This window comes from Stenotrophomonas nitritireducens, from assembly GCF_050984405.1.
Taxonomy (GTDB): domain Bacteria; phylum Pseudomonadota; class Gammaproteobacteria; order Xanthomonadales; family Xanthomonadaceae; genus Stenotrophomonas; species Stenotrophomonas nitritireducens_B.
Genome location: NZ_CP158790.1, coordinates 2402612 through 2511360, shown reverse-complemented (window position 1 = coordinate 2511360; position 108749 = coordinate 2402612). Strand labels below are relative to the sequence as shown.

111 protein-coding genes, 5 tRNA genes and 1 pseudogene (2 of these 117 running past the window's edge) are annotated in these 108749 nt (G+C 69.5%); 49 read left to right on the top strand and 68 right to left on the bottom strand.

Annotated features, from left to right (window positions below):
- Both ABTV91_RS11120 and ABTV91_RS11115 read right to left on the bottom strand, forming a co-directional pair.
- Positions 1–911, bottom strand: the 5' portion of a protein-coding gene (locus tag ABTV91_RS11120; RefSeq protein WP_433851496.1) for a sensor histidine kinase. Its footprint begins 484 nt before the window's first position; 911 of the gene's 1395 nt are visible here — the first part of the coding sequence; its start codon is at positions 909–911; its stop codon lies beyond the left edge, outside the window.
- The gene (locus ABTV91_RS11115; protein ID WP_433851495.1) at positions 895–1272 is read right to left on the bottom strand and encodes a response regulator; all 378 of its coding nucleotides are present in this window, start codon (positions 1270–1272) and stop codon (positions 895–897) included. The genes ABTV91_RS11120 and ABTV91_RS11115 overlap by 17 nt, the downstream gene beginning before the upstream one ends.
- Before the next feature lie 291 nt (positions 1273–1563).
- On the opposite strand from ABTV91_RS11115, the gene ABTV91_RS11110 reads away from it, so the two are divergent.
- The 5 genes from ABTV91_RS11110 (at position 1564) to ABTV91_RS11090 (ending at position 5152) form a co-directional block, all read left to right on the top strand.
- Complete coding sequence (locus ABTV91_RS11110; RefSeq protein ID WP_433851494.1) at positions 1564–2874, top strand: sigma-54-dependent transcriptional regulator; 1311 nt, start codon at positions 1564–1566, stop codon at positions 2872–2874.
- Entirely contained in the window at positions 2867–3046 is a 180-nt protein-coding gene (locus ABTV91_RS11105) for a hypothetical protein (protein WP_433851493.1), read from the top strand. The genes ABTV91_RS11110 and ABTV91_RS11105 overlap by 8 nt, the downstream gene beginning before the upstream one ends.
- A gap of 229 nt (positions 3047–3275) precedes the next feature.
- Positions 3276–4136, top strand: a complete 861-nt coding sequence (locus tag ABTV91_RS11100) for a BON domain-containing protein (protein ID WP_433851492.1) — start codon at positions 3276–3278, stop codon at positions 4134–4136.
- Between the two features lie 69 nt (positions 4137–4205).
- Positions 4206–4802 (top strand): hypothetical protein, encoded by a 597-nt coding sequence (locus ABTV91_RS11095; protein ID WP_433851491.1) that lies wholly within the window; start codon positions 4206–4208, stop codon positions 4800–4802.
- Complete coding sequence (locus ABTV91_RS11090; protein WP_433851490.1) at positions 4799–5152, top strand: hypothetical protein; 354 nt, start codon at positions 4799–4801, stop codon at positions 5150–5152. Before ABTV91_RS11095 ends, ABTV91_RS11090 begins: the two co-directional genes overlap by 4 nt.
- Before the next feature lie 4 nt (positions 5153–5156).
- Here the strand turns inward: ABTV91_RS11090 and ABTV91_RS11085 are convergent, their stop codons facing one another.
- The gene (locus ABTV91_RS11085; RefSeq protein ID WP_433851489.1) at positions 5157–5465 is read right to left on the bottom strand and encodes a hypothetical protein; all 309 of its coding nucleotides are present in this window, start codon (positions 5463–5465) and stop codon (positions 5157–5159) included.
- A gap of 305 nt (positions 5466–5770) precedes the next feature.
- On the opposite strand from ABTV91_RS11085, the gene ABTV91_RS11080 reads away from it, so the two are divergent.
- Together ABTV91_RS11080 and ABTV91_RS11075 are read left to right on the top strand one after the other, a co-directional pair.
- Positions 5771–6403 (top strand): DUF4142 domain-containing protein, encoded by a 633-nt coding sequence (locus ABTV91_RS11080; RefSeq protein ID WP_433851488.1) that lies wholly within the window; start codon positions 5771–5773, stop codon positions 6401–6403.
- Between the two features lie 5 nt (positions 6404–6408).
- Positions 6409–6582 carry a hypothetical protein gene (locus ABTV91_RS11075; RefSeq protein WP_194269551.1) on the top strand — a complete coding sequence of 58 codons (174 nt, stop codon included), beginning with the start codon at positions 6409–6411 and terminating at the stop codon, positions 6580–6582.
- An 8-nt stretch (positions 6583–6590) separates the two neighbouring features.
- Here ABTV91_RS11075 and ABTV91_RS11070 read toward each other — a convergent pair whose 3' ends face one another.
- From ABTV91_RS11070 to ABTV91_RS11050, 5 genes are all read right to left on the bottom strand, one after another.
- Positions 6591–6872: a DUF3247 family protein gene (locus ABTV91_RS11070; protein ID WP_433851487.1), complete on the bottom strand. Its 282-nt coding sequence runs from the start codon at positions 6870–6872 to the stop codon at positions 6591–6593.
- Positions 6873–7020: 148 nt separating this feature from the next.
- Positions 7021–7545: a hypothetical protein gene (locus tag ABTV91_RS11065; RefSeq protein ID WP_433851486.1), complete on the bottom strand. Its 525-nt coding sequence runs from the start codon at positions 7543–7545 to the stop codon at positions 7021–7023.
- On the bottom strand, positions 7542–9098 hold the full coding sequence (locus tag ABTV91_RS11060) for an FAD-dependent oxidoreductase (protein ID WP_433851485.1): 1557 nt from the start codon (positions 9096–9098) through the stop codon (positions 7542–7544). Before ABTV91_RS11060 ends, ABTV91_RS11065 begins: the two co-directional genes overlap by 4 nt.
- Positions 9099–9338: 240 nt before the next feature.
- On the bottom strand, positions 9339–11711 hold the full coding sequence (locus tag ABTV91_RS11055) for a catalase (RefSeq protein ID WP_433851484.1): 2373 nt from the start codon (positions 11709–11711) through the stop codon (positions 9339–9341).
- 102 nt (positions 11712–11813) lie between these two features.
- The gene (locus ABTV91_RS11050; protein WP_433851483.1) at positions 11814–12473 is read right to left on the bottom strand and encodes a DUF6766 family protein; all 660 of its coding nucleotides are present in this window, start codon (positions 12471–12473) and stop codon (positions 11814–11816) included.
- Positions 12474–12667: 194 nt separating this feature from the next.
- On the opposite strand from ABTV91_RS11050, the gene ABTV91_RS11045 reads away from it, so the two are divergent.
- Entirely contained in the window at positions 12668–12850 is a 183-nt protein-coding gene (locus tag ABTV91_RS11045) for a hypothetical protein (RefSeq protein ID WP_433851482.1), read from the top strand.
- Between the two features lie 53 nt (positions 12851–12903).
- Here ABTV91_RS11045 and ABTV91_RS11040 read toward each other — a convergent pair whose 3' ends face one another.
- From ABTV91_RS11040 to ABTV91_RS11030, 3 genes are all read right to left on the bottom strand, one after another.
- Complete coding sequence (locus tag ABTV91_RS11040) at positions 12904–13911, bottom strand: magnesium transporter CorA family protein (protein WP_433851481.1); 1008 nt, start codon at positions 13909–13911, stop codon at positions 12904–12906.
- Positions 13912–13913: 2 nt separating this feature from the next.
- A complete protein-coding gene (locus tag ABTV91_RS11035) occupies positions 13914–14516 on the bottom strand; it encodes a hypothetical protein (RefSeq protein ID WP_433851480.1) in 603 nt (200 codons plus the stop codon).
- Between the two features lie 142 nt (positions 14517–14658).
- A complete protein-coding gene (locus tag ABTV91_RS11030) occupies positions 14659–14910 on the bottom strand; it encodes a hypothetical protein (RefSeq protein ID WP_433851479.1) in 252 nt (83 codons plus the stop codon).
- A gap of 366 nt (positions 14911–15276) precedes the next feature.
- Between ABTV91_RS11030 and ABTV91_RS11025 the strand changes: the two genes are divergently transcribed.
- The gene (locus ABTV91_RS11025) at positions 15277–15624 is read left to right on the top strand and encodes a BON domain-containing protein (protein ID WP_433851478.1); all 348 of its coding nucleotides are present in this window, start codon (positions 15277–15279) and stop codon (positions 15622–15624) included.
- A gap of 315 nt (positions 15625–15939) precedes the next feature.
- Here the strand turns inward: ABTV91_RS11025 and ligD are convergent, their stop codons facing one another.
- The 8 genes from ligD to ABTV91_RS10985 form a co-directional block, all read right to left on the bottom strand.
- A complete protein-coding gene (gene ligD, locus ABTV91_RS11020; RefSeq protein WP_433851477.1) occupies positions 15940–18462 on the bottom strand; it encodes a DNA ligase D in 2523 nt (840 codons plus the stop codon).
- A 9-nt stretch (positions 18463–18471) separates the two neighbouring features.
- Positions 18472–19095, bottom strand: coding sequence for a GIY-YIG nuclease family protein (locus tag ABTV91_RS11015; protein ID WP_433851476.1), 624 nt, complete (start codon positions 19093–19095; stop codon positions 18472–18474).
- A 50-nt stretch (positions 19096–19145) separates the two neighbouring features.
- Entirely contained in the window at positions 19146–20045 is a 900-nt protein-coding gene (locus ABTV91_RS11010) for a Ku protein (RefSeq protein ID WP_433851475.1), read from the bottom strand.
- Between the two features lie 79 nt (positions 20046–20124).
- Positions 20125–20706: an isochorismatase family cysteine hydrolase gene (locus ABTV91_RS11005; protein WP_433851474.1), complete on the bottom strand. Its 582-nt coding sequence runs from the start codon at positions 20704–20706 to the stop codon at positions 20125–20127.
- 14 nt (positions 20707–20720) lie between these two features.
- On the bottom strand, positions 20721–21755 hold the full coding sequence (locus ABTV91_RS11000; protein ID WP_433851473.1) for an SDR family oxidoreductase: 1035 nt from the start codon (positions 21753–21755) through the stop codon (positions 20721–20723).
- Between the two features lie 47 nt (positions 21756–21802).
- On the bottom strand, positions 21803–22015 hold the full coding sequence (locus ABTV91_RS10995; protein WP_433851472.1) for a hypothetical protein: 213 nt from the start codon (positions 22013–22015) through the stop codon (positions 21803–21805).
- A 135-nt stretch (positions 22016–22150) separates the two neighbouring features.
- Positions 22151–23149: a DNA topoisomerase IB gene (locus ABTV91_RS10990; RefSeq protein WP_433851471.1), complete on the bottom strand. Its 999-nt coding sequence runs from the start codon at positions 23147–23149 to the stop codon at positions 22151–22153.
- Positions 23150–24032: 883 nt separating this feature from the next.
- Positions 24033–24440 carry a low affinity iron permease family protein gene (locus tag ABTV91_RS10985; protein ID WP_433851470.1) on the bottom strand — a complete coding sequence of 136 codons (408 nt, stop codon included), beginning with the start codon at positions 24438–24440 and terminating at the stop codon, positions 24033–24035.
- A gap of 1175 nt (positions 24441–25615) precedes the next feature.
- Between ABTV91_RS10985 and ABTV91_RS10980 the strand changes: the two genes are divergently transcribed.
- The 4 genes from ABTV91_RS10980 to ABTV91_RS10965 all read left to right on the top strand — a co-directional run bounded on the left by ABTV91_RS10980 (position 25616) and on the right by ABTV91_RS10965 (position 26160).
- A tRNA-Ala gene (locus tag ABTV91_RS10980) sits at positions 25616–25691 on the top strand.
- Between the two features lie 54 nt (positions 25692–25745).
- Positions 25746–25821, top strand: a tRNA-Glu gene (locus ABTV91_RS10975).
- A 140-nt stretch (positions 25822–25961) separates the two neighbouring features.
- Positions 25962–26037: transfer RNA gene (locus ABTV91_RS10970), tRNA-Ala, on the top strand.
- A gap of 47 nt (positions 26038–26084) precedes the next feature.
- Positions 26085–26160, top strand: a tRNA-Glu gene (locus tag ABTV91_RS10965).
- 71 nt (positions 26161–26231) lie between these two features.
- On the opposite strand, the gene ABTV91_RS10960 is transcribed toward ABTV91_RS10965, so the two are convergent.
- Complete coding sequence (locus ABTV91_RS10960) at positions 26232–26600, bottom strand: response regulator (RefSeq protein ID WP_433851469.1); 369 nt, start codon at positions 26598–26600, stop codon at positions 26232–26234.
- A gap of 121 nt (positions 26601–26721) precedes the next feature.
- Here ABTV91_RS10960 and ABTV91_RS10955 point away from each other — a divergent pair.
- Positions 26722–26808 (top strand) — tRNA-Leu (locus ABTV91_RS10955).
- 129 nt (positions 26809–26937) lie between these two features.
- On the opposite strand, the gene ABTV91_RS10950 is transcribed toward ABTV91_RS10955, so the two are convergent.
- From ABTV91_RS10950 to ppsR, 10 genes are all read right to left on the bottom strand, one after another.
- Complete coding sequence (locus tag ABTV91_RS10950) at positions 26938–29283, bottom strand: Tex family protein (RefSeq protein WP_433851468.1); 2346 nt, start codon at positions 29281–29283, stop codon at positions 26938–26940.
- 123 nt (positions 29284–29406) lie between these two features.
- A complete protein-coding gene (locus ABTV91_RS10945; protein WP_433851467.1) occupies positions 29407–29622 on the bottom strand; it encodes a hypothetical protein in 216 nt (71 codons plus the stop codon).
- Between the two features lie 159 nt (positions 29623–29781).
- Positions 29782–30237 carry a hypothetical protein gene (locus tag ABTV91_RS10940; protein WP_433851466.1) on the bottom strand — a complete coding sequence of 152 codons (456 nt, stop codon included), beginning with the start codon at positions 30235–30237 and terminating at the stop codon, positions 29782–29784.
- Positions 30238–30267: 30 nt separating this feature from the next.
- On the bottom strand, positions 30268–30639 hold the full coding sequence (locus tag ABTV91_RS10935) for a DUF5329 domain-containing protein (RefSeq protein ID WP_433851465.1): 372 nt from the start codon (positions 30637–30639) through the stop codon (positions 30268–30270).
- Positions 30636–31700: a class III poly(R)-hydroxyalkanoic acid synthase subunit PhaC gene (locus ABTV91_RS10930; RefSeq protein ID WP_433851464.1), complete on the bottom strand. Its 1065-nt coding sequence runs from the start codon at positions 31698–31700 to the stop codon at positions 30636–30638. Before ABTV91_RS10930 ends, ABTV91_RS10935 begins: the two co-directional genes overlap by 4 nt.
- Complete coding sequence (gene phaE / locus ABTV91_RS10925) at positions 31697–32737, bottom strand: class III poly(R)-hydroxyalkanoic acid synthase subunit PhaE (protein ID WP_433851463.1); 1041 nt, start codon at positions 32735–32737, stop codon at positions 31697–31699. Before phaE ends, ABTV91_RS10930 begins: the two co-directional genes overlap by 4 nt.
- Before the next feature lie 55 nt (positions 32738–32792).
- On the bottom strand, positions 32793–33407 hold the full coding sequence (locus tag ABTV91_RS10920; RefSeq protein WP_433851462.1) for a CDP-alcohol phosphatidyltransferase family protein: 615 nt from the start codon (positions 33405–33407) through the stop codon (positions 32793–32795).
- Between the two features lie 148 nt (positions 33408–33555).
- Positions 33556–34044, bottom strand: a complete 489-nt coding sequence (locus ABTV91_RS10915) for an NUDIX hydrolase (protein ID WP_433851461.1) — start codon at positions 34042–34044, stop codon at positions 33556–33558.
- A 131-nt stretch (positions 34045–34175) separates the two neighbouring features.
- Entirely contained in the window at positions 34176–34667 is a 492-nt protein-coding gene (locus ABTV91_RS10910) for a DUF1249 domain-containing protein (RefSeq protein ID WP_433851460.1), read from the bottom strand.
- A 46-nt stretch (positions 34668–34713) separates the two neighbouring features.
- The gene (gene ppsR / locus ABTV91_RS10905; RefSeq protein WP_433851459.1) at positions 34714–35535 is read right to left on the bottom strand and encodes a posphoenolpyruvate synthetase regulatory kinase/phosphorylase PpsR; all 822 of its coding nucleotides are present in this window, start codon (positions 35533–35535) and stop codon (positions 34714–34716) included.
- Positions 35536–35730: 195 nt separating this feature from the next.
- Here ppsR and ppsA point away from each other — a divergent pair, with 195 nt between their 5' ends.
- On the top strand, positions 35731–38109 hold the full coding sequence (gene ppsA / locus ABTV91_RS10900) for a phosphoenolpyruvate synthase (protein ID WP_433851458.1): 2379 nt from the start codon (positions 35731–35733) through the stop codon (positions 38107–38109).
- Positions 38110–38334: 225 nt separating this feature from the next.
- Here the strand turns inward: ppsA and ABTV91_RS10895 are convergent, their stop codons facing one another.
- Both ABTV91_RS10895 and ABTV91_RS10890 read right to left on the bottom strand, forming a co-directional pair.
- Positions 38335–38499, bottom strand: coding sequence for a hypothetical protein (locus ABTV91_RS10895; protein WP_433851457.1), 165 nt, complete (start codon positions 38497–38499; stop codon positions 38335–38337).
- Positions 38500–38593: 94 nt separating this feature from the next.
- On the bottom strand, positions 38594–39424 hold the full coding sequence (locus ABTV91_RS10890; protein WP_433851456.1) for a glycine zipper 2TM domain-containing protein: 831 nt from the start codon (positions 39422–39424) through the stop codon (positions 38594–38596).
- A 157-nt stretch (positions 39425–39581) separates the two neighbouring features.
- On the opposite strand from ABTV91_RS10890, the gene ABTV91_RS10885 reads away from it, so the two are divergent.
- Together ABTV91_RS10885 and ABTV91_RS10880 are read left to right on the top strand one after the other, a co-directional pair.
- Positions 39582–39812 (top strand): DUF6116 family protein, encoded by a 231-nt coding sequence (locus ABTV91_RS10885; RefSeq protein ID WP_433851455.1) that lies wholly within the window; start codon positions 39582–39584, stop codon positions 39810–39812.
- Between the two features lie 3 nt (positions 39813–39815).
- Positions 39816–40595 (top strand): TatD family hydrolase, encoded by a 780-nt coding sequence (locus tag ABTV91_RS10880; RefSeq protein ID WP_433851454.1) that lies wholly within the window; start codon positions 39816–39818, stop codon positions 40593–40595.
- A gap of 108 nt (positions 40596–40703) precedes the next feature.
- Here the strand turns inward: ABTV91_RS10880 and ABTV91_RS10875 are convergent, their stop codons facing one another.
- The gene (locus tag ABTV91_RS10875) at positions 40704–41498 is read right to left on the bottom strand and encodes a tRNA threonylcarbamoyladenosine dehydratase (protein ID WP_433851453.1); all 795 of its coding nucleotides are present in this window, start codon (positions 41496–41498) and stop codon (positions 40704–40706) included.
- 72 nt (positions 41499–41570) lie between these two features.
- Between ABTV91_RS10875 and ABTV91_RS10870 the strand changes: the two genes are divergently transcribed.
- Together ABTV91_RS10870 and ABTV91_RS10865 are read left to right on the top strand one after the other, a co-directional pair.
- Complete coding sequence (locus ABTV91_RS10870; RefSeq protein ID WP_433851452.1) at positions 41571–42002, top strand: hypothetical protein; 432 nt, start codon at positions 41571–41573, stop codon at positions 42000–42002.
- A gap of 109 nt (positions 42003–42111) precedes the next feature.
- Positions 42112–42600, top strand: coding sequence for a glycine zipper 2TM domain-containing protein (locus ABTV91_RS10865; RefSeq protein WP_433851451.1), 489 nt, complete (start codon positions 42112–42114; stop codon positions 42598–42600).
- Positions 42601–42678: 78 nt separating this feature from the next.
- Here the strand turns inward: ABTV91_RS10865 and ABTV91_RS10860 are convergent, their stop codons facing one another.
- The gene (locus ABTV91_RS10860; RefSeq protein WP_054665365.1) at positions 42679–42888 is read right to left on the bottom strand and encodes a cold-shock protein; all 210 of its coding nucleotides are present in this window, start codon (positions 42886–42888) and stop codon (positions 42679–42681) included.
- A 233-nt stretch (positions 42889–43121) separates the two neighbouring features.
- On the opposite strand from ABTV91_RS10860, the gene ABTV91_RS10855 reads away from it, so the two are divergent.
- The 4 genes from ABTV91_RS10855 (at position 43122) to ABTV91_RS10840 (ending at position 46489) form a co-directional block, all read left to right on the top strand.
- The gene (locus tag ABTV91_RS10855; protein ID WP_433851450.1) at positions 43122–43607 is read left to right on the top strand and encodes a DUF456 domain-containing protein; all 486 of its coding nucleotides are present in this window, start codon (positions 43122–43124) and stop codon (positions 43605–43607) included.
- 119 nt (positions 43608–43726) lie between these two features.
- Positions 43727–44866: a phospholipase A gene (locus ABTV91_RS10850; RefSeq protein ID WP_433851449.1), complete on the top strand. Its 1140-nt coding sequence runs from the start codon at positions 43727–43729 to the stop codon at positions 44864–44866.
- 5 nt (positions 44867–44871) lie between these two features.
- Positions 44872–45219 (top strand): arsenate reductase (glutaredoxin), encoded by a 348-nt coding sequence (gene arsC, locus ABTV91_RS10845; RefSeq protein WP_433851448.1) that lies wholly within the window; start codon positions 44872–44874, stop codon positions 45217–45219.
- Between the two features lie 160 nt (positions 45220–45379).
- A complete protein-coding gene (locus ABTV91_RS10840; RefSeq protein ID WP_433851447.1) occupies positions 45380–46489 on the top strand; it encodes a sterol desaturase family protein in 1110 nt (369 codons plus the stop codon).
- 54 nt (positions 46490–46543) lie between these two features.
- On the opposite strand, the gene ABTV91_RS10835 is transcribed toward ABTV91_RS10840, so the two are convergent.
- From ABTV91_RS10835 to ABTV91_RS10825, 3 genes are all read right to left on the bottom strand, one after another.
- Positions 46544–47179: a glutathione S-transferase family protein gene (locus ABTV91_RS10835; protein ID WP_433851446.1), complete on the bottom strand. Its 636-nt coding sequence runs from the start codon at positions 47177–47179 to the stop codon at positions 46544–46546.
- Positions 47180–47284: 105 nt separating this feature from the next.
- A complete protein-coding gene (locus tag ABTV91_RS10830) occupies positions 47285–47605 on the bottom strand; it encodes a hypothetical protein (RefSeq protein WP_433851445.1) in 321 nt (106 codons plus the stop codon).
- Between the two features lie 74 nt (positions 47606–47679).
- Positions 47680–49197, bottom strand: coding sequence for a fumarate hydratase (locus tag ABTV91_RS10825; protein ID WP_433851444.1), 1518 nt, complete (start codon positions 49195–49197; stop codon positions 47680–47682).
- A gap of 253 nt (positions 49198–49450) precedes the next feature.
- Between ABTV91_RS10825 and ABTV91_RS10820 the strand changes: the two genes are divergently transcribed.
- From ABTV91_RS10820 to ABTV91_RS10795, 6 genes are all read left to right on the top strand, one after another.
- The gene (locus ABTV91_RS10820) at positions 49451–50350 is read left to right on the top strand and encodes an RNA polymerase sigma-70 factor (RefSeq protein WP_433851443.1); all 900 of its coding nucleotides are present in this window, start codon (positions 49451–49453) and stop codon (positions 50348–50350) included.
- Positions 50351–50388: 38 nt separating this feature from the next.
- Positions 50389–50835, top strand: coding sequence for a carboxymuconolactone decarboxylase family protein (locus ABTV91_RS10815; RefSeq protein ID WP_240212727.1), 447 nt, complete (start codon positions 50389–50391; stop codon positions 50833–50835).
- A gap of 92 nt (positions 50836–50927) precedes the next feature.
- The gene (locus ABTV91_RS10810) at positions 50928–51572 is read left to right on the top strand and encodes a trimeric intracellular cation channel family protein (protein ID WP_433851442.1); all 645 of its coding nucleotides are present in this window, start codon (positions 50928–50930) and stop codon (positions 51570–51572) included.
- 61 nt (positions 51573–51633) lie between these two features.
- The gene (locus tag ABTV91_RS10805; RefSeq protein WP_433851441.1) at positions 51634–51951 is read left to right on the top strand and encodes a BON domain-containing protein; all 318 of its coding nucleotides are present in this window, start codon (positions 51634–51636) and stop codon (positions 51949–51951) included.
- 49 nt (positions 51952–52000) lie between these two features.
- Entirely contained in the window at positions 52001–53872 is a 1872-nt protein-coding gene (locus ABTV91_RS10800) for an ABC transporter ATP-binding protein (protein ID WP_433851440.1), read from the top strand.
- 82 nt (positions 53873–53954) lie between these two features.
- Positions 53955–54737: a ferredoxin--NADP reductase gene (locus ABTV91_RS10795; protein WP_433851439.1), complete on the top strand. Its 783-nt coding sequence runs from the start codon at positions 53955–53957 to the stop codon at positions 54735–54737.
- Here the strand turns inward: ABTV91_RS10795 and ABTV91_RS10790 are convergent, their stop codons facing one another.
- The gene (locus tag ABTV91_RS10790) at positions 54738–55220 is read right to left on the bottom strand and encodes a glutathione peroxidase (RefSeq protein WP_433851438.1); all 483 of its coding nucleotides are present in this window, start codon (positions 55218–55220) and stop codon (positions 54738–54740) included.
- 151 nt (positions 55221–55371) lie between these two features.
- On the opposite strand from ABTV91_RS10790, the gene ABTV91_RS10785 reads away from it, so the two are divergent.
- Positions 55372–57540 (top strand): M3 family metallopeptidase, encoded by a 2169-nt coding sequence (locus ABTV91_RS10785; RefSeq protein ID WP_433851437.1) that lies wholly within the window; start codon positions 55372–55374, stop codon positions 57538–57540.
- Between the two features lie 136 nt (positions 57541–57676).
- Here the strand turns inward: ABTV91_RS10785 and cfa are convergent, their stop codons facing one another.
- The 3 genes from cfa to ABTV91_RS10770 are packed head-to-tail and all read right to left on the bottom strand — an operon-like array spanning position 57677 to position 59992.
- A complete protein-coding gene (gene cfa, locus ABTV91_RS10780) occupies positions 57677–58792 on the bottom strand; it encodes a cyclopropane fatty acyl phospholipid synthase (protein WP_433851436.1) in 1116 nt (371 codons plus the stop codon).
- 16 nt (positions 58793–58808) lie between these two features.
- Positions 58809–59642 carry a PdaC/SigV domain-containing protein gene (locus ABTV91_RS10775; RefSeq protein ID WP_433851435.1) on the bottom strand — a complete coding sequence of 278 codons (834 nt, stop codon included), beginning with the start codon at positions 59640–59642 and terminating at the stop codon, positions 58809–58811.
- A gap of 56 nt (positions 59643–59698) precedes the next feature.
- Positions 59699–59992, bottom strand: coding sequence for a GNAT family N-acetyltransferase (locus ABTV91_RS10770; protein WP_433851434.1), 294 nt, complete (start codon positions 59990–59992; stop codon positions 59699–59701).
- A gap of 200 nt (positions 59993–60192) precedes the next feature.
- On the opposite strand from ABTV91_RS10770, the gene ABTV91_RS10765 reads away from it, so the two are divergent.
- Positions 60193–60360, top strand: a complete 168-nt coding sequence (locus ABTV91_RS10765; protein ID WP_433851433.1) for a hypothetical protein — start codon at positions 60193–60195, stop codon at positions 60358–60360.
- 20 nt (positions 60361–60380) lie between these two features.
- On the opposite strand, the gene ABTV91_RS10760 is transcribed toward ABTV91_RS10765, so the two are convergent.
- Positions 60381–61001 carry a rhomboid family intramembrane serine protease gene (locus tag ABTV91_RS10760; RefSeq protein ID WP_433851432.1) on the bottom strand — a complete coding sequence of 207 codons (621 nt, stop codon included), beginning with the start codon at positions 60999–61001 and terminating at the stop codon, positions 60381–60383.
- Positions 61002–61003: 2 nt separating this feature from the next.
- A complete protein-coding gene (locus ABTV91_RS10755; RefSeq protein WP_433851431.1) occupies positions 61004–62599 on the bottom strand; it encodes an oligopeptide:H+ symporter in 1596 nt (531 codons plus the stop codon).
- Positions 62600–62735: 136 nt separating this feature from the next.
- Between ABTV91_RS10755 and ABTV91_RS10750 the strand changes: the two genes are divergently transcribed.
- Positions 62736–63581 (top strand): endonuclease/exonuclease/phosphatase family protein, encoded by an 846-nt coding sequence (locus tag ABTV91_RS10750; RefSeq protein WP_433851430.1) that lies wholly within the window; start codon positions 62736–62738, stop codon positions 63579–63581.
- A gap of 55 nt (positions 63582–63636) precedes the next feature.
- Here ABTV91_RS10750 and ABTV91_RS10745 read toward each other — a convergent pair whose 3' ends face one another.
- A complete protein-coding gene (locus ABTV91_RS10745; protein ID WP_433851429.1) occupies positions 63637–64248 on the bottom strand; it encodes a superoxide dismutase in 612 nt (203 codons plus the stop codon).
- Positions 64249–64531: 283 nt separating this feature from the next.
- Between ABTV91_RS10745 and ABTV91_RS10740 the strand changes: the two genes are divergently transcribed.
- Complete coding sequence (locus ABTV91_RS10740) at positions 64532–64990, top strand: ribonuclease domain-containing protein (RefSeq protein WP_433851428.1); 459 nt, start codon at positions 64532–64534, stop codon at positions 64988–64990.
- The gene (locus ABTV91_RS10735) at positions 64987–65436 is read left to right on the top strand and encodes a barstar family protein (RefSeq protein WP_433851427.1); all 450 of its coding nucleotides are present in this window, start codon (positions 64987–64989) and stop codon (positions 65434–65436) included. The genes ABTV91_RS10740 and ABTV91_RS10735 overlap by 4 nt, the downstream gene beginning before the upstream one ends.
- Before the next feature lie 9 nt (positions 65437–65445).
- Here ABTV91_RS10735 and ABTV91_RS10730 read toward each other — a convergent pair whose 3' ends face one another.
- The 3 genes from ABTV91_RS10730 to ABTV91_RS10720 form a co-directional block, all read right to left on the bottom strand.
- Positions 65446–65871 carry a VOC family protein gene (locus ABTV91_RS10730; protein ID WP_433851426.1) on the bottom strand — a complete coding sequence of 142 codons (426 nt, stop codon included), beginning with the start codon at positions 65869–65871 and terminating at the stop codon, positions 65446–65448.
- Positions 65872–66092: 221 nt separating this feature from the next.
- The gene (locus ABTV91_RS10725; RefSeq protein ID WP_433851425.1) at positions 66093–67988 is read right to left on the bottom strand and encodes an ATP-binding cassette domain-containing protein; all 1896 of its coding nucleotides are present in this window, start codon (positions 67986–67988) and stop codon (positions 66093–66095) included.
- A gap of 26 nt (positions 67989–68014) precedes the next feature.
- Positions 68015–68920 (bottom strand): LysR family transcriptional regulator, encoded by a 906-nt coding sequence (locus ABTV91_RS10720; RefSeq protein ID WP_433851424.1) that lies wholly within the window; start codon positions 68918–68920, stop codon positions 68015–68017.
- Positions 68921–69017: 97 nt separating this feature from the next.
- On the opposite strand from ABTV91_RS10720, the gene ABTV91_RS10715 reads away from it, so the two are divergent.
- Positions 69018–70073 carry a YeiH family protein gene (locus ABTV91_RS10715; protein WP_433851423.1) on the top strand — a complete coding sequence of 352 codons (1056 nt, stop codon included), beginning with the start codon at positions 69018–69020 and terminating at the stop codon, positions 70071–70073.
- A gap of 93 nt (positions 70074–70166) precedes the next feature.
- Complete coding sequence (gene dbpA, locus ABTV91_RS10710; protein ID WP_433851422.1) at positions 70167–71543, top strand: ATP-dependent RNA helicase DbpA; 1377 nt, start codon at positions 70167–70169, stop codon at positions 71541–71543.
- A gap of 128 nt (positions 71544–71671) precedes the next feature.
- Here dbpA and ABTV91_RS10705 read toward each other — a convergent pair whose 3' ends face one another.
- The 3 genes from ABTV91_RS10705 to ABTV91_RS10695 all read right to left on the bottom strand — a co-directional run bounded on the left by ABTV91_RS10705 (position 71672) and on the right by ABTV91_RS10695 (position 74374).
- Positions 71672–72202, bottom strand: a complete 531-nt coding sequence (locus tag ABTV91_RS10705; RefSeq protein ID WP_433851421.1) for an adenine phosphoribosyltransferase — start codon at positions 72200–72202, stop codon at positions 71672–71674.
- A 22-nt stretch (positions 72203–72224) separates the two neighbouring features.
- Entirely contained in the window at positions 72225–73784 is a 1560-nt protein-coding gene (locus ABTV91_RS10700) for a protein adenylyltransferase SelO (RefSeq protein WP_433851420.1), read from the bottom strand.
- A 380-nt stretch (positions 73785–74164) separates the two neighbouring features.
- Positions 74165–74374, bottom strand: a complete 210-nt coding sequence (locus tag ABTV91_RS10695; RefSeq protein WP_055769319.1) for a cold-shock protein — start codon at positions 74372–74374, stop codon at positions 74165–74167.
- A 316-nt stretch (positions 74375–74690) separates the two neighbouring features.
- Here ABTV91_RS10695 and ABTV91_RS10690 point away from each other — a divergent pair, with 316 nt between their 5' ends.
- From ABTV91_RS10690 to ABTV91_RS10675, 4 genes are all read left to right on the top strand, one after another.
- Positions 74691–75164, top strand: coding sequence for a YaiI/YqxD family protein (locus ABTV91_RS10690; protein ID WP_433851419.1), 474 nt, complete (start codon positions 74691–74693; stop codon positions 75162–75164).
- Positions 75165–75206: 42 nt separating this feature from the next.
- Positions 75207–75755, top strand: a complete 549-nt coding sequence (locus tag ABTV91_RS10685; RefSeq protein WP_433851418.1) for a YaeQ family protein — start codon at positions 75207–75209, stop codon at positions 75753–75755.
- Positions 75756–75780: 25 nt separating this feature from the next.
- A complete protein-coding gene (locus tag ABTV91_RS10680; protein WP_433854171.1) occupies positions 75781–76965 on the top strand; it encodes an NAD(P)/FAD-dependent oxidoreductase in 1185 nt (394 codons plus the stop codon).
- Between the two features lie 100 nt (positions 76966–77065).
- Positions 77066–79138 (top strand): EAL domain-containing response regulator, encoded by a 2073-nt coding sequence (locus ABTV91_RS10675; protein WP_433851417.1) that lies wholly within the window; start codon positions 77066–77068, stop codon positions 79136–79138.
- Between the two features lie 175 nt (positions 79139–79313).
- On the opposite strand, the gene ABTV91_RS10670 is transcribed toward ABTV91_RS10675, so the two are convergent.
- The 8 genes from ABTV91_RS10670 to ABTV91_RS10635 form a co-directional block, all read right to left on the bottom strand.
- Complete coding sequence (locus ABTV91_RS10670) at positions 79314–80231, bottom strand: IS110 family transposase (RefSeq protein ID WP_433851416.1); 918 nt, start codon at positions 80229–80231, stop codon at positions 79314–79316.
- 352 nt (positions 80232–80583) lie between these two features.
- The gene (fabV, locus tag ABTV91_RS10665) at positions 80584–81846 is read right to left on the bottom strand and encodes an enoyl-ACP reductase FabV (RefSeq protein WP_433851415.1); all 1263 of its coding nucleotides are present in this window, start codon (positions 81844–81846) and stop codon (positions 80584–80586) included.
- Positions 81847–82167: 321 nt separating this feature from the next.
- Complete coding sequence (gene secF / locus ABTV91_RS10660) at positions 82168–83136, bottom strand: protein translocase subunit SecF (protein WP_433851414.1); 969 nt, start codon at positions 83134–83136, stop codon at positions 82168–82170.
- Between the two features lie 59 nt (positions 83137–83195).
- A complete protein-coding gene (secD, locus tag ABTV91_RS10655; protein ID WP_433851413.1) occupies positions 83196–85037 on the bottom strand; it encodes a protein translocase subunit SecD in 1842 nt (613 codons plus the stop codon).
- A gap of 60 nt (positions 85038–85097) precedes the next feature.
- The gene (gene yajC, locus ABTV91_RS10650) at positions 85098–85427 is read right to left on the bottom strand and encodes a preprotein translocase subunit YajC (protein ID WP_433851412.1); all 330 of its coding nucleotides are present in this window, start codon (positions 85425–85427) and stop codon (positions 85098–85100) included.
- A gap of 241 nt (positions 85428–85668) precedes the next feature.
- On the bottom strand, positions 85669–86799 hold the full coding sequence (tgt, locus tag ABTV91_RS10645) for a tRNA guanosine(34) transglycosylase Tgt (RefSeq protein ID WP_433851411.1): 1131 nt from the start codon (positions 86797–86799) through the stop codon (positions 85669–85671).
- A 67-nt stretch (positions 86800–86866) separates the two neighbouring features.
- Positions 86867–87919, bottom strand: coding sequence for a tRNA preQ1(34) S-adenosylmethionine ribosyltransferase-isomerase QueA (gene queA, locus ABTV91_RS10640; protein WP_433851410.1), 1053 nt, complete (start codon positions 87917–87919; stop codon positions 86867–86869).
- Between the two features lie 135 nt (positions 87920–88054).
- Positions 88055–88486: an Lrp/AsnC family transcriptional regulator gene (locus ABTV91_RS10635; RefSeq protein WP_313255533.1), complete on the bottom strand. Its 432-nt coding sequence runs from the start codon at positions 88484–88486 to the stop codon at positions 88055–88057.
- Between the two features lie 116 nt (positions 88487–88602).
- Between ABTV91_RS10635 and ABTV91_RS10630 the strand changes: the two genes are divergently transcribed.
- Positions 88603–90099 carry an aminotransferase class III-fold pyridoxal phosphate-dependent enzyme gene (locus ABTV91_RS10630; protein ID WP_433851409.1) on the top strand — a complete coding sequence of 499 codons (1497 nt, stop codon included), beginning with the start codon at positions 88603–88605 and terminating at the stop codon, positions 90097–90099.
- 98 nt (positions 90100–90197) lie between these two features.
- Here ABTV91_RS10630 and ABTV91_RS10625 read toward each other — a convergent pair whose 3' ends face one another.
- The 5 genes from ABTV91_RS10625 to ABTV91_RS10605 all read right to left on the bottom strand — a co-directional run bounded on the left by ABTV91_RS10625 (position 90198) and on the right by ABTV91_RS10605 (position 97360).
- Positions 90198–91628 (bottom strand): efflux transporter outer membrane subunit, encoded by a 1431-nt coding sequence (locus ABTV91_RS10625; RefSeq protein WP_433851408.1) that lies wholly within the window; start codon positions 91626–91628, stop codon positions 90198–90200.
- Entirely contained in the window at positions 91622–92359 is a 738-nt protein-coding gene (locus tag ABTV91_RS10620) for an SDR family oxidoreductase (protein WP_433851407.1), read from the bottom strand. The genes ABTV91_RS10625 and ABTV91_RS10620 overlap by 7 nt, the downstream gene beginning before the upstream one ends.
- 63 nt (positions 92360–92422) lie before the next feature.
- Positions 92423–95593: an efflux RND transporter permease subunit gene (locus ABTV91_RS10615; RefSeq protein ID WP_433851406.1), complete on the bottom strand. Its 3171-nt coding sequence runs from the start codon at positions 95591–95593 to the stop codon at positions 92423–92425.
- A gap of 108 nt (positions 95594–95701) precedes the next feature.
- On the bottom strand, positions 95702–96922 hold the full coding sequence (locus ABTV91_RS10610; protein ID WP_433851405.1) for an efflux RND transporter periplasmic adaptor subunit: 1221 nt from the start codon (positions 96920–96922) through the stop codon (positions 95702–95704).
- Positions 96923–97132: 210 nt separating this feature from the next.
- A complete protein-coding gene (locus tag ABTV91_RS10605; RefSeq protein WP_240212703.1) occupies positions 97133–97360 on the bottom strand; it encodes a hypothetical protein in 228 nt (75 codons plus the stop codon).
- A 125-nt stretch (positions 97361–97485) separates the two neighbouring features.
- Here ABTV91_RS10605 and ABTV91_RS10600 point away from each other — a divergent pair.
- Positions 97486–98415 (top strand): annotated as a pseudogene (locus ABTV91_RS10600) (LysR substrate-binding domain-containing protein); the annotation flags it as partial.
- Between the two features lie 160 nt (positions 98416–98575).
- On the opposite strand, the gene ABTV91_RS10595 reads toward ABTV91_RS10600, so the two are convergent.
- On the bottom strand, positions 98576–99037 hold the full coding sequence (locus ABTV91_RS10595) for a hypothetical protein (RefSeq protein ID WP_233996336.1): 462 nt from the start codon (positions 99035–99037) through the stop codon (positions 98576–98578).
- A gap of 300 nt (positions 99038–99337) precedes the next feature.
- Between ABTV91_RS10595 and ABTV91_RS10590 the strand changes: the two genes are divergently transcribed.
- From ABTV91_RS10590 to ABTV91_RS10560, 7 genes are all read left to right on the top strand, one after another.
- Complete coding sequence (locus ABTV91_RS10590) at positions 99338–99817, top strand: DUF2628 domain-containing protein (RefSeq protein ID WP_158681839.1); 480 nt, start codon at positions 99338–99340, stop codon at positions 99815–99817.
- Between the two features lie 35 nt (positions 99818–99852).
- Positions 99853–100338: a hypothetical protein gene (locus ABTV91_RS10585; protein WP_433851404.1), complete on the top strand. Its 486-nt coding sequence runs from the start codon at positions 99853–99855 to the stop codon at positions 100336–100338.
- A 208-nt stretch (positions 100339–100546) separates the two neighbouring features.
- Positions 100547–100777 (top strand): hypothetical protein, encoded by a 231-nt coding sequence (locus tag ABTV91_RS10580; RefSeq protein ID WP_104938707.1) that lies wholly within the window; start codon positions 100547–100549, stop codon positions 100775–100777.
- Between the two features lie 82 nt (positions 100778–100859).
- The gene (locus tag ABTV91_RS10575) at positions 100860–101819 is read left to right on the top strand and encodes a hypothetical protein (protein ID WP_433851403.1); all 960 of its coding nucleotides are present in this window, start codon (positions 100860–100862) and stop codon (positions 101817–101819) included.
- Entirely contained in the window at positions 101816–102520 is a 705-nt protein-coding gene (locus tag ABTV91_RS10570) for a hypothetical protein (RefSeq protein WP_321990383.1), read from the top strand. The genes ABTV91_RS10575 and ABTV91_RS10570 overlap by 4 nt, the downstream gene beginning before the upstream one ends.
- Positions 102521–102740: 220 nt before the next feature.
- Positions 102741–103367 carry a DUF6348 family protein gene (locus tag ABTV91_RS10565; protein WP_433851402.1) on the top strand — a complete coding sequence of 209 codons (627 nt, stop codon included), beginning with the start codon at positions 102741–102743 and terminating at the stop codon, positions 103365–103367.
- A 55-nt stretch (positions 103368–103422) separates the two neighbouring features.
- Positions 103423–103815, top strand: a complete 393-nt coding sequence (locus tag ABTV91_RS10560; RefSeq protein ID WP_104938703.1) for a hypothetical protein — start codon at positions 103423–103425, stop codon at positions 103813–103815.
- A gap of 34 nt (positions 103816–103849) precedes the next feature.
- Here the strand turns inward: ABTV91_RS10560 and ABTV91_RS10555 are convergent, their stop codons facing one another.
- From ABTV91_RS10555 to ABTV91_RS10540, 4 genes are all read right to left on the bottom strand, one after another.
- Positions 103850–106831: a protein kinase domain-containing protein gene (locus ABTV91_RS10555; RefSeq protein ID WP_433851401.1), complete on the bottom strand. Its 2982-nt coding sequence runs from the start codon at positions 106829–106831 to the stop codon at positions 103850–103852.
- The gene (locus tag ABTV91_RS10550; RefSeq protein ID WP_433851400.1) at positions 106828–107418 is read right to left on the bottom strand and encodes an ECF-type sigma factor; all 591 of its coding nucleotides are present in this window, start codon (positions 107416–107418) and stop codon (positions 106828–106830) included. Before ABTV91_RS10550 ends, ABTV91_RS10555 begins: the two co-directional genes overlap by 4 nt.
- Positions 107419–107669: 251 nt before the next feature.
- Complete coding sequence (locus tag ABTV91_RS10545) at positions 107670–108281, bottom strand: inorganic diphosphatase (RefSeq protein WP_433851399.1); 612 nt, start codon at positions 108279–108281, stop codon at positions 107670–107672.
- 10 nt (positions 108282–108291) lie between these two features.
- Positions 108292–108749 carry the 3' portion of a metallophosphoesterase gene (locus ABTV91_RS10540; RefSeq protein WP_433851398.1) on the bottom strand. It continues 910 nt past the right edge of the window, so only the last 458 of its 1368 coding nucleotides appear in the window; its start codon lies beyond the right edge, outside the window — the gene reads right to left on this strand; its stop codon occupies positions 108292–108294.

The window sequence follows — 108749 nt, the reverse complement described above, 5'->3', positions numbered from 1 at the left end:
TACGCGTCGCGGAACTCGCCCAGCGTCCCGCACTCGTCGAGCGTGCGTTCGGCCACCGCGCGCATCACCGCCATCAGGTTGCGGGTGCGGTGCTGCAGCTCGGCCATGAGCACCTGGGCGCGGCCGGACGCCTCCTTCTCCTCGGTGGCGTCGTGGCCGATGCCGCCGATGCGCACCACCCGGCCCTCGCAGTCGAGCAGCGGAAACTTGGTGTTGCGCATCCAGCGGATCGCGCCGTCGCCGCGGCGGATGCGGTACTCGACCACGATGCGTTCGCCCGCGCGGACCCGCTCCAGCGCCTCGTGCACGCGGTGCCGGTCCTCGGGCAGGATCAGGCGGGTCCAACTGTCCAGCGTCGGGTTCGCCAGCATGGTCCCGCGGTCGCAGCCATAGAGGCCGTCGAACGCCTGGCTCAGGTATTCCAGGCGCAGGCTGCGCGCGTTCCGGATCCACAGCACGTCGGACGCGGCTTCGCCGAACTGCGCGAAGCGGGCCATGCTTTCATGCAGCGCCTTCTCGATATCGACATGGTCGGTGACGTCGTGCAGGGTGCCGGCCACCCGCCCCGGGCCGCCGGCATCGCGCAGCCGGAACAGGGTCTTGAGCAGCAGGTGGCGCTGCTGCCCGTCCGGCAGCCAGTAGCGGAAGTGGCAGGTCGAATCCACGCGCTCCTCGTCCGCGCGCAGCAGCAGCGCGTGCAGGCGGCCGCGGTCGTGTTCGTGCACGCGCGACAGCAGCCCGCGCATGTCCGGGGCGACCAGGCTGGGCCGGTAGCCATCCATCTCGAAGCCTGAATCGGCCCAGGTGATCGCGTCGCTGCCGACGTGCCAGACCCAGCCGGCCAGGTGCGCGGGCGCGCCGTGGCGCGGCCCTCCTGCCTCTGCGCCACCCGCGTCAACGGGCATCGGCATGCAGCAGCTCCAGCAGCAGCGCCCTGACGTCGTCCACGCCGAACGGCTTGACGCACTGCAGGCAGTCCGAATACCGCTCCGGGATCAGCCCGTGGTCGTAGCCGGTGGTGAACAGGAACGGCACGCCCTGCCCGCTCAGCCGGTCGGCCACCGGGTAGACGCTCTGCCGTCCCAGGTTGATGTCCAGCACCGCCGCGTCCGGCAACGGATGGCGGTCCAGCAGGGCGTTGGCGTCTTCCACGCAACTGGCGGGGCCCAGGACCTCGGCACCGTCGCCCCGCAACAGGTCGTGCAGGCATTCGGCGAGCATGTACTCGTCCTCGACCACGAGGATCCGGCGCCCGGCAAGGCTGGCATTCATCGTCGTTCATCCCTCGCGCGAATGGATGAATATGGATACGGCGGTGTTTGCAGCATGTGAGCGCGGGAGCGTGGCGTCGGAAGCGCCGCTCGCCCGCGCGCACGCACGCCGTGGCGTAACGCATTTACCGCTGCGTGCACGCACGCGGGTTGCTCCGTCGTCCGCGATGCTTGCGCCGGGCGCGTGCAGCGGCGCCGATGTGTTGCGCCGATCAACGGTATGCGCGCACCCCTGACAGCGGAATAACGACCACGCGCCTAGCGTCGTCCGCGTGCAACGAAGGAGATGCGAGTGTCCGCTCCAACCCTGGCCATCGTCGACGACGATCCCGATTTTTCCGTGTTCCTGACGAGGGTCGCCAGGAGTCAAGGCTTCCTCACGCACCAGTTCCACACGGTGTCCGACGCCACGTTCTGGCTGTCCAGCAACGAGGTCGACCTGACCATCCTGGACATGGCGCTTCCCGATGGCACGGGCCTGGATCTGCTGGACCGCATTCCCCCGGACCGGCACGGCCAGATCGTCTTCGTCTCCGGCACCAGCGACGCCGAGCAGATCCGTCGCGCGGTGGCCACGCCGGCCACCCAGTTCATCGGCAAGCCGGTCGGCACCGATGCGCTCGAACAGCTGTTCCGCCGCGTGCAGGAGGACGTGGACGGCCGCATCCACGGACAGCAGCGGCTGGACCAGCACCTGGTAGGCGAAAGCACGGCCATGCGCCGGGTCAAGCGGGACATCCTGCGCGTGGCGCCCACCGACCTGAACGTGCTGGTGCTGGGCGAAACCGGCACGGGCAAGGAACTGGTGGCCCGCGCCGTGCACGCGCACAGCGGGCGTCCCGGCCGGCTGGTGTGCGTGAACTGCGGCGCGGTGCCCGCCGAACTGCTGGCCAGCCAGTTGTTCGGCCACGAGCGCGGCGCGTTCACCGGCGCGGCCAACCGCCATGCCGGTTTCCTGGAACAGGCCGATGGCGGCACCCTGTTCCTGGACGAGATCGGCGAGATGCCGCCGGCATTGCAGGTGTACCTGCTGCGGGTACTGGAGACCGGCAGCGTGGTGCGCGTCGGCGGGACCGGCGAGATTCCCGTGGACGTGCGCATCGTGGCGGCCACCAACCGCCTGCCCGACGAGGGCATGCTGCGCGAGGACCTGTTCTACCGGCTGGGCCACTACGTCATCGAGCTGCCGCCGCTGCGCGCGCGCGGCGACGACGTGCGGCTGCTGGCCAACCGCTTCGTCGCGGCCCTGAACGACAAGTACGGCGGCCCGCCGAAGCGGCTGGACCCGGCCGGCATCGCGCGGCTGCTGCGGCATTCCTGGCCCGGCAACGTGCGCGAGCTGATCGCCGCCACCGAGCGCGCCTACCTCAATGCCGGCGGGCCGATGGTCGAGATCAACCCGCTGGCGCTGGGCCGACGCCCGCCCGACAGCGGCGAGGTGGTGCAGTTCCGCGTCGGCACGCCGCTGCAGGACATCGAGGAGGAGATGCTGCGGCGCACGCTCGCCTTCCACGGCGGCGACAAGACCGCCACCGCGCGCAGCCTGGGGGTCAGCGTGCGCACCGTGCACAACCATCTGGCGCGGAACCGGCGCCATGGATGAGCGCACGCTGCACCGCCTGCGCAACGACCTGAACGTGGTGGCGATGGGGCTGTCGCTGCTGAAACGCCAGCTCGAGCGCGACGCGTCGGCGGAAACGAAGGACACGCTGCACAGGATCGAACTCGCCGCGCAGCGCTGCGCGAAGGCGGTTGCGGCATCCGGACCGCGCTGAGCCGCGCGGCGCGGGATTTCACCGGCGGGGCCCTGCGGCCCGGGCGACGCCCTGCAGAATCTTCATGCCCGTGCACAAGATGCAGGTTCAGGCGCCGTCGTCGGCCACCGGCGCCGCGTCTTTCCTGCCTTCGCCGCTGGCATGGGATTTGCGACCGCATCGCGTATCCGTTCTTCCATCGCGGAAGGCGGAGCACGACGCACACCCCACCGGCAGGCAGGAGAACGAGATGAACCGCAACGACTGGCAGGAACGGAACGAGGGCAGCCGTTCCTTCGGCAGGGACTACGGCGAGGATGGACCGCACTACCCGGCCGGCGGCGCCACGCGCGGCAACGACGAACGCCGCTACCGCGACGCCACCGCAACGCCGCGCGGCTGGAGCGGCGCGCAGGGCACCGGCGCGCGCGAGCGCGGCGATGACGAACGCACCGTCGGCTGGCGCCGCGACCAGGACCCGGAGCGCGGCGCCAGCGGCTTCCTGCGCGGCATGGCGCGCGGCGACAGCGCCCTGTTCGGCGCCGGCGAGGCGGACTACGCCAGCGGCCGTGGCGGCGAAAGCCGCTGGGGCGAACGCGGCCACGCCGACGAGGACGAACGCGCCCTGCGCGACTACGGCAGGCATGCCCGCGGCGACGAATACCGCCGCCCCGGATGGCAGGGGAACTCGCTGTACAACGAGGCCGATCGCGGCGAGCCCTCGCCCTACTCCGGACGCGGCGTGCACGACCATGGTTTCGCTGGCGGCGAACGGCAACCGGAACGATGGCCGCAGGGCCGCGACAACGACCGCCGCGGCCCGTACCGGGGCCGCGGACCACGCAACTACGCGCGCTCGGACGAGCGCATCACCGAGGATCTCAACGAGCGTCTCACCGATAACGACATGCTCGACGCCAGCGACATCAGCGTGCAGGTCGCCGATGGCGTGGCCACCCTGAGCGGCACCGTCGCCTCCCGCTGGATGCGCCACCTGGCCGAGGACATCGCCGATTCCTGCAGCGGCGTGAAGGACATCCGCAACGAGATCACCGTCGCCGCCGCTGAAGAGACGGGCAATGCCTCACCGGGCGGCGGCGCGCCGATGTAGCGGCCGCCGGCCATCGCCCGGGCCGTCCGGCAATGCCGGCCCGGGCCCCCAAGGGAGCCGGAGATGAGCGTGAGAAGCCGATTCGGGTGGTATGCGCTGGCGGCGCTGGCCGGCGGCGGCTGGCTGGGCGCGCGCGTGGCGATCCGCCACCGCGACGACCCGGCGCGCCTGGCCGACGAGGTGCTGCTGCGCCAGCTCGCGCGCGAGATGGCCGGCGCGCTGGCGCTGGCCACCGCCGTCGCCAAGCGCAGCGGCAACGACGAACTGACGGCCGCCGCGCAGCGCTGGCTGCAGGCGCTGGCGGTCCGCGGAAGCTGGCATGCGTTCCTTGCGCCCGCGTGCCGCTCCGACCCTGGCGACCTCTGGCCGGAGCTGTCGCGCGCGGACGACGACAGCTTCGACGCACGCGCCGCGCAGGCGATGCAGAACTGGCTGGAAGGGGCCAGGGAACACCTGGAGGCCCTGCTCGACGCTTCCCGGCCGGCGCTGCGGCGACGCGCCGCCGCGGCGATGGCCGTCGTCGACGCCTCGGCCCGCGACCTGGACCTTTACCCGTGCGCGGACGAAGGGGCCGACGGCGCGGCGCCGTACACACCCACGTCGTCCCCGCACCTGGCGCAGGCCGGCGACGCGGCGCCACGGCACCGGCCGGAGCGGCAGGCATGAGCCGCGCCCTGCCCTGCCGCCTGCCCGCGGCCTTCGGCTGGGAAGAAGCGGAAGGCCTGCGGCGCCTGCTGCTGGGCGATGTCGAGGTGCTCCAAGTACGCACCCAGCGCGATGGCTGGATCGTGCAGGTCCATCTCCAGGACCCGCTGTACCTGCAGCCGTCGGTGGCGGTGCGTTCGCCGGGCGCGGGCATGCGCTGGGGAGCGCGCTGGGCCAGGACACGCGTGCGCCTGCTGCTGAGGATCGCCGACGCGCACGGGCGCGACTGCGCCTACTGCCGCGAGCAGGCCAGGCTGCCGGCGATGGCGCGCCGGTCCGGGCCGGACCGGACCGGCGCCGATCCGGCCTGAGCGTTCACCGGCGTTCCAGCGCGGCACGCTGCCGCTCGTACTGCGCGCAGGTACGGCAGCCGCGCTGCGCGTCCACCGGATCGACCGCGCAGCGCGGCATGCAGCGTCGGCACATTCGCAGCCGCGCGCACGCCGTCCAGTGCGGTGACGGCGGCTTGCACGCGCCACCACGCGGCAGCGCCTGGATCTCGATCACCTCGACGCAGCCGACGGCGGGACGAACATGACCGCAGGCGAACGCCCATCGCAGCGGCGCGTCGTCCTGCGCCCGGCCGGAGCCCTTCGCCAACGCATCCGCAATGCCGCCCTGCATGTCCTGGCCATTTCCGCTGCGGCTTCTGCAGCCCATTCACGTTCCCGCACGCCTGCCGTCACGTACAGGAGGGCCACCACGCCGTGACCACGGCCGGCAGGTTTCGAAAGGCGCGAGGAACGAAAAACCGGCATCCGCGAGGAACATCGCGCATGCCGGTCGTTCGCGCAGCCGCAGCACGTCGCCGCCGCGCCACTGATGTTCTTGTCACCTGGTTGCACGCCGGGCAAACACGGGCGCCGCAAGCATGGACCCGCGTCGTCCGCCGAGGGCGGCGCGCATCCGCCCCTACCCGGAGTCCTCCGATGAAAGTCCTCGATCTGGCGAAACTGCTCCTGCTGGCCGGCATCCTCTCGCTGGCCGCGTGCCGCAACGACGAACCCACGCCGTCGCGCGGGACCGCCGCTCCCGCCGCCGATGCGACCACGCCCGGCGAAGGACCGCCCGGTGCGGTCCCCCGTACCGATGCCGACAACGACGGCGATGGCGACGCGCTGGCCGTGCTCAACGCCATCAACGACCACGAGATCGCCATGGGACGGCAGGCGCTGGAGAAGAACGTCCAGGGCCCGGTCGCCGACTACGCGCGCCTGATGATCGACGAGCACGGCCGGAACAGGCAGCAGACCGATGCCCTGCATCCCACCCCGGACAGCGCCAACGCCCGCGCGCAGCGGAACAAGGGCGACACCGTCCTGCGCCAGCTGGCCGGCGAGAGCGGCGAAGCCTACCGCCGCGCCTACGTGCAGGCCATGATCGACGGGCATACCGACGCATTGGCGACGCTGGACCAGACCCTCATCCCCGCCGCCGACCGTCCCGACGTGCAGGCGCACCTGCAGCAGACGCGGACCCGCGTGGCCCAGCACCTGGAGCAGGCGCGCGCGCTGCCGGCCTCGGAACCGCCGCCGGCGCAGGACGCCTCCAGCCAACGGTGAACGCCATGAACAAACTTCCCCTGAATCCCGGCAAGGCCAGCGACCAGGACAAGGCGCATACGCCCGACAAGCTGCGCAACGACAAGGCGCAGTGGAAGCGGCCGGACATGCCCGAGGCCGAACACACCGCGCACCCGGAAGACTACGAACGGCCGCCGGCGCCACGGCGCAGGGACTGAGCGGGCGCCTAGCTCGAGCCGAGGCGGGTGAAACGCTCCACCTCGTCGAGCCACAGGTCGCGGATGTCGCCGTCGCCCAGGTCGATGCGCACCTGGCCGTTGGTGCCTTCGTTGCCCTGCGCGTCGCGGAACTGCTGCACGGTGGGCCGGTCCACCAGGGTGCCGACCAGGGTGGCGCCGCCGCGCATGTGCAATTCGACCACCAGTTCGGCGTCGAGCGCCAGCTGCAGCGCCTTGAGGCGTTCGATGTCGGCCTGTTCGACGTGGATGCGGGGGGCTGTTCTACTCATCGTGTCCTCGCTGCTCTCGGTGGTGGATCGATGCGTCCGCGCGCGACAGTCCCTCCGTTGGCCAGGGACGGTAACGGGCGCGCAGTGCGTGTCATCACCCATGGACGGAGAAATGGCAGGCACGCCCTGCGCGCATTCGCGTGCCGCGTCAGCCGCCGGCACGCCGGGCGCGGGCGCGCCACGCCGCGGCGAGTTCGGCCAGCAGCGGCACCATGCACAGCAGCAGCGCCGGCAGCAGCACCGCGAGCCACGCCCAGGCCGGCGGCAGCGGCGCGCGCCACTCCCACGTCCAGCCGCGCGCCAGCGCGGCCCCGCCCTGGCCGTACGCCGCGATGCCCAGCGCCGCCCATGGCGCGGCGTCGAGCACGCTGTGGATGTGCTGTTCCAGCGGCGTGACCGGGCGCCGGCCCCACGCGGTGCGCGTGTCCGCGTAGCCGGCCAGCGCATGGACAAGGACCAGCAGCGCCGACAGCGCCAGCAGCGGCAAGGACGGGCGCGCGGCCAGCCACGCCAGCACCAGCGTTCCCATCAGGCCCATCTGCAGCACGTGCAGCAGCGATTCGGCAAGGCCGGAGGTATGCGGCAGGTCGCTGCGGCGGTGGCAGCGGAAGTCGGCGCAGCCGGCCAGCAGCCACAGCAGGTAGCCCGCCCAGGCCCAGGTCGCGCCGCTCATTCGGACGTGCCGGCATCGCGCTCGATCTCCTGCTGCGGCAGGTCGAACGGCGCCAGCGGTTCGCTTGCCGGGCCGTTGAGGATCGCGCCGCTGGTCGCCTTGAAGCGCGAGCCGTGGCACGGGCAATCCCAGGATTTCTCCTCGCTGCTCCAGCGCACCACGCAGCCCATGTGGGTGCAGCGGGCGTTGTGGGCGTGCAGCATGCCGTCGCCGGAACGGTAGACGGCCACCTGGTGCACGCCGCAGCGGATCACCCGGCCGCTGCCGCGCGCCAGCCCGGCCAGCGCATCGGCCGGCACCGAGGCGAGCCAGTCGCGGTACTGCAGGGCGGCATTGGCGTTCTCGCGCAGCCAGTTGCCGGCGCTCAGCAACCGATGCCGGCCCGGCGCGTACAGCGCCGCCCAGGGGTTGTCGCGGCCCAGCACCAGGTCGGTCAGCAACAGCGCGGCGAGCGTGCCGTGGGTGAGCCCGTTGCCGGAGTCGCCGCTCACCAGGTAGACGTTCTCGTTGTCCGGGTCGGCGCCGATGAACGCCAGGCCGTCGTCCGGCTCCAGGATCTGCCCGGACCAGGCGTGGGTATAGCGCGTGATCGACGGGAAACGCGCGTTGGCCCATTCCTGCAGGCGCGCGTAGACATCGGGGTCGTCGTCCTGCCCCGTCTTGTGGTCGCCGCCGCCGACGATCACCTCCACCTCGTCCGCGTCCATGCCCGGCGGCATGCGCAGCCGCACGTAGTGGTAGGGATCGCCGTCGTCCCAGTACAGGGCGTCGGGAATGCCGTGCGCCGGCGCGCGCCCCGCCACCACGTAGGTGCGGTAGGCGGCCTGCTTGAGCCAGGTCGCGCCGGTCTCGTGCTCCGGCACGTTGGTGGCCGCCACCACCGCGCCGGCATGCCACGCGCGGCCGTCACGGCATGCCACGCGCGGCCGCCCGCCGCCTTCGATCGCGGTCACGTCGCCGCGCACGAAGCGCACGCCGGCGTCGCGCGCCTGCCGCGCCAGCGCCAGCAGGTACGGGCCGATGTCCACGCGCGCCTGGTCGTCGAAGCGCAGTACCGGCCCGAGCGCGGGCACCGCCGCGATGCCTTCCGCCTGCAGGCCGACCTGCAGCCCGGCGGCCTCGGCCGCCCTGCATTCGCGGCGCAGGTCCTCGACGTCCTGCGTGCACGAGAACAGATAGCCCGGAACGCGCCGGAAACCGCAGTCACTGTCCGAACGCGCCACGAGCGCGGCGATCCAGTCGATCGCCGCGGCGTGGCTGGCGGCGGCCAGCCTCGCGCCCGCCTCGCCATGGTAGCGCGCCAGCGCCGAGAACCGGTCGTCCAGCGCCGAGGCCAGGTGCGCGCTGGTGCGCAGCGTCTCGCCGGCGCCGATGCCTTCGCGCTCCACCACCTGCACCTGCTTTCCGGCGCGGGCCAGTTCCAGCGCGACGCTCAGTCCGGCCACGCCGGCGCCCACGACGATCACTTCCGCGTCCGCGCCTTCGTCCTGCCACCAGTCGGCGGTGGCGGTGGTCACGTCGTCCCAGACGGGTCGGGTATGTGCGGTCTTCATCGACACCCCAGGCAGTGGATGAGGCCTGCGACGCTAGGCCCGCGCCGGTAAGCGCACCGTCAATCCGCGAGACGACGGCAATCACGCGCCGTTGGCGGGGCCGTCGCAATGCGGCAGCGGCGCCGCGCGCCGCGAATACGAAGCAGGTTCTCGCCCCGGAGCCGGCCACGGTGTGCTCCGGGTACTCCCCGCGCACCCGCCGCCGGCCCGCCGCACTGGCGCGGGCCGGCGGCGTACCGGTCACAGCATCGCCGGCTCGCGCTCGGGGTAGCGGTGCTGCACGATGGCGATGGCGAAACGCTCCACCGTGTCGCGCGCGTCGGGCTCGGCGAAGAGCAGCATCGGGTCGTTGTCCAGCGCCGCCAGGCCGGCGGCGTCCCACACCTGCCGTCCCTCGCCGACAAACAGCAGCGGCTTGCCGTGGCGATAACCGTCGCGGATGTGTTCCAGCGCCCGCACGTCGCGCGCCAGCGCCGCCGCGCCCGCCGCGCCGCCGACGACGGCCAGCGCGTCGAACAGCACGCCGGGCTCGTTCTCCAGCGAGGCGTCGGCATCGAGCGCGTTGCCGTCGGCGTCGTGCAGCAGGCCGACGTGCGGCCCGAGCAGGCGCACCATCGCGCCCTGTTCGGTCAGCCCCTGGTGCAGCAGCGTCACGTCCATGGCGCTGCTGCCGTCGGCCACCAGCAGCGCGACCCTGCGCGTGCGGATGCCGCCTTCGCCGGGCCGCGACAGCAGCGACAGCGACGGCGACAGCGAGACTTCCGGCGTGACCTCGCCCTCGAAGGCCCTGGGCATCTTCGGCGGCAGCGGCATGCCCAGTCCACGCGCGACTTCACCGGCCAGCTCCTCGGAGGCGTTGCGCAGCATGGACACCACGCGCCGGCGCACCGCCGGCACGGTCACCTTGCTCAGCTCGAAGCGGAACGCGTCGGCGATGTGGCGACGCTCGGCCGGACTCTGGCTGTCGTAGAACAGCGTCGCCTGCGCGTAGTGCTCGGCGAATTTCTCCGGCTTGGCGCGCACCTCGTCGCCCTGCGGCGGTTCGGCGAAGGATACGAAGCCGGCGGTGCCGGCCTGGAACGGGCAGCCGCCGGCCAGCGAGTTCGGCTCGTAGGACACCCGGCCGCGGTGGATCGCCTGGCGGTGCATGCCGTCGCGCTGGTTGTTGTGCGCCGGCGCGACCGGCGCGTTGATCGGCAGCTCGTGGAAGTTCGGCCCGCCCAGCCGGCTGATCTGCGTATCCACGTAGGAATGGATGCGGCCGGCCAGCAGCGGATCGTTGCTGAAGTCGATGCCGGGAATGATGTGCGCCGTGCAGAACGCGACCTGCTCGGTTTCGGCGAAGAAGTTGTCCGGGTTGCGGTTGAGCACCATGCGCCCGACCGGACGGATCGGCACCAGTTCCTCGGGCACGATCTTGGTGGCGTCGAGCACGTCGAAGCTGAAGCCGTCGGCCTCCTCCTCGCTGAACACCTGGATGCCCAGTTCGTACTCCGGGTACTCGCCGGCCTCGATCGCCTCCCACAGGTCGCGCCGGTGGTAATCCGGATCGGCGCCGGAGATCTTCACCGCCTCGTCCCAGACCAGCGAATACGTGCCCAGCTTCGGCGTCCAGTGGAACTTGCAGAACACCGACTGGCCGCGCGCGTTCACCAGGCGGAAGGTGTGCACGCCGAAGCCCTGCATCATGCGGTAGCTGCGCGGGATGGCGCGGTCGGACATGTGCCACATCAGCATGTGGGTGGACTCGGGCATCAGCGACACGAAGTCCCAGAAGGTATCGTGCGCCGAGGCCGCCTGCGGCATGGCGTGGTGCGGTTCGGGCTTGACCGCGTGCACCAGGTCCGGGAACTTGATCGCGTCCTGGATGAAGAACACCGGCATGTTGTTGCCCACCAGGTCCCAGTTGCCCTCGTCGGTATAGAACTTCACCGCGAAGCCGCGCACGTCGCGCGCGGTGTCCTTGGAACCGCGTTCGCCGGCCACCGTGGAGAAGCGCACGAACACCGGGGTGATCTTGCCCGCCTCCTGGAACGGCGCGGCGCGGGTCAGCGCCGAGAGATCCTCGTAGGCCTCGAAGTAGCCGTGCGCGCCGGAACCGCGCGCATGCACCACGCGTTCGGGGATGCGCTCGTGGTCGAAGTGGGTGATCTTCTCGCGCAGGATGAAGTCCTTGAGCAGCGCCGGCCCGCGCAGCCCGGCCTTGAGGCTGTTCTGGTTGTCCGAGACGGGAACCGCCTGGTTGGTGGTCAGGCGCTGTCCCGAACCGTCGTTGCGCACCCGCAGCAGCGGCCCGGCATTGGCGTCCTGGCCCTCGGCGGCGGGTGCACCCACCTTGGCGCTGCCATTGCTCTCGCTCACCGTGCTGGCGCCGACCGCCGCGGACGGCGCCAGGTGGTGCTCGCCTTCCGGCGGCTGCGCGGCGCCGGCGCCGTGCTCGGCGCGCTTGTCGGCGTTGTGCGTGCGCTGCCCCGCCCAGTCGTCGATCAGGCCGGGCACTTCGTCTTCGGGGCGCAGCGGTTGCTGCGAGCGGCTGCTCGCCGGGCCGCTGTCCGAACGCGCGGCGGTCGTGGTGTGCGGCGGATGGGACGAAGCGCCTTTCTTGCTGGCCATGGGGGCATCTCGCTGGAAGGGCTCTTGACCATAGCCAGCGGCGGTAAAACGCGCGTGACCCCTGGCGATACGCGGCTCACGGGAAGTTGACCGCGCCGGCGCTCACGCGCCGGTCTGCGCGTGCGGCGCCTCCACCGGCTTGGACTCGGGCGAATCCTTCTGCCGCAGGTAGATGCTCAGCAGCACGATGGACAGCACCGCGAGGAACTCGCTCTGCCAGTTCTGCATCGACTCGAACCAGAACTGCGCGCTGCCCAGGTGTTCGGCCCAGCCGATGCCGGGCAGGCCGTCCAGGGCGCGCTCCTGGTTCTCGTGGCGCCAGCTCCCGTAGGAATGGCCGGCGAAGGTCAGCAGGAACAGCAGCATGTAGGCCAGCGACAGCGAGTTGGCATACAGCGTTTTCCACACCCCGCCCTTGCGCACCGGCCACGGCGTGGCGCCGGGTTCGATCGCGTTGTCCTCCTCGGCCGGGTCGAGCTTGCGCGACTCGGCCGAACCGCGCTGGCGCAGCGCGACGGTCAGCAGCACGTACATGCCCATCTGCAGGAACTCGCTTTCCCAGTTCTCGAACGTGGCCGAGACGAAATGCCCGCTTTCCAGGTACTGGCCCAGCGACACCGTCGGCGCGCCCTTGTCCGCCAGCTCCGCGTTGAAGGCGCGCAGGCCTGCCCATGTCTGTCCGGCCAGCGCAGCGATGAACAGCGCCAGCAGCACCAGCGAAAGCCCATTGCGGTAGATGAACGCGTATTTTCCCTGCTTCATGTCGGTCTCCTGTCGTGCCGGAGAGAACTTGGTCAGCGCCCGCGAAAGACCGCGTAAAGAACCGGCGTGCGCGCGATCCGCGCAGGTCACATCGATGAACGAAGGGCCATCGGCGTGAACGACGCCGCTTCGGACTTCACGCCGGCGACAACCCCGGCTGCGAACAATCGGATCTCCCCAGCGAGGATCACGCCATGAACAACAGAGACAGGAAAGATCCGCCCGATCCGACCGAGGACCGCGACTGCCCTGAAACGCCACAGGAGCGCCGCGAGCGCAAGCAGCACGAGAGCGAGAACCACGACGAGGCGCTGGAGGAAACCTTCCCGGCCAGCGATCCGGTCTCCCCGTTCGTACCGGCCAAGACGCCGGATTAGCGCGGTCCACGCCGCGGGCGGCGGCGGGCCGCCCGCCGTGTTGTTCCTGGCCGCTAGAACCAGCGCTGGCGGCGGCCGAGCACGAACGCGCCGGCGCCCAGCGCCACCAGTCCGGCGAGCACGCCATAGAACCCGGCATCGTCGCTCTCGAACAGGCGGGTGCCGAAGTTCATGCCCAGCGCACCAACGATCGTGGCCATCAACCCGGTCACCACGGTGACGAAGGTCAACACGCGCATGGCGCGGTTGGTGCGCAGCGCGGTCTGGTTGCTGAAAAGCTCGAAGGTGCCGAGCACCTGTTCGCGCGCGTTCTCGACCATGTCCAAGGCGCGCTCGAAGCGCATGTTCAACGCGATGAAATGGCGGTCGGCGGCGCGGCCCTCGTCCGGGCGGAAGTCCGGGCGCGACATGGCGCCGAACACCACCCGGTGCGGCGCCAGCATGCGCCGCAGGCGCGAGGCCCAGCGGCGCAGGCGCTGCAGTTCGTTGAGCGCGTCGCACGCGCCCTTGCCCAGGATGCCCACTTCCAGGCGTTCGATCGCCAATTCGTGCTCGTCGATCGCCTTGAAATAGCTGACCAGCAGGCGGTCCAGCAGGGTGGCGACGAAACTCTCGGCGCGCAGCACGCCGACCTTGCCCGGCTGCTGCACGCGCAGTTCCTCCAGGAAGTCGATCGGCTCGCGGCGGAAGGTGACGACGCGGTCGGCGCCGGCCACGCACACCAGCACGGCGCCGTTGATCCTGTCCTTGTCGCCGCTGGCGCGCACGACGACGGCGCGTACCCAGAAACAGCTGTCGCTCTGCCCGACCTCGGGCACGGTGCCGCCGTCCAGGAACTGCCGCGCGGCGGGCGGCAGCTGCCACGCCGCCCATACCGCCTCGACCTCCTCGTCGCTGGGGTCGCACAGGTCCACCCAGGCCAGCGTGTCGTGCGCGGGCTGGCAGGCCGCCAGCGAGCGCGCGCCGATCCGCTGCGCCTGGCCCTGCGCATCGAACATCCTGCAGAAGAAGGACGCGCGCGCATCCTCCGCGCCGTCCACCGCCCCGCTGTCCGCTTCCATCGCTACAGGTAGTCCTGGCGTGCCTTCTCCGCGCGCGCCGCGCCGATGGCGGTCTGCACGTCCTTCTGTTCTTCCGGCGGCGGCAGCACCGCGGGCATGCCCAGGCTGCGGATCCACAGTTCGCGGGCCCAGCCGCGCGTGTGGTAAAGGTGATGGTCTTCCTGCGTCTCCACCGCGGCGTGCGCCTGGGCCAGGACATCGGCGTGCGGCCCGTCCTGCTCAGCCACCTGGCCGATCAGCTCCCAGTTCATGTGGTCCTTGGTCTCGGCCAGCACCACGCATTCGGCCGCCACCAGCTCCGCGTCGCCGGGCTTGGCATTGGCCAGCGCCATCTCGATGGCCGCGACCAGCGAGGCGCCATGGTGGGCGACCACGTCGCGCCCGGGGCTGGACATTTCCGTATCCAGTCCGATCGCCTCGAACACGCGGGTGAGGATGCGCTCATGGTTGCGGGTCTCTTCCAGATACCCCTCCCACTCCTGCTTGAGGTCCTTGTTGCGCGCCGCGCGGATCGCGGCCATGTAGACCTTGATGCCGCCGCGTTCGGTTTCCAGTGCCTGCAGCAACAACTCGCGCACATGCGCCGCATCTGGCTTGCCGGTCATGAAGGTTTCTCCAGGTGAAGGAGCCTTCGATATAGACAGGCGCGTGCAAGGAGGGCGTGATCCCGCGTGAACGGGGAGTGGTGGCGGTGCGCCTGCGCGTGACACGCGCAGGCGCCGCTCCGCTGGAACGTCTCCGCGGCCGTCATCCCACCACGAGCGACCAGGGGATTTCCGAACCGCTGAACTTGTAGCGGAAGCCCTCGCAGTCGATCTGCCGTGCGACGTTCCCTTCCTCGTCGGCCAGGGTGTTGATCTCCACCAGCGTATTGGCCGCCGCAGGGCCGCTCCGGATCGGAATGCCCATGGTCTTGATATCGGCCAGTTCCGTGGAGATGTGCCTGACCAGGCGACGCTCCTGCCCCGGTCCCACCAGATAGAGTTGAACACCTTTCACAGCAAGCATTCCTCTTCGTCGTTCCCCGCCCCGGCACTCCCTTACATACCGGTGCTGAAGTTAAGCCGTTGCCTGCACTGCGCGGCCGTTGTGTGAAAGCCGGCAACCGGTCACATCGGCGCAGGGCACGCGCAAACGCCGCATTCACGGCATCCGCGCCGCCGGCGCAATCGCGCCGCGCGACCGCCGCCTGCCTGCATGCATGCATCCGGGCATGCTGCGGCTCGCGCCGTTTGAATGCGCGCCGTCGTCATGTCCACTTCATCGACGCCCTGCACTTCTTCATCACCGACCTGCTGCACGCTCTTAATTCCCCGGCAGGCACGATGGCGCACGGAGCACTTCCGCTCCTCGTGGAGAATCGACATGAACGCCAGCAAGATGAAGAACCTCCTGCTCCTGAGCGTCGTCGCGACCGCCTGCGCGGGGGCCATCACGACGGTCCAGGCGGCCGGCCAGGACCGCGGCATGCAGCAGAAGGAATCGGTGCAGCCCGGCAGCGACACCTGGATCACCACCAAGGTCAAGGCCGAGCTGCTCGCGGCCAAGGACATCTCCGGCCTGGAGATCAAGGTGGAGACGGTGAACGGCGTGGTTTCGCTCAGCGGCGACGTGGATACGCAGGTCGAAGCCGATCGTGCGGTCGCCGCGGCCAAGGCGGTCGACGGCGTCACCCGCGTGGACAACCGGCTGGTGGTCCGCGGCGCCAAGTAACCGCACCCCGGGCGGCCCGTCGGCTTCGGCTGGCGGGCATCCCACGCGCCGGTCCGGCTGCGCGCGACGGGCCGATCACCCAGACGGTGATCGGCCGCGCCGCGTTTTTCCGGAACGCGCTTTTCCGGATCGCGCCTGTCCGGTTCCTGGTTGTCGGGGTCGCGCCGCTGCGGCGTGCGTCGTTCGTCCGGATGCGGCGCATGGGGCGGCGGGTCCCGCACCTCCGATCCGCGTGGACGGGGCGGTTCCCCTGGATCGCTCGGGTGCGGCTTTTCCGGGCCGGCGCTGACGACGCGCGCCATCATGCCGTCCATCTCACTCCTTCTCCGTATCGGGAGCGAGCTGCGCCAGGCGCGAGGCGACTTTGTCCAGGTTCTGGCGGATCCGCCCGATGTCGCCCCAGGGATGATGCTTCATGCGCGCCATGCGGCGCGGCGCCGAGACGATGTCGTGCGCATCGCCGCGCCGGGTCCGCGCCAGTTCTTCCCAGCGCAGCGGCATCGCCACCGGCGCGCCCGCCCTGGCCCGCAGCGAGAACGAAGCCACGCTGGTCGCGCCGCGGCCGTTGCGCAGGTAGTCGACGAAGATGCGGCCCTTGCGCAGGCGCTTGCTCGCCGTGGCCACGTACGCCAGTGGGTCGGACGCCGCCATCGATTCGGCGAAGGCGCGCGCGAACGCCTTCACCTGCGGCCACGGGCACGCCGGCCGCAGCGGCACCACCACGTGCAGCCCCTTGCCGCCGGACGTGCGCACGAACGATTCCAGCCCCAGTTCGCGCAGGCGGTCGCGCACCCAGCGCGCCGCCGCGACCACCTTCGCCCAGGCCACGGCGGCATCCGGATCGAGATCGAACACGATGCGGTCGGCCATGTCCGGCGCCTCGGCCATCGCGCCCCAGGGATGGAACTCCAGCGCGTTGAACTGCACCAGTTCCAGCAGCGCGGCGGCGTCGCGCACCACGATGTAGTCCGCGCTCGCCCCGTCGTCCTCCTCGATCGCCACCGAACCGACATGCTCCATGCCCGTCGGCAGGTGCTTCTGGAAGAAGCAGGGCCGTTCGGTTCCCTGCGGGCAGCGCACGACCGACAGCGGCCGGCCGGCGATCTCCGGCAACAGCCAGGGCAGCATGGCGCGGTAGTAGGCGTACACGTCCTCCTTGCGGATGCCGGCGTCGCGGTACACCACGCGGCTCGGGCTGGTCAGCACCACGTCTTTCGCCCGGTTGCGGGAGCCAGGTGTCTGCGTCGTGCGTGGCATGGCATTCTCCGTGGGGGAATCGGGCAGCGCCGCGCGCAGGTCGGCGACGCTCTTGTCGGCCCGGATCGTCTTGAACGACGCCTGCCGCAGCAGGCCGAGGTTGCCGGTGCCGTGGTGGAAGACTTCGACCACCATCGCCGGCTTCACCCACTGGACCTTGCCCAGCCCGGTGACCTCCTCGCCGAGGCGCACGGCCGGCGTGTCGCGGGCCAGCGGCTGCAGGCGGCGCACCAGTTCGTCCAGCATGCGCTGGTTGAAGCCGCTGCCGACGCGGCCGGCGTAACGCCAGCCGCGGCGTCCTTCCGGCGCGGCCAGCAGCAGCGCGCCCAGGCCGCTGCGGCTGCCCTTGGGCGCGGTGTATCCCACCACCGCGAACTCCTCCGAGGCGCGCTGCTTGATCTTGCGCCAGTCGTCGCCACGGCCACTGCGGTACGGCGCCGCGGCGCGCTTGGAGATGATGCCCTCCAGCCCGCGCTCCACCGCCATGGCCAGGGCGCGTTCGCCGTCCCCGCTCACGTGTGAGCTGTACACCAGCGGCGGCTCCGGCTGCCCGAGAAGCGCGGCCAGGACGCTCTTGCGCGCGTCCTGGCGGCAGCCGCCCAGGTCGACGTCGCCCAGCTGCAGGATGTCGAACAGCACGTAGGACAGCGGCGCGGCGCGTTCGCCTGACAAGGTGGCCTGCAGCAGGCCGAAATCCTGCTGGCGGCCGGCGCCGGCGACCAGCTCGCCGTCCAGCACCGCTTCGACGCCGAGCGCCTGCAGCGCCTGCACGATCGCCGGCAGGCGTGCGGTCCATTCCAGCTCGTTGCGCGACCACAAGCGCGCCTTGCCGCCACCGAGCTGGGCGATCAACCGGTAGCCGTCCCATTTCGCCTCGTGCAGCCAGCCCTCGCCGGCCGGAACCGCCGTCGCCAGCGTGGCCAGCTGCGGCGCATGGAAGGCCGGCGCGCGGCGGGTGCGGCGGGCGCCGGGCAGCGTCGCGGCGCTGTCGAGCAGGCGCCGGATCCGCGCCGTCGCCGTGGCCGGCCGCCGCCGCTTGCCCGCGGCGCGCGGCGCCGCCGGCGCGGGCTCGTCCAGCAGGTCGTCGGCCTCCTTCTTCGCCGCGTAGCGGTCGCGCGCCTTGAACAGCAGCCATTGCGGCTTGCGCCCGCGGCCACCGGAGCGCACCAGGTGCCAGCCGCCCTTCAGCTTGCCGCCGAACAGCGCGAAACGCAGGTGGCCCTTGGCCAGCTGTTCTTCCGGATCGCCCTCGCTGCTCCACACGCCGTGGTCGAAGATGGCGACGTGGCCAGCACCGTACTGGCCCTCGGGGATCTCGCCCTCGAACCCCGCGTAGTCCAGCGGATGGTCCTCCACCTCCGCGGCCAGCCGCTTCACCCCGGGATCGAGGCTGGGGCCCTTGGGCACCGCCCAGCTGCGCAGCGTCGTGCCCACCTGCAGGCGGAAGTCGTAATGCCGGTGGCTGGCGTGGTGCAGCTGCACCACGAAGATCGGCTGCGTGCCACGCGGGCGGCCGCTGTCGGCGGACGGTTCCGGGGTACGTTCGAACTGCCGTTTCCTGCGGTATTCGTACAGGCTCATGCGCGTTCCTCATTCGGGCAGGCGGGCCTGCGCATCGCTCCAGCGCGGTGCGGGCGACGGCACCAGGCTGTTGCGCCGGTGCCACGCGCGCAGGCCGGGGAAGTCGTCGTCCGGCGGCATCGCGTCCAGCGCCACCTGCGCGTCCATCGCATCGCGCAGCAGGCGCAGCGGCGCGCTGTCGGCCGCCGGCGGCCAGTAGTCGGCCGGTCCGAGCCGGTCGAGCAGCGCCTGCACCCCGTGGCGCCACCGCTCGTGCGCCTGGAGCAGGCGCTGGTGCACCCAGCCGCGCAGCGGCGCGTGCAGCACGAAACCCTGCGCGGCTTGTTCATCGCGCCACGCGGACAGCTGCGAGGCCGCGCCGCGCAGCCATTCGGTACGGCCGCCGGCGCGCCCGGGGACCAGCAGCGGCGCCGGCGCGGCATGCACGCGCAGGCGCCGCTTCAGGGCCGTCTCCCAGCCGCGCGCCTCCTTCTCCGTGCCGGCCTCCAGCAGCCAGCCGGCGTCCAGGTCGAAGAACTCGAAGTAGCGCGGCGAGAACGCCAGCATGCGCGTCAGCGGGTCGCCGGCGATGCCCAGCTTGACGTGGTCCTCGTGGGCGCAGGGCAGCACGTAGAGGCAGGTGGCGCCCTGCATGCGGCTCCCCATGCTGCCGACGGGGACGATGCGGCGGCCGCCCGGCATCGTCAGGACGACGCCGTCCGGCGCGTGGACTTGCGTGCCTTCTTCGCCGGCGCCTTGCGCGCGGGCGCCTTCCTGGCCGGCGCCCGCTTGCTGGCGGGCGTGCGCTTCTTCTCGTCCAGGCTCTTCTGCAGCAGCGACATGAAGTCCACGACATTGGTGGCCGCATCCTCCGGCTCGGCCTGCTCGTCGATGATGCGCGTGGTCGCGCCCTTGGCCTTCAGCCGCTTGCGGATGATCGCTTCGAGCCGCCCGCGGAACTCGTCCTGGTAGTCCTCGGCGCGCCAGCCCACCGACATCGAGTCGATCAGGCTGGCGGCCATTTCCGATTCGCGTTTGGAAATGCGGTAGTCGGCGGGTTTGCCTTCGGGCAGCTTGTACTCGGCCGGGTCCACCAGTTCCTGCGGGTAGCGCAGCATCAGCAGGATCAGCGCGTCGCCCTCGGGCACCACCGCGCACAGGTATTCGCGGGTGCGGATGACCACCCGCGCGATGCCGGCGCGCCCGGTGTCGCGCAGGGTTTCGCGCAGCAGCACGTAGCCCTTCTCCGCCTTCTTGCCAGGGACGATCACGTAGGGTTTCTCGTAGGAGCGCAGGCTGATCTCGCCAAGGTCGACGAAGGCCTCCACGTCGATGGAGTCATGGGTCTGCGGCGCGGCCGAAGCGATGTCCTCCTTCTCCACCACGACATAGCTGCCCTTGTCGTACTCGAACGCCTTGACGATGTCCTTCCACGGCACTTCCTCGCCCGTCTCGGCGTTGACCCGCTCGAAGCGGATCGGCTTGCGGTCGCGCGAGTCGAGCATGCGGAAGCTGATGTCCACCCGCCGCTCGCCGCTCATCAGCGACACCGGGACGTTCAACAGGCCGAAGGAAAGGGTTCCAGTCCAGATCGGACGCGCCATGGCTTGCACACCGTTGTGGAGTCCGCACCACGCTGGCCAACCCGAGCGAAAGCAGGCGTGAAGAACCGCCGCGCCGCGTTCACGCCTGCGCCGGGAACAGCCCGGTCACCGAGCGGGCGGCCAGTACCGGCGCACGCAGCGAGCGCGCGACGATGCCCAGCGCGTCGCGCTTGCGCGCCGGCGTGATCGACGCCACGCAGTCGCCCGGCACCCACAGCGCGTACTCGCGCATGTTGGCGTCCTGCGCGGTGGCCAAGACGCAGGAATCGGCCGAGACGCCGGTGAGCACCAGCCGCCGCACGCCGAGCTTGGCCAGCAGGATCGCCAGCGGCGTGGCGAGGAAGCCCGAATGCTTGGGCTTGAGCACGTGGTAGTCGTGCGGACGCGGCGACAGCCGCTGCACGACCGCGCCCGCGTGTCCCCCGGCCGCGGCGCAGGCCATCACCAGGTCGCTGAACTGGCCCTGCCAGTGGGCGAAGTTGTCGTTGACGTGGATCACCGGCGCGCCGGCCGCATCGAAACGCCGGCGCAGGCCGGCGATGCGCGGGCAGATCGCCACGGCCTGCGCGCCGAGCCGGTCGCCGCCCTCGAAATCGAAGAGGTTGATCATGTCCAGGATGATCAACGCGGTCGCTCCGGTCGGGCCGGATGCCGGTGCCATGGCCGATGCCGCGCTCAGCCGCGCGGGCCGCCCATCACCGGCAGGATCGCGCCGCTGATGTAGCTGGCGGTCACCGGCGAGGCCAGGAACACGTAGGCCGGCGACAGCTCCTCCGGCTGCGCCGGCCGGCCCATGTCGCTGTCCTTGCCGAACTTCGCCACCTCCGGCGCGTCCTTGTCCGCCGGGTTCAGCGGCGTCCACACCGGCCCCGGCGCCACGCAGTTGACACGGATGCCACGGCCCAGCAGCTGCGCCGCCAGCGCCTTGGTAAAGGCATGGATCGCGCCCTTGGTGGCCGAGTAGTCGATCAGCGACGGGCTGCCGAACAGCGCCGTCTCCGAGCCGGTGTTGATGATGCTGGCGCCCTCGCCCATGTAAGGCAGCACCGCGCGCGCCATCTGCACGTAGCCGGCGATGTTGGTCTGCAGGGTCTCCTGCAGGTGCGCGTCGGTCAGGTCCTCGAGGCGGTTGCAGTGCAGCTGGAAGGCGGCGTTGTTGACCAGGATGTCGATGCCGCCGAGCGCCTGGCGCACCTGGCCGGCGGCCTGGGTGCAGAACGCCGGATCGCGCACGTCGCCGCTGATGGCGACGCAGCGTGCGCCCTCCTCCTCCACCGCCTTGCGGGTAGCCTGCGCGTCCTCGTGTTCGTCCAGATAGAGGATCGCCACGTAGGCGCCCTCGCGCGCGAACAGGATGGCCACGGCGCGACCGATGCCCGAATCGCCGCCGGTAATGACCGCACGCAAGCCCTGCAGCTTGCCGCTGCCCTTGTAGTCGGGCGCCATGTAGCGCGGCGCCAGTTGCAGCTCATGCTCGTTGCCCGGCTTTTCCAGGCTCTGCGCGGGCATCCTGGCCGGCTGCCGGCGACTGCCGGCCTGAACGCCCTCCTTGCCCGGCTTCGGCTTCTGCGCGCCCTGCTTCTTCACCGCGTCCTGCAGGCCGCGCTGGCGTTCGGCGGTGCGTTCGGCCGCCTGACCGGCGGCCTTCTTCGCAGGCTTGCCGGATGCGGGGACGGAAACGCGGGCGGAGGTCTTCTTCCTGGCTGCCATTGATCATGCTCCGTGGAGGATGGAGGTGGAGGGACGGTGCGCCGGGCCTATCCTTCCTTGTGGCGCGCGCAGTGCTCGCAGCAGTACACCGCGCCGCCGGCTTCCACGCCGTGACCGATGACCGCGCACTGGCAGTGCGCGCACCGCGGCGCCATCGCGTGGATCGCGCATTCGAACGAATCGAAGGTGCGCGTCGCCGCGCCCTGGGTGACGGTGAAACTGTTCGCGTAGTTGTTTCCGCAGACGTCGCAGGTCGCCATGGCCTGGTCCTCAACCGTGATCGAGCCATGATTCTCCTGCGCGTTGCCGATGACGGGCCGTGAAAGGACGTGGAAGCGGCGTGCATGACGACGCCTGGGCTTCCGCGCGACCGCGTTGCGGATGGCCGCCGTCAGTTACCTGTGACAGGCCCGCAGCAGCTTCAGCGCCGCCGCCTCCAGCTGGCGGACGCCGCGGAGCGCCCGCAGCGGTTCCAGGCGCCCGGCGCGCCAGGCATCGAATACGCACGGGTCGATATAGGACGTGCGGCAGACCGCCGGCGTATTGCCCAGCAGGCCGGCGACCGATGCGATCACCTGGTTCTGCAGCGCAACGCACTGCGATTCGCTCGCGTCCTTGGGCACAGGCAGCTGCGCCAGTTCCATGAGCGCGGTCAGGGTCGCACCCCAGGTACGGAAATCCTTGGCGCTGAAGTCATCGCCCGTGGCCTGCCGCAGGTAATCGTTGACGTCGCCCGAGTCGACCGGCCGCACCTGGCCGTCGTCGTCCAGGTACTGGAACAGCATCTTTCCCGGCAGGTCGTGGCAGCGGCGGATCAGCCCGACCAGGCGGACGTCGTCGATCCGCAGGACCTGCAGCCGGCCCGACTTGCCGGTGTAACGGATCTGCGCGGCATCCCGGCCGGCCAGGCTCACATGCCGCGCGTGCAGGGTCGTCAGCCCGTAGGAATGGTTGCTGCGCGCATAGGCCATGTTGCCGACCCGCGCATAGGTCCGGCCCATGACGGAGACAATCAGCGCCAGCACCTTCTCGCGTGGCAGCCCCGGCAGCGCCAGATGCCTGCGCACCTGACGGCGCAGCGCCGGCAGCGCCTTTCCGAACGCCAGGATGCGGGCGAACTTGTCCTTGCCGCGCTGCCTCACCCAGTCGGCGTGGTAGCGGTACTGCTTGCGTCCACGGGCATCGCGGCCGGTCGCCTGCAGATGCCCGTCGGCCGTCGCGCATATCCAGACATCGGTATAGGCCGGCGGAATCGCAAGCGCGCGGATCCGCTGCAGGGTGGCGGCATCGCGCACCGGCGCGCCATCGCAGTCCACGTAGCGGAACCCCTTGCCCGAACGCAGGCGCACGATGCCCGGCTGCCCATCGCGGACATGGCGGAGCGCTCCACTCATGGCGCGCAGCGTCCGCCGCAGGGCTCTGCGCCGATGCCGACGGCAGGCCGCCACCGGCCCCGCGCGTACGCGCCGCTCACCACGGCGGAATGGCGAGCAGCAGTACGAGGACCAGCACGACGCCCAGCAGGAGCAACCAGTGGCGCGTGGCGAATCTGTTTCGTTTCATCCAGAGAGCACCTCGTTTCATGCGGACGATGAGAGTGCGGTTTGTCGCGTCAAGGTTCTGGAAAATTCCGGAGCAGCCCGCGCGCCCTTTTCTCACAGCTGGCTTCCGCGGCGCGCGTTCCTCTGCCCGGCTTTGCATGCATGCAAGGACACTCAACGCGGGATGCTGCCGGCTCGGCTGCCGGTTGTCAGTTGCCGACTGTCAGCTGTCGGCATTCAGCATTCGGCATTCGGAGGGCGGCGGGCGGCCGTCGCCAGCTGGTACTGCATTGGCATTGGCATTGGCATTGGCGCGGTGATTTGGAATTACTGCTGGTATGGCACTGGTGCTGCTGATGCGACTTGCGCCATGTTGGTGGCCGTGTATGCAGGTGCTTGAGCGTGAACTCCTGCTTTTGCTCTTCCTGCTTTGCTGGCCCAGAGGCGGTCAGCAGTTCAGCGGACTTCCACAGATGCGATGGCGCACCGGCTGCAAGAAGTGAGGCCGTAACGGGAGTTCCTGCCGCCGCGTACAACGGCCGTAAATGTTCACCCCAGGCGTTGTATCCGGATCGACAGGCAGCAGCCTCGCCCACCTTGCCTGCTGCAGCGTCAGCGCATGTCGGAAGCAAGGAATGAAGCATGCACCGGCAGAAAGATCTCTACTGAAGACTGCCCGACGAACCGTGATGGCTGCGGGGTGCGGAATCAAGGCACTGCAAGGAGCGGCGGATTCTCAGGACTCGGCATCCGGCATGCAGCGGTGCTTCTTGGCCTTCAGGTGCGCGGCGGTCTGCGCCAGTTCCGCGTACCGGCCCCGGATTTCCTCGAGCTGTTCCTGGTCCATCTCTTCCAGGTTGAGCAGTTCGTTGTTGGCGGCGTTGGTCACGCGGATCAGTTCGTCGAGCTTGATGTGCACCGCGGCGGTATCCGCGTTCTGCGTATGCTGGATGAGGAACACCATGAGGAAGGTGACGATGGTCGTGCCGGTATTGATCACCAGCAACCACGTATCGTTGAAATCGAACAGGGGCCCGGTCAGCGCCCAGGCCACGACGATCCCGACGGCGATCGCGAACGCACCGAACGAACCGGCGGCCAGCGCCGTGGCGGCCGCGATCCTTCCAAACTTCTGCTTCAACATGATGCCCCCGGGCGGATGGCGGACGCGCTCGGTGCGCGGCCTTGATGCGGATTCAGATCGACTGCGCCACGACGGCCGCCAGCGCCCCCAGAGTCATGTAGAACATCGAGGAGAACGCCAGAAAGAGCACCCGTTTCATTCTTCTTCCCTGCGGTTGCGGCCTGGGCACAGCTATAGCGCCGCGCCCGTGACCAGCAAGGGAAAGATCGGTGCATGTTTCGTGAGCGCCACCGCTTCGCGCACCACAATCTGCTGACGCGGCACGCATTCATCGCTGGGACAACTCGACGAGGAGCGCTACGAATTGCAGGGACACAGGTTGGACGCCCCTACGTTAATTGCTCAGGACTTCATGGCTTGACGGATGCCGGCACCCGGACATCCTCGGCAGGTGGAACGCCCTCCCCGCCGGGGCATGCCGATAAGCCTCAAGACGCCGCAGAGCTTCGGCAAACGGCTACGGAAGACAGCAGGCACCTGTCCGGAAAAGTGTCCTGTGCGCAGGCTCGGGCCTGACGCCCACCCTCAACCCGTCGGGCACCACGCCGCCGGCCCCGTCGGCGGACGGGAATGCCGAACTATCGGCACGCATCGTGAACCCGGTTGTCCCAAAGGCTGGACAGCGCGAATCCACGTTTCAGGCCCGCCTTGCGATAGGCCGCATCCCGTCCTTCCCGCGCCCGCGTACAGGCATCGACCGCCGGCCTTGTGCGTCGAGCAGTGCCGGAGGAGAGACTGGAACGGCGAGGCCGCGGTCCGGCCCGTTCGACAGGTCGCGTCACCGACGCCGTACGGGATGCCGGCGGTGCGGGCCGCTCCTGATGGGACACCACCCATGTCTTCGCCGGTGGGCCGTCGCACGGCACCGACTGGTAGGACACCTGTCCTCCATCCACGCACTTGAATACCTGCGCCGGCGCGACCGCCTGCACGCCCGCTGCCGCCAACAACAGAAATACTCCGCCCGTCGCCATCCCTTGCTCCCAGCTGCCTGTGTCGTATCCAGCATGGGCGGAAGCAGCAGGCCGGAACATCGGCGTGAATGCGGGGCCCCGGGTCGGCGCAACCCCCTCTCCGGCATCGGTGAACAGCACCCGGCATACGTGAAGATTTTTTTTCACAAATGGCTTGCTAGGCCCGGAAAGCCCCGCTATCATTTCTTTCTCGGCAACAACGGGGCCATAGCTCAGCTGGGAGAGCGCCTGCATGGCATGCAGGAGGTCAGCGGTTCGATCCCGCTTGGCTCCACCAAAATCCGGACATTAGGCCGTCTGGACTGCCGAAAAAATATGATGAAGTTTACGCGTCCCCATCGTCTAGAGGCCTAGGACATCACCCTTTCACGGTGGCGACCGGGGTTCGAATCCCCGTGGGGACGCCATTCATCGTAAAACAAAGACCCCGCTTCATCAGGGTCTTTTTTGTTGGAGAAGCTGCCCACCCAAGGGCAATGCGGAAGAAGAAAAAGCTTCCACTCCAACGAAGAGTCCGGTATCATTCCGCGCTCGAAAATTTGGATACGGGGCCATAGCTCAGCTGGGAGAGCGCCTGCATGGCATGCAGGAGGTCAGCGGTTCGATCCCGCTTGGCTCCACCAAATCCGGACATTAGGCCGTCCGGGTTGCAGTACAACGAAGCACACGCGTCCCCATCGTCTAGAGGCCTAGGACATCACCCTTTCACGGTGGCGACCGGGGTTCGAATCCCCGTGGGGACGCCAATTCAAGGAAGCTCCGCCATGGCGGGGCTTTTTTGTTGCCTGCGGAAAACGACAGACCCTCGCAACCTGGCTCACCCCTGCGGCAGCGCCTTGGACAACGCCCTGCGCAGATCGCTGCCGACATAGGGCTTGGCCAGCTTCACGCCCGCGTCGAACACGGCAGGCAGCTTCGAGATTTCCATGCCCGTGGCCACGAGGAAGGGAATGCCGCGCGCGGCGAGCGCTTCGGCGACCGGCGTGCTGTCCTCGTCGCCGGCCAGGCAGAAGTCCAGGAAGGCCAGTTGCGGCCGCCGTTCGTCGATCATGCCCAGGGCGCACTGCACCGTACCGGCGACACCTATGACCTGCAGGCCCTCGCGCTCGAGCTGCAGCTGCAGCAGCGTCGCGTTGAGATCGTCGTTCTCCACGATCATCACCCGCATGGAATGCAGCGGCCCCATCGCATCGTCCTTGTCCCGGATGGCCGGAGTATAGCCACCGCAGCCCACGCGGACTTTGCGAAAAACACCGGCAAGAGCCTGCCCATCCGCGGGAGCCTCCGCTATACTTCCGCCCCTGCCAGCCGAAGTGGCGGAATCGGTAGACGCAGCGGACTCAAAATCCGCCGCCCTTAAAAGCGTGTGGGTTCGAGTCCCACCTTCGGCACCAGCACAGCAGAAAGCCAGGCCTCGCAGCCTGGCTTTTTTGTTGCGCGCCCGCCGCCGCGGTAGAGTCCCCACAAAAGGAAGACCCCGCGTATGGGGCCTTCCATGGCACGCTCCGGTCATCGCCGCCGCATCAGCTGCGGCGCGCCCTCGCGAAGGCTTCGGCCAGGGCGTTGTTCGCCGGCGGCGCGGCGTTGCCGGGACGCGCGCCACGCGACGGTTCGCCGCGGCCGCCGTCGCGCCGGCCTGCGTTGCCCGGCCCTGCGTTCCTGTCCGGACGCCTGGCGGGCGCCGGGCTGTCGTCCAGGCGCCGGGTCAGCGCGATGCGCTTGCGGGCGACGTCGACCTCCAGCACCTTCACCTTGACGATGTCGCCGGCCTTGACCACGTCGCGCGGGTCCTTGACGAAGGTGTCCGACAACGCGGAGATGTGGATCAGCCCGTCCTGGTGCACGCCGATGTCGACGAACGCGCCGAAGGCGGCGACGTTGCTGACCACGCCTTCCAGCACCATGCCCTCGCGCAGATCCTTGATGTCCTCCACGCCGTCGGCGAAACGCGCCGCCTTGAACTCGGGGCGCGGATCGCGGCCGGGCTTTTCCAGTTCCTTGAGGATGTCGCGCACCGTCGGCACGCCGAACGTCTCGTCGGTGAACTGTTCGGCCTTCAGGCCGCGCAGGTAGCTGCCGTCGCCCAGCAGCGCCTTGATCGGCCGCTGCGCGGCGGCGACGATGCGCTCGACCACCGGGTAGGCTTCCGGGTGCACGGCCGAGGCGTCCAGCGGCTCGTCGCCATCGGCGATGCGCAGGAAGCCGGCGCACTGCTCGAACGCCTTGTCGCCCAGGCGCGGCACCTTGAGCAGGTCGCGGCGGCGCTTGAACGGCCCGTTCTCGTCGCGGTGGCGCACGATGTTCTCGGCCACGGTCGACGACAGGCCCGACACGCGCGACAGCAGCGCGGCCGAGGCGGTGTTGACGAACACGCCCACCGCGTTGACGCAGTCTTCCACGCGCGCGTCCAGCGCCTTGGCCAGCCGGAACTGGTCCACGTCGTGCTGGTACTGGCCCACGCCAATGGCCTTGGGCTCGATCTTGACCAGTTCGGCCAGCGGATCCTGCAGGCGCCGCGCGATCGACACCGCGCCACGCAGCGAGACATCCAGGCCGGGGAACTCTTTGGCGGCGAACTCGGAGGCCGAGTACACCGAGGCGCCCGCCTCGCTGACCACGACCTTCTGCAGTTTCGGATTGTCGCTGGCCTTGATGACGTCGCCGGCCAGCTTGTCGGTTTCGCGGCTGGCGGTGCCGTTGCCGATCGCGATCAGCTCGACGTTGTGCCTGGCGCACAGGTGTCTGAGCGTCTGCAGCGACTGCTCCCACTGGCGCTTGGGCTCGTGCGGATAGATGGTCTCGGTGGCCAGCAGCTTGCCGGTGGCGTCGACCACGGCGACCTTGCAGCCGGTGCGGATGCCCGGGTCCAGGCCGAGCACGGTCTTCGGGCCGGCCGGCGCCGCCAGCAGCAGGTCCTTGAGGTTGTCGCCGAACACGGCGATGGCTTCGGCCTCGGCCTTCTCGCGGGCCTGGTTGAACAGGTCCAGCAGCAGGTGCATGTGCAGCTTGGCGCGCCAGGTCAGGCGGCAGGCATCGAGCAGCCAGCGGTCCGCCGCGCGCCCCTGCTCTGCGACGCCGGCGCTGCGCGCGACGCGGCCTTCGGCGTACTGGTGGCCAGCGTCGGCATCGGTGCCGGGGTCCAGTTCCAGGAACAGGATCTCCTCGCGGCGCGCGCGGAACAGCGCCAGCAGGCGGTGCGAGGGAATCTTCGCCAGCGACTCGGCATGCTCGAAGTAATCGCGGTACTTGGCGCCTTCGGTTTCCTTGCCCTCGGCGACGCGGGCGCGGATCACGCCGACCTCGCCCAGCCATTGGCGCAGCTCGCCGACCAGCGCCGCGTCCTCGCCCCAGCGCTCCATCAGGATGGCGCGCGCCCCTTCCAGCGCGGCCTTGGCGTCGGCCACGCCCTTGTCGGCATCGACGAAGCCGGCGGCGAAGGCCTGCGGCTCGAGCGTGGGATCGGCCAGCAGGCCGTTGGCCAGCGGTTCCAGCCCGGCCTCGCGGGCGATCTGCGCGCGGGTGCGGCGCTTGGGCTTGTACGGCAGGTACAGGTCTTCCAGCCGGCTCTTGGTGTCGGCGCCCAGGATCTCGTTGCGCAGCTCATCGCTCAGCTTGCCCTGTTCGGCGATGCTGGCCAGTACCGCCGCGCGGCGGTCTTCCAGTTCGCGCAGGTAGGTCAGGCGGGTTTCCAGGTTGCGCAGCTGGGTGTCGTCCAGGCCGCCGGTCACTTCCTTGCGGTAGCGCGCGATGAACGGGACGCTGGCGCCTTCGTCCAGCAGCGCGATGGCGGCCTTGGCCTGTGCGGGCTGGGCGCCGATCTCGTCGGCGATGGTCTGCGCGATCTGCTGCGCGAGCTTGCTGTCTTGCATGGAGTCCAGGGGCTACCGCTACTCGGGAAGCCTGCATTCTGGCAGCGCGTCCCGGGAGGGGAAAGCCATTGACAGCCCGGCGCGGGGTTGCTTCGCGCACCCGCGCCGCGGGGCGTCCAGGCCCTAGCCGAGATGCCGGCTCAGGCGCTGGAAGGCGATGTCCTCGCGCAGGTTCTCAAGCACCATCACCCGCATGCGGCCCTTGCCGGACACGTCCATCACCCGCTCCACATAGATTTCCGGACCTTCGTCGGTATCCATGCGGGTCTTGCTGAAACCATAGGGCACCACGCCCTTCTCGCCATCCTTGCTGCCACCGATATAAAGAACGACTGCCATGGTGACCGGTACTCCTGTTGCGTCTGTAACGGGCTCACTTTAGGCGCGTATGCGTTACCGCGATGTTCAAGAGAAGTTGGCGATTCATGACGGCGGGATTGCGGTTCAGCGCGACGCCGGAACACTCCGGCAACTGCGCCGCCACGCGGCGGCGCGGGATCAGAAGAAACCGGGCCACCAGCCGCGCCCCAGCAGCGCATAGCGGTCGGCGGCGCGTTCGAGCGGATTGCGTACGCTGACGCCACCGCACAGCAGATAGACCGGCAGGAACAGCGGCCCCAGCACCATGTACTGGAACACGTGCGCGCGTTCATGGTCGCCCAGCCGGACCTGCGGGTGCCGACAGCGGCCGGCGCGGTGCTCGTAGGTCGAGCAGCGCGCATCCAGCGTATCGCCGGTATGCAGGATCACCATGCCGAGCGTGATCGCGCCGCCCGGCCCCCAGGGCCAGCGGTGGAACACCAGCGCGCAGTCGCGGCGGTTCCAGCGCGGGCGCGCGCCGGCGGCCATGCCCGCAAGCCCGGCCACCAGGCCGACCAGGGTATTGGGCGAGGTCCACAGCGCGCCGACCATGCAGGCCAGGCGGAAGGTCCACGCCGCCGCGGGTTCATGCATGCCCTGTCCCGCCATGGCGCTGCGCCGCACTCACCGGTGGCCGCGCAGCCTGGCCAACTGCTGCTGGAACCAGGACGCGGCGTCCTGCTCGGCGTGGCCCGGGCACGATACCCGGTACGGCTTGCCGCTGATGCTGCTGCGGCTGGCGGCGCGCTCGATGAACAGTTCGGCGGTATCGGCCAGGTCGCGCCTGAGCAGGTAATCGTACTTGCGCTGCAGGTGGTGGCGCGCGTCGCCGGCGTCGTACCAGCGGCCGTTGCGCTGGAAGCGGCAGTTGGACTCCGCCAGCGCCTGCATCAACCCGTCGATCTCGCGCTGGGCGGCGGCGCCGGGCGCGGCGACGGCGCTGGCGGATGCGAGCGTCAGCACGAAGGCGGCTGCTACGGCACTGCGCGGCTTCATGTACGTGCGCTCAGCCAGTCGTGGATGGCGCTTGGCACCTCGCGCTGGGCGCGCGCCGATACGTAGATGCCGATATGGCCGCCGCGGAAACCCAGCTCGGTGTAGTCGGCGGTGCCGGTCCGCCCGCGCAATGCCTTCGAAGCCGTCGGCGGCACCAGGTGGTCCTGCTCGGCGTAGATGTTGAGCACCGGCATCCGCAGCTGCGCCAGGTCCACCGCCTCCGCGCCGATGCGGATGCCGCCGTGCATCAGGCCGTTGTCCTGGTAGAACTGCTTGACGAACTCGCGGAACGCCTCGCCGGCCAGGTCCGGCGAATCGAAGATCCATTTCTCCATGCGCAGGAAATCCTCCAGCGCCTGCCGGTCGTCGAGGATGTCCACCAGTCCCACGTACTTCTGCACGTTGAGCCGGAACGGCTTGAGCATCAGGTAACTGGCGTTCATCAGGTCGGCAGGCACGTTGCCCAGCGTATCGACGAACAGGTCCACGTCCACGTGCCGCGCCCAGTGCGAGAGCATGTTGTCCGGCGTGTGGAAATCCACCGGTGTGACCATCGTGATCAGATTGCGCACCTTGTGCGGGCGCAGCGCGGCGTAGCACAGCGAGAACACGCCGCCCTGGCAGATGCCCAGCAGGTTGGGCGCCCCACCATGCTGCGCGCGCAGGTGATCGACGGCGCCATCGATGTAGCGCAGCAGGTAGTCCTCCAGCGTCAGGAAACGCTCGGAACGATCGGGATAACCCCAGTCCAGCACATACACGTCCTGGCCGGCGGCCAGCAGCTTCTGCACCAGCGAGCGGCCATCCTGCAGGTCCACCATGTAGGGGCGGTTGACCAGCGCGTAGACGATCAGCAGCGGCGGCTGCCCGGACGGTGGCTGCGCGTCGACGAAGCGGTACAGCTTGACCTTGCCGTCGCTCCACACCTCCTCGCGCTCGGTGACGCCGTAGTCGACATCCTCCACGCCCGGCAGCAGTTTCAGCCCGTCGGCCAGTTTGCGCTGCAGCTGCAGGGTTTCCTGCAGCAGGTCGTCCATGCCGAATCCCAGCGGCCCTTTCATGCCTTGCCTCCACGGCGCGGCGCCGCGGGGCGCGCTGCGGCCTTCTTCGCGGTGTTCCTGGCGGGCCTGGCAGCCGTCTTCGCTTCCGTCGCCGGAGCCGGCTTGTTCTTTTTCGCGGGACCGCCGGTTCGCCTGGCCTGCGCAGGGGCAGGCTCGGCCCCGGCCGCCGCCATGCGCCGCATCCAGCGCTCCAGTTCGGCGATGCGACGGTGCGCGGCGTCCATCTCGGTGCGCGTCGGCACGCCCATCAGTTCGCAGGCGCGCTCCAGTTCCTGCCGGGTCGCGGCGCGCAGGCGCATCTGGGTATTGGCCAGGTCGGCATAGATGCGCTGGAAATCCTCGGACATGGCGACCGTGGCATAGGCCTCTTCGGCCGCATCGATCCACAGGTCGAACATCGCGCGGGCGCTGGTGAGCTGGCCGCCGGGCGCTTCATGTCCGGCCAGCTTGGCCTCGAAACGGCCGAACGCATCGTCCAGCACGCCGCGGATCGACGCGACATAAGCCTCCATGCGCGCCTGGTACTCGCGCTGCGTGCGCAGCAGCGCCTGCCAGCGCGCCTGGTGCTCGCGGCCGGGGCCGAAGGCCGGTACGTTCAGCCAGTCGGCCTCGCCGAAACCGGACTGCAGCGCCTGGGCGAAGTTGCGGATCCAGGGCTGGTCGCCCAGGGCGGTGCCGCCGCGCGCGGCGTCGAGCATCCAGCGCAGCATCGCATCGCCCTGCCCTTCGACCGCTTCGCGCCAGGCGCCGGCAACCTCGCCGGCGCTGGTGTCGCGGCCGACGAAACGGGCCGCGACCTGCTGCATGGTGCCCAGCCAGTCGCCGGCCTGCTGCTGGAAGCGCGCGCCCAGTTCCTGCACTTGTGGCGCGGCGTCGGCGCCGACCAGCCGCGCCCATTGCTCGATGCCTTCCCGCCATGGCGGCAGGTCGCCGGCGGCGGCCGCTCCGCCCTGGCCCATGGCCTGCAGCCATGCCTCCCAGGAGCGCTTCAGGCTGGCGTCCAGATCCGCGCTGTCGTTGTCGTCCGCCACTGCCATCGCCCTGCTTCGCCATCGTCGCGGCGATGATAGCAACGCGGCCGCGCTGCGGCGGTCAGGGCTTGGGAATATGCAGGGTCTTGCTGATCATCAGCGAACCGGACAGCGCGAACAGCAGCACCAGCGGATGCAGCTGCCACGGCCCCAGTTGCCAGACGCCGCCCCACAGCGTGGCGCCGATCGCCTCGAAATGCGCCGCGATGGCCAGCAGGATCACCAGCGCCAGGCTGGTGGGGATCGGCGTGCCTTCGAAGTACGGGACCTTGTCCGAGTCGCCGGCGATCTCCTCGGCGGTGACGTTGTAGCGCGCCAGCCGGCTCACGCCGCAGCAGACGAAGTAGCTCAGCACCAGCCAGTCCCAGCCGCCCTGCATGCCGCAGGCATAGGCCAGCGCGGCCGGCGCGACGCCGAAGGAGATCACGTCGGCCAGCGAGTCCAGTTCGCGCCCCAGGGTCGAGGACGACTGCCGCCAGCGTGCGATCCGGCCGTCCAGCGCATCGAATACGAACGCCAGCGGGATCAGCGCCATGCCGAACAGCAGGAAGCCGCGCTGGCCGTCCTGCAGGAAGCGCATCGCCGCGAACACCGCGCCGGTGCCGCAAAACGCATTGCCCAGGGTGAACCAGTCGGCGAGCCGGAACTCGCGCAGCATGGAGAAGTGACGTTTCATGTCGGGTTTCCGGATCATGGCCGCACCAGCGTAGCGCGGTTGGCGTGAATACGGCCATGCCTGAAACGCACGTCGCGCGTGCGGCTGGGTGAGGCAACGCGAGCGTCGCGCGCCGGCCGGCGGCAGTGCGGCCGCGCCGCGCAGGCGCCTACAGCCGCGTGTAGTTCCACGACTGCATGCGCCCGTCGCGGTACGGCATCACGCCGTGGAAGGGGCGCGGATCGGCATCGAACACCAGCGGCAGGAAATGGCGGTCGCCTTCCCACAGCGGCAGCGACTCGAGCCGGTCCACCGCCACCCATTCCAGGGTGCCTTCCGGATTCGACTGCAGCGGCGTTCCGGTCCAGTCGTCGATCACGAACACGAAGGCGAACCAGTCCTCGCCGTGCTTGCCGAAGCCGGGCCAGCTGATGGTGCCGCGCAGGCGCGTGGTGCCGCATTCGATCCCGGCCTCCTCGCGGATCTCGCGGTGCATGCAGGCCAGCGCATCCTCGTCCGGCTCCATCTTGCCGCCCAGCCCGTTGTACTTGCCCAGGTGCAGGTCGCCGGGACGGGTATTGCGGTGGATCATCAGGGCCTGGGAGCCGTCCTTGGACAGCACGTAGCCCAGCGTGGCCAGAATCGGGGTATAGGGCATCGGTAACGGGAACGCGCGACGAAAGTGCGCAGTATGACTGATCGCGCCAGCCTTCCGCAGGAGCGCGCCCTGGCGCGCGGCGAGGTATTTCCGTGAAAGGCCCTGGCGCGCCAGGGACGCTCGTGCCGGGTTTACATCAGGACGCCGGTTTCGCCGCCTTCATCGGTACGGCACAGCGTGGCCACGCCATGCCCGCGCTCGGCCAGGTACTCCAGCCACTTGCCGAGGAAGGTGTTCATGCGCAGGCGGTGGCTGACCAGTTCGTCCGCCGGAGGGTACATGCCCACCACGTCCTGCCAGCGCCGCCCGACATAGCAGTGCGTGGTCTCCACCTGCCGCGCGTCGCGGTACAGGCGCACGTAGGCCGACGGATCGGGCTCGCCGGTCAGCGGGTCGAGGATGCCATAGGTCATGCGCAGCTCGACCGTGTAGCGGTGGCATTCGATCACGTCCAGGTACAGGTCCAGCCCGTCGCCGACGGACGAGGCATAGCGCCCTTCGTGGAGGTGGTCGGGCGCGAACAGCCGCACCAGGTGCAGGTAGTTCTCCGCGTACAGCCCCATCAGCCAGCCGAGACGGCTGAGCCGGGGAATGCGGTCGACGCGGGAAAGGGCCTGTGTCATGGGGTGATCGTACACGGCGCGCATCGCCGCGGCATGCGCTGCGGGTTCAGAACATCTCCCGCTGCAGCCCCAGCGTGCCCAGCACCTTGCTGGAGATCTCCTCGATCGAGGTGTGGGTGGTGCTCAGCGTCGGGATGCGCTCCATGCGGAACATGGTTTCGGCCGCAGCCACTTCCCGGCGGCAGACCTCGGCGCTGGCGTAGCGGGAGTTGGGCCGGCGTTCCTGGCGGATCTGCTGCAGGCGTTCGGGGTCGATGGTCAGGCCGAACAGCTTGTTGCGGTACGGGCGCAGCCGCGGCGGCAGGCGGTCGCTCTCCAGGTCCTCCTCGGTCAGCGGGTAGTTGGCCGCGCGGATGCCGTAGTGCAGCGCCAGGTAGATGCAGGTCGGGGTCTTGCCCGCGCGCGATACGGCCACCAGCACCACGTCGGCCTCGTCGTAATTCACCGCGATGCCGTCGTCGTGGCTGAGGGCGAAGTTCATGGCGTTGATGCGGCGGTGGTAGGTATCGAAATCCACCATGCCGTGGGCCTGGCCGATCCTGGAGTGGCGGGCCGCGTCCAGCTCCTGCTCCAGCGGGCCGATGAACGGCACGAACACGTCCAGCACCAGCGCCCCGCTCTCCTCCAGGATGCGGGCCAGCGCCGAGTCCACGCAGGAGCTGACCACGATCGGCCGCACCTGGTAGCGCTCCCCGGCGGCGCGGATGCGGCGCGCGGCGTCGTGCGCCTTGTCCGCATCGTCCACGAACGACATGCGATCGGTCACGAAACTGAACCCGGAGAACTGGGTCAGCAGGCTGTGGCCGACGGTTTCGGCGGTGATGCCGGTACCGTCGGATACGTAGAACACCGGCCGGATCGCCGTCATGCAGGACTCCTTTGAGGGTGGATTGGCGCCGGAGCCAGCCGGATGGCCTGCCCCTGTCCCGGGAAAGACAAGCACAAGACAAAGTAATGTCACAAGCTTGTGCCGCTTAGGTGTGCACTGCATCATATTGGCTTCTTCCTACGGACGTGGCCATACCAGCCCGCCTCGGGCGATGGCCTCAACGGAGCATCGCGCTTGAACGAGAACATCCTGTGGTTGCATGAGCTGCGCCTGGCCGACCTGGCCCGCGTGGGTGGCAAGAATTCCTCGCTCGGCGAGATGATCGGCAACCTTGCCGGCCTGGGAGTCTCGGTGCCGGGCGGCTACGCCACCACCGCAGAAGCGTTCAAGGATTTCATCGCCCACAACGACCTGTCCAAGCGCATCTTCGACCGGCTGGCGACGCTGGACGTCGAGGATGTCAACGCGCTGACCGCCGCCGGCGGCGAGATCCGCGGCTGGGTGATCGAGGCCCCGCTGCAGCCGGCACTGGACACCGACATCCGCAACGCCTACGCCAGGCTGTGCGCCGACAACGGCGGCGGCGACGTGGCCGTGGCGGTGCGCTCCTCGGCCACCGCCGAGGACCTGCCCGACGCCTCCTTCGCCGGCCAGCAGGAAACCTTCCTCAATGTCACCGGCGCCGACGATGTCGTGCGCAAGGTCAAGGAAGTGTTCGCTTCGCTGTACAACGACCGCGCCATCGCCTACCGCGTGCACCACGGCTTCAAGCACGAGGACGTGTTCCTGTCCGCCGGCGTGCAGCTGATGGTGCGTTCGGGCGTGGGTTCCTCCGGCGTGCTGTTCACCCTGGATACCGAATCCGGGTTCCGCGACGTGGTGTTCGTCACTTCGTCCTTCGGCCTGGGTGAAATGGTCGTGCAGGGCGCGGTCAACCCGGACGAGTTCTACGTCTACAAGCCCACCCTGCAGGCCGGCAAGCCGGCTATCCTGCGCCGCGCGCTCGGCAGCAAGGCGATCCGCATGGTGTATTCGGACGTTCCCGGCGAGCGTGTGAAGATCGAGGACACCCCGGCCGAACTGCGCAGCACCTTCTCCATCAGCGACGAGGACGTGCAGGAACTGTCCCGGCAGGCGCTGGTCATCGAAAAGCACTACGGCCGCCCGATGGACATCGAGTGGGCCAAGGACGGTGTCAGCGGCAAGCTGTTCATCGTGCAGGCGCGCCCGGAGACGGTGAAGTCGCGCAGCCACGCCACCCAGATCGAGCGCTTCGCGCTGACCGAGAAGGGCGGCACCGTGCTGGCCGAAGGCCGCGCCGTCGGCGCCAAGATCGGCGCCGGCGTGGCCCGCGTGGTCAGGACCCTGGACGACATGAACCGCGTGCAGCCGGGCGACGTGCTGATCGCCGACATGACCGACCCCGACTGGGAGCCGGTGATGAAGCGCGCCTCGGCCATCGTCACCAACCGCGGCGGCCGCACCTGCCACGCGGCGATCATCGCCCGCGAACTGGGCGTGCCGGCCGTGGTCGGCTCGGGCAACGCCACCCAGGTCATCGAGGATGGCCAGCTGGTCACCGTCAGCTGCGCCGAGGGCGATACCGGCTTCATCTATGAAGGCAAGCTGGGCTTCGAGCGCGCGACCACCGACCTGGGCAACATGCCGCCGGCGCCGCTGAAGATCATGATGAACGTGGCCAACCCGGAGCGCGCCTTCGATTTCGGCCAGCTGCCGAACGCCGGCATCGGCCTGGCGCGACTGGAAATGATCATCGCCAGCCACATCGGCGTGCACCCCAACGCGCTGCTGGAGTACGACCGCCAGGACGCGGCGACGAAGAAGAAGATCGACGAGAAGATCGCCGGCTACAAGGACCCGGTGAGCTTCTACGTGGACCGCCTGGCCGAGGGCATCGCCACCCTCACCGCCTCGGTCGCGCCGAACCCGGTGATCGTGCGCCTGTCGGACTTCAAGTCCAACGAGTACGCCAACCTGATCGGCGGCAGCAACTACGAGCCGCACGAAGAGAACCCGATGATCGGCTTCCGCGGCGCCAGCCGTTACGTCGACCCGTCGTTCTCCAAGGCGTTCGCACTGGAATGCCAGGCCGTGCTGCGCGTGCGCAACGAGATGGGCCTGGACAACCTGTGGGTCATGATCCCGTTCGTGCGCACCCTGGAAGAAGGCCGCAAGGTGGTGGAAGTGCTCGCCGCCAACGGCCTGAAGCAGGGCGAGAACGGCCTGAAGATCATCATGATGTGCGAAGTGCCGTCCAACGCGCTGCTCGCCCACGAGTTCCTGGACATCTTCGACGGCTTCTCCATCGGCTCCAACGACCTGACCCAGCTCTCGCTCGGCCTGGACCGCGATTCCTCGATCGTCGCCCACCTGTTCGACGAGCGGAATCCGGCGGTGAAGAAGCTGCTGTCGATGGCGATCAAGGCCGCCCGCGCCAAGGGCAAGTACGTCGGCATCTGCGGCCAGGGCCCGTCCGACCACCCGGACCTGGCCGAGTGGCTGATGCAGGAAGGCATCGAATCGGTGTCGCTGAACCCGGACACCGTGGTCGATACCTGGCTGCGCCTGGCCAAGAGCAAGGCCGGCGCATAAGCGGCGTTCCGGTCGCTGGAAAAGAAGAAGCCCCGGTTGGAAAATCGGGGCTTCTTCTTTTGTGCTGGTTTTGGCGTGCTGCTGAGGGGGAGCTGGCGGCCGAGCATGGAGGGGCTTCTGCCCTTCCCTCACCCCAACCCCTCTCCCGAAGGGAGAGGGGCTTGCAGGCGATCCGCTGTTACTGTCGGCAGCCCCCGTATCCACGGCCGAGGTCTGCGTCACGACCTACCCCTGATGATTGACAGGCGGTCGATGGCCGGCTCGTCGTCCATGCGCACCGTTTTGCTGCGCCAGGCCAGGAGAAAAGTCGGCGTCGAGCGTCGTTCCAGCCACAAAAAGAAGAAGCCCCGGTTGGAAAACCGGGGCTTCTTCTTTTGTGCTGTTTTTCATGGTGTGCTGCTGAGTGGGGAGCTCGCGGCCGAGCACGGAGGGCTTCGTCCCTTCCCTCTCCCCAACCCCTCTCCCGGTGGGAGAGGGGCTTGCATTACTGGCGGTTGCTGTCCGTATCCACGGCCGCCGTCTGCGTCACGACCTGGCCATCGATGACCGGCAGGCGGTCGCTGGCCGGCTTGTCGTCCATGCGCACCGTCTTCTCCTGGCCGTTGAAGCGATACGTGACGTCGTAACCGACAGTCCGGCTGGCGTTGCCCAGGGCGACGCGGTTGCCCGGCTGCTTGTCCATGCGCATGGTGCCGGTGCTGCCGTCGGCCTTGCGGTAGGTGACGTTGTAGCCGGTGACGCGCGAGGACTCCGACGCGGTCTGCTCGGTGTGGCACTGGCGCTCGGTGCGCTGCACCACGCGACCGCCGACGTGGCGCTTGTCGACCTGGTTGCCGATCACGCCGCCAGCCACGGCGCCAGCCGCGGTCGCGGCCTTGCGGCCATTGCCCTTGCCCACCTGGTTGCCGAGCAGGCCGCCGATGACCGCGCCGGCAACCGTGCCGCCGACGTTGCCATCGCGCTCGGGCAGGCGTTCCTGCACCACCACGTCCTCGCACACCTCGCGCGGCACCGTCGTGGTCGACGTCTCGCGTACCGGTTCGGTGCCGATCACGGTGGCATAGGCCGGTTCGCTGCGGTTGACCGGCGCGACCTTGAGCACGTCGGCGTATTCGAGCGTCGCCTCGCGCGGGGCGACCGCGTTGCCGGCCGCGGCGTCGTCGGCCAGCGGGGTGGTATCCAGCACCGGCTGCCCGGGCTGCGCCGGGGACAGCGAGGCGCCCGTGTCGCGGCCGCTCATGAACGCCGCGGTGGCGATGCCGCCTACCAGCAGGGCTCCGGCAGCCACCAGAACGGTAGTCGTATTGCTCTTCATCGTCTGCTCCGTGCGGGTCGCCCGCGTGTTGACTGGCGCAATTCCAGCACGGCAAAGCTGAACGAAGGCATCCCCCGCCGCCCCCTCCTGTCGCAATGCCGGCCGCCTGCCGCAATATGGGAGCCTGTCGACATCCCGTCGCCTCCAGGAATCCGCCATGTCCAGTCCCGTGCTGCTGCCCTTCATGGAATGGGCCCGCCGGTTGCGTTATCCCACGCTGTTCAAGATCACCGCGGCCCTGTTCGCGCTGAGCATGCTGCTGCCCGATCCGGTCCCGTTCATCGACGAGATCCTGTTCGGCCTGGGTACCCTGCTGCTGGCCAACTGGAAACGCCGCAAGGACCCGGTTGCCGCCGCCGAGCCTCCGGCGCTGCCGCGCAAGCGCTGATCCATGCAACTGGTAGACAGCCATTGCCACCTGGACGCGTCCGAATTTGATCGCGACCGCGATGCCATGGTTGCCCGCGCCAGGGCCGCGGGCGTGGCGGCGATGGTGGTTCCGGCGATAACCTCCGCGAGCTGGCCGGGCCTGCGCCAGGCCTGCGCCAGCGACGCCACGCTGCATCCGGCCTATGGCCTGCACCCGATGTTCCTGGCCGATCATCGGCCCGCGCATCTGGACGAACTGCGCGCCTGGCTGGAGCGCGAACGCCCCTGCGCGGTCGGCGAATGCGGGCTGGATTTCTTCGTGGACGGCCTGGATGCCGCCACCCAGCGCCAGTACTTCGACGGCCAGTTGCAACTGGCGCGGGAGTTCGACCTGCCGGTCATCGTGCATGCCCGCCGCGCGGTGGAGGAAGTGATCCAGACCCTGCGCCGCGTCGGCGGCCTGCGCGGCGTGGTGCACAGTTTTTCCGGCAGTCCGGAGCAGGCCCGGCAGCTGTGGGACCTGGGCTTCCTGGTTGGACTGGGCGGGCCGATCACCTACCCCCGCGCCAACCGCCTGCGCACGCTGGTGGCGACGATGCCGCTGGAATTCCTGCTGCTGGAAACCGACGCACCGGACCAGCCCGATGCCGGCATCCGCGGCCAGCGCAACGAACCGGCGCGCCTGCCCGCCATCGCCGCGGCCATCGCCGGGCTGCGCGGACAACCGGTGGAAGAGGTGGCGGCGCAGACCACCGCGAACGCGCTGCGCCTGTTCGACCTGCCGGCCTCGCCGCCCCTGTAGGAGCGACTTCAGTCGCGGCGAGGGCTGTACCGATGCAGGCAGCCTTGCGGGGCCACCACGGAAAGCCTCCGTGCGGGACAAGCCCCGCACCCATGGGAAAAGAAGCGCTCAGCGCGCCTTCGGCTTGAGCAGCATTTCCAGCGCCTTGCCGACAGCGGCGAAGGCGAATGCGCCAGTGATATGCGTGGCCGCGCCCAGCCCAGCCCCGCAATCGAGCTTGAGCGCCGCATCGGCGCCCAGGTTGGGCCGCAGCCCGCAGACGCTGCCGTCGGCCTGCGGGTACTTCACGTTCTCCAGCGAATACACCGCCGGCACGCCGAAGTAGCGCTGCGGGTTCCTGGGGAAGTTGAATTCGCCGCGCAGCTTCTTGCGGATAAGCGCCAGCATCGCGTCGTGCTCGGTGCGCGATACGTCGCGCACCCGCACCAGGGTCGGATCGGTACGCCCGCCCGCCGCGCCCACGGTGATCAGGGGCAGCTTGCGGCGGCGGCACCAGGCGATGGTCTCGACCTTCACCCGGAAACTGTCGCAGGCATCGACGACCAGGTCGAAGCCGCGGTCCAGCAGTTCGGCCATGTTGGAGCCGGTCAGGAACGCCTCCACCGCCTCGATTCCGGCATCGGGATTGATCGCGCGGCAGCGCTCGGCCATGGCCACCGCCTTGTTGCGCCCGTACTGGCCGGCCAGCGCCGGCAGCTGCCGGTTGGTGTTGGACACGCAGATGTCGTCGGCATCGATCAGGGCCAGGTGGCCGACCGCCGAACGCATCAGCGCCTCGGCCACCCACGAGCCCACGCCGCCCATGCCCACCACCGCGACCCGGCAGCCGGACAGCCGCTCGATCGAGCCGGCGCCATACAGCCGGTCGATGCCGGCGAAACGTTCGCGCAGTTGTTCTTTCATGCGCGCATTTTAACCGTGGCCGGAAACGCGCTGCGCGTCGTACCATCGCCGCATCCCCAAGGAGCCCGGGCCATGACCGAACCCAGCCGTACCCAGTCCAACGCATCCCGCTACCTGTTCGTGCTGATCGCCGGCCTGCTGGTGGGCATCGTCGCCACCGTCATGGCCATGCGCGCCATCCAGGCGCGGCAGGATCCGTTCCCCGGCAGCCTGATGCACGTGATGGCGCGCCAGTCGCAGATGCTCAACGACAGCCGCAAGCAGAACCGCTGCACGGTCAACGACACCACGCCGCGCCTGCAGACCCTGCGCGCCCTGTCCAACGACCTGGACCTGGCCTTCGCCGGCCTGCGCGACGATCCCCGCTTCCAGCAGCACGCCAGCCGCTTCCGCGCCACCTTGAACGACGCGCTGGCCGCGGCACCGGCCGACTGCACCGCGCTGGCCGCGGTCACTGAACAGCTTGGAAACGACTGCAAGGCCTGCCACCAGGATTTCCGCTGAATCAACCTGCGTTTCACGCGTGGTTGGCTCTCCATTCACGCGTGAAACGGGAGGATTCACCGTGCCGGGTATGGCCATACCCGCTATCCCTCAGGCAAGGAGAATCACCATGAAGATCCAGTTGATCGCGGCGGGCGCCATCGCCAGCCTGGCATTGGCCGGCTGCGCTACTTCCCCGGGATACGGCGGCGGTTATGGCGGCGGCTACAACGACGGCGGTTACAACAGCGGCGGCTACAACAACACGCGTTGCGCCGATTGCGGCATCGTCACCCGCATCGACACGGTGGCCTCGGGCCGCACCGCGCCGTCGGCCACGGGCGCCATCCTCGGCGGCATCGTCGGCGCCGTGGCCGGGCACGAGATCTCCAGCCACACCGGCGGCAGCAAGGGCAACCAGAACATTTCCGCCGCCGCCGGCGCGGCCGCCGGCGCGCTAGCCGGCAACAAGATCCAGCAGAACGTCACCGGCAACTCGTACGACATCCAGGTGCGCATGGACGATGGCCGCGTGATCGTGGTCAACCAGAAGGACCTTGGCGGCGTGCGCGAGAATACCTACGTGCGCGTGGTCAACGGCCGCGTGGTGCTGCGCTGACCGGCTTCACGCCCGGCCGCGGAATGGAAAAGGCCCGCTTGCGCGGGCCTTTTCTTTCTGCAACTGCGCGGGGTGGTCTCAGACCGGCTGCACGGCGTCAGCCTGCAGGCCCTTCTGCCCCTGCACCACGGTGAAGGTGACCTTCTGGCCTTCCTTCAGGCTCTTGAAGCCCTGGGTCTGGATGGCGCGGAAGTGCACAAACACGTCTTCGCCATTTTCGCGGCTGATGAAGCCGAAGCCCTTGGCGTCATTGAACCACTTGACAATGCCGGTTTCGCGATCGGACATCTCGACTAACTCCCTGTTGCTCTCTCGTTTGATGGATACGCCCCTGGAGGCGGCTGACTGCAAGGAGGAAGCGAGGTGTAACGATGCAGCAAATCATGCGATCTACCCATCAGGCCACGATTCACGGTGACCTTGCCAAGCTCAGCGGCTGAAACTTAACCCGACCATAACCAAAAATCAATCGGCTAAAGCCAATCTTGTCAACCCCTTTTGGACACCCCGAACGCCCCCGCATGGACTATTCATTCATACTGTATCTGCTAGCGGCCCTGCTGGTGATCGTCGGCATCGCCGGCGTGGTGCTCCCGGCGCTGCCCGGGATTCCGCTGGTGTTCGCCGGCCTGCTGGTCGCGGCCTGGACCGACGGCTTCGCCCGCGTGGGCTGGCTGCCGCTGGTGGTGCTGGGGGTGCTGACCGCGATCTCCATCGTGGTCGACGTACTGTCCACCACGCTTGGCGCGCAACGGCTCGGCGCCAGCCGGCTGGCGCTGGTGGGGTCGCTGGTGGGAACCGTGGCCGGGCTGTTCTTCATGCCCATCGGCCTGTTCGCCGGCCCCTTCCTGGGAGCGCTGCTCGGCGAGTACGTACACAGCCGCCAGCTGGGCCGGGCGACCAGAATCGGCATCGGCACCTGGCTGGGCATCGTGCTGGGGGTGGCCCTCAAGCTCGGACTGGCGGTGGCGATGCTGGGCGTGTTCGCCCTGGCCTGGTTCGTCTGAACCGGCCAGCGCGGCCCTGACTCCCGCTGCACACGGCGATGACCGACAATCGCGCCGATGGACCACGCCCTGGATGCAGGGCCCCCTCTCCTCCCCTTGTCCGGATGGACCGCCCCCGCATGCCTACTTTCCGCGCCCGCCCCGTCCTGCTGATCGCCCTGTCCGGCTGCTCCGCCGCCGCCCTGGCGCAGGAGTCCGTCACCACGCCGGCCTCGCCCGAGGCCTGCTTCGCACTGGATTCGGATGCCGCCCGGCTGAGCTGCTATGACCGCGCCCTAGGCCGGTCGCCGGCCGATACCCGGGCCGCGGATGCCGCCGCCAGCGCCGCGCAGCAGACGCTCAAGGAGGCCAAGGCCAGCGCCAGGGAGCTGGACCAGCCGCTGCCGCCGCGCAACGAGCTTTTCGCCCACGACGACCTCGCCTCGGCGGTGGCCAACGCCGGCCGCGGCTCGATGCTGGACAGCCGCTGGGAGCTGGCCAAGGATTCCAAGCTGGGCCTGTTCCAGCTGCGCGCCTACAAGCCGGTGTACCTGCTGCCGGCGGTCTGGAGCAGCAAGCCGAACCGGATGCCGCATTCGCCCAACCCGGCCAATACCGTCACCGAGGCCGAGGAACTGGACAACACCGAGCTGAAGTTCCAGCTCAGCTTCAAGACCAAGGTCGCCGAGAACCTGTTCGGCGACAACGGCGACATCTGGGTCGGCTATACCCAGAGTTCGCACTGGCAGGCCTACAACAGCGAAATCTCGCGCCCGTTCCGCGAAACCAACTACGAGCCGGAGGCCATGCTCGTCTTCCGCAACGGCTATTCGCTGTTCGGCTGGAACGGGCGCATGACCGGCATCAGCCTCAACCACCAGTCCAACGGCCGCAGCGACCCGCTCTCGCGCAGTTGGAACCGGGTGATCCTCAATGTCGGCCTGGACCGCGACAACTGGGCGATCATGCTGCGCCCGTGGTACCGCATCCCGGAGAACGGGCGGGACGACAACAACCCGGACATCGAGGACTACACCGGCCGTGGCGACGCCACCGTGGTCTACAACCGCAACGGGCACGAGTTCTCGCTGACCGCGCGCCACTCGCTGCGCGGCGGCGACCGCTCGCACGGTTCGGTGCAGGTGGACTATGGTTTCCCGCTCAACCGGCTGCTGCGCGGGCACGTCCAGGTGTTCGACGGCTATGGCGAAAGCATGATCGACTACAACCACCGCGCCACCTACGTCGGCGTGGGCATCTCGCTGTTGGAATGGTTCTGAACGCAATGAAAGCAACGATCTGGCACAACAACCGCTGCTCCAATTCCCGCGGCGCCCTGGCCCTGCTGCAGGAGGCCGGCGCCGACATCGAGGTCATCGACTATCTGGCCAATCCGCCCGATCCGGCGACCCTGCGCCAGCTGCTGGACGAAATGGGCATCCCCGCGCGCGACCTGCTGCGCAGCAAGGAAGCCGCCTATGCCGAGCTGGGGCTGGCCGACAGGCTGGACGACGAAGCCGCGCTGGTCGAGGCGATGGCGATGCACCCGGCGCTGATCAACCGCCCGATCGTGCGCACGTCCAAGGGCACCGCGCTGTGCCGCCCGCCGGAGACGGTGCGCACGCTGCTGTAAGCGCTACGCGCCGTAGGAGCGGCTTCAGCCGCGAAGGGCTTTGCTGGTAGAGCCCCTTCGCGGCTGAAGCCGCTCCTACGCGGACTGTGTGCGTGGCCGGGCTTGTCGCCGTTCCTTGCGCACAGGCAGAATCCGGCGATCTTCGACAGGAAGTCCGCGCATGGCCCGACCGCACCGCTCCTTCTTCGCCTACGCCTCCGCGCTGCTGGGGCTGCTGAGCCTGATGGCGGTGGCCTGCTTCCACTTCCCCGAACTGCTGACCAGCCGCGAGTTCCGTGCGGTCTACAACGAGCAGTTCGCCCGCCACCTGCTGCTGGTCGGGCTGGCCGCCGCCTTCATTCTCGGCACCCTGGCGATCCTGCGCGACCGCAACAAGCGCATCGCCACCCTCGGCGTGGGCAGCGCGACGCTGGCGGTGCTGCTGGGCGGCACCAACGTCCAGTTCGACGCCATCGGCCAGACGCCCTACTCGCTGGGGCTGGACTGGTTCGTGCTGTCGCTGTTCTTCTCGGCGCTGGTGTTCGTGCCGCTGGAGCGCTACCTGGGCAAGCGCGCGCTGTCGCCGCTGCGGCCGGGCTGGCGCACCGACGTGGCCTATTTCTTCATGAGCCACGTGCTGGTGCAGTTCATCCTGATCCTGGTCACCGCCTCCACCTCGACCATCGCCGGGCTGGCCGCGTTCCCGTCGTTGAAGGCGGCGATCCAGTCGCTGCCGGTCTGGGCGCAGTTCCTGATCGCGGTGTTCGTGGCCGACATGGCGCAGGCGCTGCTGCACCGCGCGTACCACAACGTCCCGTGGCTGTGGCGCTTCCACGCCGTGCACCACTCCAGCCGGCACATGGACTGGCTGGCCGGCTCGCGCATCCATTTCATCGAGATCGTGATGACCCGCAGCGCGGTGCTGCTGCCGCTGCTGGTGCTGGGCTTCTCCACGCCGGCGGTGAACGCCTACGTGATCCTGGTCGGCCTGCAGGCCGTGCTGGCCCACGCCAACCTGGGCATCCGCTTCGGCTGGCTGGAATACCTGGTGGTGCTGCCGCGCTACCACCACTGGCACCACGCCCGGCAGAAGGACTACATCGACGTGAACTACGCCATCCACCTGCCGCTGGTGGACATGCTGATGGGCACGTTCAAGCTGCCGCGCGACCAGGCGCAGTGGCCGCAGGAGTACGGCGTGATGAAGCTGGAGACCGTGCCCAAGGGCATCGTGCGCCAGCACCTCATGCCGTTCCAGGGCGGCCGCAAATTTGACGACTACGTGGATTGACGGGACGGCGGCTGCACGCCGCTTCCGCTCCCCCTGGTCAGACAGCGCCGCGCCTCAGGTCCAGTCGCTGATGCCCTCGCGGCGATAGACCTCGGCCAACGCGGGACGATCCTTCATCCGCCGCGCATGCGCGGCCAGCATCGGCCAGGCGTCGGTCGGGCACGGCATGTTGCGCGACCAGCGCATCAGCATGGTCAGCATGAAATCCACCACCGAGACCTGCGCGCCCAGCATGTACGGTCCCTCGTCCTGCAGGTGGTCGGCCACCTGCTGCCAGGCGGCCTCCAGCTGCACGCGGGCGCGCTCTTTCACCGCGTCGACGGCCGCCTCGCCGGCCGGCTCATGCGGATAGAACCAGGCGCGGTAGGCCGGCATCAGCGTGTAGACGCAGAAGCACATCCAGCGGTAATAGTCGCCGCGCGCCGGAGTGCCGGGGGCCGGCGCGAACCCGGCCTGCGGATGCAGGTCGGCCAGGTGCATGGCGATGGCCGCCGACTCCGTGAGCACCTGGCCATCGATCAGCAGCGTCGGCACGCGCCCGGCTGGATTGATCGCGAGGTAGCCGGGGGATTTCTGTTCGCGCCGCTCGAAATCGAGCTGGTGCAGTTCGTGCGCGATGCCCAGCTCGATCAGCAGCCAGTGCACGACCAGCGACGCGGTGCTTTGCGATCCGTACAGCACGACAGACATGGCGCTCTCCCTGGCAGGCGGTGCGCCATCTTAGCGCCGGAGCGGCGACTTCATCGCACGGCTGAGCCACGCCAGCGCTCAAGCCGGGCCAACGCGCGGCGGCACTCAGTTGCAGCTGGACATGCAGCTGTTCAACCTCTCGCCGCAGACCGCGGCCGCCGAGCGGTTCTGGCAGAACGCCTGCGAGGTCTGGCAGGCCCCGCGCAGTTCGGGGTTGGTGATCTTGTCGCACTGGTTGTCGCGGCTCGCCTCGCCGCAGTCGCCATAGCTGCGCGGATTGGCGCTGCAGAGCTGATGGGCCTTCTGGCAATAGCTCACGCAGGCGGCCGGATCGTCGCGTGGCGCGTCGCGCCAGGCCCCGTCGCTGGAACATCCCGCCAGCAGCAGCGATACACCCACCAGCCCTGCCCACAATGCTGTACGCATATCCGCACTCCATATGGAAACAGCCCGAGCATACGCCCGGGCTGCCCTGCTGCCACACTGGACGCGGCGGCGTCTTATTCCACGACCACCGGAATCTTGCCGATACGCGCCTGCCATTCGCGCGGGCCGGTTTTGTGCACCGACTCGCCGGTGGAGTCCACGGCCACGGTCACCGGCATGTCCTGCACGGTGAACTCGTAGATCGCTTCCATGCCCAGGTCGGCGAAGCCGACGACCTTCGAGGCCTTGATCGCCTTGGACACCAGGTAGGCCGAGCCGCCGACCGCCATCAGGTAGGCCGACTTGTTGTCGCGGATCGCGTCGATCGCCGCCGGGCCGCGCTCGGCCTTGCCGACCATGCCCAGCAGGCCGGTCTGTTCCAGGATCTGGCGGGTGAATTTGTCCATGCGGGTGGCGGTGGTCGGGCCCGCCGGGCCCACCACTTCGTCGCGCACCGGATCGACCGGGCCGACGTAGTAGATGAAGCGGCCCTTCAGGTCCACCGGCAGCGGCTCGCCCTTGTTGAGCATGTCGACCATGCGCTTGTGCGCGGCGTCGCGACCGGTCAGCAGCTTGCCGTTGAGCAGCAGGGTCTGGCCCGGCTTCCAGCTGGCCACTTCTTCCGGGGTGATGGTGTCCAGGTCGACGCGGGTGCCCTTGGAAGCGTCGTAGGTGATCTGCGGCCAGTCTTCCAGCGACGGCGGGTCCAGCATCACCGGGCCGCTGCCGTCCAGGGTGAAGTGCGCGTGGCGGGTGGCGGCGCAGTTGGGGATCATCGCCACCGGCAGGTTGGCGGCGTGGGTCGGGTAATCCTTGACCTTGATGTCGAGCACCGTGGTCAGGCCACCCAGGCCCTGCGCGCCGATGCCCAGCGCGTTGACCTTGTCGTACAGCTCCAGGCGCAGTTCCTCGGCGCGGTTGGAGGCGCCGCGCGCCTTGAGGTCGCTGATGTCGATCGGCTCCATCAGCGCTTCCTTGGCCAGCAGCATCGCCTTCTCGGCGGTGCCGCCGATGCCGATGCCGAGCATGCCCGGCGGGCACCAGCCCGCGCCCATGGTCGGCACGGTCTTGAGCACCCAGTCGACGATGGAGTCGGACGGGTTGAGCATGGCGAACTTGCTCTTGGCCTCCGAACCGCCGCCCTTGGCGGCGACGATCACCTCGACGGTGTCGCCCGGCACGACCTTCACGTTGACCACGCCCGGGGTGTTGTCCTTCGTATTGGTGCGCTTGCCGGCCGGGTCGGCAAGCACCGAGGCGCGCAGCTTGTTGTCCGGGTAGGCGTAGGCGCGGCGGATGCCCTCGTTGGCCATGTCCTCGACCCCCATCGTGGCGTCGTCCCAGCGCACGTTCATGCCGATTTCCAGGAACACGGTGACGATGCCGGTGTCCTGGCAGATCGGGCGGTGGCCCTCGGCGCACATGCGCGAATTGATCAGGATCTGCGCCATCGCCTCCCTGGCCGCCGGCGATTCCTCGCGCTCGTAGGCGGCGGCAAGGTTTTTGATGTAGTCGGCCGGGTGGTAGTACGAGATGTACTGCAGCGCGTCGGCGATGGACTGGATGAGGTCTTCCTGCTTGATCGATGTCACGGCTTGCTCGAGGCTGGCGGGGGTTGAGCCGGGCATTTTACGCCCTGCCATCCATGGCGGGCGCCCTGCGGGCCATCGCTGCGCGATGTTGGAAACCGCTCCCGGCGGTTTCCTGTCCGCCCTGCCATCCATGGCGGGCGCCCTGCGGGCCATGGCGGCGCTGCAACGCACCGTCCGCGGCCGCCTGCCGGCCGGTGAGGCAAAGTAACGGCTCCCGCTGTCACGCCGGCGCGCGCTGCCGCGTCCTTCCCGCATGGACATGACCGACACCTTCCAGCACCACCGCCCGCGCCTGCTGGCGCTGGCCTACCGCCTGCTCGGCAGCCGCGCCGATGCCGAGGACGTGGTCCAGGACGCCTGGCTGCGCTGGGCCGGGGCCGATACCGCCACCATCGCCGATCCGGAGGCCTGGCTGGTCACCGCCACCACCCGGCTCGGCCTGGACCGGCTGCGCGCGGCCACGCGCCAGCGCCTGGACTACGTGGGCCCCTGGCTTCCCGAGCCGCTGCACATCGCCGCCGACCTTCCGCCCGCGCCCGATCCCGCCCAGGTCCACGCCCTGGCCGAAGACGTGTCGCTGGCCTTCCTGGCCCTGCTCGAGCAGCTCGGCCCGGAGGAGCGCGCCGCCTTCCTGCTCAAGGAGGCGTTCGACCACGACTACGCGGTCATCGCCGGCCTGCTCGGCCACAGCGAAGCCAACTGCCGCCAACTGGTGCACCGCGCGCGCAGGCGGCTGCAGGAAGGGCGGCCGCGCTTTGCCGCCGATGCCGGCCAGCACCGGCGGCTGCTGGCCCGCTTCATGGAGGCCTCGCAGCAGGGCGACAACGTCGCCATCCAGGCCCTGCTGCACGCCAACGCGCAGCTGATCTCCGACGGCGGCGGCGTGGTCACCGCGGCGATCCGGCCGCTGCTCGGCGCCGAACGCATCGGCCAGCTGTTCTGGGCCATCGCGCGCCGCGGCGGCACCCATCCGGCGCGGCTGGGCAGCGTCAACGGCGAGCCGGCGATCCTGCGTTTCGAGGGCGACCACCTGCATTCGGTCACCACCATCGTGGTCGATGGCGAGCGCATCGCGCGCATCTACAGCGTGCTCAACCCGCACAAACTGCGCGCCCTTGTCACGGCCGGCGACGCTGGCGCGTCCTTGCAATGAAGGCGGCCACTGCGGCCGTCCACCTGGAGCCCCTCACGATGAGCAGCACTTCCCCCCGCGTTCCCTACACCCGCCTGGCCGCCGACGCGTTCAAGGCCCTGCTGGCGACCAGCCAGGCCGTGCATTCGGCTTCGCTGGAGCACGACCTACTGGAACTGGTGTTCCTGCGCGTATCGCAGATCAACGGCTGCGGCTACTGCATGGACATGCATGCCACCTCGCTGCGCAAGGCCGGGATCGAGCCGCGCAAGCTGGACACCCTGCCGGCCTGGCACGAAAGCCGCTTCTTCGACGAACGCGAGCGCGCCGCGTTGGGCTGGGCCGAGGCTTTGACCCGTCTGCCCGACGGCGCCCCGTCGCAGGCCGCCTTCGACGCGCTGGCGCCGCATTTCGACGCCAAGGGCATCAGCGACCTGAGCATGGCGGTGGCGGTCATCAACGCCTGGAACCGCCTCGGCGCCGGCCTGCTGCCGCCGCTGCCCTGACCGGCCCCGTGCCGCTTCCCGTGGAGGGACGGCGCTTCCGGCGGCGCCCTGCCGATGGCCGCCGCCGGCGGCAGGCCGCACAATACCGCCGCATGGGAACCCTGGTACTGATCCTCGACCTCATCGGCACCTTCGTCTTCGCGCTGTCCGGGGCAACGATGGGGGTGCGCCGGCGGCTGGATGTCTTCGGCGTGCTGGTGCTGTCCTTCGCCGCCGCGCTGGCCGGCGGCATCACCCGCGACCTGCTGATCGGCGCCACCCCGGTGGCGGCGATCAGCGACTGGCGCTATCCGGCCATCACCCTGGCCGCCGGCGTCGTCACCTTCTACTGGGCGCCGCTGATCGAACGGCTGCAGTACCCGGTGCGCATGTTCGACGCGATGGGCCTGGCGCTGTTCGCCGTGGCCGGCACGCAGAAGGCGCTGGCCTTCGGCATCGCCCCGCCGATGGCCGCGGCGCTGGGCATGCTCACCGGCATCGGCGGCGGCATCGCCCGCGACGTGCTGCTGGCGCAGGTGCCGCTGGTGCTGCAGGCCGAGCTGTACGCGGTGGCCGCGCTGGCCGGCGCGGCGGTGGTGGCGCTCGGCTACTGGCTCGGCCTGCCCGCCCTGCCATGCGCGCTGGCCGGCGCCGGGCTGTGCTTCGGGCTGCGCATGATGGCCATGCACTTCGGCTGGCACCTGCCGGTGGCGCTGCAGTCCTCCGATCCGCCGCCGCCGGAAGGTCCGCGCCGCTGAAGTGACGGGGCGCTCACGGCGCCTGCGCCATGGTGGAACGCCCTTCCCGCAGGAGACGGCCATGGCCGCGGAACGTTCCGACACGCTGATCGGCGACGAGGTGGTGCGCATGCTCGGCGCGCAGGGCAGATCCTCGCAGGTGCTGGCGCAGGTCGAGGACGGCCGCGTCACCCTGTCCGGCGACGTCCCTGACGCCGCGACGAAGCGGCAGGTGGAAGCGCAGGTGGCCGCCATCGAGGGGGTGCGCCAGGTACGCAACCACCTCAACGTCGACAGCGGCAGCGACTCCTTCGGCCCGCGCGGCCGCGCCGTGCGCGACAACCCCGACGGCGCCGGCGACGCGCGCATGGGCGACATCGACCTGGACGACAACGGCTGATCCAGCGGGCGCGCGGTAACCTGATCCGGTCCCGCCGCCCGAGTCCCGCATGCCGCACGCGCCGTCCGCTCCCGCCTCCGCCACCGGCAAGCGCCCCAGCCTGCGCGAGCGCATGGACGCCATGCGCAACCTGCCGCCGTTCCTGCGGCAGATCTGGCAGACCAGCCCCGGCCTGACCCTGACCAGCCTGTGCCTGCGCCTGGTGCGCGCGCTGCTGCCGGTGGCGATGCTGTACGTGGGCAAGCTGATCATCGACGAGGCCGTGCGCCTGGCCGGCGCCGGCGCCATGCCGCCGCTGGGCCAGGCCCTGGCCAGCGGCCACCTCGACACGCTGCTGGAGCTGCTGTTGCTGGAACTGGGCATCGCCATCGGCTCGGACCTGCTGGGGCGGCTGGTCAACTACGCCGACACGCTGCTGTCCGAGCTGTTCACCAACGCCACCAGCGTGCGCCTGATGGAGCACGCCGCCGAACTGGACCTGGAGGATTTCGAGGACCCGGAGCTGCAGGACAAGCTCGACCGCGCGCGGCGCCAGACCATGGGCCGCATGAACCTGATGAGCCAGCTGCTCGGCCAGGCGCAAGACGTGGTCACCGTGATCAGCTTCGCCGCCGGCCTGGTCGCCTACGCGCCCTGGCTGATCGCCCTGCTGGCGGTGGCGCTGGTGCCGGCCTTCCTCGGCGAATCGCACTTCAACACGCTGGGCTACTCGCTCAACTTCAGCTGGACGCCGGAACGGCGCCAGCTGGATTACCTGCGCCAGGTCGGCGCCAGCGTGGAAACCGCCAAGGAGGTGAAGATCTTCAACCTCCACCGCTTCCTGATCGACCGCTACCGGCTGCTGGCCGAACGCTTCTACCGCGCCAACCGCACGCTGGCGCGCAAGCGCGCGTTCTGGGGCACGCTGCTGGCGGCGCTGGGCACGCTGGGCTACTACGCCGCGTACGCCTACATCGCCTGGCGCACGATCCGCGGCGATTTCAGCATCGGCGACCTGACCTTCCTGTCCGGCAGCTTCCTGCGCCTGCGCCAGCTGCTGGAAGGCCTGCTGACCGGCTTCTCGCAGATCGCCGGGCAGGCGCTGTACCTGGACGACCTGTTCTCGTTCTTCGCCATCGAACCGGAAATCCGCTCGCGCCCGGACGCGCTGCCTGTGCCGCGGCCGATCCGCGAGGGCTTCGTGTTCGAGAACGTGGGTTTCCGCTATCCCGACGCCGAGCGCTGGGCCGTGCGCCACCTCGATTTCCAGCTGCGCGCCGGCGAGGTGATCGCCCTGGTCGGCGAGAACGGCGCCGGCAAGACCACCCTGGTCAAGCTGCTGGCGCGGCTCTACGACCCGGACGAAGGGCGCATCCTGCTCGACGGACGCGACCTGCGCGACTACGACCTGGACGACCTGCGCGCCAACATGGGCGTGATCTTCCAGGACTTCGTGCGCTACCACCTGTCGGCCGGCGAGAACATCGGCGTCGGCCTGGTGGAGGCGCTGGACGACGAGCCGCGCATCCGCGACGCCGCGCGCCGGGCGCTGGCCGACGAGGTGATCGAGCGCCTGCCGGGCGGCTACGCGCAGCTGATCGGGCGCCGCTTCAAGACCGGCGTGGACCTGTCCGGCGGGCAATGGCAGAAGATCGCCATCGCCCGCGCCTACATGCGCGATGCGCAGGTGATGATCCTCGACGAGCCCACCGCCGCGCTGGACGCGCGCGCCGAGTTCGAGGTGTTCCAGCGCTTCAAGGAACTGTCCGACCGACGCACCGCGGTGCTGATCTCGCACCGCTTCTCCTCCGTGCGCATGGCCGACCGCATCCTGGTGCTGGCCGACGGCCGCATCGAGGCCAGCGGCACCCATGCCGAACTGATGGCCCAGGGCGGCCGTTACGCCGAACTGTTCGAACTCCAGGCCGCCGGCTACCGCTGACCGCCACCATAAAGATGAGATTCAATCTCATTTGATGGATATCGGCTAGAATGCGCGGGTCAATCCCCACACGAAACGCCGCATGTCTTCCGCTTTTGGCACCGAAACGGTGCTCGAAGTCCGCCACTGGACGGACGCTTACTTCAGTTTCTCCACCACCCGCGACAATGGTTTCCGCTTCGAGAACGGCCAGTTCGTGATGATCGGGCTGGAAAACGAGGGCGCCCGCCCGTTGATGCGCGCCTACTCCATCGCCAGCGCCAACTGGGAAGAGCAGCTGCACTTCTTCAGCATCAAGGTGCAGGACGGCCCGCTCACCTCGCGCCTGCAGCACCTGAAGGTCGGCGACACGATCCTGGTCGGCAAGAAGCCCACCGGCACGCTGCTGATCAGCGACCTGCATCCGGGCCGGCACCTGTACCTGCTGGGCACCGGCACCGGCCTGGCGCCGTGGCTGAGCATCGTCAAGGACCCGGAAACCTACGAGCGCTTCGAGAAGGTCATCGTCTGCCACGGCGTGCGCTTCGAGCAGGACCTGGCCTACCGCGACTATTTCGAGAAGGGCCTGTTCGAGGACGAGATCCTCGGCGACATCGTCCGCGACAAGCTGCTGTATTACCCGGCCGTCACCCGCGAACCGTTCCGCAACCACGGCCGCCTGACCACGCTGATGGAAACCGGCGAGATGCCCAAGACCCTCGGCCTGCCGCCGTTCGACCCGGCCAACGACCGTTTCATGATCTGCGGCAGCCCGCAGATGCTGGCCGACCTGCGCGGCGTGCTGGACGCGCGCGGCTTCGAGGTCTCCCCGCGCATCGGCTCGCCGGGGCACTACGTGTTCGAGCGCGCGTTCGTCGAGAAGTGATCAGCCCAGCGCCGCGCGGATATCGTCTTCCAGCGATTCCGGGCGCGCGGTCGGCGCGTAGCGGGCGATCACCCGCCCGTCGCGGCCGACCAGGAACTTGCTGAAATTCCACTTGATCGCGGCGATGCCCAGCGCGCCGCGCTTCTCGCGCTGCAGCCAGCGCCACAGCGGGTGCGCGTCGACGCCGTTGACCTGCAGCTTGGCCGACATCGGGAAACTGACGCCGTAATCCAGCCGGCAGAACGCCTGGATCGTCGCCGCGTCGCCCGGCTCCTGGTGGCCGAACTGGTCGCAGGGGCAGCCGAGCACCACCAGGCCGCGTGTGGCGTATTCGCGCCACAACCGCTCCAGGCCGGCGTACTGCGGGGTGAAGCCGCAGCGCGAGGCGGTATTGACCACCAGCAGCACCTTGCCGGCGTAGGCGGCCAGCGGCAGGGGCGCGCCGTCCAGCGCGGTCAGCTCGAAATCGGTGGCGACGGTCACGGCGGGCTCCAGGCGGGAGCCCCAGCGTACGCCATCGCCGGCGATGGGTTTGCAACAGCTGGCTTTCCGCCGCAACCCTGCCATTCGACACACCCGCCGGCCGCCGCCGCCGGGTTACCCTGCGGGTTCAGTATTTTCCGGAGTTTCCGACTTGAACACCCGCCTTGCTCTCGCCCTCGCCGTGTCCCTGGGCGTTGCCCTGCCGGCCTACAGCCTGACCGCGGACGCCGCGGCCGGCCAGACCGCCCAGCAGGCCAATCCGTTCTTCGCCGAGAGTCCGCTGCCGCTGCATTACCCGCAGTTCGACAGGATCAAGGACGCCGATTTCGCGCCGGCCTTCGACGCCGGCATGGCGCAGCAGCTCAAGGAAGTGGAGGCCATCGCCAACAACCCGGCGGCCCCGACCTTCGACAACACCCTGATCGCGCTGGAGAACAGCGGCGCCATCCTCGACCGCGCCACCACCGTGTTCTTCTCGCTGATCGGCGCGGACACCAACGACACGCGCAAGAAGCTGCAGGCCGAGTACTCGGCCAGATTCGCCGCGCACAGCGACGCCATCAACCTCAACGGCAAGCTGTTTTCGCGCATCGAGACGCTCTACAACAACCGCGCCAAGCTGGGCCTGGACGCCGAAGGCCTGCGCCTGGTCGAGAAGTACCACGACAATTTCGTGCGCGCCGGCGCCAAGCTGTCCGACGCGGACAAGGCCAAGCTCAAGGAAATGAACGCCGAGCTGGCCAGCCTGGGCACCAGGTTCAGCCAGAACGTGCTGGCCGAGGTCAACGCTTCCTACATCGTCGTTGACGACGTGAAGCAGCTCGATGGTCTGTCGGCCGAGCAGATCGCCGCCGCCGCCGAAGCCGCCAAGGCGCGCAAGCTGGACGGCAAGTACGTCATCGCCCTGCTCAACACCACCGGCCAGCCGGCGCTGACCAACCTGACCAACCGCGACCTGCGCCGCAAGATCTACGAGGCCTCGGTGTCGCGCGGCAGCAAGGGCGGCGAGTACGACAACACCGCGCTGGTCTCGCGCATCATGACCCTGCGCGCGCAGAAGGCCGCGCTGATGGGCTTCGCCAACTACGCCGCCTACGGCCTGGGCAACCAGACCGCCAAGACCCCGGAAGCGGTCAACGCCATGCTCGGCCAGCTGGCCCCGGCCGCCGTCGCCAACGCAAAGCGCGAAGCCGCCGACCTGCAGGCGATGATCGACGCCGAGCAGAAGGCCGCCGGCAAGCCCGGCTTCGAACTGCAGCCGTGGGACTGGGCCTTCTACAGCGAGAAGGTGCGCCAGGCCAAGTACAACTTCGACGAATCGCAGCTCAAGCCGTACTTCGAACTGAAGAACGTGCTGGAGAACGGCGTGTTCTTCGCCGCCGGCAAGGAATTCGGCCTGAGCTTCAAGCAGCGCACCGACCTGCCGGTGTACCACGACGACGTCACCGTCTACGACGTGTTCGATGCCGACGGCAGCCAGCTGGCGATCTTCATCTTCGACCCGTACGCACGCGAGTCCAAGCGCGGTGGCGCGTGGATGAACGCCTACGTGTCGCAGTCGGGCCTGACCGGCGACAAGCCGGTGGTGGCCAACCACCTCAACATCCCCAAGCCGCCGGCCGGCAAGCCGACCCTGTTGACCTGGGATGAGGTGACCACCACCTTCCACGAGTTCGGCCACGCCCTGCATGGCATGTTCTCGAACGTGAAGTACCCGTACTTCTCGGGTACCGCCGTGCCGCGCGACTTCGTCGAGTTCCCCTCGCAGGTGAACGAGATGTGGGCCGACGAGCCGACCATCCTGGCCAACTACGCCAGGCACTACCAGAACGGCTCGGCGATGCCGCAGGCGCTGCTGGACAAGGTGATCGCCGCGTCCAAGTTCAACCAGGGCTTCGCCACCACCGAATACCTCGGCGCGGCGATGCTGGACCAGAGCTGGCACCAGATCGGCGTCGACCAGGTCCCGGCCCCGCAGGACGTGGTCAAGTTCGAGCATGAGGCGCTGGTCAAGGACGGCATCTACTACGCGCCGGTGCCGCCGCGTTACCGCACCACCTACTTCAGCCACATCATGGGCGGCTATTCGGCCGGCTACTACGCCTACATCTGGTCCGAAGTGCTCGACGCCAACACCCAGAAGTGGTTCCGCGACCACGGCGGCCTGTCGCGCGCCAATGGCGACCACTTCCGCAAGACCCTGCTGTCGCGCGGCGGCAGCGTCGATGCGATGGAGCTGTTCCGCAACTTCGCCGGCCACGAGCCGCAGATCGAGCCGCTGCTGGAGAAGCGTGGTTTGACCGGCGCCGAAGGCAAATAAGCCTCCGCGTCGCGACGTACATGAAGCCGCCCGGTTCCCCGGGCGGCTTTTTTGTTGCCGCCATCGATCGGTAAACCGGCGTCGTTGCGCCGGCGATGCCGGGACCGCCGCCGACGCGCTCCGCGTGCTGGCGGCGTCAGCGCGGCGCGATGTACCCGCCCGGCACGCCACGCGGCGACAGCACCAACTGCCACAACTGCGCGTGGCGGGTGCGGAAGCTCGCCATCGAGCCGGCCAGGTAGAAGCGCCACATGCGCCGGAAGCGCTCGTCGTAGCGCGGGTCCAGCCGGTCCCAGGCCGCTTCCACGTTGGCCCGCCACGCCTGCAGGGTGCGGTCGTAGTCGGTGCCGAAGTTGTGCCAGTCCTCCAGCACGAACAGGCCTTCCATCGCCGCGGTGATCTGCGCGGCCGACGGCAGCATCGAGTTGGGGAAGATGTAGCGGGCGATCCACGGATCGGTGCGGTCGCGGCTGACGTTGCCGCCGATGCTGTGCAGCAGGAACAATCCGTCCTCGCGCAGGCAGCGCCGCGCCACCTCGAAATAGCCGCGGTAGTTCTTGACGCCGACGTGCTCGAACATGCCCACCGACAGGATCGCGTCGAACGGCTCGTCCAGTTCGTGGTAGTCCTGCAGGCGGATCTCCACCGGCAGGCCCGCGCACAACACGCGCGCGAATTCGGCCTGTTCCTGCGAGATGGTGATGCCCACGCCTTCCACGCCATGGCGCTCGGCGGCGTATTTCAGCGCTTCGCCCCAGCCGCAGCCGATGTCCAGCACGCGCATGCCCGGGCGCAGGCCGAGCTTGCGGCAGATCAGGTCGAGCTTGGCTTCCTGCGCGTCGTCCAGGGTGTCGGCCTGGCGCCAGTAACCGCAGCTGTAGACCAGCCGCCTGCCGAGCATGGCCCGGTACAGATCGTTGCCGAGGTCGTAGTGGCGCTTGCCGACTTCATAGCTGCCCTGCCCGGCCTGCAGGTTGAACAGCCGGGCCTTGAGCGCGTCCCAGACCTCGCCGCCGCCGTGCACGCGCTCGTCCAGCCGCGCCGCCAGCAGGTGGGTGAGAAAGGCGTCGAGCGAGCGCGCCTGCCACCAGCCGTCCATGTAGCTCTCGCCCAGCCCGAGGGAGCCTTCGGCCAGCACCCGCGCGTGGAAGCGCGGGTCGAGGATGTCGATGTCCTGCGGCCGCCCGCCGCCGGGGGTGACGTCCGCCTCGTGCAGCAGTGCCTCGACGCGTCGTTGCAGCCCTGCCTCCATCGCTGGCCTCCAAGGTTCAGGGGTGTGCGAACAGCTCCCGGTAGTCCGCCGCCACGTGCGGCAGCAGCACGGCCGCCGGCACGTCCACGGTCTGCGTGCCGTCCGAGTACGGGCCGACCTGGTACGGCGGGAATACGAAGCGCAGCGCGGCGATGCGGCCGGCAGCGTCCATCACCGGCTGGAACTGCGCGAAGTTGGCCGCTTCCGGCGCGGTGCCCTCGTCGATCATCTTCGACAGGTTGCGCACCTGCGCCTGCTGTTCCTCGGGCGTCATGTCCTCGCCCTGCGCGCGCACCATCGCCTGTTCCAGGAGCGTGTCGCTGGTGTAGTCGCTGACCGCCTGCCAGCCGCGGGGCGAATCGATCAGCGCCTGCGCGGTGAGCAGCTGCTCCTTCTCCGGCAACCAGACGAAACGCGCCACCAGCGGCTGGCCATGGGCGCCGCCGGTGTAGCTGCTGCCCTCGGCCGACACCGCGACCACCCTGGGCGTGTCCACGTCCATGTCGAAGGCCAGCGACAGTTCGTACGGCGCGGTCGGCGTGTCGTTGCCGAGTGCGTCCACCGCCTTGAGCAGTTCGGCCTTGGCATGGCCGGCATAGTCGGACAGGGCCCTGGCCAGGCCGGGGTACTTGTTGGCGGCAGGCGGATAGCTGATGCCCAGCACGTAGCGGGCATTGGTCTCGATCACGTCCTGCAGTTCCACCGCCGCGGGCGCGCCATCGACCGGCGTCTCCGCGGCCGGAGCCTCGTCCGGGGCCGCCGCCGGCGCCTGCGCATCGTCCTTCCTGCATCCTGCCATCGCCAGCGCGATCAATGCCGCCGCGCAGGCTCCCTGTCCCAACCTGTTCATGTCCTTTCCTTTTCGATGGATCGCGCGGTTCCGCCCGGAACCGCCTCCGGCGCGGATTATCCCAGCAGGTCCGCGTATTCTCCATGGCGCTGCATGAAGGCCGCCGCGTAGCTGCACTCGGGCACTACCTTGATGCCGGCCTGGCGTGCGTGCGCCAGCGCCGCGCGGGTCAGCTGCGCGGCGATGCCGCGCCCGCCGATGGCCTCGGGCACGCCAGTGTGGGTGATGACCATCGCGCCGTCGCGCGGCAGGTAGTCGAGCACGGCCTGGTGGCCATCGACGGCGAGCGAGAAACGATGCGCGGCCGGGTCGTGCGCGACGGCCGGAAGCGCGGGATCGGTGCGGGTCATGCGGCGGTTCCCCTGGCTGGATGCGCCCATTGTGCCGCGGTCGCGTGCGGGCGTGACGTGAAAGGCGCAGGACCGCCGCCGCCGGACGTCACTTTGCGACACGCTTCGCCGGCGCTACGCCGTCGGTCGCCATCGTCCAAGGGCCGCCGAGGCTGGCATGCGCCTTGCTCCAGGGCCGGACGCTTCTTCTCCTGCGCCCCATGCCCGCTCCCTTCGACGCCCTGCGCCCGCGCCCCGCCGACGACTACGACGCGATCCTGCTGGAAGGCCTGTTCCAGCTCGCCATCGCCGGCGACACCGCCAGCTGGGAATTCGAGAAGATCGAAGAGGAAGTGCATGCGCGGCTGCTGCAGGCCTATCCGGCCTGACAGCAGCGGTCCGCATCCGGTCAGCGGCCGAAGCGCGGGTTCATCAGCTGCTCCAGGAACACCTGCATCACCTGCGGCTCCATGAACAGCATGAACATCACGCCGAACGCCGCGCCGGCCAGGTGCGCGCTGTGGTTGACGTTGTCGCCGCCGCGCTTGTCCATCCAGATGCTGTAGCCCACGTAGAACACGCCGTAGAGGATGGCCGGGGCCGGGATGAAGAACACGAAGATCAGCGACCACGGCGAGATCAGGATGAAGGCGAACAGCACCGCCGACACCGCCCCCGACGCGCCCAGGCTCAGGTAGTTGGGGTTCTTCTGGTTCTTCAGGTAGCTGGGCAGGATCGAGACCACCAGCGCCGCCAGGTAGAACAGCGGGTAGGTCCACCAGTTGCCGGTGACGCGCAGCATGATCTGCTCGATCAGCCGCCCGAAGAAGAACAGCGTGACCATGTTGAACAGCAGGTGCGGGAAGTCGGCATGGATGAAGCCGTAGGTCACCAGCCGGTCGTACTGGCGATGGCGGTCCACCGCCGGCGGCCACAGGACCAGCCGGTCGGCCAGCCTGCGGTTGCTGAAGGCCAGCCACGAAACCAGGCCGGTGATGGCGATCAACAGCAGGGTTATCGGTCCTTGCATGCTCAGGCTGCCCGGTAGTTGTCGACCATCCTGTAACGCCGCGCGTACAGGCCGAACGCCAGCGCCGCCACGAAGGCGAAACCGGCGAAGAAGAACATCAGGAACGCCGCCTCGCTCAGCCCGGTGCCGGCGATGCGTTCGGTCACCGCCTGGTTGCGCACCGCCGCGTTGGACAGCAGCACCCACAGGTTGCCGATGGTGGTGGTCAGGTTCCAGAAGCTCATCACCACGCCCTTCATCGAGGCCGGCGCCTGGCTGTAGGCGAACTCCAGGCCGGTGGCCGACACCAGCACCTCGCCGAAGGTCAGCAGCGCGTACGGCAGGATCTGCCAGAAGATCGACATGGCGTTGCCGCCGTCCATCACCACCTGCAGGCCGCCCACCACCACCCACGCCACGCCGCTGAAGGCGATGCCGGCGGTCATGCGCCGCAGCGCGGTCGGCTCGAAACCGAAGCGGCGCAGCGCCGGGTACAGCACCAGGTTGTTGAAGGGGATCAGGATCATCACCAGCAGCGGGTTGACCGCCTGCATCTGCGAGGCGGTGAACCACGCCGGCATCGCCATCTGCTGGCCCTGCAGCACCCAGGTCGAGGCCTTCTGGTCGAACAGCGAGAAGAACGGCGTGGTCAGGGCGAAGATCACCAGCACCTTGAGTACCGAGCGCACGCCCTCCACCGCCACGTCCGGGTGCACGCCGCGGGCGCGCTCGAGCTGCAGCATGGTGCCGCCGCCGATGCCGGCCAGCAGCGCCACCAGCGCCAGGCACAGGTAGATCACCACGCCCAGCCCGCCTTCGCGCAGGCCGGCCAGGGTCATCGCCGCCAGCACCAGCGCCCACAGCGCCAGCGCGATGCCGGCCAGCGCCACCAGCAGGCCGGCGTTGCCCTGCCCCGGCGCGCGCGCCAGCAGCGCGGTGCGCACCACGTTGGCGAACGAATGCGGATCCTTCGGCGGCAGCGGCACCAGCACGTAGCGCCTGCGCCCCAGCCAGAACACGAAGGTGGCCACGAACATCAGGATGCCCGGGATGCCGAAGGCCCACTGCGGGCCCAGGTTCTTCAGCGCCAGCGGGATCAGCAGCGAGGCGAACAGCGAGCCGAAGTTGATGATCCAGTAGAAGGCGTCGAACACGATCTTGGCCAGGTGCTTGTTCGACTGGTCGAACTGGTCGCCCATGAACGAGGCCACCAGCGGCTTGATGCCGCCGGCGCCCAGCGCGATCAGGCCCAGGCCGAGGAAGAAGCCCTGCCGGCTGTCCTCGAACAGCGCCAGGCACAGGTGGCCCAGGCAGTAGACCAGGCTGAACCAGAGGATGGTGTGGTACTTGCCGAAGAAGCGGTCGGCCAGCCAGCCGCCGAGCAGCGGGAAGAAGTACACGCCGATCATGAAGCTGTGCATGATGTCCTTGGCCTCGCCGGCGCGGCCGTCGGCGGTGACCTCCTGCAGCAGCAGCGAGGTGATCAGGAACTGCACCAGGATGTTGCGCATCCCGTAGAAACTGAAGCGCTCGCAGGCTTCGTTGCCGATGATGTAGGGAATCTGGCGGGGCATCCCGGCCTTGCGGGCGGGCACTGCTGCCACGTCGTTGCTCGTCATCTGTAAGGCGATCCTGCAGGTGCAAAGGTGGCAAGCGTAACGCAAGCGGCCGCCTCCGCGCCCGCCGGAGCCGCCTGCACGGGTCCTCGACAGGGCCGCACGCTAGCATGGCCGCCAGTCCGTACGGGTCGCATAGATGAAGCACTGGGGCTGTCTGGCGCTGCTCGCCCTGTCGTTCGCCGCGGTCGCCGTGCCCGCCACGCCGGTGCTGCGCATCGCCAGCCTGCACCTGCCGCAGGACGGCGCGCAATGGAAGCAGCAGCGGGAACGGATCCTGGCGCTGCTGGCGGACCTGCGTCCGGACGTGATCGTGGTGCAGGACGTCCAGCGCTCGCCCGACACGCCCGATACCGCGTGCTGGCTGGCCAGCCGGCTCAGGTACAGCTGCGAGTTCATCACCGCCGATCCGCCCAGCCACCCGCGGCGCCGCGGCAGCGCCGTGCTGGCCGGGCTGGACGTGCTGGAGGACGGCGTCACCCTGCTGCACGGCCAGGGCGAGCTGACCGCCGCCGGCATGCAGCGCGCGCGGCTGGACCGCCAGGCGGTCAACATCTACATCGCGCGGATCGTCGCCGACGGCGGCGACGGCGTGCGCGCGCAGCAGGCCGCCGACCTGCTCGCCTGGATCGGCGCCACCGACGACGACCAGCCCTCGCTTGTGGTGGGCGAATTCGCCGCGCCCACCGGCGAACTGGTCAGGCAGCTGCCCGGCTTCCAGCCGGCGCGGCGGAATCCCTCGCCGCGGCGTTCCCCGGGCAATGGCGCCGGCGACCTCCGCCCGCACGGGCTGGACGTGCTCTACCAGGTGCGCAGCTTCGCCGACGTCGCCCAGCAGACGGTGGAACTGGCGCCAGCGGCAGCCGATACGGCGCCGCTGGTGCTGGGCGTGATGACCACGCTGCGGCTGATCGGCGGCGCCGCGGCGGATGCGCCGCCGCCGGAAACGGCGAGGCCAGACGTTTCCGTCCGGCCCCGTCCATGACCACCTGCCGGCGGGCCGGGCCTCAGGCCCCGCCCACGCGGCCGGCCGTCGCCCTTCAGGCCACGGCTTCCTCGTAACGGCGCTCGACTTCCTTCCAGTTGATCAGGCTGTAGAAGGTCTCGATGAACTCGGCGCGGCGGTTCTGGAACTTCAGGTAGTAGGCGTGTTCCCACACGTCGATGGTCAGCACCGGGGTGCGGCCGTCCATCAGCGGGCTTTCCTGGTTGCCGGTCTTCTCGACCACCAGCTTCTTGTCGGCGGTCACGCTCAGCCACGCCCAGCCGGAACCGAACTGGGTCAGCGCGGCCTTGGTGAAGGCTTCCTTGAACTTGTCGAAGCCGCCGAGCTGCTCGTCGATGGCCTTGCCCAGCGCGCCACCCGGGGTGCCGCCGGCGCTCGGGCCGATCACGTCCCAGAACAGCGAGTGGTTGCCGTGGCCGCCGCCCTGGTTGCGCACGCCCTGCTGCAGGTTCTCCGGCAGGGTCTTGACCTTGCGCAGCAGCTCGTCGATCGGCAGGTCGGCGTATTCGGTGCCCTCGACCAGGGCATTGAGGTTGTTGACGTAGGTCTGGTGGTGCTTGGAGTAGTGGATCTCCACCGTGGCCGCGTCCATGTACGGTTCCAGCGCGTCGTAGGCGTAAGGCAGCTTGGGCAGGGTGTAGGCCATGAGGAATCTCCTTGGGTTTTATGCCTGGGTTCGTTGTCCGGCGACCGCCGGACGGTGCACCGGCAATGGTAGGCAGGAAGCGGCAACTTACCAAGGCCGATGTAAAGGAAACTTCGTCCTGCCGTGAGTACAAACGGCACAGGCGCCACGCGCGGTCCGCCTGCTGCGCATGCAGGGCAATGGCCTTGGGCGTGCCCGGCGCGCCGGCCGATGGCCCGCGTTCAAGAAAAACCGCCCGCAGACGCGATAATCGGCCCTTCCACGCCAACCAGGCCGCCGCTCCATGCGCAAACCGTTGCTCCTGCTCACCGCCGTGATCGTGCTGGTGGCCGGCCTGTGGGCCATGCGTACGCTGCAGCAGCCGCCGCCACCGCAGTTCGCGCCGTCGCTGGGCGAACCCATGGCGCCGGCGGTCAGCGAGGAACCGCGCCAGTCCGGCGCGACCGACCCGCTTCCGGCCTTCCTTCCGCCGGAAGCGCACGACACCATCGCGCTGGTCCTGCGCGGCGGCCCGTTCCCGCACCGCCAGGACGGCAGCGTGTTCGGCAACCGCGAACGGCGCCTGCCGCAGCGCCCGCGCGGCTACTACCACGAGTACACGGTGCGCACGCCGGGCGTGGGCCACCGCGGCGCGCGGCGCATCGTCACCGGCGGCGAGCCGCCCGAGGTCTGGTACTACACCGACGATCACTACGAGACCTTCCGCGGTTTCGAGGTCCCGGCCAACGGAGGCGCGCGATGAGCGACAGCGGATTCGACATGGGACTGGAGGATGTCGGCCAGGCCGGCGTCTACGGCGTGGGCCACGGCGATCTGGGCGGGCTGGCCGCCGCCGCGCGCGATGCGGGGCTGAAGGTGCTGCGCGTGGACCTGGAATCCTGCACCGACAAGCGCACCCTGCTGCTGCGCATCGGCACCCAGCTGGACTTCCCCGCGGGCTGGGGCCGCAACTGGGACGCGCTGTCCGACGCGCTGCGTGACCTGTCCTGGCTGCCCGCCAACGGCTACGCGCTGCTGTTCGGCGATGCCGGCGACCTGCGGCAGGCCAGCCCCGAGGATTTCGATACGCTGCTGGACGTGCTCTCCGAAGCCGCGGCCAGCTGGGCCGGGGACAACGTGCCGTTCTGGGCGTTCTTCGAACTGCCCGGCGGCGGCGAGGACGCGGAGCCGGAACCGGACGAGGCCTGAGCCGGCAGCTCAGCCCGGCAGCTGGGACGGGCCCTTGAGCTCGATCACGTTGCCGTCCGGATCGGCGAAATACAGCGACAGTCCGTCGCCTTCGGCGCCGAAGTTGAGCTCCGCCGCGCCCGGCGCGGCGATTCCATGGCGATGCAGGTGGGCGACGATGGCCACCTCGTCGAACGGCTCGATGCGCAGGCACAGGTGATCGACATTGCGCGCGCCCTCGCCCGGCGCATCGCCACCGCGGGCGCCCAGGGCGCCATCCACGCTGACCAGGTCGATCATCGACGCACCGGCGCGCAGATGGACCAGGCCCAGGTGTTCGCGCCGCCTGACCACCTCGCAGCCGAGCACGGACCGGTAGAAGGCGATGCTGCGCGACAGGTCGCGCACGCGGAAAACGACGTGGTCGATGCGCTGCACCGAGAAAGGCAGTTCCATCGCATGCTCCATGAAGAAACCGGGGTGGCCCCTGGCCGGCTATTCCGCGCTCCGATTGTCACATGGCAACAACCGACTGCCGGGCGACGCGAGGACAGCGTATAGGAACGCACTTGCAGGAGCGCACTTCAGTGCGCGAAGGGGCTCTACCGGGAAAGCCCGATCGCGCACTGAAGTGCGCTCCTACAAGTGCGCTCCTGCGGGTTCCACGACGGCCTGCGTCAGCCGTCCAGCTCTTCCCAGCGCGCGTAGGCCGCGTCCAGTTCGGCCTGCACCCGGGACAGCTGCTGCGTGTGCGCGGTGACCTCGGCGCTGGAACGGGTATAGAACGCCGGATCGTTCATCGCGCCGGTCAGGCCTTCCACGTCGCGTTCCAGCTGTTCGATCTTCGCCGGCAGCTGTTCCAGCTCGCGCGCATCCTTGAAGCTGAGCTTGCGCCTGGCCGGCGCGGCCTCGGCGACGGGCGCGGCCGCTGGCTTGGCCGCGGGCACCGCCGTGGCCGAGGCCCGGGCCACCGCCATGCCGCTCTGCGCGGGCGCCGGGCGCTGGCGCAGCGAGTCGGTATAGCCGCCGATGTAGTCGCCCACCTTGCCCTCGCCTTCCAGCACCAGGGTGGAGGTGACCACGTTGTCGAGGAAGTCGCGGTCGTGGCTGACCAGCAGCAGGGTGCCGGTGTAGTCGCCCAGCAGCTCTTCCAGCAGCTCCAGGGTTTCCACGTCCAGGTCGTTGGTCGGTTCGTCCATCACCAGCAGGTTGGACGGCTGCGCGAACAGCTTGGCCAGCAGCAGGCGGTTGCGTTCGCCGCCGGACAGCCGCGTGATCGGCGCGCGCGCACGCTCCGGGGTGAACAGGAAATCCTGCAGGTAGGCATGCACGTGCTTGCGCTTGCCGTTGAGGTCGATGAAGTCCGCGCCCTCGGCCACGTTCTCGATCGCGCTCCAGTCCTCGCGCAGGGTGGCGCGGTACTGGTCGAAATAGGCGATCTGCAGGTTGGTGCCCTGACGCACCTCGCCGCTGTCCGGCTGCAGTTCGCCGAGCAGCAGCTTGAGCAGCGTGGTCTTGCCGCTGCCGTTGGGGCCGATCAGGCCGATGCGGTCGCCGCGCAGGATGGTGGTCGAGAAGTCCTTGATCATCACCCGCTCGCCGAAGGCGAAGGACACGTCCTTGATGTCGATGACCTTCTTGCCGGAGTTCTCGCCGCCAGCCGCTTCCAGCCTGACGTTGCCGCCCAGCTCGCGGCGCTGGCTGCGCTCCACGCGCATGGCCTTGAGCCGGCGCACGCGGCCCTCGTCGCGGGTGCGGCGGGCCTTGATGCCCTGCCGGATCCACACTTCTTCCTGCGCCAGCAGCTTGTCGAAGCGGGCGTTTTCCTGCGCCTGCGCGTTGAGGCGTTCCTCGCGGCGGCGCTCGTAGTTTTCCCAGTCGCCCGGCCAGCTGGTGACCTGGCCGCGGTCGATCTCGACGATGCGGGTGGCCAGCGCGCGCAGGAAACGGCGGTCGTGGGTGACGAACACCACGCAGCCATTCCAGCCCTTGAGGAAGCCTTCCAGCCAGTCGATGGCCTCGATGTCCAGGTGGTTGGTCGGCTCGTCCAGCAGCAGCACGTCGGGGCCCGCCACCAGCGCGCGCGCCAGCAGCACGCGGCGCTTCATGCCGCCGGACAGGCGGCCGAACTCGGCCTCGCCGTCCAGCTCCAGCTTGGTCAGGGTTTCGGCCACGCGCTGGTCCAGCGCCCAGCCGTCGGCCGCGTCGATCCTGGCCTGCACCCTGCCCATGGCGTCGCCGTCGAACACCTCGGCGTGGCTCAGGCGGTGGAATTCGGCCAGCCAGAGGCCCAGCTCGCCCAATCCGTCGGCGACCACGTCGAACACGCTGCCGTCGGCGCCGTGCGGCACCTCCTGCTCCAGGCGGGTGACGCGCACGCCCTGCTGGACGCGCACTTCGCCGTCGTCCGGCTTCAGTTCGCCGGCCATCAGCTTCATCAGGGTGGATTTGCCGGCGCCGTTGCGGCCGATCAGGGCGATGCGCTCGCCCGGCTCGATCGACAGTTCGGCTTTTTCCAGCAACAACGGGCCGCCGACGCTGTAGTCGACGTTCTGCAGGGTGATCAAAGGCATGCGCGCATTGTACGGGAGCCGCGCGCTCAGCCGTCGGCGAACACGCCCACTTCCAGCGCCAGCAGGCGGCGCAGACTGGCCGGCACCCGCTTGCCGGGATGCCGCACCGCCCACAGCTGGCGGCGCAGCGGCGGCAGCGGCGTGGCCAGTTCGTGCAGCCTGCCCAGCGCGACCAGGTCGGCCACCGCGTGCCGCGACAGGCACGCCAGGCCGAGCCCGGCGACCGCGCCCTGCTTGATCGCCTCGGTGCCGCCGAGCTGCAGCACCTCGGCGAAGCCGTGCAGGTGCGGCAGCAGCGCCTGCTCGGCGGCCTCGCGGGTGCCGGAACCCGGCTCGCGCAGCAGCCAGCAGGCGCCGCGCAGCCGCGCCATGTCCGCGCCCGCATGCAGCGCGGCCGCCTGCGGGTGGCGGTCGCCGAACACGACGATGAGCTCGTCCTCGCGCCAGAGCGCCACTTCCAGCCCCGGTTCGTGGCACGGGCCTTCGATCAGGCCGATGTCCACCTCCAGCCGCTGCACCGCCCCGGCCACCTCTCGGGTGTTGCCGATCACCAGGTCGACATGGGCCTGGTCGTTGCCATCGCGCAGGTCGGCGATGCGCGCCGGCATCAGGTAGTTGCCGATGGTGGTGCTGGCGCCGACCCGCCAACGCACCGGCGTGGCGGTTTCATCGCCGGCGCGGAAGCGGCGCTCGATGTCGTCCATGCCCGCCAGCAGGGCGCGCGCCTCCGGCAGCAGGGCGCGGCCGTGGCCATTGAGCACCAGCCGCCGGCCGACGCGGTCGAACAGCGTCAGCCCCAGCAGGTTTTCCAGTTCGTTCAAGGCCGCGCTCACCGCCGACTGCGACAGGCCAATGGCTTCGCCCGCGGCGGTGGTCGTTCCGGAGTCGGCCACGGCCGAGAAGATCTGCAGCTGGCGCAGGGAAAGATGCATGAATTACCCATAAAATTGGTTATTCATACAAATACTATCCGTTTTACGGGTGATTGCGCCGGCTTCAGGATGGGCCACCTTCTGATAACCATCCGTCATGAACACCGCCACACAAGGCTTGGCTCCGGCCCGGTCGTCCCCCATCCCCGGCCTCCTGCTGACCACCGCCATCGCCGCCGTTTCGCTCTGGCTGGGCACCCTGCCCTGGCTGCAGGCCCACGGCATCAGCGCGCTGACGCTGGCCATCGTGATCGGCATCGTCCTCGGCAATACCGTCTACGGCTCCCTGGCGCCGCGCGCGGCGGCCGGAGTCGGCGTGTCCAGGGCGACGCTGCTGCGCGCCGGCATCGTGCTCTACGGCCTGCGCCTGACCCTGCAGGACATCGGCCAGGTCGGCGCCGCCGGCGTGCTGATCGACGCACTGGTGCTGTGTTCCACCTTCGCCCTGGCCTGGTGGCTGGGCAGCCGCGTACTGGGGCTGGAACGCAACACCGCCCTGCTGATCGGCGCCGGCAGTTCCATCTGCGGCGCCGCCGCGGTGATGGCCGCCGAACCGGTGGTCAAGGGCCGCGCCGAGCAGGTGGCCGTCGCCGTGGCGACCGTGGTGGTGTTCGGCACGCTGGCGATGTTCCTGTACCCGCTGCTCTACCAGTGGGGCGTGGCCGCCGGCTGGATGCCGCTGGACGAAACCGGCTTCGGCGTGTTCACAGGCTCCACCGTGCATGAAGTGGCGCAGGTGGTGGCCGCCGGCCGCGCCGTCAGCCAGCCGGCCGCCGACGCCGCGGTCATCGCCAAGATGGTGCGGGTGATGATGCTGGCGCCGTTCCTGGTCGGGCTGTCGGCGCTGCTGGCGCGCGGCCGCCACGCCGGCAGCGGCCCGCGCTCGAAGATCGCCGTGCCGTGGTTCGCCTTCGGCTTCATCGCCATGGTCGGCTTCAACTCGCTGCAACTGCTGCCTGCGCGGCTGGTCGCCACGCTGGTCGATCTGGACACCGCCCTGCTGGCGATGGCGATGGCGGCCCTGGGCTTGACCACCCACGTCTCGGCCCTGCGCCAGGCCGGCACCCGGCCGCTGCTGCTGGCGGTACTGCTGTTCGCCTGGCTGCTGGGCGGCGGGCTGCTGATCAACCTCGGCGTGCGCGCCCTCCTGTAGGCGCGGGGCTCGCCCCGCACGGCTTTCCCGCGAAGTCCCTTTCGCGGCTGAAGCCGCTCCTACATTCCGTCGTGGCATCTGCGAAAATGCCGCATGACCGATTTCTCCTCGCTGCCGCTGATCCCGGCCCTCGCTCCCGGCATCGACGCGCTGGGCTATACCGCCATGACCCCGGTGCAGGCGCTGAGCCTGCCGCCGATCCTGGAAGGGCGCGACGTGATCGCCCAGGCCCCCACCGGCAGCGGCAAGACCGCCGCCTTCGGCCTGGGCCTGCTGAACCGGCTCGACCCGGCCACCATCCGTACCCAGGCGCTGGTGCTCTGCCCCACCCGCGAACTGGCCGACCAGGTCGGCAAGCAGTTGCGCAGGCTGGCCACCGGCATCCCCAACCTCAAGCTGCTGGTGCTGACCGGCGGCGTGCCGCTGGGTCCGCAGCTGGCCTCGCTGGAAGCGCACGACCCGCAGGTGGTGGTGGGCACGCCCGGCCGCGTGCAGGAACTGGCGCGCAAGCGCGCGCTCAACCTCGGCCAGGTACGCACCTTCGTGCTCGACGAGGCCGACCGCATGCTCGACATGGGCTTCGAGGAGCCCATCCGCGAAATCGCCGGCCGCACCCACAAAGAACGCCAGAGCCTGCTGTTCTCGGCGACCTTCCCCGATGAAATCCGCGAACTGGCGCGCGCCCTGCTCGACGAACCGGTGGAAGTCACCATCGACGGCCAGCAGGAGGCACCGGCCATCCAGCACCTGTTCTTCGAGGTCGAATCCGCGCACCGGCAGAAGGCGCTGGCCGGCCTGCTGCTCAAGTACACGCCCGAATCGGCGGTGGTGTTCTGCAACACCCGCAAGGACGTGGACGAGGTGGCCAACTCGCTGCGCCAGTTCGGCTTCTCCGCGCTGGCCCTGCATGGCGACATGGAGCAGCGCGACCGCGACGAGGTGCTGCTGCAGTTCGCCAACCGCAGTTGCAACGTGCTGGTCGCCAGCGACGTGGCCGCGCGCGGGCTGGACGTGGAAGACCTGGCCGCGGTGGTCAATTACGAAATGCCCAGCGACCTGGACACCTACCGCCACCGCGTCGGCCGCACCGCCCGTGCCGGCCGCAGCGGCCTGGCGCTGAGCCTGGTCGCCGGCCGCGAACGCCACCGCGCCGATGCGCTGGAAGCCGACCAGGGCAGCGCCCTGAACTGGCAGAAGACGCCGCTGGCCACCGCGCGCCCGGCGCAGCTGCCGCAGGCGGCGATGACCACGCTGCGCATCGACGGCGGCAAGACCGACAAGCTGCGCGCCGGCGACATCCTCGGTGCGCTCACTGGCGACGCCGGGCTGTCGGGCAAGGCCATCGGCAGGATCGACATCTTCCCCACCCGCTCCTACGTGGCGATCGCCCGCGAACAGGCCGGCAAGGCCGTGGCGCGGCTGGAAGCCGGCAAGATCAAGGGCAAGCGCTTCCGCGTGCGGAAGATGTAGAACGCGCCGGCCGTAGATGCGGGGCTTGCCCCGCATGGAGCCTTCCCGGTAAAGCCCCGTGCCTGTCCCGAAAAGGGATGCAAGCACAAGCCCGGCACCTGCGAAAAGCCGAAACCGCCGGCCCGCGCTCAATACACCAGCGTGGCCTGCAGCGGCAGGCCGCCGGGCCAGCGCTGGCGGCCGCCCAGGCCGTCCAGCTCCACCAGCACCGCCGCGCCCAGCACTTCGGCCTCGAGCCGGTGCGCCAGCAGCAGCGCCGCGGCGAGCGTGCCGCCGGTGGCCAGCACGTCGTCGACCAGCAGCACCCGCGTGCCGGGGGCGATGGCGCCGGCGCAGACCTCGATGCGGTCGCTGCGGTATTCCAGCGCGTATTCCTGCACCAGGGTGGCGCCGGGCAGCTTGCCCGGCTTGCGCACCGGCACGAAGCCGGCGCCCAGCTCCAGCGCCAGCGCGGCGCCGAGGATGAAACCGCGCGCCTCCACGCCGAGCACCGCCTGCACCCCGGCCGCGCGCCACGGCTCGGCCATCGCTGCGATCGCGGCACGGAAACCGGCGGCATCGGCCAGCAGCGGGGTGATGTCCTTGAAGCGGATGCCGGGCCGGGGGAAATCGGCCACGTCGCGGATCGCGCCGGACCAGTCGGGATGGGTATTCGTCATGGGAGCATTGAACCGGAAAGAATCAGGAACTGCATGACAGCATCGAGCAGCCGGCACGCTCGCGCGCCCACTCCGGGCGCCGCTGCGCGAACGCCTCGCGGCCGGGCTGCTCGTCGCAGGGGCGCCGCAATGCGTCCAGCAATTCGACGATGCCGGCGGCGTCACCCTGCTCGGCGCGGTCGATGGCCTGCTGCGTCAGCCAGTTGCGCAGCACGTACTTCGGGTTGGCGGACTGCATGATGCGGCGCCGCTCCCCATCGGGCACGCCGGCATCGCGCACGCGCGCGGCATGGCGCTGCAGCCAGTCCAGCAGGTCGGGCATCACCTGCGCGCGGCACGCGGGCGAATAGAACGCCTGTTCCAGCGCGCTCGCCTCCGGCTGCCGGGGATCGACGTCGGCGAGCGCGCGGAACGCGATGGTCATGTCCATCTCGCCGGCATGCAGCAGTTCCCGGAATCGCGCCATCAGCGCCTCGTCGCCGTCGCGGTAGGCGCCCAGGCCGAGCTTGGCGATCAGGTGACCACGCTCCTCGGCGGCGAAACGCGCCTGGAAGGCATCCAGCCCCGCCTGCAGCGGCGCCATCTCGTCGAACAGCGGCGACAGCGCCTGCGCCAGCCGGACCAGGTTCCAGTACGCGACCTGCATCTGCGTGCCGAAGCGGTAGCGGCGGCCCTGCGCGTCGGTGGTGTTCGGCGTCCAGTCCGGGTCGTAGTCCTCCACCCAGCCGTACGGGCCGTAGTCGAGGGTCAGGCCGAGCACGGACATGTTGTCGGTGTTCATCACCCCGTGCACGAAGCCCACCCGCATCCACTGCGCGACCATCGCCGCGGTGCGCGTGCAGATCTCGGCAAACCAGTCGGCCGGGCGCGAGGGGCCGGGCGGCAGGTGCGGGAAATCCCGGTCGATGCAGAACTCCACCAGCCGCCGCAGCAGCGCCAGGTCGCCGCGTGCGGCCGGCAGCTCGAAACTGCCGAAGCGGAGGAACGAGGGCGCCACCCGGCACACCACCGCGCCCGGTTCGGCGCGCGGATGACCGTCGTAGAACATGTCGCGCACCACCGTTTCGCCGGTGCCGACCAAGCTCAGCGCACGCGTGGTCGGCACGCCGAGGTGGTGCATGGCCTCCGAGCACAGGAACTCGCGGATCGACGAGCGCAGCACCGCGCGGCCATCCGCACCGCGCGAATACGGGGTTGGCCCGGCGCCCTTGAGCTGCAGTTCCCAGCGCCGGCCGTCGGCCAGCAGTTCTCCCAGCGAAATGGCGCGGCCATCGCCCAGCTGCCCGGCCCAGTGCCCGAACTGGTGCCCGCCGTAGTTGGCCGCCCACGGCTGCATGCCGGCATACAGCGCGTTGCCGCCGAATACTGCGGCGAAATCCGGCGCCTGCACGGTCGCCGCGTCGAAGCCCAGCATCGCCGCCACTTCGGGGGAATGCGCCAGCAGGCGCGGCGCCGCCACCGGCGTGGGCATCACCTGCGACCAAGCCGCGCCCAGGACCTCGCGCCGGCGCGATCCGGTTTCGGCATCGCCGGGCAGTTCGTGCAGGAAGCGATTGTCGAAATGCAGCGCTGCAGTATCCATCGGCAAGAGATGGGGGCAGGACCCGGTGTCACAAGCACGGTGACCGGCCGACGGCGCCACTGCCGCGCAGGCGGACGTCGGGAGAGGTTTCGTCATCGTTCGCCGTTGGACCGCGAAGCGATGGCGATGGACATCGGGGAAGGTCTTTCATCGCCTGCCAATGTCGCCGTGGACGGGGGACACGAAAGACCGCCCGGGGCGTTTGTTGTCATCGATCGCCGATGACCCGATTCGTGGCCGACCTGACGGCGGCGACAAGAAAACCGCCGGGAGCGGTTCCGATATCGATCGTCGATGGCCCGGACGGCGGCCACAAACAAAAACGCCGGAAGCTTTCGCTTCCGGCGTTCTGGCTACCTTGCGGTTGCGAGGGGGGTCGATTAGACCGCCTGCACCTGGTCAGCCTGCATGCCCTTCTGGCCCTGCACGGCGACGAAGGTCACCTTCTGGCCTTCCTGCAGCGACTTGAAGCCGGTGCCCTGGATGGCACGGAAGTGCACGAACAGGTCGGGGCCGCTTTCCGGGGTGATGAAACCAAAACCCTTGGCATCGTTGAACCACTTCACCGTGCCGGTCTGACGCTCAGACATTACAAACTCCTGGAACTATTGATTGGAAATCGCAGCCGCCGGGGATCGGGGCCGAGACTGAGTTGCAGGCGTTGGTAAAACGGAACGATGAGCGGATCGGTGAGATCAGCTGCATCAGGCCACGATTCACGGTGACCCTTGCAAGCACAGTGGGGCGAAAGATACGCGGCTTTCCGCCAAAAAGCGACAAATACCGCATTCATCCGGCAGGACCGGCACCGCAGGCGCAACAATCCCGGCAAATTCATCGACTTGGACGCGCCAGCGGCGGCCCGGGACGCTGCCGGGGGCCGGGCCGGCCGTTAGACTGCGCGGCATGGACGCCAACGCCCTTCCCGCTCCGCCCCGCATCTGGGTCGATGCCGACGCCTGCCCCGCCGTCATCCGCGACATCCTGTACCGCGCCGCCGAGCGCACCCGGATCGAGGTGATCCTGGTCGCCAACCGCTGGCTGCAGACGCCGTCCTCGCGTTTCATCCGCGCCATGCAGGTGCCCGGCGGCCCGGACGTGGCCGATGACGCGATCGCCGAGCGCGTCGCCGCCGGCGACATGGTGATCACCCAGGACATTCCGCTGGCCGCGCGGGTACTGGCCAGAGGCGCCGCCGCGCTGGACCCGCGTGGCGAGCCGTTCAGCTCCGACAGCATCGCCCAGCGCCTGTCGATACGTGACTTCATGGCCGAACTGCGCGGCGCCGGCGTGCAGACCGGTGGCCCGGCCAGCCTGCATGCGCGCGACCGGCAGGCCTTCGCCGCGCGGCTGGACCAGTGGCTGGCACGGCAACGCTGACGCGCCCGCGCAGTAGAATGGCGGTCTTTGCCCTGTGATCCCATGGCCCTTACCGCCACCATCCGCAAGGCCGAGCTGCAGATCAGCGACATGGACCGCGGCTACTACGCGACCCACCACCTGACCCTGGCCCAGCACCCCTCCGAGACCGACGAGCGCCTGATGGTGCGCCTGCTCGCCTTCGCCCTGAACGCCGACGACCGCCTGGAGTTCGGCCGCGGCCTGAGCACCGACGACGAGCCGGACCTGTGGCAGCACGACTACACCGGCGACATCCTGCAGTGGATCGACCTGGGCCATCCGGACGAATCGCGCGTACGCAAGGCCTGCAACCGCAGCCGCCAGGTACAGGTGATCAACTACGGCGGCAACGCCTCGGACATCTGGTGGCAGAAACAGGGCAAGGGCCTGGCCCGCTTCGCCAATCTGTCGGTGGTGGACCTGGATGCCGGCTTCGTCGAGCGCTGGGGCCAGCAGATCCAGCGGGCGATGCGCTGGAGCGTGCTGATCCAGGATGGCGAGGTGCAGATCCTCAACGACCAGGTGCAGCTGGACGTGATCCCGGCCTGGCGCAAGCGCGCGGCGGAATAGGCGCGCGGTGGCGACGGACCAGGGCATGGCGGTGCACCGCTGCGACGTGCTGGTGATCGGCGCCGGCGCCGCCGGGCTGATGTGTGCGCTCACCGCCGGCCAGCGCGGCCGCATCGTGCAGGTGATCGACCACGCCAACAAGGTCGGCAAGAAGATCCTGATGTCCGGCGGCGGCCGCTGCAATTTCACCAATACCGGCACCAGCCCCGCCAACTTCCTCTCGGCCAACCCGCATTTCTGCAAGTCGGCGCTGGCCCGCTACACGCCGGCCGATTTCCTCGACATGGTCGAGCGGCACCGCATCGCCTGGCACGAGAAGGAACTGGGGCAGCTGTTCTGCGACGTTTCCTCCAAGCTGATCGTGCGCATGCTGCTGGACGAGTGCCAGCAGGCGGGCGTGCAGGTCCGCACCGACTGCGCGGTGCAGGGCATCGAACGCGGCGCCGACGGCTTCCGCGTGCGCACCGCCCACGGCCTGTTCCACTGCGCCTCGCTGGTGATCGCCAGCGGCGGCCTGTCCATTCCCAGCATGGGCGCCAGCGGCTTCGGCTACGAGGTCGCGCGCCAGTTCGGCCACGAGGTGCTGCCCACCCGCGCCGGGCTGGTGCCGCTGACCCTGAGCGGCAAACACCAGGAACGTTTGGCCGACCTCAGCGGCGTGGCGCTGCCGGTGGAGGCGCGCTGCAACGGGCAGCGCTTCCGCAACGCCATGCTGCTGACCCATCGCGGCATCAGCGGCCCGGCGATCCTGCAGATCTCCTCGTACTGGCAGCCCGGCGACGACCTGCGCCTGGACCTGCTGCCCGGCCACGACGCGCTGGAATGGCTGCGCGCGATGAAGCGCGAGCGCGGCGCCTCGGAGCTGCGCACGGTGCTGGCCGAGGTCATGCCCAAGCGCATGGCGCAGCGCCTGTGCGAACACTGGCTGCCGGACAAGCCGGTGCGCCAGCTCGACGAGCCGCAGCTGAAACAGGCCGCGGCGCTGCTGGCGGAGTTCCCGCTGGTGGCCAGCGGCACCGAGGGCTACCGCACCGCGGAGGTGACGCTGGGCGGCGTGGACACGCGCCAGGTGTCGTCCTCGACCATGGAATCGCGGCAGGTGCCGGGCCTGCATTTCGTCGGCGAGGTGCTGGACGTGACCGGCTGGCTGGGCGGCTACAACTTCCAGTGGGCATGGGCGTCGGGACACGCGGCCGGGCTGGCGGCCTGAGCGGCCCGCCGCGCACAGGAACCGCGTCACAGGCAAGCGATCGGCGCATGGACGGCACCGCACCCATGTTGTATTAAACCCGGTCAGAGGGGAGTACCGCATGCAGAACGGCAAAGAAACAACCCTGCGCCTGCTGATCGTCGACGACAGCGCCGAGAGCGCCGAGGCGATCGTCAGCGCGCTGCGCAACAGCGGCATCGCCACCCGCCCGTTCCGGCCGCAGGCGCCGGAGGAACTGGTCGACATCCTGTCCGGCCAGTCCATCGACCTGGTGCTTTGCGCGCCGTCGCGGGTGATTCCGCAGAGCCTGCTCAGCCAGCAGATCGCCGCCAGCGGCAAGGACATCCCGGTGATCGGGCTGGCCGAGCACGTCGACGAGCAGATGCTGGTGGAATCCGGCGCCAACGGCATCCGCGCCATTGCCCTGCGCCAGCGCCCCGAGCACCTGCTGGCGGTGGTGCGCAACGAATGGACCGACCTGCAGGCGCGCCGCGGCCTGCGCCGGATCGAGGCTCAGATGCGCGAGACCGAGCGCCGCTGCGATGCGCTGATCGCTTCCTCGCGCGACCCCATCGCCTACATCCACGAAGGCATGCACATCCGCGCCAACGAGGCGTACCTGGAGATGTTCGGCTACGAGTCGTTCGAGGACGTGGAAGGCATCTCGCTGCTGGACATGGTCGCGCCGCAGCACCTGGAGGACTTCAAGCAGCTGCTGAAGGCGCTGGGCAAGGGCGAGGCGCCGCCGCCGCAGTACGAGGTGCACGCGCGCAACCAGGACGGCGACAGCTTCCCGGCGACGATGGAATTCACCGCCGCCACCTACGAGGGCGAATCCTGCTTCCAGGTGGTGTTCCGCCGCCGCGAGGAGTTCGACCCGGAGCTGGCGCGCGAGGTGGAGGAACTGCGCCAGCGCGACCAGGTCACCGGCCTGCTCAACCGCCCCACCTTCATGGTCCACCTGGAAAACGCCGTGGCGCAGGTCAGCCGCAGCGAAGGCCAGTACGGCTTCCTGCTGGTGGAGCCGGACCACTACGCGCGGCTGCTGCCCGACATCGGCCTGGACTCGGCCGACGCGCTGGTCGCCGCGCTGGGCCAGCACCTGGCCGCGACGCTCGGCGATGGCCTGTCGATCGCGCGCTTCGGCGAGCACAGCTTCGCCATCCTCGCCCAGGGCGACTACGCGCATACCACGCGGCTGGCCGAGCGCGTGCGCGACGCCTTCGCCTCGCATGTTTTCAGCATCGGCGCGCGCTCGGCCACGGTGACCGTGAGCATCGGCGGCGTGCAGGTCGGGGAGAAGATCGCCAGCGTCGGCCAGGTGCTGGCGCGCGCCAGCGACTGCGCGCGCGCCGCAGCCGAGCTTGGCGGCAACACGGTCAAGGTGTTCGACCCCGGCGCCGCCGACCGCGTCGAGGAGGAACGCATCCAGCGCTGGGTGGAACTGATGCGCGACGCCCTGGACGGCGACGGCTTCCAGCTGCGTTTCCGCCCGGTGATCAACCTGATGGGCGAGCCGATCCAGCTCTACGACACCACCCTGCAGCTGCGCAACAACGATGAGATGGTCGGCCCGTCCACCTTCCTGCCGATCGCCGAGGACCAGGGCCTGCTCGCGCCGATCAACCGCTGGCTGGTCGGCCATGCGATCCAGGCGCTGGGGGCGCGCCGCCGCGCCGGCCACCGTACCCACCTGATGGTGCGCATCACGCCCGAGTCGTTCTCCGATCCGCAGCTGCTGGCGGTGATCGGCGACGGACTGCAGGCCGAAGGCGTGGACGGCGACCAGCTGTGGCTGCAGATCCCCGAGGCCAAGGTGTTCACCCACCTGCGCAACGCCCAACGCTTCCTGGCCGATGTCGCGGCACTGGGCTGCAAGGTCGGGCTGGAGCAGTTCGGTTCGGGGCTGGATTCGTTCCAGCTGCTGGCGCACTTCCAGCCGGGCTTCCTCAAGCTGGACAGCAGCTTCACCGCCGATCCGGCGCAGGCCCGCGAACAGCTCGCCAAGACCCAGGAAATCACCCGGCGCGCGCAGTCGGAGGACATCCGCACCATTGCCGAATTCGTTTCCGATGCGGCGACGATGAGCCTGCTGTTCAGTTCCGGGGTGGACTACGTGCAGGGCGACTTCGTCGGCCCGGCCGGCCCGGAGATGAATTTCGAGTTCGGCTGAGCCGGAAACCCGCCCGCCACGCATCTCGCAGGAGCGACTTCAGTCGCGAGGGCATTGCCGGGAAAGCCCCATCGCGACTGAAGTCGCTCCTACGGCGCGGCGCAACGCGACGGGCGGAGCGGCATCGCTGCTCCGCCGGCCGGCACCCACCACAGCTGCGTAGCAACTGTGTTCGTCATGCTCCTGCTTGGCGAGGTATCCCTGCATCGCGTGCCCGGGCATTGAGGATCACCAGCATCTTTCGCATGACGGCCACGATGGCCACCTTGGCGGCCTTGCCGCGAGCGCGCAGGCACTGATAGAAGTCGCGCAGGCGCGGTTCGTGCCGCAAGGCCGACAGCGCCGACATATACAGGGCCTGACGGATGTCGGCCCTTCCGCCCCAGATGCGGCGGGTACCGCGCATCGTGCCACTGTCGTGCGCCAGCGGCGCCACACCGACCAGTTTGGCGACCGCCTTGCCATCCAGCTTCCCCAGTTCCGGAAGCTGGCTGGCCAGCACTGCCAGCAAGACCGGTCCGACCCCCTTGAGGGTCTGCAGGGCGTGCAGCTGCGGCTGCTCGCTGACCTGTTGGGCGATCTGCTGGTCCAGGAAGTCTTTGCTCTTGCGCAGTTGAGTGAGGTTGCCCTGCAGCATCCGGCGCAGCGCTCGATCCTTCACCGCCCGCAGCTGTTGTTCCGCCCGGACCAGCAACTGCACCACCTGCCGTCGGCTTTGCACATGCTCGGCCAGGCGCCGCTGCCACGGGGCCGGTGGTTGGTACGCCGGCAGATCCAGGACCTGGGCGATATGGGCCAAGACTGCCGCATCCAGACGGTCGGTCTTGGCCAGTTGCCCCGTGGCCCGGGCAAAGTCCCGGACCTGGCGGACATTGGCCCGCACTACCGGCAGTCCCGCCGCATGCAGGGTATCGAGCACATCCTGTTCATAGCCTCCGGTAGGCTCCAGCACCACCTGCCGAACCGGCAGGGTCTTCAGCCAGAGAATCAGCTTGCGGTGGCCGGTGGCAGTGTTGGCAAAGGACCGGTGGCCGCCTTGGTGGACCGCCACATCCAGCGTGGCCTTGCTCACATCGATCCCGATCCCGTTCATGGCAGAACTCCGTTAGGCTGGAAGGGTCGAGAGCTCCCCCGCTTGCCCAGTCTTATCACTACGAGCGCCTACTCGAGCAACTGTTCGGGCGGATCAGGGAGATTCCGGCGTGGGCACCTTGCTACGGAACGATCGCTGCGGATCCAGAGCGGGGACGGTGGCCCACGTCGGCTCTCGACACCTAAATTGCCTGATCACGAACAGATAAGGTGCGGGGCTTGCCCCGCATGGGGGCCTTGCCGGTAAAGCCCGGTGCCGGGCAAGCCCGGCACCTACGGGCTTGCCCGAAGTTGCCAGCCAGCGGCCAGCCCTGCCGGATGCGGAAAGGCCGGCTTGCGCCGGCCTTTCGTGCTCAGGTCAGATCGACCAGGTTGTCGATCTTCACGTCCGGATCGACGTCAGCCTCGTAATCCACGCCGTCGATGCCGAAACCGAACAGGCGCAGGAAGTCGGCCTTGTAGCCGGCCAGGTCGCTGATCTCGTACAGGTTCTCGTTGGTGACCTGCGGCCACAGCTCGACCACCCTGCCCTGCACTTCCGGCGCCATTTCCTTGTAGTCGGCGCGCAGGCGGCCTTCCTCGTCGACCAGCGCGATGCCGCGGCCCTTGCCGTCGACCAATTCGCGGCGCAGGTGATCGGCCGCGTTGGCGCCGCCCTGCGGGCCGTTGTAGAGGATGTCGTACAGGGTATCGAGCTGCTCGATGCAGCCCTCGTGGGTGCCCTCGTCCTTCATCACCTTGAACAGCAGCGACAGGTACAGCGGCATGGTCGGGATCGCCGAGCTTGCCTGGGTGACCACCGCCTTGAGCACCGACACGCGCGCGTCGCCGCCGATGCCCTGCAGGCTGGCGCGGATGTCCCTGACCTTGGTGTCCAGGTCCTTCTTGGCCGCGCCGATGGACCCGTTCCAGTAGATCGCCTGGGTGATCTCCTCGCCGACATAGGTGAAGGCGGTAGTGGTCGCGCCCGGCGCCAGCACGCCGGCTTCCAGCAGCGCGTCGATCCACATCTGCCAGTCCTCGCCGCCCATCACCTGCACGGTGCCGGCGATCTCCTCGGCGGTGGCCGGCTGCAGCGTGGTCTCGGTCAGCACTTCCTTGTCGGTATCCAGGCCGCGCAGCGTGATCGGCTCGCCGATCGGCTTGAGCGTGGAGCTGATGACCTCGCCGGTCTTCGGGTGCTTGCGGCGCGGCGACGCCAGGCTGTAGACCACTTGGTCGACCTGGCCCAGGTCGGCCTTGATGATCTCGATGACCTTGGCCTTCACCTCGTCGGAGAACGCGTCGCCATTGACGCTGCGCGCGTACAGGCCGGCGGCGTGCGCGTACTTCTCGAACGCGGCCGAGTTGTACCAGCCCGCGGTGCCCGGCTTGCTCTCGCTGCCCGGGCGCTCGAAGAACACGCCCAGCGTGGCGGCGTCGCTGCCGAAGGCGGCCTTGATGCGCGCGGCCAAGCCGTAGCCGGTGGACGCGCCGATCACCAGCACCTTCTTCGGGCCGTGGGCGAGCCGGGGCTGCGAACGGATGTAGTCGATCTGTTCCTTGACCGCCGCGTCGCAGCCGGTGGGATGGGTGGTGACGCAGATGAAGCCGCGCACACGCGGTTTGATGACCATGGAAACCTCGGAAGGATGCGGAAAAACAGCGCCGCGGTGCGGTTTCGCGGCGCCGAACCGGAAGGATCGTAGTGTGCGCCCGCAATGAAAACAACCGACGCCACCGCATGGGAACGCACGGCAGAAAGCGGCCGGGCGGCGGCCCGCGGTCATGGGCGGATGGCGCACGCCGTGGCGTCGTCGCGGCCGCGACGGCAACCGGGAACCGCCGGAAGCGGCTTCCTGCAGCCCTGCCCACGATCCGCGGGCCTGCCGCTTGAACGGCAACAAAAAAAGAGCCGCGCATCGCGCGGCCCTTTTTTGTCGGGAAACCGGGCGGCCTTACGGACGGCGCGCCAGTTCCTCGACGTCCTTGGCCTTGGGCAGCAGGTCCTGCTTGGAGACCTTGAACGGCCCGATGCTCAGCAGCGGGACGGCCACGATGATCGAGGACACCACCACGATCACCGCGCCCACCATGTGGGTTTCGGCCAGGCCTTCCATCGACTCGCCGCCGTACAGGTACAGCGCCAGCGCCGACAGGAAGAACAGCACCGCGGTGATCACCGTGCGCGACAGCGTCTGGTTGATCGAGCGGTTCAGCACTTCCAGCGGCTCCACGCGCAGGCTGCGGAAGTTCTCGCGCACGCGGTCGAACACCACGATGATGTCGTTGATGGCAAAGCCCATCACCGACAGCATGCCGGCCAGCACGGTCAGGTCGAACTCGCGGCCGAGCAGCGACATGTAGGCCACGGTCAGGATCAGGTCGAAGAACGCGGTGAGGCTGGCCACCATCGCGAACTTCCACTCGAAGCGCGCGGCGATGTAGATCAGGAAGCCGATCACCATGAACAGCGTCGCGTAGATGCCGTTCATCACCAGGTCCTTGCCGACCTGCGGGCCGACGAACTCGCCCGGCTGCGCGGTGGCCGCGTTGTCGGCCGTGCTGATCGCGGCGCGCACCTTCTCGGCCACCTTCTGCGCGGCATCGGCGGCGTTGTTGTGCTCGCCGTCGGGCGGCAGGCGGATCATCAGGTCGTTGCCGCCGCCCACGCTCTGCACCTGGGCGTTCTCGAAGCCGGCCGTGGCCAGGCGCTCGCGCACCGCCTCGGCGTCGACGCTCTTCTCGAAGTGGGTACGGACCACGGTGCCGCCGGTGAACTCCAGCGCGTAGTTGAAGCCCTTGAAACCGATGATGGCCAGCGACACCAGCAGCAGCACCACCATCAGCGCCAGCACCGGCCGGCGGTGGCGCATGAAGTCGATGGTGGTGTCGTTCGGGACGATGTGGAGCGGAAATAGTTTCATGCAGGGAGTTTCCTGTCAGCCCCCGCACGCGGGCGTGCGGGGCTTGCGATGGATCAGCGTCAGATCGCCACGGAGGTCAGCTTCTTGCGGTGGCCGTAGATCAGCACCGCCAGCGCGCGCGACACGGTGATCGCGGTGAACATCGAGGCGAAGATGCCGATGATCATGGTCAGCGCGAAGCCCTTCAGCGGGCCGGTGCCGAACGCGTACAGCGCCACGCCCACGATCAGGCCGGTGAGGTTGGCGTCCAGGATGGTGCCCGACGCCTTCTCGTAACCGGCGGCGATGGCGGCCTTGCCCGGCATGCCCAGCCGCAGCTCCTCGCGGATGCGCTCGTTGATCAGCACGTTGGCGTCCACCGACAGGCCCACCGACAACGCCAGGCCGGCGAAGCCCGGCAGGGTCATGGTCGCGCCGAACAGCGACATCACCGCCACCACGATCAGCAGGTTGAACAGCAGCGCGGCCGAGGTGATCGCACCGAACATGCGGTAGTACACGGTGAAGAACACCAGGGTGAACACGAACGAGAACACCACCGCCTTGACGCCGCGGGCCACGTTCTCCGCGCCCAGGCTCGGGCCGATCACGTATTCCTCGACGAAATCCATCGGCGCGGCCAGCGAACCGGCGCGCAGCAGCTTGGCCAGGCTGTCGGCCTCGGTCTTCTCCAGGCCGGTGGTGATGAAGTTCTTGCCCAGCGGGCTGTTGATGTTGGCCACGGAAATGACTTCCTCCTTGACCCGGAAGCTGCGCACTTCCTTGCCGTCGACCATGGTCACCTGCGGGATGCGCTCGGTGTAGACCACGGCCATCGGCTTGTTCACGTTGACGCTGGTGACGTCGAACATGCGCTGGCCGCCGACGCTGTTGAGCGTGACCGCGACCGCGGGCAGGCCGTTCTGGTCGGTGGACACCTCGGCCTTGACCATCTGGTCGCCGGTGACGATGGTGCGCTTGTTCAGCAGCACCGGCATGCCGCGGCGGTCGCGGTACAGGCGCGCTTCCGGCGGGATGCGGCCGCTGGCCGCGGCGTCGGCCGCGTTGCCGTCCACCACCAGGCGGTATTCCAGGGTGGCGGTGGCGCCGATCATGCGCTTGGCCTCGGCGGTGTCCTGCACGCCGGGCAGCTCGACCACGATGCGGTCCTCGCCCTGGCGCTGGATGATCGGCTCGGCCACGCCCAGCTCGTTGACGCGGTTGCGCAGGGTGGTCAGGTTCTGCTCGATGGCGCCGGAGGCGATCTGCAGCATCTCGGTCTGCGGCACGCTCACGGTGATGCGCTCGCCGCTGCCCGAATAGGTCAGGGTCGGCTGCGCCTTGACCAGCGCCACGCGCGCCTTGTCGGCGTCGGCGGCATTGGTCAGCGTCACCTGGATGTCGCTCTCGCCACGGCGCTCGACCGAGCGGTAGCCGACGCGGCTGTCGCGCAGCGTGGTGCGGATGTCCTCGGCGAACGCGTCGAAACGCTTGTCCACGGCGGCCTTCTTGTCCACCTGCAGGGCGAAGTGCACGCCGCCCACCAGGTCCAGGCCCAGCACCATCGGCTTGCCGCCGAGCCCGGCCAGCCAGTCCGGCACGGTCGAGGCCAGGTTCAGCGCGACGGTGTAGTTCTCGCCGGCCTTCTCGCGCAGGACGTCGTTGGCGCGGGTCTGGGCGTCGAGCGAACCCAGGCGGACGATCAGGCTCTCGCCTTCCTTCTCCACCGACTTGGGCGTGACCCCGGCCTCGCCCAGCGCCGCGCTGACGCGCTGCCTGAGGGCATCGTCGATCTGGCCGCCGCGGTTGGCGGTGATCTGCACGGACGGATCCTTCTGGTACACGTTGGGCAGCGCGTACAGCGCGCTCAACGCCAGGACGATCAGGATCAGGAAGTACTTCCAGCGAGGAAATTCAAGCATTGCAGGTTCCTGCGCGACGCCGGTCCCGGCGCCGCGTCATGACGGAAGGGAAACTCGGGCTCAGGCCGCGGACTTCAGCGTGCCCTTGGGCAGCACGTTGCCGATGGCGCCCTTCTGCACGCGGATGCGGACGTTGTCGGCCACCTCGACGGTGACGAAGTTGTCGCCGATGTCGGTCACCACGCCGGCGATGCCGCCGTTGGTCAGCACTTCGTCGCCCTTGGCGATCTTCTCCAGCATCGCCTTGTGCTCCTTCTGGCGCTTCATCTGCGGGCGGATCATCAGGAAGTACATGACCGCGATCAGGGCGATCGGCAGCAGGAAGGTGCCCATTCCCGGGGCGGCCGGAGCGGCCTGGGCGACGGGAAGCAGGATAGCCATCGGGTTCATCGTGTGTCCTTTACTGTTGGGCGGCGCCCGCCGGAGCCGGCGCCGCGAAACGGATTCAAGCGGGGAAGTATGCCATAGGGGCGGGCCGGGCCGATTGCAAGGCACCGCCCCCTTCCCCCTCCGGGAGAAGGTGCCCCGGGGCGGATGAGGGTACCGGCGAAGCCCGATGACGCCAGGGCTGCACGGGCTTCGTCCGCCCCCCTCCCCCAAGCCTCTCCCGCAGGCAGAGGGGCGTGAAGCCCTACAGCGCCGGCGCCCCCGCCCCGCGCGCCGCATAGAAGGACTCGCGGAAGGCCGCGAAGGTTCCCGCCTCGATGGCCGCGCGCATGTCGGCCATCAGCTTCTCGTAGTAGTACAGGTTGTGCAGGGTGCCGAGCATCGGTGCCAGCATCTCGTTGCAGCGGTCCAGGTGGCGCAGGTAGGAACGGGTGTAGCCGCTGCTGCAGGCGTGGCAGCCGCAGCCCGGTTCGATCGGATCCATGTCGCGCTCGTAGCGGGCGTTGCGGATGCGCACCGTGCCGAACGAGGTGAAGTAATGGCCGTTGCGCGCGTTGCGGGTCGGCATGACGCAGTCGAACATGTCCACGCCGCGCGCCACGCCCTCGACCAGGTCCTCCGGGCGGCCCACGCCCATCAGATAGCGCGGGCGGTCGGCGGGCAGGATCGGGTGCATGTGGTCGAGCATGGCGTTGCGCTCGTACTCGGGCTCGCCCACCGCCAGCCCGCCGATGGCGTAGCCGTCGAAACCGATCTGCTGCAGGCCTTCGGCCGAACGGCTGCGCAGGCCGGTGTGCACGCCGCCCTGGACGATGCCGAACAGCGCCGCGTCGTTGCCCAGCGCGTCGTGCGCGTCGCGCGAGCGCCGCGCCCAGCGCAGGCTCAGCTCCATCGAGCGGCGCGCCACGTCCTCGGTGGCCGGGTACGGCGTGCACTCGTCGAAGATCATCACGATGTCCGAATCGAGCACCTTCTGGATCTTCATGCTCTCCTCCGGCCCCAGGAACACGCGGGCGCCGTCGGTCGGCGAGGCGAAGGTGACGCCCTGCTCGGTGATCTTGCGGCGGTGCGCCAGCGAGAACACCTGGAAGCCGCCGGAGTCGGTCAGGATCGGCCCGTTCCAGCGGCAGAAGCCGTGCAGGCCGCCGTGGTCGGCGATCACGTCCAGGCCCGGGCGCAGGTACAGGTGGAAGGTGTTGCCGAGGATGATCTCGGCGCCGAGCGCGCGGACCTGCTCGGGCAGCACGCCCTTCACCGAGCCGTAGGTACCCACCGGCATGAATGCGGGGGTCTGCACGGTGCCGCGCGGGAAGGACAACTGGCCGCGGCGCGCGTTGCCGTCGGTGGTCTGGAGGGTGAACTGCAGTCTGGACATGGATGTGTTTCGGTCGGTCTGCCGCGCATTGTCGCGGATCGGCGGCGACGGCGCAGGAAAGGCGGAATCAGGCGCCCGGCTGCGGGAACAGCAGCATGGCATCGCCGTAGCTGAAGAACCGGTAGCGCGCGGCGATGGCGTGCGCGTAGGCGTCGAACACCCGCTCCTTGCCGGCGAAGGCGGAGATCATCATCAGCAGCGTGCTTTCCGGCAGGTGGAAGTTGGTGACCATCGCATCGACGCTGCGGATGCGGTAGCCCGGGGTAATGAAGATCTGCGTCTCGCCGGCGAACGGCTGCAGTTCTCCCTCGGGCATGGCCTCGGTCTTGCGCCAGGCGCTTTCCAGCGCCCGCACCACGGTAGTGCCGACGCCGATCACGCGGCCGCCGGCCGCGCGGGTCCGGCGCACCTGCTGCACCAGCTCGGCACCGACGTTGAGCCATTCGCGGTGCATCACGTGGTGGGACAGGTCGTCCACCCGTACCGGCTGGAAGGTGCCGGCGCCCACGTGCAGGGTGATGTGGCCGAAGCGCACGCCGCGTTCGCGCAGGCGCTCCAGCAGCGCCTCGTCGAAATGCAGGCCCGCGGTCGGCGCCGCCACCGCGCCGACCTGGCGCGCGAACACCGTCTGGTAACGCTCGCGGTCGTCGGCGCCGGGCTCGCGGTGGATGTACGGCGGCAGCGGCAGCCGGCCTTCGTGCACCAGCCAGGATTCCAGCGGCTCGGGGATGTCGAAGCGCAGCACGTAGAACTCGCCGTCGCGGCCGAGCACCTCGGCCTCGCCACCGGCGTCGAGCTGGATGCGGCTGCCGGGCCTGGGCGACTTGCTGGCGCCGATCTGCGCGCGCGCCTGCTGGCCGCCGAGCAGGCGCTCGATGAGGATCTCGACCCGGCCGCCGGTGGCCTTCTGCCCGAACAGCCGCGCCGGGATCACCCGGGTGTCGTTGAATACCAGCAGATCGCCGGGCTGCAGCAGGTCCGGCAGGTCGCGCACGTGGCGGTCTTCGTAGGCAGCCGGCGCCGGCGGCACCACCAGCAGGCGGCTGGCGGAGCGCTCGGCCAGCGGCGCCTGGGCGATCAGTTCCTCGGGCAGGTCGTAGTGGAAATCGGACTTCTTCAAGGCCGCGGCATCGAACGTGGGAGCCGGCCATTGTACCGGCACCCGCGCACGCCCCCGCAGGAGCGGCTTCAGCCGCGATGGAGCCATGTCGGGAAGGCCAGTTCGCGGCTGAAGCCGCTCCTGCGAGGTGGATGCTCAGCGCTCGAACTTGGTCGACAGGATGATGGCGCTGGTGGTGCGCTCGACCCCGTCGATCACGCCGATGGCATCGGTGACCACGTCCATCTCGCCCACCCCGCCCACCACCACCATCGCCACCAGGTCGTGGGCGCCGCTCACCGAATGCAGGCTGCGCACTTCCGGGATGTCGCGCAGCGCCTTGACCACCGCCGGCATCTTGCGCGGCGACACGGTGATCAGCACGTGCGCACGCACCTGCCCCTGCTCGTAGTCCTCGTGGGTGCGCACGGTGTAGCCGGCGATCACCCCCTGCTGCTCGAGCCGGTCGATGCGGCTCTGCACGGTGGTGCGCGACAGCCCGAGCCGGCGCGCGATCTGCGCGGTGGAGGCGCGGGCGTCCTCGCGCAGCACGGACAGCAGGCGTTCGTCGGCGGGAGAAATCTTCACATTGCGGGCCGGATTCGTCGATTCGACGAAATTAACCCGATTTTCGACGGAATGACAGCTGCCATATGACCAGAATCTCCAGATAATGGCTATACAAGACCTTTCTGGAGATGAGCATGACCGTACTCGGCCCCCTCGCCGCGCTCCGCGCGCACGCCGGCACCCGCCTGACCACGGGGCTGGACGACGCTGCCGTCGAACGCCTGGCCGCTGCCCATCCCGACCTGTCCGGCGCCATCGCGGCGGCCGCCAGCGAATACGACCGCATCAAGGACGAGGTCGCCGACCTGCTGGACCTGGACGAGCAGGACCAGATCGCCGCGATGCAGTCCGGCTTCGTCAATTTCTATGCCGACGATGCGGTGGTGCCCTACATCGCCCTGGCCGCCTGCGGCCCGTGGGTGGTCTCGCTCAAGGGCGCGGTGCTGTACGACGCCGGCGGCTACGGCATGCTCGGCTTCGGCCATACCCCGGCCGACGTGCTGGCCGCTGCGGCCAAGCCGCAGGTGATGGCCAACATCATGACCCCGAGCCTGTCCCAGCGCCGTTTCGTGCAGGCGCTGCGCCAGGAGATCGGCCACACCCGCGGCGGCTGTCCGTTCTCGCACTTCATGTGCCTGAACTCCGGCTCCGAGGCCGTCGGCCTGGCCGCGCGCATCGCCGACATCAACGCCAAGCTGCAGACCGAGCTAGGCGCGCCGCACGCCGGCGCCACGGTCAAGCGCGTGGTCATCAAGGGCAGCTTCCACGGCCGCACCGACCGCCCGGCGCTGTACTCCGATTCGACCCGCAAGACCTACGACCGCTACCTGGCCAGCTACCGCGGCGAGGAGAGCGTCATCGCCATTCCGCCGTACGACGAGGCGGCGCTGCGCAAGGTGTTCGACGATGCCCAGGCCCACAACTGGTTCATCGAGGCGGTGTTCCTGGAACCGGTGATGGGCGAAGGCGACCCGGGCCGCGCGGTCCCGGCCAGCTTCTACAAACTGGCGCGCGAGCTGACCCGCGCCCACGGCAGCCTGCTGCTGATCGACTCCATCCAGGCCGCGCTGCGCGCGCACGGCACCCTGTCCTTCGTCGACTACCCGGGCTATGAAACCCTGGACCCGCCGGACATGGAGACTTATTCCAAGGCGCTGAACGGCGCGCAGTTCCCGCTGTCGGTGCTGGCCGTCACCGAGCATGCCGCGGGCCTGTACCGCAAGGGCGTGTACGGCAACACCATGACCACCAACCCGCGCGCGCTGGACGTGGCCTGCGCCACCCTTGCCCGCCTGACCCCGGACGTGCGCCGCAACATCCGCGAACGCGGCGAACAGGCGGTGCGCAAGCTGGAAGCGCTCAAGGCGAAGCTGGGCGGCCTGATCACCAAGGTCCAGGGCACCGGCCTGCTGTTCTCCTGCGAGCTGGCCCCGCAGTTCAAGTGCTACGGCGCCAATTCCACCGAGGAATGGCTGCGCATGCACGGCGTCAACGTGATCCACGGCGGCGAGAACTCGCTGCGCTTCACCCCGCACTTCGGCATGGACGAGGCCGAGCTGGACCTGCTGGTGGACATGGTCGGCCGCGCGCTGGCCGAAGGCCCGCGCCGCGAGCAGGCCGACGCGGCCTGATCCGGCGGCGGCAGGCCGGGTGAACGGAAAGAGGCGGCCAGGTGGCCGCCTCTTTCATCTGGAAAGCAGGCGGGGCGCGCCCCGCCCTGCCCTCGGCCTCAGTGCACATCCACCACCGCGACCGAGGGCGCCGAGGCCGACGCCTGCCCCCAGCCGCCCAGCGCCTTGTAGACGCCGACCACGCTGACGTTGACCGTGGCCTCGGCGGCGGCCAGCGCGTCATCGGCCGCCAGCTGGTTGCGCTGCGCGTCCAGCAGCGCGAGGAAGTCCTCCGAGCCTTCGCGGTAGCGGATCTGCGCCAGCGACTCGGCACGCCGCGCCGCCTGCGCCTGTTCGGCGACGATCGCCAGCCGCGCCTGCTGCCTGGCGTAGCGCGCCAGCGCGTTCTCCGCGTCCTCCAGCGCCAGCAGCACCGTCTTCTCGTACTCGGCGGCCACGCCGTCGGCCTGCGCGCGGCTGGCGCGCAGCCGTGCGCGCACGCTGCCGAAGTCGAACGCCGCCCAGCTCAGCGACGGCGTCAGCGACCAGGCCTTGTTGGCGCCATTGACCAGGCCGCTGGCATCGCCGCCGAGGAAGCCGACGAAACCGCTCAGCGACAGCCGCGGGAACAGGTCGGCCGTGGCCACGCCCACCCGCGCGGTGGCCGCGGCCAGGCGGCGCTCGGCGGCACGCACGTCGGCGCGCCGGCGCAGCAGCTCGGTGGTGTCGCCCAGCGGCAGCGCCCTGGCGAAGGCCGGCACCTCGCGCGGCTGCAGCAGCGCGTCCAGCGCGCCCGGGCGCTGCCCCAGCAGGACCGCCAGCCGGTGCCGCGATTGCGTCTGCGCCATTTCCAGCAGCGGGATGTCGGCCTCGATCGCCTTCAGCCGCGCGCGGCTGCTCTGCACGTCGAGCTCGCTGCCCGCGCCCAGTTGCCAGCGCGTCTCGGTCAGCGCCTGCGTGTCGCGCAGATTGAGCAGGGTGCGTTCGGCCACGGCGATGCGCTTCTGCGTGCCGCGCAGCTCGAAGTAGTTGCGCGCCACTTCGGCGGCCACCAGCACCTGCGCATCGACCAGGTTGGCCCATTCCGCGTCCAGGTCCGCGCGCGCGGCTTCGGCGGCACGGCGCTGGCGGCCGAACAGGTCCAGTTCCCAGCCGGCGTCGAAGCCGAGCTGCCAGCTCTCGCTGGAGACGCGCGCGCCGCCCTGCATCGGGTCGGGCTGCCGGCGCCGATCCTGGCTGCCGGCCGCGGTGACGTGCGGCGCCTGGTCCAGCCGGCTTTCGACGAACACCGCGCGCGCCTGCTGCACGCGCGCCAGCGCCACCTTCAGGTCGAGGTTGTCCGACAACGCCGCGTGCATCAGCTGCTCGAGCACCGGGTCGTCGAACTGCGCCCACCAGCTGGCCACCGGCGCCTGCGCGCTGTACACCGGCGCGGCCGCGCCCTGCAGCGCCACCGGCGCCTGCGCCGGCGCATGGTAATCCGGGCCGACGGTGACGCAGCCGCCCAGCAGCAGGGCCGACAGCGCCACGGCCAGGGCGTGCCTCACCATGGCAGCACCTCGCCCAGGTAGGTGAAGCTGCCGCTGGCACCGGATTCACCGATCAGCGCCATTTCCACGCTGGAACGGGCGCCTTCGCTGATTTCGATCTCGCCGTTGCCGCCGTTCATGTCGGTCTTCACGTAACCCGGATGTACGGTGTTGACCTTGATCGGCGTATTGCGCAGCTCCCAGGCCAGGCTCAGGGTCCAGCTGTTCACCGCGGCCTTGGAGGCGTTGTAGGCCGGGATCTTGAAGTCGTAGATGCCCGATGTCGGATCCGCGTGCAGGGTCTGCGAGCCGAGCATGCTGGACACATTGACGATGCGCCCGGACCTGGCCTGCCTGATCAGCGGCAGGAACGCCTGGGTCACCGCGACCAGCGCATGGACGTTGGTGTCGAAGGTGCGCTTCCAGGTGTCGAGCGTCTGCTCCGACGGCGCCTGCGCCGGGTTCTCAATCATGATGCCGGCATTGTTGACCAGGATGTCGAGGCGGCCGTGACGCTGGCGCACCTGCTCGACCGCTTCGGCGATGCTGGCGGCGTCGGTCACGTCCAGTTGCAGGGCTTCGACCGGCAGGCCTTCGGCCTGCAGCTTGAGTGCCAGCTCCACGGCTGTATCGCGTTTGCGACCGGCCAGCAGCGTGTGCACGCCGGCCTGGGCCAGCTGGCGCACGGTTTCCAGGCCGATGCCGCGGGTGGCGCCGGTCACCAGCGCGATCCTGTTCTGATGGGTGTTCATGGATGCATGCCTTGTCTGTGGGGGAAGCGGCCGCCGGCCAATGACCGGCGGCGGAGTTCCGTATCAGTGGTGGAGGGTCGGTTCGCCGTGGCGCACCAGCTGGCCGCCGCCGTTGCGAGTGACCAGCTTGCGCAGCGCCACGTAGAACACCGGCGTCAGGAACAAACCGAACAGGGTCACGCCGAGCATGCCGGCGAACACGGTGATGCCGGTCACCGAGCGCACCTCGGCGCCCGCGCCGTGCGACAGCACCAGCGGCACGGTGCCGGCGATGAAGGCGATGGAGGTCATCACGATCGGGCGCAGGCGCAGGCGGCAGGCTTCCAGCGCCGCTTCGACGATGCCCTTGCCGCCCATTTCCAGCTCGCGGGCGAACTCGACGATCAGGATCGCGTTCTTGCACGCCAGGCCCATCAGCACCACCAGGCCCACCTGCACGAACACGTTGTTGTCGCCGCCGGTCAGCCATACGCCGAACAGCGCCGACAGCAGGGTCATCGGCACGATCAGGATCACCGCCAGCGGCAGCGACCAGCTCTCGTACAGCGCGGCCAGCACCAGGAAGGCGAGCAGGATCGCCACCGGGAATACAATGAAGGCGGCCTTGCCCTGCGTGGCCTGCTGGTAGCTCAGGTCGGTCCATTCGGTGGTCATGCCCACCGGCAGCACCTTGCCGGCGATCTCGGTCAGCTTGTTCATCGCCTCGGCCGAGGACAGCACGCGCGGGTCGGCCTCGCCGGCCAGGTCGGCGGCCGGGTAGCCGTTGAAGCGCAGCACCGGGTCGGGGCCGTAGGTTTCCTTGATGGTCACCATCGAGCCGATCGGCACCATCTCGCCGCGGTCGTTGCGGGTACGCAGCCTGCCGATGTCCTCCACGCTCTCGCGGAACGGGCCGTCGGCCTGCGCGATCACCTGCCAGGTGCGGCCGAACTGGTTGAAGTCGTTGACGTAGGCCGAGCCCAGGTAGGTCTGCAGGGTGTCGAACAGCTCGGTCAGCTGCACGCCCTGCGCCTTGGCCTTGACCCGGTCCACCTCCGCGTCCAGCTGCGGCACGTTGGCTTGGTAGCTGGTGATCGGGAAGGCCATGCTCGGCGTCTGCGCCACCGCGCCCTGCATCGCCTGCACCGCGTTCTGCAGCGCGCCGTAGCCCAGGTTGCCGCGGTCCTCGATGAACATCTGGTAGCCGTTGCCGTTGCCCAGCCCGAGGATCGGCGGCGGCATCATCGCGAAGGCGAAGCCTTCCTGCAGGCCGGCGATCTTCTGGTTGATCTCGGCGTTGATCTGCGCGGCGGTGCGGCCATGGCGCTCATTGAACGGCTTGAGCGGGATGAAGGCCACGCCGGTGTTCGGGGTGTTGGTGAACTGCAGCGCGTTCAGGCCGGGGAAGGAGATGGTGTGCGCGACGCCATCGGTCTCCTGGGCGATCTTCGCCACCTTGCGCAGCATTTCATCGGTGCGCGCGATCGACGAGCCTTCGGGCAGTTTCACGCCGGCGATCAGGTACAGCTTGTCCTGGGTCGGGATGAAGCCCGGCGGCACCAGCTTGAAGATCACGCCGGTGCCGAGCAGCAGCATGGCGTACACCACGAACACCGCGCCGCGGCGGCCGAGGATCTTCGCCACGCCACGCTCGTACTTCTCCGAACTGGACTTGAAGAAGCGGTTGAACGGGCGGAACAGCCAGCCGAACAGGCGCTCGATCAGGCGGCTGGGGCCGTCCTTCGGCGCGCCGTGGGCCTTGAGCAGGCGCGCGGCCAGCGCCGGCGACAGGGTCAGCGAGTTGATCGCCGAGATCACCGTGGAAATGGCGATGGTCACCGCGAACTGCTTGTAGAACTGGCCGGTGACGCCGGACAGGAAGGCCATCGGCACGAACACCGCGCACAGCACCAGGGCGATGGCGATGATCGGTCCGGATACTTCCTTCATCGCCTGGTGCGCGGCCGCGGTCGGCGACAGGCCTTCCTCGATGTTGCGCTCCACGTTCTCCACCACCACGATCGCGTCGTCGACCACGATGCCGATCGCCAGCACCAGCCCGAACAGGCTCAGCGTATTGATCGAGAAGCCCAGCAGGTACAGCGCGGCGAAGGTGCCCACCACCGACACCGGCACCGCGATCAGCGGGATGATCGAGGCGCGCCAGGTCTGCAGGAACAGGATCACCACCAGCACCACCAGGGCGATGGCTTCCAGCAGGGTGGAGACCACGGCCTTGATCGAATCGCGCACGAAGATGGTGGTGTCGTACACCGCCTCGTACTTCACGTCGGCCGGGAAGGTCTTCTGCATTTCGTCCATGCTGCCGATGACCGCGTCGCGGATTTCCAGCGCGTTGGCGCCCGGCGCCTGGAAGATGCCGATGCCCACCGCGTTCTTGCCGTCCAGCTGCGAGCGCAGGGTGTAGTCGCCGGCGCCCAGCTCCAGGCGGGCCACGTCGGACAGGCGCACGATCTCGCCGTCGGCGCCGCTCTTGAGCACGATGTCGCCGAATTCCTGTTCGGTCCTGAGCCGGCCCTGGGCGTTGATCAGGGTCAGGAACTGGCTGTTGGGCAGCGGCTCGGCGCCGAGCTGGCCGGCCGAGACCTGCACGTTCTGCTCGCGCATGGCGCGCACCACGTCGCCCGCGGTCAGGCCGCGCGAGGCCACCTTGTCCGGGTCCAGCCAGGCGCGCATGGCGTAGTCGCCGCCGCCGAAGACCTGCGCATCGCCCACGCCCGGGATGCGCGCCAGCGCGTCCTTGACGTGCAGGCGCGCGTAGTTGCGCAGGTACAGGGTGTCGTACTTGCCGCCCGGCGAGGTCAGGTGCACCACCATCAGGAAGGTCGGCGACTGCTTCTGCGTGGTCACGCCCTGCCGGCGCACGTCCTCGGGCAGGCGCGCCTGCGCCTGCGCCACGCGGTTCTGCACCTTCACCGCCGCCGCGTCCGGGTCGGTGCCCGGACGGAAGGTGACGGTCATCTGCAGCACGCCGTCCGAGCCGGCCACCGACTTGAGGTACATCATGCCCTCGACGCCGTTGATCGCCTCCTCAAGCGGCGTGGCGACGGTCTCGGCGATGACCTTGGGGTTGGCGCCCGGATACACCGTGCGCACCACCACCGACGGCGGCACCACTTCCGGGTACTCGCCGACGGGCAGGATCGGAATGGAGATCAGGCCGGCGGCGAAGATCACGATCGACAGCACCGCCGCGAAGATCGGCCTGTCGATGAAGAAACGGGAAAAATCCATTGGCAAAGTCCTTGGAATGGCCGGCGCCGGCAAGCAGCCGCCCCGCCCTCGCCCGTGCGGGCAAAGGCCAGGCGGCCGGCCGTGGCCGGCGTCAGGCGGAAACGTGGCTCAGTTCAGCGCGGTGGCAGCGCGGCCGCCGGCAGCGGCCACGGCCGGCGCGCGCTGCATCGCCACCGCCCTGGCCTGCACCGGCATGCCCGGCATGAACACCTTCTGCACGCCGTCGACGATCACCCTGTCGCCCGGCGCCAGCCCGGCCTCGACGATGCGCAGGCCCTCGGCGCTGCGGCCGAGCTCGACGTCGCGGCGCTGCGCCTTGCCGTCCTTGTCGACCACGTACACGTACTTGCGGTCCTGGTCGGTCAGCACCGCCTTGTCGTCGATCAGCAGCGCGTCGAACTCGCCGCTGCCGAGCAGCCGCACGCGCGCGAACAGGCCCGGCGTGAACTGGCGGTCGCGGTTGTCCAGCAGCGCCCGCACGCGGATGGTGCCGGTGCTGCGCGCGACCTGGTTGTCGAGGAAATCGACCTTGCCCGCGTGCGGGAAACCCTCCTCGCCGCTCAACGCCACCTTCACCGGCAGCGCCTGGTCGCGCTCGCTCGGGCGCTCGCCGGTGCGTGCCATCCGCGCGTAGCGCAGGAAGGTGCCTTCGTCGGCGTCGAAGTACACGTGCACGGTGTCCAGCGACACCAGCGTGGTCAGCACGCTGGCGCTGTCGCCGGCGGTGACCAGGTTGCCGGCGGTGACCATGGCGCGGCCGGCGCGGCCGTCGATCGGCGCGCGCACCCGGGTGAACTCCAGGTCGAGGCGGGCCGCGTCCAGCGCCGCCTGCGCGGCCTGCACCGCCGCGCCGGCCTGGTCGGCGGCGGCGCGGCGCTGCTCGGCGGTCTCGGCGGCGATGGCCTGCTGCTCGGCCAGGCGGCGCGCGCGCTCGGATTCGCTGTGCGCCAGCGCGGCCTGGGTGCGGGCGCGGGCCAGTTCGGCGCGGGCGCGGTCGTACTCGGCCTGGTAACTGCGCGCGTCGATGGTGAACAGCACGTCGCCCTTCTTCACCTCCTGGCCCTCGGTGTAGTTGACCTTGTCGATGTAGCCGGACACGCGCGGGCGCAGTTCCACGCTCTGCACGGCCTCGACGCGGCCGCTGAACTCGTCCCACTGGCTGACCTGCCTGACCAGCACCGGCGCGGCGCTGACTTCTGGCGCCGGCGGCGCGCCGGCTTCCTGGGCGTGGCCGCCGCTGCAGGCGGCGAGGATGGCGATGGCGAGCGCCGACACGCCCGCCAGGGCAAGGCGTCGCGCGGTTCGGGAGGGGCTGGAGATACCTTTCATGTCATGCGTCCAGGAGGGGGAGGAGGTGCGGCGTGGCGGTCGCTGACCGGGCCGGTGCCCGGTGCGTCCGGCAGTGTGCGGCGGGGCTGCTGACAGCCGCTGTCAGCAGCCGGGGAAGGAGCGCGGATCGCGCGCGTGCTGCGCGCTTCCGCGCAGATGTCGCGCTGCCGCGCCCGTGGAGGGCGTGCGCGGGCGTCTGCACTGTCCCGCTCACGGAAATTTTTCTCCCGCTGGCGGGACAAACGCCGCCGCGAAGCATTCGGCCAGGCGCCGACCCAGCGTCCGCGACGGCGCCAAGGACGCCGGCGCGCGCATCCCGCGCAGCGCGGCGAAGTGCTGTGGATTCAAGCCGTTGTCCCGCCAGGCGCGGCGGTCGACCGTGGAAAACGCCGGCAGGCGGCGCGTCGGCTGGAAGGCAGGAAGGTGGCGCAGACGCATGGCTGCAGGTCCGATCTGGGCGGAGGCCGCCAAGTTACGCCCCTAATCCATACTTGATTAGTACGGATTGAAGGGAATAATCGTCCCGTCGCCGGCACAATCCCGCTGCCGAAGGAACCTCTCCCATGGCCAACGATCTCAACGACACGCTGATCTTCGTCAAGGTGGTCGAACAGGGCAGTTTCACCGCCGCCGCACGCCTGCTCGGGCAGCCCAAGACCACGGTCAGCCGCAAGGTGCAGGAACTCGAGGAACGGCTCGGCGCGCGCCTGCTGCACCGGACCACGCGCCGGCTGGGGCTGACCGAGGCCGGCTCGGTCTACTACGAGCACTGCCAACGCATCGCCCGCGAGCTCGAACAGGCCGAGAGCGCGGTCAGCCAGCTGCAGTCCGGGCCTCGCGGCTGGCTGCGCTTCACCGTGCCGTATTCGGTGGGCATCACCTGGATCGCGCCGCTGCTGGGCCAGTTCCAGGCGCAGTACCCGGAAATCCGCGTGGACATGCACCTGGGCAACGAGATGCTGGACCTGATCTCGGGCGAAACCGACCTGGCGCTGCGCATCGGCACCCTGCCCGATTCCAACCTGATCGCGCGCAAGCTCGGCAGCCTGCGCACCCAGGTGTTCGCCAGCCCCGCCTACATCCAGCGCCATGGCGAGCCGCGCCACCCGGACGAGCTGCAGTACCACCGCACGCTGGCGGTGCGCAAACAGCACCAGAGCCAGAACAACCGCTTCGTCTGGTCGCTGGCCGAGGACGGCGGGCAGATGCAGGAGTTCGCGGTCAATCCGCTGATGGTCGCCAACGACGCCTCGGCGCTGAACTCGATGCTGGTGGCCGGCGAAGGGCTGATGCTCAGCAGCGACGTGATGGCCAAGCCCTTCATCGAATCGGGCATGCTGCGCCGCGTGCTGGCCGGCTGGACCGGCCCGGACTACGACTTCAGCGCGGTGTTCGCCGGCGGCGGCATGGTTTCGCCCAAGGTGCGCGCCTTCGTCGATTTCCTGGTGGAGAAGCTCAACCTGGACGCCAACTACATGTTGCTGCAGTGCCCCAACGCCAAGCACCTGGTCGACCGCGAGCCGGCGTACTGCCAGCGCGGACTGGAGCTACCGGAGCTGCGTGTGCTGGAGGCGCTCAGCGCCTGAGCCGCGCACGCGTCGCGGGACGGAAACGGAAACGGCGGCCGATGGCCGCCGTTGTTGCCAATTGGCGTCAGTTGCCGCGGCCGTAGGGCCACAGCGGCACCACCTGCACTTCCTTGCAGCCGTCGTAGCGGCTGCAGCTGCCGAAGTAACCGGGGCCGGAGTAGCGCTGGCGCGCATCGCGGTTGTACGGGCTGTTGTAGAAATCCGGGCGGTACAGATGGCCGGCGCCGTGGTAGCGCATCGGCGTCTGCGGCGCCGCGAACGGCTGCGCGGCGGCGCTCGCCACGGCCGCGCCGTCGCCACCGGTCACATAGCCTTCCTGCGGGTCGTAGCGGACCATGCGGTAGTAAATGGTCTCCCCGTCTTGCCGGCGCGTGCGCAGCGCCTGCATCGCGCCGTCGGCGTACACGTACGGGCGGCCGTTCTCGAACACGACCTCGGAAGGATTGACCTGCTCCTCCTCCAGCGGTGGCTGCTGCGCCAGCGCGCTCCCCGCCATGGCCGCCAGCAGCAGCGCTGTCCCTGTCACGATCCTGATCCTGCCTGCGCGCATGTCGTTCCTCCCTGGTGGTTGCGCCGCGCCACTGCGGTGTGGGCGGGCCGGGCCAAGTATAGGCAGCGCGGGCGGCAGCCACACCCGCCCGAACACTGAAAGCCGACGCCGTTCGCCGCGCGGCCGTGCGCCCGTTCCCGACCCGCGCAGGCCCCAGCCAACCCGGCGAAGCCCCCCGGCAGCCAGCGCGAAATAAATGACGCAAACGGCGCCGGTTCCGTGATTGCTCCCGTATGGGCGATGCATCCGCCCCTTTCCCCCGAACCGGAGTCCAGCGTGAACCACGATCCCTATGCCGCCCCCGCCGCCCCCATCGCCGTCGCCGTCGCCAGCACCAGCGCCGTCGACATCGACACACTGCAAGTATCCGAGCGCTGGAAGCGCTATTTCGCAGGCATCCAGAGGTGGGGAGGGCTGCAGCTTCCCGCCTTCAAGGCGCTGCCGCGGAGCGTGGAAAAACGCCGGGCCGCGATGAAGGACATCCAGCCGCCGGCGGCCAGCATGGTGCTGGCCTTCGTGTTCGGCTTCTTCTACTACCTGGCCAAGGGCATGTGGAAGAAAGGGCTGGTGCTGCTGGCCATCCTCATCCCGTCGATCCTCGTGCTCAGCATCGTGCTGTACATGATCGGCGGCGAGGCCATCGCCAGCATGGTCAACTTCCTCGGCAGCGCGGTCTTCTGCTACATGGCGCCGCGCGACTACTACGCCTTCATGGTCGACGGCGACAGGGGCTGGCTGCCGTCGCGTCCGTTCTGACCGTCCGGGCGCTCACCATGACAGCATCCTTCCCCATGCCTCCGGACCACGCAGCCAGCTCCCTGCCTGCCGTCGCGCCGTACCCCGGCTTCGTCAGGTGGTGGCTGGGCATCGACCTGGCGCTGTGCGTCATCGTCGGCCTGGCCGCCCTCATCGGCACCGCCAACCTGCTGCGGGGCGAGATCGGCGACTACGACCGCACCCACGCAATCGCCGAAACCCTGATCCAGTACGGTACCGCGACCTTCGGCATCCTCGGCGACGTCCTGCTGCTGCGGCGCCGTCGCGCCGGCTGCTGGCTGGCCTGCGTGGCGCTGGCGTTCGTCGGCGCCAGCATGGCGCTGGTGCTCCATGCGATGCAGCTGCGCATGGCGGCCATGGATCCGGACGAAGCAGCGGCGTTCGCCGTCGGCGTGGTCCTGATCCTGTGCTGCCGTGGCGCCATACACCTGGTCTACGCGTACGTGCTGCGCCGTGCCTGGCGTTCGCTGTCCGCGGCCGTCCGGCCGGCAACGCCATGACGCGCCCCCGGTCCGGCACGACACCTGTCGCCAGCGGGCCGGAACGCCCGGCGGCTCCTGCGTCGGCGCAGGCCCCCACCGCGACCGCCGGCGGCGAACGCAAGCTGCCGACAGCCGAGCTGCATCCGCCGCTGGACACCCCTGCCCGCGCCCGCGGCAGCATGCCGCGCTGCGCGCCCCACCCCATCCCGAACCCACTGGAATCACCATGACCGATACCTCGCAGGGCAGCCAGTCGAAGCCTGTCGTCCTCCTTTCGAGCCTGTTCCTCGTACTGCTGTGCGCCGGCTCGCTGTACATCCTGTTCAGCGGCCCGAATCCCCGCAGTAGTTTCGCCTTGTTCCGCAGCGGACTTTTCACCTACCCCATCGGCCTGGCGGGCGCGCTGCTGTTCGGCCGCATCGCCTGGCTGGGCTTCAAGCGGCTGCGCACCCTGTGACGCCGGCGGTGATGCCCATGGCGCCGGTTCCGGCTCCTCCCGCCTGCGGCCGATGCCGCCGCCCTGCCCGTCCCCGCCGCGCATGAAGCTCCACCTCGCCAGGGAGTGGCCCGCCATCGCCGCTCCTTTCGCCGTGCTGCATACCGCGGTGCTGGACGATGGCACGCTGATCGCCCTGGTCGAAAGCCGTACCTGCGGCTACAGCCTGCTGCAGCTGCATCCCGATTCGCCGCGGATACACCTGCGCCCATTGCCGCATGTGCGTCCCGACGACCGCGAAGACAGGCCGGTGCTGCTCACCCGCGGCATGGCCTGGGCGCTGCTGGACGGCCGCGACGACCTGCACCTGCATGCCGACCCGGAAGCCGAAGCCCTGCACGTGCGCATCGCCGACCCGCATCAGGTCTACCCGCCGTATGCGCGCAAGCACGCGGCCTCGGTTGCCGCCACTGCCGGGTCCCCTGCGTTCGTCTGCGTGGAACGGGCGCCGGCCTACCTGGGACAGGCGCGGCATTTCGCCGAACTGCGATGGCGCGTGGACGAACGAAGCGCGCAGTGGTGCGGCCTGGCCTCCCTCCAGCCCAGCGCCGATTGCCCGGCCTCGGCGCAGGGCCTGTCTCCACGGGTGGGGCACCTGGCGTCGGCGGCCGATGGCGGCCTGTACGCCTTCGTCCCCGGCAGCCAGAGCGTGGCCGCCGAGAAGTGGGGCATGGACTACTGGGCGCTGGCGCGGATCGACCGCGCCGGCCGGGTCGAGCGCGTCCTGATGCGCGGCGGCAACACGGGCGACGGCAGAAAACGCGGCGTCCGCGCGGCCTTCATGGCGTGCGCCGGGTACCTGCTGCTGAGCCCGATGTTCGCCGGCGACGAGTGGAGGGGCCGCCAGCGGCTGTTCTCGATTTCCGACGGGACGCTGGAGGAGGTGGCCATGCCGCGTGGCAGGTCCGCCTATCGGCTGCTCCAGCACCGTCAATCCCGCTTCTGGATCTGCCGCCAGGACGCCGGTCGGCTTTCCCTTGCCCTGTGCCGGGGTGAACCATGAGCGCGCCGGCACCGCGCCTGCTCCGGTTCGCCGAGTTCGAGGATGAACTGAGCGAGGGATCACCGCTCAGGCTCGCCGCCGGCCGCAGCAGGACGCTGCGCGACAGGAAATTCTTCGTCTACCGGGGCGACAGGAAGGCAAGGAAGCTGCTGCTCGATCTCGACTTCTTCCCGCGCGTCGGCTGGGACCGGTCGATGTGGGCCTACCCGGTGATACTGGGGAACATCGTGGCCGACGAGCTCTATTTCCATGGATGCGTCGAGGGCGACGTGAGCGCAAGGAACCTCTACTGCGAACGGTTCGCCCGGTTGCCCGTCGCCGTCGGCTGCGCGGGAACGCTCGATGTCGGCGAGCTCTGCTGCGTCAATGGCACGGCGCTGGTCGCGGGCAGGCGGGCCATCGCGCACACGGCCATGCTGATGGGCCACGCACGGCTGACCGCACCGCAGCGGGAGATCGCCCACGCCTTCGCCTTTCCGTCAGCGGGCCGCAACCACGACTGGTCGAACCATACCCGCGAGCAGATCCGGCAGCACTTCCGCGACCGGGTCATCGACGATATCGATCGCCTGGACCGATACTTCGGCGTCGACCTGGAGGCGATGATCCCGATGCGGCCCTCGTTCGCCATGGACGGCTGCTTCCGTTGGATACGCGGCGATCCCGGCAACGTCCCTCCAACCGCTCCAACGACGCCATGACGCGGCCTCTCCCGCCCTGCGCCGCCGACACGGCTGGCGCCATGCCCCGCGGCCATCCGGCCAATCCGGGCCTGGCCTCCCGGGTACGCTTCGACTTCGAACGCCCTCAGCAAGCCGGGCCGGGATCGAGCGGTGGTCGGAGGACATCGATCTGGTCGAGCTGCTGCACGATGCGCTCGCCGCCACCGGTTGCGTCGCCCGGCGCCAGGGCGACTGGCTCGTGGCGGACAACGGACTGTGGCTGTGGCCCGGGTTCATGGAGCACGTGCATGGCGAGGATGCCCTGCTCACCACCACGGTGGACATCGCTCATCCGGCCTTGCTGTCCCGGCCCTGCTTCGAGTATCAGCATGCCCGCAGCGAGGATTCGGCCGGCGATGCGCTGCGCGACGGCTTCGCGCAATGGGCGCGCACCGACTGGAACGTGTTCGTCGACCTGGCCGGTCCCGGCCCGGGCCATTGCCCCTGGATGGACATCACCTTTCCCGGCACGGCGCAGAACCCCGGCGTGGCCGTACGCCGCGTGCGGCTCGGCGCCGTCACCCGCGTCATGGCCAGCGGAACCTGCGAGAATGGTCCGCAGGCGCATCCGGCATGCGACGGCTGCCTGTTCACCGCGGCCATGAACACATTCGCGCCGCAGCTACATGGCACCGGCACGTTCGGCGTGCGGCTCCATGCCGCCCGCGACGTGGACGGCGGCCCCATGGCCGACCGCCGGGTCAACGGCGAGGACTGGCCGGCGGGCGTGGAGGCATTGCGCGCCCACGTACGCGATTGGCCCGGCGCGGGGTTCGAATCACGCCGGCAGTACGTCCTGATCGGTCCTGCACCCGCGCGTGGCTGAGGACGGGCGTCACTGGCCGCCGCACCCGGGGCCCGGGTCGCGGCAACCCGCCGCGATGCGGTGGATCGCGGCATGCACGCGCTCGATCCTTGATCAGGAACTGCTTGCCGCGGACCGTTTGGCGGGACTCGATCTGGACGCGATCCTGGACAGCCGCGAGTCGGCGTCCTTCGACGATGCGTGGGTCACCAGCTGGCATACGATCGAACACGCCTGGTCGGCGCGCAGCATGGCACCGGAGGGAAGGCGCGCGGTAAGGGTGCTGCGCAGAGTGGCCTTCCTGGCGACCTCCCGCGCCACCTGCCAGCACGAGGTAGCCGGTTGCGTCAGCGACGATTTCGAACTGCTGGGCAAGGCCGCGCTGCTCGGGATAGACACCCCGTTCCTGGCCGGGCTGTGGGCCGCCTACGCGTCCGGCACGATCCCGGGGCGTCCAGCGCAGGCCTGATGCCCGCCTCGCGCGGGTGCGCCGTGCGGTGTTGCTACGCGCCGCCCTGCGCTGGCGCGCGCAGGACAGCCACAGCCTGCCGCCGGGCGTGCGGCGAGGCGATGGCCGAGTGGCGCAGCCACCGGGCGCTGCCGGCCAGCAGCGCCTCGCTGTCGGCCGTGGCCTTGCCCTGCTGGCGCAGGCACAGGCCGAGCACCAGCTTGCTGTGCGCATCGCGCCAACGCGCGTGCGGCGGCAGCCGCGGCTGCCGGCCGGCCGCGGCGATCTGCGCGCGGATGGCCGTGGCGCCGGCTGCATCGCAGCGGCCATCGGCGGTGTCGAACTGCGCCAACAGATAGCGCGCGAAGATCACGCTGTCGGCCGTGGCTGCCGGGTCCAGCCGCCCCAGTCCTTCCAGTGCCGCATGCGCGTGCCCGCGCGCGGCAGCCAGATCGCCGAGGTCGCGTTCGTCCTCGGCCAGCCCGATCCGGAGCAGCTGCGCATCGATGCCGGCGCCGTCGCCGTTGTCCTGCAGTACCTGCAGCGCCTGGCGGTGCCGCGCACGCGCGCGCGCCGCGTCACCCTGGTACAGGTGCGCGTTGCCCATCAGCTCCAGCGCGTCGGCGGTCTGCCCGGAGCCGATCCGCCCGAGGGCGGCCAGCACGTCGGCCGCGATCCGCCCGGCGGCGGCGTACTCCCCATTGGCCAGGCGCAGGCGCGCCAGGTTCTGCGTCGTCACGATGGTGCGGTAGCCGTCCTCGCCATCGTGCGCGGCGGCATAGCGGCGCACCTGTTCGCCGTGGGCGATGGCCGCATCGATGTCGCCCTGCGCGAATTTCGACGCGGCCAGGGCGATCCGCGCGCCCGCCGTGGTCTCGGCATCCTCGCCGAACTGCGCGCGCGAAAGCGCCAGGACCCGCACGAGGATCGCATCCGCCTCGGCGTAGGCCGATTCGCGCACCAGGGCGCGCGCCAGCCAGCTGGAGCTCAGCAACGTACGCGGGTGCGTCTGGCCGTAGATGCCATGGCTGGAGGCCACCACCCCGCGCAGCAGCGCCACCGCCTCGTCGTTGTGGCCGGCGCTGCCCAGCAGGTTGGCCAGTTCCTCGCGCAGCAGATCGATCTCGGCCACCGACCCGGTCCCGGCGCGCTCGCGCAGCGCGATCGCCTCGCGCAGGCGCGCGATCGCCTCGTTGCGCCTGCCGCGTGCTTCGTCCAGGCCCGCGTACTGGTGCAGCGCCTCGGCGAGATCGGCCTGGGCGGGTGCGCCCAGCCCGCGCAGGACCTCCACCGCGCGGCGGAAATGGGCCTCGGACGCGTCCAGGCGCCCCACCCGCTTCTGCAGCGCCGCCAACTGGTAGGTGGCGATGGCGGACTGCCGCATCGCCCCCGGCGATGCGCCCGGGTCGACGGCGACGATGTCCTCCAGCAGGGCGATCACGCCGTCATACGGACCGTCGCCATGGCCCACCGCCACGGCCAGCGCGCTCGCCAGCGCGACGGCGGGCTCCGAGCGGGCGCCCAGTTGTCCCGCCGCTGCGGCATGCGCCTTCTCCAGCAGTGCTCTCGCCTTGTCGTACTCGCCCAGGCCGATGTAGGTCCGTCCCAGTGCTTCGAACAGCCGCGCCTGCATCGCCGGCTGCCCGGCAAGCCCGCTTCCGGCCTGGCGCACGCCGGCGTCGACCAGGTCCAGCGCGGTCGGCGTGCGGCCCAGCGTGACTTCGGGGTTGGCCGACTCGAACACGCTGATCAGGAAGTCGCGCACCGCATTGGCGGTAAGCGCCTGCGCGGTGGCGCGCGCCGCCTCCGCTTCGGCCCGTTGCTGCTGCTGTCGCGCCTCATGCGCCTGCCACAGCGTTCCGGCCATCCCGCCCAGCAGGCTGAGCAGCAGCGCCGCCGCCACGCTGACACCGATGCGATGGCGCTGCAGGTAGCGGCGCATGCGATCGAACGCGGAGGGCGCGCGCGCGGCGACCGGGCGCCGTTCGCACGCCGCGGCGATGTCGGCCAGCAGTGCGTCCACCGTGCCGTAGCGCGCGGACGGGGACTTGGACAGCGCCTTGTCCACGATGGCGTCCAGGTCGGACAGCAGCGGCTGCGATGCGCCGCGCACCACTTCCCCGGGCGCGCGCGCCGTGGCGGGCCCGGGCGGTTCGTCGCGCACCCGGGCGACCATCGCGCCCAGCGCCAGCCCCTGCAGCGCCAGTGGCGGGCGCCCGCACAGCAGGAAGTACAGCACCGCGCCAAGCGCGTAGACGTCCGAACGCACGCTGGCGCTGTTGTCGACGATCAGCTCCGGCGCGGCGAATTCCGGCGTCAGCGCTATCTGGGTCGCCGCGGCGTCCGGATCGGCGTCGCCCGCCAGCACCCGGGCGATGCCGAAATCGAGCAGGTGCGCGTTCGCCCCGGCGTCGACGAGGATATTGCCCGGCTTGATGTCACGGTGGACGACCAGGCGCTCATGCGCATAGGCCACGGCCGTGGCGACCTGCCGGAAAAGCGCCAGGCGTGCGTCGAGACCGGGCCGGGCATGGGCGAGCCAGGCATCGAGCGTGCAGCCGTCGATATGCTCGGTGACCAGGTAGGGATGGCCGTCGGCGAGCGTGCCGGCATCGAGCAGGCGCACGATGCCCGGGTGCTGCAGCCCGGCGAGCACGCGCCGCTCGGACTCGATGTTGCGCGCCAGCGCCGGGCGGTCGCCGCGGATGAACTTGATGGCGACCTTCCTGTCGAACAGCCCGTCGGCGCGCTCGCCCAGCCAGACCTCGCCCATGCCACCGCGCCCGATCAGGCGCAGCGCCCGCCAGTTGCCCGCGACCTCGCCTTCGTGGCCGATCGGGTCGGACGCGGATTTCGGCACCAGATAATCGGCCGACCGTTCGATGCCGGCCAGCCAGCGACGCAGCGCCGCCGCATCCGCGGCATCGCCGCACGCCACTTCGGCAATGAAGGCGGCGCGTGCGCCTTCCGGCAGGTCCAGCAGGCGATCGAGCAGGGCCTCACGGCGCCGCCAGTCGTCGGGCGTGGATTCGCTCATGCGTCCGGGTGCAGCCGTTCGTACAGCCAGCCGCGCGCCTTCAGCCAGTCGCGCCGCACCGTGCTGCGGTCTATGTCGAGCACCTCGCCGGTTTCTTCTTCGCTCAGGCCGGCGAAATAGCGCAGGTGGACGACCTGGGCCAGCCTCGGCCGCACCTTCTCCAGCCGTTCCAGCGCGTCGCCGAGTTCCAGCAGCCGCGAGGCCTCGGCGAAGTCCGCTTCCAGCAGGTCCTCGCCCAGCGTTTCATGCGCCGCGCCGCCGCCGCGCTTCTGCGCCAGCCGGTCGCGCGCATGGTTGATGACGATGTTGCGCATCGCCCGCGAGGCGATGGCGAGGAAGTGGCTGCGGTCCATGCGGTCGAACAGTTCCGGCGAGGAGGCGAACCGAAGGTAGGCCTCGTTGACCAGGGCCGTGGTGGACAGGGTCTCGCCCACCGAGCCACGCCGGCGTCGGTGGCGCGCGATCTGGCGCAGCTCCCCCTGCATGTCGGTCATCAGCTGCGACAGGTCCACGACCCGGTCCCCGATCAGGCTTTGCAGCCGCTGGCCGATCTCCTCCTCGTATTCGATGTCTTCCCTGGATTCCATGCGCCAGTCGCGTCTTGCCGCCATCGCGCCAAGCGTACCAGCATCCAGGGTGGAGCCTGCCGTCCAGGGCGGTTGCGTACTGCCCGCGCGGCCACGGGTGCGGCGGCCATGCCCGTGGTGCGTGCGTCCCCCCTGGCCCATCACTGCCGGCAACGATCCGCGGCCTGCGGCCCGCCTTGTCCGGCACAGCGGCCACGCCAGCCAGCATGGGCGGCGACGGCGGACGGGCCGGCCAGCCGCGCATGCGGCGTCTATCTGCCGTAACGCTGCATCGCCTCGCTGATCAGCGCCCGGGCTTCGGCCGCGTTGCCCCAGCCGTTGAGCTGCACCGGGTTGCGGCCCTGCGGCAGGTCCTTGTAGACGCAGAAGAAGGCCTCGATCCGCTGCCGCTCGATTTCCGGCAGGTCGGCCAGGTCGCGGATGCGCGCATAGGTCGGGTCGTCCTTGTCGGTCGGCACCCCGATCACCTTCTCGTCGTGCTCGCCGTCGTCGATCATCTTCAGGTAGCCGATCGGGCGGAAGCGCACGATCACCCCGGGGTGCAGCGGCTCGCGGGTCAGCACCAGCGCATCCAGCGGATCGTTGTCGCCGGCCAGCGTGCGCGGCATCGAGCCGTAGTTGGCCGGATAGGCCACCGGCATCGACTGGAAGCGGTCCACGTGCACCAGGCCGTCCTCCTTGATCTCGTACTTGGTGAAGCTGCCGGCCGGGATCTCCACCGCCAGGTTGGCCTCCTGCGGGGCCTGCGCCGGCTGTGCGGCCAGGAACGGATGCAGCACGGCATCGGTGGCGGCCGCTGCGCTGGCCAGCAGCAGGGACGCGCCGATGGCGGCCAGCGGAACGATGCGGCGGTGTCTGGTCATCGGTGCGTCCTCACTCCCAGCAGCGGTCGGCGCGGCCCTTGGCGGTCTGCGCGCGCGGGCAGTCGCGGGGGGCGATGCGCCCTTCGACAAGCTCCCGGAGTTCCTTGCGCCCCTCGGCATCGCGGCGCAGCTCGAAAGCGTCGTACAGGCGCCCGGTCACGGTGCGCGCTTCGTAGCGGAGGCGCCGGGGGTCGATGTCCAGCACCTGGAACAGCTGGGTGTCCTCGGCCACCGGGGCCATGGTCCTGCGCGCTTCGTCGGAGAGCCGGTACTGCTTCGGCCCGGCCACGGACACCACGTACTGCGGCGTTGCCGCCTGCCCTTCGCCACGGCGGCCATAGGTGTGGTCATGGCCCTGCAGCACCAGGTCCACCTTGTGGCGATGCACCACCGGCAACAGCACCTCGCGCAGCGCGGTGTTCTCGCGCCCCTCGCGCGGCGAGTAGAACGGCTGGTGCAGCAGCACGA

What these genes read in the sequence shown, in the direction of transcription:
- ABTV91_RS11115 (WP_433851495.1), bottom strand. Translation starts at nt 1,272, where the DNA reads ATGAATGCCAGCCTTGCCGGGCGCCGGATCCTCGTGGTCGAGGACGAG.
- ABTV91_RS10940 (WP_433851466.1), bottom strand. Translation starts at nt 30,237, where the DNA reads ATGCATGAACCCGCGGCGGCGTGGACCTTCCGCCTGGCCTGCATGGTC.
- ABTV91_RS10735 (WP_433851427.1), top strand. Translation starts at nt 64,987, where the DNA reads ATGAGCGACAGCGGATTCGACATGGGACTGGAGGATGTCGGCCAGGCC.
- ABTV91_RS10920 (WP_433851462.1), bottom strand. Translation starts at nt 33,407, where the DNA reads ATGAAACGTCACTTCTCCATGCTGCGCGAGTTCCGGCTCGCCGACTGG.
- dbpA (WP_433851422.1), top strand. Translation starts at nt 70,167, where the DNA reads ATGACCGATTTCTCCTCGCTGCCGCTGATCCCGGCCCTCGCTCCCGGC.
- ABTV91_RS10705 (WP_433851421.1), bottom strand. Translation starts at nt 72,202, where the DNA reads ATGACGAATACCCATCCCGACTGGTCCGGCGCGATCCGCGACGTGGCC.
- ABTV91_RS10875 (WP_433851453.1), bottom strand. Translation starts at nt 41,498, where the DNA reads ATGAAAGAACAACTGCGCGAACGTTTCGCCGGCATCGACCGGCTGTAT.
- ABTV91_RS10675 (WP_433851417.1), top strand. Translation starts at nt 77,066, where the DNA reads ATGCAGAACGGCAAAGAAACAACCCTGCGCCTGCTGATCGTCGACGAC.
- ABTV91_RS10585 (WP_433851404.1), top strand. Translation starts at nt 99,853, where the DNA reads ATGCCTCCGGACCACGCAGCCAGCTCCCTGCCTGCCGTCGCGCCGTAC.
- ABTV91_RS10760 (WP_433851432.1), bottom strand. Translation starts at nt 61,001, where the DNA reads ATGCAAGGACCGATAACCCTGCTGTTGATCGCCATCACCGGCCTGGTT.
- ABTV91_RS11005 (WP_433851474.1), bottom strand. Translation starts at nt 20,706, where the DNA reads ATGGCACCGGCATCCGGCCCGACCGGAGCGACCGCGTTGATCATCCTG.
- ABTV91_RS10910 (WP_433851460.1), bottom strand. Translation starts at nt 34,667, where the DNA reads ATGACACAGGCCCTTTCCCGCGTCGACCGCATTCCCCGGCTCAGCCGT.
- ABTV91_RS10695 (WP_055769319.1), bottom strand. Translation starts at nt 74,374, where the DNA reads ATGTCTGAGCGTCAGACCGGCACGGTGAAGTGGTTCAACGATGCCAAG.
- ABTV91_RS10560 (WP_104938703.1), top strand. Translation starts at nt 103,423, where the DNA reads ATGCGGTGGATCGCGGCATGCACGCGCTCGATCCTTGATCAGGAACTG.
- ABTV91_RS11060 (WP_433851485.1), bottom strand. Translation starts at nt 9,098, where the DNA reads ATGAAGACCGCACATACCCGACCCGTCTGGGACGACGTGACCACCGCC.
- ABTV91_RS11040 (WP_433851481.1), bottom strand. Translation starts at nt 13,911, where the DNA reads ATGGAAGCGGACAGCGGGGCGGTGGACGGCGCGGAGGATGCGCGCGCG.
- ABTV91_RS10630 (WP_433851409.1), top strand. Translation starts at nt 88,603, where the DNA reads ATGACCGTACTCGGCCCCCTCGCCGCGCTCCGCGCGCACGCCGGCACC.
- ABTV91_RS10755 (WP_433851431.1), bottom strand. Translation starts at nt 62,599, where the DNA reads ATGACGAGCAACGACGTGGCAGCAGTGCCCGCCCGCAAGGCCGGGATG.
- ABTV91_RS11065 (WP_433851486.1), bottom strand. Translation starts at nt 7,545, where the DNA reads ATGAGCGGCGCGACCTGGGCCTGGGCGGGCTACCTGCTGTGGCTGCTG.
- secF (WP_433851414.1), bottom strand. Translation starts at nt 83,136, where the DNA reads ATGAAACTATTTCCGCTCCACATCGTCCCGAACGACACCACCATCGAC.
- ABTV91_RS10915 (WP_433851461.1), bottom strand. Translation starts at nt 34,044, where the DNA reads ATGCCCTATACCCCGATTCTGGCCACGCTGGGCTACGTGCTGTCCAAG.
- ligD (WP_433851477.1), bottom strand. Translation starts at nt 18,462, where the DNA reads ATGAGCCTGTACGAATACCGCAGGAAACGGCAGTTCGAACGTACCCCG.
- ABTV91_RS11090 (WP_433851490.1), top strand. Translation starts at nt 4,799, where the DNA reads ATGAGCCGCGCCCTGCCCTGCCGCCTGCCCGCGGCCTTCGGCTGGGAA.
- ABTV91_RS10670 (WP_433851416.1), bottom strand. Translation starts at nt 80,231, where the DNA reads ATGAACGGGATCGGGATCGATGTGAGCAAGGCCACGCTGGATGTGGCG.
- ABTV91_RS11000 (WP_433851473.1), bottom strand. Translation starts at nt 21,755, where the DNA reads ATGGCAGCCAGGAAGAAGACCTCCGCCCGCGTTTCCGTCCCCGCATCC.
- ABTV91_RS10570 (WP_321990383.1), top strand. Translation starts at nt 101,816, where the DNA reads ATGAGCGCGCCGGCACCGCGCCTGCTCCGGTTCGCCGAGTTCGAGGAT.
- ABTV91_RS10775 (WP_433851435.1), bottom strand. Translation starts at nt 59,642, where the DNA reads ATGAACAGGTTGGGACAGGGAGCCTGCGCGGCGGCATTGATCGCGCTG.
- ABTV91_RS10770 (WP_433851434.1), bottom strand. Translation starts at nt 59,992, where the DNA reads ATGACCCGCACCGATCCCGCGCTTCCGGCCGTCGCGCACGACCCGGCC.
- ABTV91_RS10960 (WP_433851469.1), bottom strand. Translation starts at nt 26,600, where the DNA reads ATGGGGCCGCTGCATTCCATGCGGGTGATGATCGTGGAGAACGACGAT.
- ABTV91_RS10765 (WP_433851433.1), top strand. Translation starts at nt 60,193, where the DNA reads ATGCCCGCTCCCTTCGACGCCCTGCGCCCGCGCCCCGCCGACGACTAC.
- ABTV91_RS10885 (WP_433851455.1), top strand. Translation starts at nt 39,582, where the DNA reads ATGTCCAGTCCCGTGCTGCTGCCCTTCATGGAATGGGCCCGCCGGTTG.
- ABTV91_RS10890 (WP_433851456.1), bottom strand. Translation starts at nt 39,424, where the DNA reads ATGAAGAGCAATACGACTACCGTTCTGGTGGCTGCCGGAGCCCTGCTG.
- tgt (WP_433851411.1), bottom strand. Translation starts at nt 86,799, where the DNA reads ATGTCCAGACTGCAGTTCACCCTCCAGACCACCGACGGCAACGCGCGC.
- yajC (WP_433851412.1), bottom strand. Translation starts at nt 85,427, where the DNA reads ATGAACCCGATGGCTATCCTGCTTCCCGTCGCCCAGGCCGCTCCGGCC.
- ABTV91_RS11085 (WP_433851489.1), bottom strand. Translation starts at nt 5,465, where the DNA reads ATGCAGGGCGGCATTGCGGATGCGTTGGCGAAGGGCTCCGGCCGGGCG.
- ABTV91_RS10750 (WP_433851430.1), top strand. Translation starts at nt 62,736, where the DNA reads ATGAAGCACTGGGGCTGTCTGGCGCTGCTCGCCCTGTCGTTCGCCGCG.
- cfa (WP_433851436.1), bottom strand. Translation starts at nt 58,792, where the DNA reads ATGGAGGCAGGGCTGCAACGACGCGTCGAGGCACTGCTGCACGAGGCG.
- ABTV91_RS10945 (WP_433851467.1), bottom strand. Translation starts at nt 29,622, where the DNA reads ATGGCAGTCGTTCTTTATATCGGTGGCAGCAAGGATGGCGAGAAGGGC.
- ABTV91_RS10805 (WP_433851441.1), top strand. Translation starts at nt 51,634, where the DNA reads ATGGCCGCGGAACGTTCCGACACGCTGATCGGCGACGAGGTGGTGCGC.
- ABTV91_RS10870 (WP_433851452.1), top strand. Translation starts at nt 41,571, where the DNA reads ATGACCGAACCCAGCCGTACCCAGTCCAACGCATCCCGCTACCTGTTC.
- ABTV91_RS10740 (WP_433851428.1), top strand. Translation starts at nt 64,532, where the DNA reads ATGCGCAAACCGTTGCTCCTGCTCACCGCCGTGATCGTGCTGGTGGCC.
- ABTV91_RS11015 (WP_433851476.1), bottom strand. Translation starts at nt 19,095, where the DNA reads ATGCAGGGCGCCACCTGCCTCTACGTGCTGCCCTGCGCCCACGAGGAC.
- ABTV91_RS10810 (WP_433851442.1), top strand. Translation starts at nt 50,928, where the DNA reads ATGGGAACCCTGGTACTGATCCTCGACCTCATCGGCACCTTCGTCTTC.
- ABTV91_RS10730 (WP_433851426.1), bottom strand. Translation starts at nt 65,871, where the DNA reads ATGGAACTGCCTTTCTCGGTGCAGCGCATCGACCACGTCGTTTTCCGC.
- ppsR (WP_433851459.1), bottom strand. Translation starts at nt 35,535, where the DNA reads ATGACGGCGATCCGGCCGGTGTTCTACGTATCCGACGGTACCGGCATC.
- ABTV91_RS10935 (WP_433851465.1), bottom strand. Translation starts at nt 30,639, where the DNA reads ATGAAGCCGCGCAGTGCCGTAGCAGCCGCCTTCGTGCTGACGCTCGCA.
- ABTV91_RS10820 (WP_433851443.1), top strand. Translation starts at nt 49,451, where the DNA reads ATGGACATGACCGACACCTTCCAGCACCACCGCCCGCGCCTGCTGGCG.
- ABTV91_RS10720 (WP_433851424.1), bottom strand. Translation starts at nt 68,920, where the DNA reads ATGCATCTTTCCCTGCGCCAGCTGCAGATCTTCTCGGCCGTGGCCGAC.
- ABTV91_RS11080 (WP_433851488.1), top strand. Translation starts at nt 5,771, where the DNA reads ATGAAAGTCCTCGATCTGGCGAAACTGCTCCTGCTGGCCGGCATCCTC.
- ABTV91_RS10995 (WP_433851472.1), bottom strand. Translation starts at nt 22,015, where the DNA reads ATGGCGACCTGCGACGTCTGCGGAAACAACTACGCGAACAGTTTCACC.
- ABTV91_RS10985 (WP_433851470.1), bottom strand. Translation starts at nt 24,440, where the DNA reads ATGTTGAAGCAGAAGTTTGGAAGGATCGCGGCCGCCACGGCGCTGGCC.
- ABTV91_RS10745 (WP_433851429.1), bottom strand. Translation starts at nt 64,248, where the DNA reads ATGGCCTACACCCTGCCCAAGCTGCCTTACGCCTACGACGCGCTGGAA.
- ABTV91_RS11100 (WP_433851492.1), top strand. Translation starts at nt 3,276, where the DNA reads ATGAACCGCAACGACTGGCAGGAACGGAACGAGGGCAGCCGTTCCTTC.
- ABTV91_RS10625 (WP_433851408.1), bottom strand. Translation starts at nt 91,628, where the DNA reads ATGGTGAGGCACGCCCTGGCCGTGGCGCTGTCGGCCCTGCTGCTGGGC.
- ABTV91_RS11010 (WP_433851475.1), bottom strand. Translation starts at nt 20,045, where the DNA reads ATGGCGCGTCCGATCTGGACTGGAACCCTTTCCTTCGGCCTGTTGAAC.
- ABTV91_RS10800 (WP_433851440.1), top strand. Translation starts at nt 52,001, where the DNA reads ATGCCGCACGCGCCGTCCGCTCCCGCCTCCGCCACCGGCAAGCGCCCC.
- ABTV91_RS10860 (WP_054665365.1), bottom strand. Translation starts at nt 42,888, where the DNA reads ATGTCCGATCGCGAAACCGGCATTGTCAAGTGGTTCAATGACGCCAAG.
- ABTV91_RS10550 (WP_433851400.1), bottom strand. Translation starts at nt 107,418, where the DNA reads ATGGAATCCAGGGAAGACATCGAATACGAGGAGGAGATCGGCCAGCGG.
- ABTV91_RS11035 (WP_433851480.1), bottom strand. Translation starts at nt 14,516, where the DNA reads ATGACCGGCAAGCCAGATGCGGCGCATGTGCGCGAGTTGTTGCTGCAG.
- ABTV91_RS10725 (WP_433851425.1), bottom strand. Translation starts at nt 67,988, where the DNA reads ATGCCTTTGATCACCCTGCAGAACGTCGACTACAGCGTCGGCGGCCCG.
- ABTV91_RS10700 (WP_433851420.1), bottom strand. Translation starts at nt 73,784, where the DNA reads ATGGATACTGCAGCGCTGCATTTCGACAATCGCTTCCTGCACGAACTG.
- ABTV91_RS10545 (WP_433851399.1), bottom strand. Translation starts at nt 108,281, where the DNA reads ATGACCAGACACCGCCGCATCGTTCCGCTGGCCGCCATCGGCGCGTCC.
- ABTV91_RS10715 (WP_433851423.1), top strand. Translation starts at nt 69,018, where the DNA reads ATGAACACCGCCACACAAGGCTTGGCTCCGGCCCGGTCGTCCCCCATC.
- ABTV91_RS11055 (WP_433851484.1), bottom strand. Translation starts at nt 11,711, where the DNA reads ATGGCCAGCAAGAAAGGCGCTTCGTCCCATCCGCCGCACACCACGACC.
- ABTV91_RS11070 (WP_433851487.1), bottom strand. Translation starts at nt 6,872, where the DNA reads ATGAGTAGAACAGCCCCCCGCATCCACGTCGAACAGGCCGACATCGAA.
- ABTV91_RS10840 (WP_433851447.1), top strand. Translation starts at nt 45,380, where the DNA reads ATGGCCCGACCGCACCGCTCCTTCTTCGCCTACGCCTCCGCGCTGCTG.
- ABTV91_RS10555 (WP_433851401.1), bottom strand. Translation starts at nt 106,831, where the DNA reads ATGAGCGAATCCACGCCCGACGACTGGCGGCGCCGTGAGGCCCTGCTC.
- ABTV91_RS10615 (WP_433851406.1), bottom strand. Translation starts at nt 95,593, where the DNA reads ATGGATTTTTCCCGTTTCTTCATCGACAGGCCGATCTTCGCGGCGGTG.
- ABTV91_RS10620 (WP_433851407.1), bottom strand. Translation starts at nt 92,359, where the DNA reads ATGAACACCCATCAGAACAGGATCGCGCTGGTGACCGGCGCCACCCGC.
- ABTV91_RS10930 (WP_433851464.1), bottom strand. Translation starts at nt 31,700, where the DNA reads ATGAAAGGGCCGCTGGGATTCGGCATGGACGACCTGCTGCAGGAAACC.
- ABTV91_RS10950 (WP_433851468.1), bottom strand. Translation starts at nt 29,283, where the DNA reads ATGCAAGACAGCAAGCTCGCGCAGCAGATCGCGCAGACCATCGCCGAC.
- ABTV91_RS10680 (WP_433854171.1), top strand. Translation starts at nt 75,781, where the DNA reads ATGGCGGTGCACCGCTGCGACGTGCTGGTGATCGGCGCCGGCGCCGCC.
- ABTV91_RS10685 (WP_433851418.1), top strand. Translation starts at nt 75,207, where the DNA reads ATGGCCCTTACCGCCACCATCCGCAAGGCCGAGCTGCAGATCAGCGAC.
- ABTV91_RS10580 (WP_104938707.1), top strand. Translation starts at nt 100,547, where the DNA reads ATGACCGATACCTCGCAGGGCAGCCAGTCGAAGCCTGTCGTCCTCCTT.
- ABTV91_RS10865 (WP_433851451.1), top strand. Translation starts at nt 42,112, where the DNA reads ATGAAGATCCAGTTGATCGCGGCGGGCGCCATCGCCAGCCTGGCATTG.
- ABTV91_RS10815 (WP_240212727.1), top strand. Translation starts at nt 50,389, where the DNA reads ATGAGCAGCACTTCCCCCCGCGTTCCCTACACCCGCCTGGCCGCCGAC.
- ABTV91_RS11075 (WP_194269551.1), top strand. Translation starts at nt 6,409, where the DNA reads ATGAACAAACTTCCCCTGAATCCCGGCAAGGCCAGCGACCAGGACAAG.
- arsC (WP_433851448.1), top strand. Translation starts at nt 44,872, where the DNA reads ATGAAAGCAACGATCTGGCACAACAACCGCTGCTCCAATTCCCGCGGC.
- ABTV91_RS10605 (WP_240212703.1), bottom strand. Translation starts at nt 97,360, where the DNA reads ATGCGTCTGCGCCACCTTCCTGCCTTCCAGCCGACGCGCCGCCTGCCG.
- ABTV91_RS10830 (WP_433851445.1), bottom strand. Translation starts at nt 47,605, where the DNA reads ATGCGTACAGCATTGTGGGCAGGGCTGGTGGGTGTATCGCTGCTGCTG.
- ABTV91_RS10855 (WP_433851450.1), top strand. Translation starts at nt 43,122, where the DNA reads ATGGACTATTCATTCATACTGTATCTGCTAGCGGCCCTGCTGGTGATC.
- secD (WP_433851413.1), bottom strand. Translation starts at nt 85,037, where the DNA reads ATGCTTGAATTTCCTCGCTGGAAGTACTTCCTGATCCTGATCGTCCTG.
- ABTV91_RS10690 (WP_433851419.1), top strand. Translation starts at nt 74,691, where the DNA reads ATGGACGCCAACGCCCTTCCCGCTCCGCCCCGCATCTGGGTCGATGCC.
- ABTV91_RS10990 (WP_433851471.1), bottom strand. Translation starts at nt 23,149, where the DNA reads ATGAGTGGAGCGCTCCGCCATGTCCGCGATGGGCAGCCGGGCATCGTG.
- ABTV91_RS11050 (WP_433851483.1), bottom strand. Translation starts at nt 12,473, where the DNA reads ATGAAGCAGGGAAAATACGCGTTCATCTACCGCAATGGGCTTTCGCTG.
- ABTV91_RS10835 (WP_433851446.1), bottom strand. Translation starts at nt 47,179, where the DNA reads ATGTCTGTCGTGCTGTACGGATCGCAAAGCACCGCGTCGCTGGTCGTG.
- ABTV91_RS10575 (WP_433851403.1), top strand. Translation starts at nt 100,860, where the DNA reads ATGAAGCTCCACCTCGCCAGGGAGTGGCCCGCCATCGCCGCTCCTTTC.
- ABTV91_RS10850 (WP_433851449.1), top strand. Translation starts at nt 43,727, where the DNA reads ATGCCTACTTTCCGCGCCCGCCCCGTCCTGCTGATCGCCCTGTCCGGC.
- phaE (WP_433851463.1), bottom strand. Translation starts at nt 32,737, where the DNA reads ATGGCAGTGGCGGACGACAACGACAGCGCGGATCTGGACGCCAGCCTG.
- ABTV91_RS10795 (WP_433851439.1), top strand. Translation starts at nt 53,955, where the DNA reads ATGTCTTCCGCTTTTGGCACCGAAACGGTGCTCGAAGTCCGCCACTGG.
- ABTV91_RS11105 (WP_433851493.1), top strand. Translation starts at nt 2,867, where the DNA reads ATGGATGAGCGCACGCTGCACCGCCTGCGCAACGACCTGAACGTGGTG.
- ABTV91_RS11025 (WP_433851478.1), top strand. Translation starts at nt 15,277, where the DNA reads ATGAACGCCAGCAAGATGAAGAACCTCCTGCTCCTGAGCGTCGTCGCG.
- ABTV91_RS11045 (WP_433851482.1), top strand. Translation starts at nt 12,668, where the DNA reads ATGAACAACAGAGACAGGAAAGATCCGCCCGATCCGACCGAGGACCGC.
- ABTV91_RS10880 (WP_433851454.1), top strand. Translation starts at nt 39,816, where the DNA reads ATGCAACTGGTAGACAGCCATTGCCACCTGGACGCGTCCGAATTTGAT.
- ABTV91_RS10895 (WP_433851457.1), bottom strand. Translation starts at nt 38,499, where the DNA reads ATGAAAAACAGCACAAAAGAAGAAGCCCCGGTTTTCCAACCGGGGCTT.
- fabV (WP_433851415.1), bottom strand. Translation starts at nt 81,846, where the DNA reads ATGGTCATCAAACCGCGTGTGCGCGGCTTCATCTGCGTCACCACCCAT.
- ABTV91_RS10610 (WP_433851405.1), bottom strand. Translation starts at nt 96,922, where the DNA reads ATGAAAGGTATCTCCAGCCCCTCCCGAACCGCGCGACGCCTTGCCCTG.